The organism is Neolewinella agarilytica (assembly GCF_900110645.1).
GTDB lineage: Bacteria > Bacteroidota > Bacteroidia > Chitinophagales > Saprospiraceae > Neolewinella > Neolewinella agarilytica.
Map to the genome: position 1 here is coordinate 230,687 of NZ_FOFB01000001.1, position 115,343 is coordinate 346,029.

A 115,343-nucleotide genomic window follows, 5' to 3' on the forward strand; every position below is an offset into this window, starting at 1 on the left:
GGGGAAACCAACAAAAAATTCCCCGACACCATTTTCCTGGCCGAGGCCTTTAGCCGGCCCGCCGTAATGACGGAACTGGCCAAGCGGGGCTTCCAGCAAAGCTACACCTACTTCACATGGCGGACGACTCCGCAGGAAATGAAGGAATACCTGACCGAGCTGACGACAACCGACCTGGCGGACATCATGCAGCCGAACTTCTGGCCCAATACGCCCGATATCCTTGCCTTCGAGATGATGGGTGCCAACAGCAACCAGTTCGTCAAGCGGCTGTTACTGGCCGCTACCCTCTCCAGCTCCTACGGCCTTTACGGCCCGAGCTACGAGCTGATGGAAAACCGGGGCAACACCAACGGTAAGGAAGAATACTACGACTCGGAGAAGTACATGGCCCGCCATTACGACTGGAGTTACCGCAACCGGATTACGGATGCCTACACATTGATCAACCACGCCCGGAATAATAACCCCGCGCTGCAACAGACGAACAACATCCGCTTCACCGGCTCAGAAAACGGCAACCTGCTCAGCTTTGTGAAGTGGGACGAAGAACGGACCAACTTCATCTGGACGATCGTCAACTTCGACCAGCACAATCGCCAGGGCGGTCACGTACACGTGCCCCAGGACCTGCTGGGGCATGACGGCTTCCGGGTAACGGATCTGTTAACCGGCAACCAATACTGGTGGAACGGCCATTCTAACTACGTGGACCTTGACCCCGGGCAATGGCCGGCGCATGTGTTTAAGGTGGAGTTTAGCTAGGTAATTCAACAATGGCGTCAGCCCCAGGCCTTGTCCCGGGCTTTTGTCCGTTTAGGCCTTTGGGGGAAATAACGCCTGATGAGTGCAGACCGGGCCCGCCAGGGAAGGGCCGAAAGAGCTTGATTGAGCAAACTTCTTGTAGAGGGTGGAAATTGGTATGTCCCTGAACAGGCAAATGCGTGCAGTGCCCGACGATCACCAGAACAAACGGAATACTCATTGCTCCAGGATTCTTCTGCATATAACTCCTGCTGCCATTCTGCCCGCTCCCCGTTGGGAAGATAAACCGATAACAGGGCCGTAGCCGTAACGCCTAAAGATTGTTCGTGGGTAGTTACCGTCGCCGTGATGGTTTTAAAATGCTTGATTTCTGTAATCTTAGTTACATAGGTGCTATCGTTCACCTTTACCTTCTTTTTGATCTTTTCGACGTAATCCAGCACCTCCTTTTCATAGACATCACAACTACTACTGGAGTACGGGCCATCTATTCCCCGGCTTAGGTAACTAACTTCTGCAAACAGGTCCACCCGGCGGCCATTATCGGTCATCACAATCTGGGTCCAGCCCCTGTTTGTTTCGTTCAGGCTTTGGGTACTTTCCGCCAGGATGCTATAATAATCAGAGTCCGGGTGGGGAGCCAGCAGAATGCGGAGAGTACCTAATTCTCGTAGCTGGCTGAGCGTGTCTGCTAAAGTTGATGTCCTTTCAGGAAGGTATTTCAGGGCATTATTGTAGTGTTCGAAGGCGGCCCGGGCAGCGGGTTTTTCTCCCGCAAATGCAGCGGGCAGACTTGGTCGGGCTTGCGCAAGGAAGTAAGCACCAGCCTTTCGGCGGGCTTCTTCCCGTTGTGCTTCCAGCACGGCAGGGCGCAGGCCGGGGTGGCGTTCGAGCTCTTTTGTATCCGGCAGGTATTCCACCAAATCGAGGCTTCTGGAATACAGATTTTGATAGAGGGTGTACAAATGTATCCAACGCCGCTCATCGGTCGTTTTTCTGAGTTCCAGAGCGCTGGCGTAGTCGCGGGATTGTACAGCGGCGTAAGCGTCCTCGAATTGCAGGAGTGCCTTTTGTCGGGCCTTACTGTAAGGACGTTGGGCGCTGACGCGGGTGCAATGTTTTAAGGCGACGGCATAGGCGCGGTCGTACTTTCCTTTTTCCAGCAGCCTGGGAACGCCCACACAGCCAAACAGGGTAATGGAGCAAAGGAAGAGGAGGATCTTCGAATAGGACAAGGTTTCAGATGTTGGGGTAAGGCGGGTCTGCAAAACACAAGGTAAGGTGGACAGTCGCTTGCTTTCGTTACGAAAAGATTAAAATGAATGCCTGGCTTTCCAGTTAGAGCGCAAGACAGATTATCGGCTATTCTCGCGGCTCACTGGTTTACTGCACCGGCAAGAAAACCAATCTTCCAGCGAATTTTCGCTAAATCCATTTGCCCACCCCACCCGCATGATTTACCTTTGGTCGTATGCTACAATCGATCATCTTCTGCCTGGTAGCCGCGGCAGCTTTAGGTTACTCCTTTTACCAGTTCCGAAAGGTATACGCTAATATAATGATGGCCAAAGCCGAGGCCGTTGAGGGCCCGACGGGCGAACGCTGGAAAAACATGATCCTGGTCGCCTTCGGCCAGAAGAAAATGTTCAAGCGCATGATTCCCGCCGTACTGCACTTCATGCTGTACGTGGCTTTCGTCTTTACGCAGATTGAACTGATTGAGATCTTCATTGACGGCATCTTCGGCGTTCACCGCTTTTTTGCTGATGGGCTAGGAACATTTTACAACTTCATCATCAGCACCATCGAGGTACTGTCCGTGCTGGCATTTATCGCTACGGTAATCTTCCTCGTTCGCCGCAACGTGCTCTTCATTCCACGTTTCAACAAGCCGGAGATGACCGGCTGGCCAAAGCTTGACGCAAACCTCATCCTGATCTTCGAACTCATCCTGCTCGTGTGCATCTTCACGATGAACGGCACCGATGAAGTACTGCAGGGCATTGACCCGGCGCACTACCCGGATACCAACCTGGCGGTTACCAGCTGGCTCGGCCCCGCTCTCTTTGGCGGTCTGAGCGAAGGCACCCTTAAAGTACTGGAGCGCGTAGGTTGGTGGGGACACATCGCCATGGTCTTCGTTTTCCTGAATTACTTGCCCAAGTCGAAGCACCTCCACATTCTTCTCGCTTTCCCGAATACCTATTTTGCCCGCCTGGGGCAAAAGGGCCAGATGGAAAACATGCCCGAGATCATGAATGAGGTAAAATCCATGATGGGCCTGGGCGACCCCAATGCTCCGGAGCCGGACATGAACGCCGAGCTACCTGAATTTGGCGCTAACGATGTTTTCGAGATGAGCCGCATCGATCTGTTGGGTGCTTACAGCTGCACGGAGTGCGGCCGTTGTACCTCCGTGTGCCCGGCCAACATCACCGGTAAAAAGCTTAGCCCACGTAAGATTGTCATGAACCTCCGGGATCGCTCGGAGGAGGTAGGCGAAAAAATTCGCTCTGGCAACACCGAGTTCTGCAAAGATGAGTCACAGCCTTTATCCGCTGACAACTTCGATGATGGCCGTAACCTCTGGGATTTCATCAGCCGGGAAGAGGTTCACGCCTGTACTACCTGTAACGCTTGCGTGGAAGCCTGTCCGGTATTGATCAACCCGCTGGAGATGATCCTGAAGCTTCGCCGTCACGAAATCCTCACTGAAGCTGCCGGACCGCAAGACTGGCTGCCCCTCTTTAACTCCATCGAGAACCAGCAGCGGGCCTGGAGTGTGAGCACCAGCCGGACGGAGTGGATGAATGAATGAGGGAATGGGAGAATGAGGGAATGCATAAAAAACTAGAAATTCGATAATTACTAAAACTAGCCGTCTGAAAATGGGAAAATTTAAAGCAATGATATTAGACTTGCTATACTTATCCGCTGATGAAGCACCAGACCCTGATTTCAGTATTGAGAATTTCGTTTTCGAAGAGCTTCCTGTAGATAAAAATGACACTCAACTATTGGCAGACCCTCAATCTGAATATGGAAAATCTACAAAGAAGTCTAAGGAAGAATTTGTTACCTGGTTAAAGGCACGAACTAAAAAAGCGGCCATAGAAATTATAAATCTGATGGAAAATACTGGAAATTCTCCGGGACTAAATGTTGTAAGATACCAGCTGATCAAATCTTCAACTTCATCTGCCGCTAATTACCGAGCCGCTTGTCGTGCCAGATCCGTAAAAGAGTTCTACGCAAAAATGTGCATCGTAGTCGAAGAAACTGATGAAACAGTGTTCTGGCTGGAAATTCTAAATGACTCAAAAATTAAAGTTGACAAATCCACCATTAGTAAACTCCAAAAGGAATGGACTGAAATTCTAAAAATAATGGCTAAAGCAAAGCACAACGCTTATCCCGCAACCAAGAGATAGTAAGCTAAGATTGATTCACTCATTCCCCCATCCCCTCATTCACTCGTCCCCTCATTCACTCATTCACACATTCCCCCATTCACTATGACCGTCAAAACCATGGCCCAATTCGCTGCCGAAGAAAAACAGCCCGAGATCCTCTTCTGGGTAGGCTGTGCGGGCAGTTTCGATGACCGCGCCCAAAAGGTAACCCGGGCTTTTGCCGAGATTCTTACCGCAGCGGGTATTGAGTTTGCCGTTTTAGGCGACGAAGAAGCCTGCACCGGAGATCCGGCCCGGCGGGCCGGTAACGAGTTCCTTTATCAGATGACGGCCCTGCAGAATATCGAGGTACTCAATATGTACGGCGTCAAGAAAATGGTGACGGCCTGTCCGCATTGTTTTAATACGATCAAGAACGAATACCCTGCCCTCGGCGGACACTATGAGATCGTACATCACACCCAGCTCTTGCAGCAGCTCATCGACGACGGCCGGATCAAGATGACCGGTGGTGGCGAATTTAAAGGTAAGCGTATTACCTACCACGATAGCTGTTACCTCGGGCGTGCTAATGGCGTCTACGAAGCTCCACGGGAAGTACTGCAGTCTTTAGATGGTCAGCTCGTAGAGATGAAGCGCAGCAAGACCAACGGTCTTTGTTGTGGCGCCGGAGGCGCGCAGATGTGGAAAGAAGATGAGAATGGTGATAAGCGCATCAACGTGGAAAGAACCGACGAAGCCCTGGCCACCGGTGCCGAGGTGATTGCCGTAAACTGCCCCTTCTGCCTGACCATGATGACCGATGGCGTAACCGGCAAAGAAAAACAGGACAGCGTGATGGTTTATGACCTGAGCGAGATGATTGTGCAGCAGATGGCGAAGTAGTTTTAGCCAAAGAATGTTTCAGTCAAGCAGTCAAATAGTCACTTCTGCTCCTTGTTTACTTATTTTCAATTGCAAAAGCTTAGCGCTTTGAGAAGTAGATAAACTGCTCTCATAATAGCTCCCCATTGCACCTGCGGAAGCGCCCAAGTGTGTTCCATATGATTGTTTGGCAGTAGAGACCGGAAGAGCTACCGTGTAAAAGAAGGCAGGCTATCTGAGTCAACTGAATGAGCGAAGCAAGCATCCCAATCGCGGCAGCTACTATTTTGACTCTCTGACTGTTTGACTATTTGCATAAAACCTACAGCACATTCAGCAAATAAACCAGCAGGAAGCTTAGCACCGCCAGTGCCAGCCCGCCTACGAATACATTGTAGCTTATCGTCAGCAACAAGTACTTTTTGTGCATTACCGCTCCGAGATCATAAAGATCTCTGGCGAGATCATCATACAGAGCGTCCTGGTCCATTTTCATGGTGGCCATGTAGTCGATAAATTCTTCCTTTTCCAGTTTAAGGAAGTTACCGAAATACAAGAGACTTGCCTCTTTGCTTCGGATCAGTTTGTCCTTTTTGATCCGATACTCCGTCACACTGGGCCTGGCCGAGAACACCGCGAAAACGACCGCAGTCAGAGAACTGAGCAGCAAACTGATGATCGGGATCAGGAACTCGGGATTTTCGTAAAAGGTTTCTTCAAAAAAGCTAAGACTCGCACCTGACACCGTAATAACGATAGACAGAATGATGGTGTTAATCGAGATCATCATGTTCGCTTTACCATCAGCGATCCGGCTAAGATTGATGTGATTTCTAAAGGCGGTCCGATACATGGTGTCAATGCCACGACCGAAGTTTTTACCTGTTTTTAGTTTTACCTCTTTCTCCCCGATTTTATAGTTTGATTGCTGCTGGTTACTAACGTTTTCCCGGCGGCGATCATCAAATTCTTCTTTTCCTGCGGTGGAGAGATAGTTGAAATTCAGCAGGAACTGCTGCATTTCCTCACCAAATTTCATCGGGTCACCTTCTTTTCCCTTTACGGCATCCCTTTCCAGTTGAAGCAGATCGGAGCGGCGGTCATAGCGTTTACGGCCTAACCAGCTCCAGGCAGCATCGTGGAGCAAGCGGACGGGAAGGGAGTCTTTTTCCCGGGCATTATAGGCTGCAGGGATCCAGCTTAAAACTTCCTGATGGTCGTTCACCAGGGCAACATCTTGCTCCTTTGCCCATTTTTCCAACTCTTTTGCGGAGCGATCAGCAACGTTCTTAGGGCCACCAACATAACCAAGGGGGTAGAAATAGCCTGCGATGGTAAGCAAGTCTGTTTCATCCTCACTCAAGCCGGAAGCCTTAGCCAGACTTTGGGCTTTGTCAGCTACTTCTTCGGCGTAGGCAAAATTATGAAAGAGGAATTTAGGCGCCAGGCCTTCATTAAAGCGCTGCTTTACGTAAGCCGCAGCAGATGAAATAACCTCACTATTTTTTGCCTGATCCTTGTCCTTACTCATCCGTCCGGTTTTTTGTTGGTCCCCCGTCCTTTCGGGTAAAGCTAGCAATTACTGCCTTACCTCCCCGACCTTCGCTACTAATGTAGAGATTTCCCTGCTTATCAAAGCAAATGCCCTCTGGTTGTTTGAAGGTCTTTTCTTTCAGTAATTCTATTTGCTTGATCTCACTTTCCCGGTTAATGACCACCATGATATTGCCAACCGACGCAATGACGTATACGTTTTTTGTCAGTGGATCAACGGCAACCCCACTGGGCTTCAGATGAAAAGGCTTTTGTTTGCCGTAAACGATTTCACCTACGGCATATTCATCAATGTAATAGCTGGGTTGAGGCAACAATTCTTCTTTCTTCAGGTCGTAGCTGTAGATGCCATGCCGGTAAGGCTCCGCCTCTGCCGGATTAAGCTCTTGTTCCTTGGGGACGATGAGCAAGTCTCCCGTTTCAGTATCATAGCAAATACCCTCTGTGTCGTTTCGGTAACTAAAGGCAGTCTCGAGTTTTTTGGCTTCGTATTCCTTTACTCCCTTTTCGTATTTCAATTCATGGATATCTCCATCCCGTTCCAGCACGTAGATATTGTTACCGTTTCTGGCAACACCTTCATAGTCCCGGTCTTTACCAAACTTGAACTCATCTGTGATCTCCCCGGTTCTGCTATTGACGACGAACAGCTTTCCATCTTCATCCTGAACACTGAGCAACTCTCCTTCCTTCATCCAGGGGGTAAGCCCACTGATTTCCACCAGATCTTCCGGCAGTTTCGTAACTAAAGGTCGGTCAAAGTTGAACGGGAAGCTATACTCTTTATCTACCTGATAGTGTTCAAGCTCTGGTGCTTGTGTATAGGTCACCAGGCCATAGCCTCCGGCAACAAGAACTACCACTCCGAGAATAATACCAGAGAGTAAATTGGGTTTATTTAGCAATGACATACGTAGCCTTTGTTTAGAACGGGAATCCGGCAGCGAAAGCAATGCGGGCATCGTCGCTATCCGTAAAGTAAGTCAGACTAAGGATAGTAGCGCCCAGCGGAGCTATCCACACACCACCGCCATAACCGACATGCCAGGTGTCGCTGTCCTCTCCTTCCAGCCATACCCGGCCATAATCCATACCGAGGATGAAACCGCCAAGTGTAGGCGCTTCTCCCTTGCCAAAACTGAAGCCCATAAAGCGCAGGTCAATGTTATGGTAGAACATAGTATTTCCACGGTATCGATCTGCACGGGCGGCGCGGTAGTTCGTCCGGCCGCCCATGGCGGCTAGCTGATAATACTCCGGTGTCCCCTCGTTATGTTCAAAACCAACCCGGGTGGCCAGGTTGATGGCTTTCGTGATCATACGGTAAACGCTTATTTGTCCACCAACACGAAAAGTGGAAAGGTCTTCTGACTTCAGGTTCCAGCTTTGCTGTGCGTACAAGTCGTATTTGAGACCATTATCCGCCATCAGCGGGATCGCCAGGTTGTTGAAAGATAAATGTGCCAGCAGACCACCAAAGGGCTGTTTATCAAATACCCGGGCGGGGATGTTCTGGTCTGCATCACGAATCAGGGCGAAATCGGGTGTATCCTCATCCAGTTCGTAAGAATGGTAGAACGGACCGATGGAAAACGAGGTCCGGTCCCGCTTACCCCGGAAACGGATCAGCGGATAAATGGCTACCTCCTGCCGACGGGCCCGGTTGTACTCCAGTTCTTCGTCTTCTCCCACTCCGGGTATTTCATCTTCTTCTGGCTGACCGGGAGCGTCGTTACCTAGGCCAAAGAAGTTAGCTACGTAGCCCGGGCTGAAATAATGTGCTTCCGTTACCAGATCGATCCTGCGGCCCAGGAGGTGGTTTAACTCTCCGGTGTACCTGAACTGATAAAATTCGTTCGTACTGTAGCTCCCCAGCAGGGAGTGGCGGGCAGCGTAAGGGTCAGGCTTAAAGCCCTGAATGGTCTTTGTAAATCCAGCCCCAAGGAAGAAGCCATCATCAACGTTAAAGCCCAGAGCAGGAATTGGCACCGTGTGATCCGGATAATACTCCTCAAAGTCGTATTGATTCAGTTCCGGATGTTTATTACTACGACGGTCCTTAATTTTTCCTTCGTTGCCCTTGAAATCCATTCCGGTTTTTTCGTCATATGCTCTGGCCTGAAGGTTGCCGTTGGCTTCAACTTCATCCCCGTCCGTACCGCCAATGAGCCGGAGCTTTATGGGACTTCTTTCTCCGTCAAGCACAAAGCGGTCATCCCCGTCGAGGCCATAAATAACCACTTCTCTGGTTTCGCCTTTATGGAACACCCGGTCGTAATACTTTTCGTCGGCCTTACCTTTTTTTGAGGCATCAAATACCTTAACGTGGAGATCGCCGTTGGCCAGGCCCGTTGCCTTGACCACGTCGTCTTTTTCGGTAGCCAATACATTTACTTTTTCGGCCAGCACCTCGTAGTAGTCTCCCGCAAAATCCTCCAGCTGAGTAAGTCTTTCTTTCAGCTTTTCTCCAATCTTTTCCTGCTCGAGGCTGTAAGGGCGGACCTCTTTAGGGAAGCGTTGCATCGCCTCATCGATCAAGTCGTCCGTGATGGTCGACTGAATAGTGCGGGCCTCCGCCAGCATCTGCTCGCGGGTAAGCTGATTGAGGAAGACCCGGTCATTCCATTTACCGTTCAGGGCCCGCCAGCGGGCCTTATTGAGTTTACCGGTGAAGGGCCGCAACTTACGTGCTTCGGGCACGAAAATGCGCGCCGCACCAATGAGTGCGCCATCGAAGTTGGCATACACCTGATCCCGGTCACGCCCCACGGCTACGTAGCGCGTCCGGCCATCCTCCTCCTCGAAGGCGGCCCAGCGCCACTGATCACGGTGGCGATCCCAGTCCCCGATCCAAAGATCAAACAGTCGGGCCCGGGCGTAATTAGGCTGGTCAGCATAAGACTTCCAGCTACTGGTAATTTCCTCGCGAGTAGAAGAGTTACCGATGATGTTTTTACTCCCTCCGAAAAAACGAGTACCACTCCAGTCTTCATCCGGCCGTTGCTCCAGCCAATACATCTCACCACCGAAGTTGGTGTTGAACTGTCCTAAGGCTGGTTGCTTCGGGATGTAGTATAAGTAAGGGTCAGCCCCCAACAGGCCAAGCTTTTGCTGCATGGGAGGCAGCGTAAGTGGCGCAAAGGGGTGAATGGCCGTAAACTGATCCTTCGTCAGGTCTGCAGCAAAGGACTTCTCCAGCAGACTGGGTAGCAATTGTGCCGGGTTCTTACGGACGGATCTTACCTGGTACAGATGTCCGTCTCCTCCCTGAGTATGCAAACTCATGGTGGTTTGGCCACCGCCCCGACGATAAGGCTTAAGGCCGCCAAAGATGGTGTCTATCTTCAGCACGGGTACCTCTACCTGCGTAAAGTACAGCGGGCGGTAATGCTTACCGAAAGTCTTGGTGTAAAATCCGCTTTTATCCACTGCTTCTGTTCCATAGATGGCAGACTTCACAATCCGTTCATTCACCATTTCGGTTGGGGCTTCTTCAATACCCTCGTCCTGGCTTACGTGACGGTCCTCAATGATCCGCCGATAGAAAACTCTTTCTTCTTCACCCTCTTCATTGACCGTATAAAAACCATTATAAACCTCACCGCTGTCATAGAAATCAAGGCGACTGTAGCCAACTTCTCCGTAGATAAAGTTGGCATCGTTTCCCGGCCTTGCAGGCCCTCTGACACTACCCGTTCCAGCCGTAATTTTTATGTACTCTCCCTCATGGGCAAGCATCATATTGTGTTCATGAGCACCGACAAAAATGACGTTTATCTCATCATCAATACCTGCTTTCACTTTATTAATAAACTGCTGATACTGGAGGTTGTGGACATCGTCCGGTCCACCGCCTACACTTTGAACACCGCGGATGATTGAACCGATAATGGGTAATGGAATATAGGCACCGGGAATCACGTCCGCCAGGGGAAATAAATGCTGGCTGGCACTGTATTTACCACCCCGGTTACCGTTACTCTGCAGCGGGTGGTGCATCATTACGATTTTGACCTGATCGCGGTAGCCTTTGATCTCATCCGCCAGGGCGAATAGCATGGCGTCACGGTTGCGGTAATCACAACCTTCACTGACCTCTTCATCGCGGCTCCAGTCGGCCATATACCAGGCAGTATTGATGCCGATGAGGCCCACTTTGTCGAAAATTTCGGTGTCATCAGGTCCGGAACAAGCATTGTTGGGCATGAACTTAACCTTCTTATCAATGTGGTCTTCGAAGTAGTCTTCCAGTCGGTTTAACCGACTGAATTTGGAGGCTTTGCCTAATTCGTTTTCGCCGGGGGTAAAAAATACTTTACCGGGTACCTGCCCCAACATTTTGCCGATAGCGTCCAGGTGCGCTTTCTCGGCTTCTCCGTTTTTACGCAGACCATCAGGGCCGGTAATGTCACCAAGCAACAGCAAAGAGCTATTCTTTTTACCCGGAGGCATAGCCCGCACTATGGCATCAAGAGTAGTAAGCCCGCGAGCATAATTATGGCCAAGATCACCAACCATAAAGGTCGAATACTCTAAGGCTCCGGAAGGAGGTGTTTCGGCAGTGAAACCTTCTAATTCAGCTTCGTGTAGTTTATAGTCTGCACAGTGTGTAAGTAGAAGAAGCAAAGCCGATAAAAACAATAATCGGGATGGGTAGAGTGTACGCTTCAAGTCAATTGATGGTTAATGTCACAGTATAACCTGATAAGTAGTCCGTAAGTTCGTAAAACACATTCTGGCCATCCGGCCTGCTTTGTGTGGGCGCAGACGCAGGTGCAAGGGAGGTTATCGGACGGCAAAAAGAGGCCCTGGGCTTAGCTGAAAGCAAACGTACAATTCAGAACGTCGTTTTGCACGAACAGTGATTCGGGAGACATCATTACCTTAGAGCCATGCGCCCACTATTACTTCTCGTCCTTTCATTGCTCCTTTACGCTTGCTCCGCACCTGCGGCCGCGCCTGAGGAAGACAGCCCCACGCCCATGAGCTCTCCTGCCCCGACCTTAACCCTGGCTGATGCTAATAAGCTGGCGGAATTGCCCCTGGCCTGTATTCAACACGAATATCCCAATAAGCTTGGGCAAACCATTGGCGGTCCCAATGATCTGAGAGAGCCCTCCGCACTCCACCCCGCCTTTTACGGCTGCTTTGACTGGCACAGTGCGGTTCACGGCCATTGGTCTTTGGTGGCCCTGCTGCGCGATTTCCCTGACCTGGCCCGCGCCGCTGACGCCCGCCGCATGCTCACCGAAAACCTCAGCGCCGCCAACATTGCCGCAGAAGTAGCCTATTTCAACGGCCCCCAAAACAAGAGCTACGAACGCACCTACGGCTGGGCCTGGCTGCTGAAGCTGGACGAAGAACTCGCTGCCTGGGACGATCCTCTGGCGCGTGAGCTACACGCTAATCTGCAACCACTTACCCAACTGATTGTGGACCGTTATCTGGCTTTCCTGCCAAAACTGAATTATGCGATCCGAACCGGAGAACATCCCAATACGGCTTTTGGGCTCACCTTCGCGCGGGACTATGCCGTCGCCGCTAACCAGCAGGAGTTATTGGCACTCATCGATGAAACCGCCCGCCGCTTTTACCTGAAGGATCAGAATTGCCCCATCAGCTGGGAGCCCGGTGGGTTTGATTTCCTGAGCCCCTGCCTGGAAGAAGTCAACATCATGCGCCGGGTATTGCCCGCCGAAGAATTCCATCCCTGGCTGGCCGGCTTTCTGCCGGGTCTGGACCAGGCATCTTACACCCTCGCCGTCGGGGAGGTCTCTGACCGGACGGACGGCAAACTGGTCCACCTCGACGGGCTTAACTTTAGCCGTGGCTGGGTGCTCTACGGTCTTGCCAGCCAATATCCTGACCAATACGGCCATCTGAAAAACCTCGCTAATCTGCACGTGAATTATTCCCTGCCTAACCTCGTCGGAGACGACTATGAAGGCGGGCACTGGTTGGGGAGTTTCGGGATTTATGCGTTGAAGGAAGTCAAGTAGTCAGAGAGTCAAGCAGTCAAAGTATAGCCACCGCATTCTGAAGGAGGGGAAGTGGTTCCGGGGAACGAGAACCTGGTAGTTGTGAAACCCGTACTTTGTCTAATTCATGTTTTGGGGCATTGGCATCACCGGATGTCCCCACGCACTACCCCATACAAACCATTAATTCAATCATCTTCTATTCCTGATTATTATGTATCAAAAACCAAATAAGCGGCTGCTGGGCCAAACCTGTATAGTTACCGGTGCCAGCTCCGGAATCGGCGCAGCCGTAGCCCAGGCAATCGGACAGGAAGGAGCCAACGTAGTGATAAACTACCATACCCACGAAGACACGGCTAATGAAGTGGCAGAAAAGATCCGTTCCTTCCACCCTGACGCTAAGGCAATGATCTTTAAGGCCGATGTAAGTAAGGAATCGGATGTAGAAGCTATGTTTGAGGCTACCATCAAAACTTTTGGGACGGTAGATATCCTGGTAGCTAACGCTGGTCTGCAACAAGATGCAGCTACTCACGAGATGACCCTGGACCAATGGCAGAAGGTGATCGACATTAACCTCACGGGGCAGTTTCTCTGCGCACGCTCCGCCATTCGGGAGTTTCTCCGGCGCGGACCGCGCCCTGAGGTCTCTTGTGCTCTTGGAAAGATTATTCATATGAGCAGTGTCCACGAGATTATTCCGTGGGGAGGACACGTAAACTACGCAGCATCAAAGGGTGGCATAAACATGCTGATGCAATCACTCGCACAAGAATATGGCCCCCAGAAAGTCAGGGTCAACAGCATTGGCCCGGGTGCTATCAAAACACCGATAAACCTTTCTGCCCGGGATAGCCCGGAGAAAAGAGCAAAACTGATGGAGGTCATTCCCTATAAACGCATCGGTGTTCCATCGGATATCGGATCCGTTGCTGCCTGGTTAGCCTCTGATGAATCTGACTACATCACCGGAACTACAATCTTTGTTGATGGCGGGATGACGTGTTACCCTGGCTTTTCGGAGAATGGCTGACCGGCATCAGGAAGATTAAACAACTTCTCTTATGGGAACATCACCTTTCAGGATTTCAAAAGTCTGGTTTGTCCTTACTCCCTCATCCAGTGCAGCAACTAAGGTTTTGGCCACGTCAGTTCTTGAAATGTTCCCGTCTCCATCAAGCTTCTCACCTAATTTAATTTTTCCGGTACCATCTTCATTGGTCAGCGATCCAGGTCGGACGATGACGTAGTTTAGATTACTTGCCCGGAGGTATTCATCGGCCTTATGCTTTGCCTCTAAGTAGTCTTCCAGTTCTCCTCCCTGGGCGGGGTTGTCAGCGCCCATTGAGCTCAGCATAATAAACTTTTCAACTCCGGCCTCCTTTGCTGCATCAGTCAGGTGCTTAGCTCCTTCCTGATCAACTTCTACGACCTTTTTCCCTCCGGAACCGGCCGCAAAAATAACCTTTTTGACGCCTGTTACTGCCTGACTCAGGTTGCCCGTCAGGTCTGCCAGGACCGTTTCGATATTCTCATTCTCGAACCGCTCTTTTTGTTCTTCTTTCCGAATCATGGCCACCGGCTCGTAAGTACCGGACTGTTTAAGCACATCGATAATAATTCGACCGGTGGTGCCGTTTGCACCGGCTACTAATACTTTTGATTTTACGTTATTCATTATGACTTTTTTATAGATTTCTAACTTTGTCTGAAATGAGACAACTTACTCCTTCTCCGGAGCGTGACCGTTAGCGTTCCGCCAGCGTATGTGGACAATTGGATAGCATTTACAGTAATACCGTTGCCACAATAGCCAGCGATAAAGCCATATCCCACTTTGCTTCAGGTAAAGATTCAATCACTTTAACTTCGGCTCATTTATCTCAGTCTAACTAACTTCCATAATTGTATAGCAGGTCCATTGTCCACAATGTTCGCTCCTATCATTAGAAACAAGCGGTCGCCATTTCCTCAAAAAACAAATTGGCTCCTCCATTTCCGATTGCGAGACAAGTGATAGCCTTGCCCTTCTTTAATTACCCAATGCCCATACCTCACCAGCAAATATGACCTGCTGAAGGTGCCGCGGCCGTAATCGCCCTTCCAACTCTAAACTTAACAAAACCGGTAGCATTCTGACAGAGAAGCTATTCGAAAAGCATTGTTTCCACCTCTGTATCATACCCACCAATAACCCGTTCCACACGCCCTACCCCGTCGATCAATACAAAGGTTGGAAAGCCCGCTACTCTAAAGTTATCGTTCATCAGGCTTTCCTTACCGAAACTGGTAAACGGAAATTCCTTTTGCTTCAGGTAAGTCCGCAATTTGGTAGCATTGTCCACCGGACTACTATAAAAGAGGTTAATCCCCTTTTTAACCGCAAATGACTTTTTCTTCATCTCGCGCATCGCCAATGCACAACCACTGCAGCCGATGAAACCAAACATTACGACTGTCTTTTGTGCCGACTCTCCGTAAATCAATTTCTCTTCGCCCTCGATGCTGGTGTAATCTGCCCGGTAAAGTTGAGCTCCCGGGCGGATGAGGCCGGAATTCCGCTCTTTCTTGTCCTCAGCCCGGTTAACTTCCCGGTAGGCCAGTGATCCCGGTCGGTCAGAAGCCCCAAAGGCATGTTGATCATCTGAGAAGACATAATCGCTAAAAAAATAATCGATCAGTTGACTTGTGTCCCGCCCGACATGGGAAACAATCTGGATACGGTCTACCACCTTCTGCTTCGGGTCCAGATAATACACCCAGGAAGACACCTGACTTTTCGCCGGTGCTTCAGTTGAAACGAAGTAAGCATACTGGTTTTTACCCCCGATGATGGTGTCCACCGAGCGATCTATTGCTGCCACTTCAGGTAAGGCTTTAGGATCCGCACGAAAACACAGTTTGCTCGTAAAGTAGTCAGTTCTGGTGGCTATTTCAGTGGCGGATACCCGGACGACCTTTCGTTTGACGTGATCAATTTTCAACTCATCCTGCCCATCATAGAGTAGGTCCGTATTCCCTCCTGTCACATGGTAACCAAAGCCCTGCTGACTCTCCGGCAACCAGGAGTAGGTAACCTCCATGGATTCTTCGTAAGTGGAGGAAGCAAAGCGATTGTCCCAGAAAGACCTAAAGCGGTATTGGTGGGTGGGAGTGGTCAGCATCTTGCTGCGGGTTTCTTCTAATACGGAAAGTGCATCAGAATCGCCGCCAGTGACATTGGGGGCTTCGCAGGTCGTCAACAACAAAAGCGTTATGCCGAGAAGTGTATATTTCATTTGTAATAATTGGAGGGGGCTAAGCTAGTGTAGTACCACCAAAGTATTCAGTATTAAATACAAGAACGCTCCATGGCCGTTAAACGGTCATGGAGCGTCTGGGCAGCGACTAATTTAAGCTGTTCACCTTCCCGGGAACTTGCTGCCAACACTAATTACTGAGCATGAGGAATTAATTCCCCTACCCTTGTCCACGGTGCTTCTTTTTTGCCCGTGGCTTGAAGTTACCCGCCTTGAAGTGCTTCTTCTTTTTGCCGCTGCCACCTTTCCAGGGGGCAGAGACTTTAGTGCCGCCCTCAAAGAAACGCACATTAAGGTCAACGCCTTTATCTTCAGCACCTTCGAAAGCAGCGACTACTTTTTTGGCTTCCCGGGCATCTACGCCCACGTAGGTCATGTTATTCTGAATATCGATCTTACCGAAGGCAATCTTCTTACCTGGCAGGCGACGATTCATCATGCCGATGATCTGGGGAACGGTGTACCCGTGCTTACGGCCAACGGCCATGGCAAGAGTTGTGTATTCTTTTCCGCCTTTGTCTGGGCGACTGTCTCTCCGATCCTTGGAGTTGTCATTCTGTACCTGCTTCTGGCCACTGAGCTGACTACTAAGCGCACCAAGACCATAGCCCAGAATTTTCTGGATCAGTTCTTCGCGTTCCATTCCTTCGAAGGTCTCGATTACCTCAGGGAGGAAAGCGGCAACCTTATCGTCCAGTTTAGCTTCCTTTACCTTGTTGGCGAAGCGGAGGGCCCGGAGGCGGTAGACTTCGTCCTGACTCGGGACGTCCTGCAGCTTGAATTCAATCTTCGAGTACTTCTCGATGGCCCGAATATGACGTACTTCGCGGCCGGTAACGATGCTCATGGCACTACCGGCTTTGCCGGCGCGGCCGGTACGGCCGCTGCGGTGAACGTAGACCTCGGGTGCATCCGGCAGGTTGTAGTTGATGACGTGCGTCAGGTCCTGAACGTCAAGGCCACGGGCGGCCACATCAGTAGCCACGAGGATGTTGATCCGGCGGCGGCGGAAACGATTCATTACGTCATCACGCTGAGCCTGGCTCATATCGCCGTGCAGGGCATCGGCGGCGTGGCCGGCAAAGCGTAGATCTTCGCTGACACCGTTTACCTCGCGGCGGGTACGACAGAAAACTACGGCGTAGAGGTCCGGGTCAAGCTCGATCAGCAGGCGCAGTAGCGCAAAGCGATCTGAGCCCCGGACTTTAAAGTATTGATGCTCGATGTTGGAGTTACCCGCATCAGAATGCCCGACGCTGATTTCGGCGGGGTCCGTCATGTAGGTCTGAGAGATCCGCTTTGCCTCCTTTGGCATGGTAGCACTGAAAAGCAGGGTTTGCTTTTCGTCCGGTGTTGCCGCCAGAATAGCATTAAGTTCCTCCTGAAAGCCCATGTTGAGCATTTCGTCCGCTTCGTCAAGGACAACCCGCTTGAGGTTCTCCATCTTGAGCTTCTTACGGTTAATGAGGTCGAGTGTACGCCCTGGCGTACCCACCACGATCTGAGCGCCGGCCCGGATGTCTTTGATTTGGTGAGTAATCGGCGAGCCGCCGTATACTGCCACCACCTTTACTCCTTTGCGGAAACGGCTGAAGGTGCCGAGGTCCTTGGCAATCTGCAGGCAAAGCTCGCGTGTGGGGCAAAGAATAAGGGCCTGTACTGATTTGTCTTCTTCGTCAATTCCATCCACTACGGGCAGGCCAAAACCAGCCGTCTTTCCGGTTCCGGTACGAGCCAGTGCGACGAGGTCGCGGTCGGAGTCCAAAATGAGGGGAATAGCTTGTGCCTGTACGGGTGTGGGCTTGGTGAAGCCAAGCTCGGCTACGGCACGTTTGACATCATCGCGCAATGCGCTGTCCTGAAAGGTTTCCATCTTACCTGAGGGGTATTATCGGGCAAGATGGTTTACTACAAACGGTACCAAAGCATAAGGTACCTGACCATGTAAACCGGGTGATGCCCTGTTTGAGGGTGCAAAGGTAGGCATTTTTAAATTGGGAGGCTAAGGTGCCATTACAACCGGCAGGGCAAACGCATCAAACTTCGTTTGCTACGTTTTTGATTGGCGATTGGCGATTCTCGATATTTGATTCTTGATTTGCTACCGCAAGTGACAGCTCACTACGTTCGATCACAACAAAAATCAACTATTGAATTACAGTTTTAGATTTGATGCGTTTGCCCTGTTACAACCGGTGTATTACCGTAATCAAAAACTGATTCCCCTTGCTCTTCCCACCTCCCATTGCACCTGCGGTTAGCGACAAATGATCTTTCAACGCCACCAAACGTTTACTTTTCTAAGAGACGCCCTACCTTCACCTGGCTACTAACTGAATATTTTTACTGCATGCAATTCTCCTCCAAGCTCATCGAAGAAGCCGTAAATGCTTTTGCTGGTCTGCCCGGCATTGGTAAAAAGACCGCCCTTCGGCTGGTACTCCACCTGGTGCAGCAGCCCAAGGAAGACAGCATCTATTTTGCCCGGGCCATCGCCGATATGCGGGAAGGCATCCAGCACTGCATTACTTGTGGTAATCTTAGTGATCAACATGTCTGTAGCATCTGCCGGGATGAACGCCGGGATCAGTCACTGATCTGTGTTGTTGAATCCATCCGGGACGTGATGGCCATCGAAGACACCCAGCAATACCGTGGGCTGTATCACGTGCTGGGGGGCATCATTGCCCCGATGGAAGGCGTGGGCCCTACGGACCTGAACATCGACACGCTGGTAGGTCGGGCCAAGCACCCCGACGTTCAGGAGATCATTATGGCCATCAGCCCTACCATTGAAGGAGAGACCACCATCTTTTACATCAGCAAAATGCTCGATGAGCTCGATGTAACGGTAAGCAAAATTGCCCGTGGTGTTTCTTTTGGCGGAGAACTCGAGTATGCCGATGAGGTTACCCTGGGCAGGAGCCTGGTGGCCCGAACTTCATTATAAGGCTATCTAATCAGACCAATCCATTTTGAACGGCATACATTACCAGGCCAACGATATTTCGTGAGCCGGTTTTTTCCTGAAGACTGCGGCGGTGACCTTCTACAGTCCGGTAACTGATAAAAAGCTTTTCGGCAATCTCCTTGCTGGTAAACTCCTTGCATATCAGTTGCAAAACTTCCATTTCGCGGTCACTAATCCTGGGTTTGATGAGGTTATCGGAATTCATTTTATTACGGCTTTTTTTCAACAAAGCTTTAGAAACATAGTCCCGGAAAAAGATCCCCTCTGCGGCAACTCTTTCTACGGCTTCACAAACAACATCAGGGTCCTCATCTTTGAGCAAGAACCCATTGGCGCCAAGCTCCATTAAATGACTGATTAACCGGTCACTGTCGTGCATTGTGAGCATTATCACCCGGATATTATCGTGGGTCGATCGAAGTCTTTCAAGTGTTTCAATACCATCCATTTCCGGCATTTCAACGTCCAGAATAACGACGTCTACCGGCTCAAAAGCCAGTCTTTCAAAAAACTGCTTTCCGTTTTTGGCTTCAAAGACCACCTCAAAATCAGACCGGTCCGCAAGAATCATTTTCATGCCTCCACGAAAAAGTTTTTGATCATCAACTAAGGCAATACGTACGGGTACATTTTCCATAAATTCTCCATTTTTAATTAGCGTTATTCAAAGAAATATTCACTTCAAGTCCATCGCCCGGAGCCGACTTCCAATCTAAACTACCGCCCACCAGGGTGATACGGCTTTCAATATTTTTCAGCCCAAGCCCACCACTCTTTACGGTCAGGGGGTCAAAACCTTTCCCATCATCCCGATAGCGGAATTTAAACAGGTCTCCCTGCCAGGAATTCACTACTTCAATCTCACTGGCTTTGGCATGCTTCAGAGTATTATTTACCAACTCCTGCAACACCCGGTAAAGCGCAATTTCCTGTTTATCTTCTAAGCGGCGCTGATTGCTCCCTCCGCTGTATATCATTTTCATTCCTCCACTCTTCCCTACCCTTTCGCAAAGGTCCTCGGCGGCAGCCTGGTAACCGAACTTCTCCAGTACGGGGGGCAATAAATCATGGGTAATCCTTCGGGTATTTTGAATTATTTCGTCCAGAATGCTCAGAGATTCCGCTCGGATACTGGCACTTTTCTCCGGGCTGCTGTCCGGTTTCAGTTGTCGCAGATATAAGCGGGTAGCGGAGAGCAAACTTCCAATATCATCGTGCAGGTCCCGGGCAATGCGCCGGCGTTCCGTCTCCTGCACCTCCACTGCTGCGGTTAATAGTTGCTTTTGGTGCGCTTGTTCCTCTGCGAGCCTGATTCGTTGTTGCTCAAAAATTCTCCGTTGGTACACGATAAAAAAGACCACCAGCGCAACGCTTAGCAGCAGCATACCAACAATGCCGGCCAACAATATATTTACGCTTTCAGCGCTGATTTCATTCGTTTCCATGAGGTGTTTTTTTAGATACAGGTATAGGCAGAACCACTTTAGGGTGGCACACAAATGCAATGGTGAAAAATATATTCAGACAAAAACCAAGAATTACACTAATCTTGTAAATTGAAAAAGACAGGCTATAATCCTTCAACAGATAATTCATGGTGAGCCAAAGCAAAAAGTTACCGGAGAAATAGATCAAAACCCCCGAGTTTATCCAGAAAACAGGCTCTTTTTCCAGGCGCTCCAGTTCCAACGTCGTCATTAGTCGTAAAAAATAGCCAATAGCTAAAGACATCATTAAAAAAGCATACAAACCAAGACTTAAGCCGGGAAAGTGAAACAGGCCGTCTCCAAAGCTGGCGTTCCAGATTGAAAAAAGCACAAACAATGCAATAAGCCATATGTCTACTCTTCTGCTGAAAGTATCCCGCAGGAATTTCTGGTAAATAAAAACGAAAAGGATAAAAAGTGCCGGGGTAAAAAAATGATAATACGGGGCGTTTGAACGAGGTTCAAATTGATCGATTGCCCATCTCATTTGAGAGAAATACTCGAAAATTATTGCGGCGACACAATAGAAAAACAGCTTCCTTTGAATGGAGGTATGCCGGGAAAAAGCAAACAGCCCCGCCACTACGGGCAGAATCATTGTCCACTCGTAAAGTGCTTCAAACCGAAATCCCCAAAATTTAGAGTCCAGAAAATCAATCATCGGGAGATCCTGGTGGGATTGGTGCGCCAAAATCATAAAAACTGTCCCCATCGCCATCTAACAGCCCGGTTGCGTTGGCGAATACTTCCGGTGCACTATTGGCTCGTTGCGGGCCGGCCACATCAATTACCGGACGGAAGCTGAAAGGATGCCTGGCAACGGCCAGTCCTCTGCCCAGGTGAATATACAGGCCCTTCGCAGAGGCATCCGGTGTACCCAGATCAGCAGCTATGGCCTTACTTTCAGCGTTGGAAAACTGGTAGGCCTTTACCCGTCGGTCGAGATCATGGCTAACAGATTCAAAGGGAAGAGCAAGGTCTTCCGTGAAGGTTTCCATCCAACTGTGGACGAAAAGGTAGGCCGAAGCAGCCGAAATAGCCTCCGCACCATTGTTGGTCGATTCATCTCTCCCCTGACTAAACTTACCATTGGAATCCCACTCTAATGGGAAGCAGTTTTTGTGCCAGTCCTTTTTACCGTAGAGGGCCTGGATGAATAGCTGAAAGGCTGGTTTTTTAGGCACCTTAGCGGGAAAATCATTATGCAGCAGGCCCAGATGAACGATGAAACGAAGCTCATCCGAGCCCGCCTTGATGGTAGATTGAAAGGCCTTCAGCGCATCCTTATTCATCTTGAAGGTCACCAGGCGTTCGCATTGTTCCTGCTCCGTATCGTAGCCCTGAAAGAGACCGGGAATGTCTTCTGTGCGGCAGCGTTGCCAGTTTTCAGCGTATTCTGCCATCCTGGCATCGGATACAGGTCCTTTGTTTTTCTTTTTCATTATGAGCAGGTATTTTCCAGGTAGTGTTGTGTTCTTAGGTCTTCAAGTTACGCTTAAAGTTTATGAGGCGCAACAAGTACTTTCCCGGGGGTAAGGACGAGTTTCCCTACGTAAATTCCATAAAACATGGAGAACAGTAGGTAGAAACACCTATTGAATCAGGGATAACTACTGTTTCGAGTTTTGAATAAAAGTACGTGGGGCCACTGTGCTGCCGCTCACCCAAATGGGTGAAAACAACGAAAAGATGCCTTGGGGAGACCTCAATTTCCCTGACAAGCATTCTAAAAGGAAGGGGCCGCAGCGCGCAGGTGCAAAGGGAAAACGAAGGGGCAATGTCCGGGAACACCCGGCCCTGACGGGCCGACGGCTGACTAGTCAATCACCCCACTGCTCAGCACCCGGATCTCCACCCGGCGGTTAGCCCGCATTTCATTTTCGCCTCTGGCCTTGGGGTAAATCATCTCAAAATTCGAATAGCCCCGGCAGCTGATTCTGGAAGCAGGAATGCCAAAGTGCAGCAGGTAATCATGCACCAGCTTTGCCCGGCCTTCCGCCAGGCGGAATTGCCAGCTGCCAGGCCCTTGCTTATCTCCCGGACTGTTGACGTGGCCCGCCAGTTCAATCCGGATTTCGGGGCTGGTACGCATAAACTGCAACAGACGCGGTAAGACCGGCAGGGACTCCTTGAGCAGGTCCCGCCGGTTACCAACGAAGTATAAATCAGGAACACTGATTTTTGAGCCAACGGCAGCGGTCTCCAGCCGGGTAACCAGTGCCGTGTCCGTAGCGGAAGCCGCTTCCAGTGTTAGTGTGTGGCTGCTAAAAAAATGGTTGCGGGCGTAAACGTCTAACCGAATGGCTTCGTCCAGTGGTAAAAACAGGGTGTATTCTCCTTCGTCGTTAGATCTGGCAGTGTCCTGTAAATAGCGCCCGTGTGCAATTACGCCGCCGGCCAGCGGATTGCCCGCTTCATCCGTGATCCTGCCGCGAAATCGGGCATAACGTTTAGGCAGCCCTGAGCGAAGTAGTACGCGGCGGTTACGCCACTCCCGATCGGTCGTTTTAATTATGGGGCGTTTTTCACCAAAATGGCGGATCTCAACGGCATCAGCGGGCCAGCCAGCGGCTAAGGCGGCGGCCAGGGTGTTTTGGCTTCTGCGTTCAGCAAGTGCATCATTGAGGGCATCAGAGCCTACGGCATCGGTATGCCCTTCCAGGTAAAGCTCCAGCTCTCCGGGCCGATCTGCAGCAAGGGAGGCTACGGCAGCAGCGGATTGTTCGGTTAGCTCGTCAGAGCCAAAGTCAAAATAAATGGTATCCGTTCGATGTATCTCTACACTGTCCACATAGCCGGTAATCTGAGCCACCAGGCTCATAGTGAAGAAAAAAGTCAGTAGTAGGGTAAACACTTGTTGCACGATACAGGGATTGCTGCCTTAAGATAAGGCTCCCAGCAGAAGAGATAGTGTGGGTGGGCAGAAATTTAATTTCACTGCCTCCCATTGCTCTTATCACCACCCTTCATTGCACCTGCGACAGCGCCGCCCCTACAGACCGTCAGCAAAAGCAAGAATCTTTTGCAGATCCTCAACGTCTCCGGGATTCAGCTTGTGGCTTTTAATGAAGCCCATCACTTCGTTAGAGAAACCAAGATCTTTGGTCAAAGCCTTGGCTTTAAAGGAAGTTTGCTTCCACTTTCCGTCTACGAAAACATAGAGAAAGTCTTTGGGGGCAAAGCGGGTGGCGACGGGACCGGCATCATAAGTCTTGTTCTCAAAAGTGAATACTTTACGATGAATAGCGGCCCGGATATTATCGCCACTAAACAGTAAAACAGAATAGTGCCCCGGATAGTCTGGCAGTAAGCCATAAACCAGTGTCTTCGTTCCTTTTTGCCCTTCGTCAAACTCTATTCTGGGGAAGTAGTCTGGCCGAAACTCTATCCAATTATTCCCGTTTCGGTACTCTACCCTTCCGGAGTATGCATTGTAGTTGAGGTGGCTGAGCGGAAAGGTGGCCATGGAAAGATTGCGGAGAACGCCGTGGCCAAAATCTTTGTGCAGGTAAGGATCTCCGGCAAATGTGCTGTAGCGCTCCACCGCCAGAGAAACGATGGCTCTTTGCAGAAACTCCACCTTATCCATCTCCTCCAGTTCAGAAACATCAGCTGTGTTGCCGGCCATCAAGAAAGTGCCGCTGGCGTCTTGCTCTTCGATCTCGAGACGGAGTTGATCCAGGAGACTTATGTTACTGTACTGGGCGAATAACGGGCAGGAAAACAACAGAAGAGAAACGATTAGGAATTTCATTATTAATTTGATTCAGGTGAAATAAATAAGCCTCGCACCAAGCAGTATGGTACGAGGCTTAAATTACAGAAAAACGCTACGGATTCTAGCAGTTGCAGCAGGCATTCTGCTCTAATGCCGTGTTCGTGTCAATGTTACTCTGGGGCAGAGGCCAAACATTGTCACAGGCTTCGTATCCGGCAGGTCCGAATACCTCTACGGCTTTTCCCGTACGGCGAAGATCCCAGAGGCGATGTCCACCTTCCATAGCCAGTTCGACGTAGCGTTCCTGAAGGATCAGGTCCAGGAAGTTATCAGCCGTAAGGGTAACATCATCCAGTCCGGCGCGGCTACGCACCTGGTTGATCCAATCGCTGGCCTCATCGAAGTTTCCGGCGCGGGCTTCGGTTTCCGCCAGTACGAGTACCATTTCCGCTGCGCGGAAGAGGTAAAGAGGATCGTCCTGGCTACCGGAACCGGCTGCGAAGTTGTCATACTTGATACCATAGTTAGCTCCGGCATCATCGGTTGCGACGGAGAGGTCTTTGCGAAGGTCTCCGTCTTCGTAGGCAGCTACCAGATCCGCACTTGGAGCGATAGAATAGCGGCCGTTCAGGGCCGCCGGGCCAAAGAAGAAAGCGTTGCTGTTACCATCCGTGGAACTGAATTCGAGGTAGAACAGTTCATCTTCCAGGTAAGCTTCTGAAGTCAGGTCGTAATCAGCACCAATTGCTGCGGTTGCAAAGGTATTGGCGTCCGGGTAACGCCCCTGAATGAGCGCAACCCGTGCCAGCAAAGCATTTGCTGCGGCAGGTGACATACCAAGCGAGAGATCGTTAAGATTCGCTGCGGCGAAGGTTGCATCCTCGATGATCTGATCGTAAACATCGCTGGCAGAGCTTTTGGGTACGTTAAGCTCCTCGCCCACACCAACGGTTGGTGTCAGGATCAGTGGAACATCGCTCCAACCCTGAACCAGTTGGAAGTAAGCAATAGCGCGACCAAAGCGGGCTTCGGCAAGGTAGTTGTTACGGGTAGCATCATCCAGCGAAGCATCTTCTACGGTAGGAAGTACGGCCAGCAGGTTATTAGCGGAGTTAATAACGGCGTAGTAGTCAGCCCATACGCTAGCCATAGTACCGTTGGATGGCAGAACATTGTAGTTGTCAAACTGAGCCCGGGTTGGGAAGGTCCCCGTCCAGTCACAGTCATCACTGTAGTACAGAGGCAGCGAGAGGAAACCGTCGAAAGCGAGATCGGCCGTCTGGAGCCCGTCATAGACTCCGGTACGGGCTGCTGCAGCGCCCTGAGCGTTAGTGATGGCCAGTTCCAGCGGAACGGCATCAATTGGAGTGATGGCTTCAAGGCCAAAAGAATCACAAGCGGTGAAGGTTGCGGCAAAGGCCAGCAACGCTGCTCCGCGATATAGTTGCTTAAACATGTTTTATTTGTATTTATTGCTAATAAAAAACGGTTGGCGGGGCAGTGCTTTTGACTGCCCCCGCTCATCGTTTTCTGATTAGAATCCAAGGTTGATACCGAACTGCACAGTACGTGCCAGCGGGTAAGTGAGGAAGTCCGTACCGAGCGCTACGTTATCATCTCCGAAAGTGTTTACTTCCGGATCGTACCAGCTGTAGTCGGTCCAGGTAATCAGGTTGGTACCGTTGATGTAGAAGCGAAGGCTTTCAATGCCCAGCTTATCCTGAACGATGCTGTTAGGCAGCTGGTAGGAAAGAGAGGCCGTTTTCAGACGAACAAAAGATCCATCTTCTACGTAGCGGTCGGAGTCCTGGCGGTTGTTATCAGCAGAAGCACCACCGGTGATCCGTGGGAACATATCGCCGTCGCCTTCCTGGCGCCATGCACCTTCGTAAGCACGTACTGTAGGTGCAAATACACTGTTAAGACCTTCGGCAAAACCAAGGTTATTGTTGTAAACATCGTTACCGAAACTGAACTGGAAGAAGAAATCCAGTGACAGCCCTTTGTAAGTAAGTTTGTTGGTAACACCGGCCGTTACGTCCGGAAGAGCCGAACCGATGAAGGTCCGGTCGTCATCAGTAATGATACCATCACCGTTGTTATCCTTGAAGCGGAAGTCACCGGGCTGTGCGCCAACGATGAAGTCACGCTCAGCATTGAGTGCGTTGTCAGCATCGATTTCTGCCTGGTTCTGGTAGATACCGTCCGTTTCCAAACCGAAGAAAGAGCCTACTGGCTGGCCAACGGCCAGGCGGGTGGCAAAGCCAAAGTCCTGTGGCTGGTCATTGAACAGCGCAGTTACTTCGTTTTTGTTGTAGGCAGCACTCAGGGAGGTCGTCCAGGTGAAATCACGCTCATCCACATTCAGGAAGCTCACACTAGCTTCAAAGCCCGTGTTTCGCATATCACCTACGTTAGAAACGACAGAACCGAATCCGGAACTTGTTGGGATTGGGCGGTTCAGGATGAGGTCACTGGTTTCCTTGATGTAGAAATCAAGCGTAGAAGTGATCCGGTTGTCCAGGAAGGCCATGTCCACTCCGATGTCCACCTGAGAAGTTGTTTCCCAAACCAGGTCAGGGTTACCCAACTGAGACTGGGAAATACCGGGAGTAGTCAGGTAAGAAGCGCCACCGGCGAAGAGCGGAGAGGTCGCAAAGTCACCGATGTTGTTGTTACCGGTCTGGCCGTAGCTGGCGCGTAGTTTAAGCTGGTTGAAGCCGGCAATTTTTTTGCTGGCGGCAAAGTCGTAACCCGCAGCAATACCGGGGAAGTAGCCCCACTTATCGTTCACGAAGCGGCTGGAGCCGTCCGCACGGAAAGAAGCCGTTACGTAAAGGCCGGCCAGCAGGTTGAGGTTAACCGTACCGATGTAAGACTGCAGGGTACTGCCAAACTGATCACCAGCGATGGTGGCCGGCGTTGCCGCAGCATCAGCACTTGGGAAGTTATCACTCGGCAGGTCATTAGTCTTGAAGTAGTTCCGGCGGATATCATCCCGCTGGAAAATAGCTCCAACGGTAGCATTAAGGCTGGCGGCACCAACCTGGCCGTTGTAGGTAGCGGTATACTCATTCAGGATACGCGTCCGAACGTTGCTGCTCTCAACAATAGACCCCTGTGGAGTAGACTGAAGAACGCTTGGCTCGAAAACGTTTTCGCGGAAGTTGACGTTGTCTACCCCAAGCTTGGCGCGCAGGGCAATCTGCTCGATGGGGAAGTAAGTAAGCTGAGTGTTACCAATGATCCGGTTGGTCAGCGCACGGTTCTGGTACTCCTCAGTAGCGGCTACGGGGTTTTCGAGGCCGAAAGCAGAGCCATAGCTGCCGTCTGCATTCCGTACACTGGCTACCGGAGGCAGAAGGATAGCCGTGGAAATAGCTCCGTAAATGTTGTTATCACCCTGGATACGCTTGTTATTACTGTTAACGTAGTTCAGGTTGATACCCGCCGAGAGTTTGTCAGAAATATTGTGGTCAAGGTTCAGACGGGCACTGTAGCGCTTGAAGCGGGTGCCATTCAGAATACCCTGGTTGTCATCGTAAGAAAGAGAAGTGAAGAACTTCGTCTTCAGGTCTCCACCAGACATGCTCACGTTGTGGCTCTGGATGGGGTTACGATCAAAGATCAGGTCCTGCCAGTCACTGTAAGTTGTAGAATCAAGTTGCCCGGAAAGCAGAGAAGGATCACGGAAACCGTAACGCTCTTCGATATAGTCGCTGTAGCCTACGTTGTCAACTACGTCAATGGTCTTAATGGCTTCGTTGAAACCATAGCTGGAATTGACGTTGATTTTGGTCTTACCTGCCTTACCGCTCTTAGTGGTAATCAGTACTACACCGTTTGCCGCCCGGCTACCATAAATCGCCGTAGTGGAAGCATCTTTGAGTACTTCCATAGACTCGATGTCAGCAGGGTTAATGTCCGCCAAAGCGTTTGTACCCTGGCCACCGGTACCTTCCTGAGCGAAAGAACCGGAAATAATCGGCACACCGTCCACTACAAACAGTGGTTCGTTGGAAGCATTAATGGACGTTACCCCACGAACACGGATGTTGTATCCGGCGCCAGGAGCACCATTAGACTGCTGAACGACAACACCAGCAGCCTGGCGAAGCGCTCCCTGAATGGTTGCACCAGCTTCCCGGTTAACGTCCGCTCCGTCAATGGAAGCTACGGATCCTACCAGGTCTTTACGACGTGTAGGAGAATAGCCAACAACAACCACCTCTTCAAGGCCGATGCCGTCGTTATCCAAAACGACAGAATACTTGGTTTGACCATCCACTAAAGGGATAACCTTGGTGGCAAAGCCAGTGTAAGAAACCACCAAACGCTCCACGTTAGCAGGCACGTTCAGGGTGAAATTTCCGTCAATGTCAGCAACGGTACCACTTGTAGTTCCTTGTGCAAGAATTGACGCGCCAATGAGAGGGATCCCCTCATCGTCCATGACCGAACCGGTCACAACGGACTGGGCCTGCAGAGCGGTACATCCCGCTAATAGCATTGCCCAGAAAAAAATGTTAAATCTACTCATGGTTATTATATGAATTAAGGTAAGGAAAGGGTGTAAAATCTTGAGTGAATGAAATGAATCATTCCCTTAACAGTAAAAGTCAAGACGTAATAAATAATAAAAACCATTGCGATATATAAAGACGCAATAGCGGCTGCAAACTTAACGATAAGTGACTCGTATACGCTGCTAATTCATCTACAAGAAAGAGGCAACTGTCAGTTTCATTACATTAAGCTGACATTCCAAAATAAATGTCAGAACGGACCGAACATCGACCCCACTGCTTCTGTTTCGCCCACGTTTTACCCGCAATTTCACAAGCAACTTACTGTCATTCAGACAATTAAATCCGTATTCCAACACCCATTTTTGGTAAGTCCTCCCTTACGGGCGGCGGCTACGCCATATTTGATATCGTCCATCCCGCCCATAGAATGAGCGTCCGGGTTGATGCTTATTTTCACTCCCTTTTCCAAGGCGTAGGGAATCCAGCTCCAGTCCAGATCAAGCCGGTAAGGATTAGCATTTAATTCAATAACCACCCCATGTTCTGCACAGGAATCAATAACACGCTGATAATTAATGGGATATCCCTTCCTGCTCAATAATAAGCGACCGGTCGGATGGCCAAGAATGGTTGTGTATGGATTAGCAATCGCGGTCAGTAAGCGTTCTGTCGCCTTTTCCTCATCCATATTCAGCTGGCTGTGGATACTGGCAATAACCAGGTCAAAGCCCGCTAGAATTTCTTCCGGATAATCCAGGCTTCCATCGGTAAGAATATCACTTTCAATACTTTTAAAAATCCGGAAGGGTGCCATTTCTTCATTTAGAGCGTCAATTTCAGCCCACTGTTCTTTCACCCGTTCTATGCTCAGGCCGTTGGCGTAGACGGCCGTCTTTGAGTGGTCACTCATCACCAGGTAATCGTATCCTTTATCCCGTGCGGCTTCAGCCATCTGGCGGACGGAGTGAATACCGTCGCTCCAGGTGGAGTGGCTGTGCACAACTCCACGAATATCTTCCTGGGTGATCAGCTCCGGCAGCTGGTCGTTAGCTGCCAGCTCCAGGGCCCAATCCGACTCCCGAAGCTCAGGTTCTATATAGGGCAGGCCTGCTTTTGCAAAAACGTCTTCTTCCGTGGCCAGGCCGGCAAAATCAATACCGGGGTGGCGCTCCACGAATGCTTTAAGGAACTCTTCCGAGCCCGTATGGCGGAATTGGCGGGAGCCGAAATTAGCGGCCGAACAGTGATGAATTACAAGAGGAAAGCCATCGACCGTAGCGCTGGTTTTGTCATCAGTAGTTTTAACCTCCTCGATACCGGGAATTGTGGGCGAGGCCGCAGGTGCAAGGGTCGTTAGAAGAGCAAGGTGAGTAAGCGTAGGGCAGGCGCGGCGCAGCGCGCCCGTGCGGGCAAAGACCTCCTCGGGGTAAGCCGCCCTTAGCTGCGAAAGTAATGCCTCCGCTGCCTGGTCCAGCGCCCGGTACAAAAACTGCCCCTGGCTTCGCTGATGAAACTCCAGCTTCTCCTTTAGCGTCTCCTGGGTTTTCGCTCCGAAGCCCTTGAGCTCCACGAGCCGGTTTTCATTAATGGCGTAGAGGAGCTGCCCGACAGAGGTAACGCCCAGGCCATCCCAGACCGCTTTAACCTTCTTCGGGCCAAAGCCCCGGATGGAGAGCATCTCCCGGATGCCTTCCGGAGTTTGTGCCCGCCATTTCTCCAGTGTTTCCATCTTGCCGGTAGTGGCCAGTTCATGGATCTTTGCCGCAATGGCCTTTCCAATACCATCAATACCCTGCAGCTCTTCTTCACTCATTCCCGCCAGCTCCTGATCGTTTTTCCGCAACTTGTTGTAGGCGTTGGAGTAGGAGCGGATCTTAAAGGGATTATCCTTGTGCAGCTCCATCAGCTTGGCTAATTCGTTGAAGTGGCGGGCAATGTCTGGGTTAGTCACGGTTAGAAGTTTATCTTTTTTGGAGTCTTATGCGGCGAAGGTAGGCTTTGCCTCCCGTCCCGGCGAACTATTTGCCGCTACTATCGCGTTTACTGCACGAACAACTATTGACTATGCGATCTCTATTATTACTCTTTATCTGTAGCCTTTTCACCACTGCCTTATCCGCCCAGCTGGTTGGCGATACCGAAAACGGACTGGCCAGCTATTACAGCGACGCCTACGACGGTGCTGAAACAGCCTACAAAGTCATTTACCATAAAGACGAGTTGGTAGCTGCTCACCGCCAATATCCGCAGAATAGCGTAGTACAGGTCCGCAACGTAGAAAATGGTAAAACCGTAAAGGTTAAGATCATCGATAAAGGGCCCTTCATCCGCGGACGGGTAATTGAAGTAAGTGAGCGGGCTGCCGCTATTCTGGGAATGCTGGGTAAAGAAACGGTCCCCGTTGAGGTAACCTTATTGTCTACCCCGGACCAACCCGCCAGTATCCCGAATGAAGCCCCCATTGTAGTTGCTCCTCCTGTAGTCTCCCCTTCGACTTCCGACAGCGAAGTACCTACCCGTCGGGCGCAAGACCCACCCGCCGCTACACCGAGTACGGCTGACCGGACGCCCGTTGCGCCTCCAACTTCCACTGCACCTGCGGCCGCGCCCAAAACCAATACTACTGCGCCCAGCAGAAGTGACGCTACGCAAAGCAAGCCTACCCCAACGGTCACCGCTGCCCGCTCAGAAGTCAAGAATGCTGCCGTTGCCGGCAAAAAGGACTACGCCCGTACCGCCACTTTTGCTCCCGGCACCTACAAAATTGAAATACTGTCCCCTCCGGCAGGCGGCCATGGCGTGCAGGTCGGCAGCTTTAAAGACCTGGAAAAGGCGATGGACAAAATCACCGAACTGCAAAAAAAGTGGTTCGATAACATCCTAATCCAGAAGGTTGACACCAGTGCCGGCGCTATTTATAAGATAATCCTCGGCCCCTTTGACACCCAAAAAAGTGCCCTGCGTTACGCTTCTGACCTGAAGAAGCGCTACAAAATTGCAGGCTTCACGGTGGAGATATAGAATTGTAGACGGTAGTCGGTAGACGGTAGTCGGTAGACGGTAGTCGGTAGACGGTAGTCGGTAGAACTACCGTCGCTGACGCAGCCGCGCAAATGTTCATCCGATACATAATTCGAAATAGCCATCGGATGAACTTTTGCCGACTTCGTCAGGCAAAAGTTACATCCGATGACCGATCTAAGGAGATGCTTTACTTATTCACAATCGCATCCTGGTGATCGATGGATTCCTGGTGCACGGCACGGAGGTAAGACTTCATGAATTCTTCACTCAGGCCATGCTTCACACCCGCCTTGGCTGCTTCAGCCATAATCGCTTCCCAACGGTCAGACTGTAGTACGGCAATGTTACGGGCAGCTTTGAATTCACCGATGGAATCGGCGAGTTGCATCCGCTTACCGAGCATACCGATCAGGTCGCTGTCCACTTCGTCGATTTGCCGGCGCAGCTCGATGAGCTCAGCCATTTCCACTTCGTCCGCCGTAGGCTTACGCAGACGCAGGTTCTGCAGCATTTCACCAAAGACCTGTGGAGTAATCTGCTGAGCGGCATCGCTCCAGGCTTCATCCGGACGCGGGTGCACCTCCGTCATCAAGCCATCATAGTTGAGGTTGAGCGCCTCCTGCGCTACTTCCTGCAGCGTATCCCGGCGACCACAGATGTGGCTGTTATCAACAAACATCTGCAGATCGGGGAACTTGCGCTTCATCTCGATGGCCATCTGCCAGCGCGGTACGTTGCGGTAGCTGGTTTTTCCGTGGTAGCTGAAGCCACGGTGGATGAGTCCGATCCGGGTGATGCCAGCCTTGTAAATCCGCTCAACGGCTCCCTGCCACAGGCCGAGATCCGGGTTAATCGGATTTTTGATCAGGACGGGAATATCCGTACCGTTCAGGGCATCGGCTACTTCCTGCACACTAAAGGGGTTTACCGTGGTGCGTGCCCCGAGCCAAAGCACATCGATGCCCGCCTTCAGGCAGTCGTAAACGTGAGCCGCTTTAGCCACTTCGGTGGTCGTACGCAGGCCCGTCTCTTCCTTTACGCGCTTCAGCCACTGCAAACCTTCTTTACCAACCCCCTCAAAACTTCCGGGGCGGGTTCTCGGCTTCCAGATGCCAGAGCGGAAGAGGTCTACCTGGTTGAGCTTCGCCAGGTCTTTAGCACACTGCATTACCTGACCTTCGGTCTCGGCGCTACAGGGGCCAGCAATAACGAGACCACGACCGGGCGTAGGCGTCAATACTTTTTTAATATTCATTTCCATAATTGAGCTATTTAGTTGTTCGTGCCTTTACGGCTAAACCGGCGCTAAAGGCCAGCGGATTATTTAAGTATTTTTTGAATCTGATTGGCGCGTTCGATGCGTTCATAGAAACCATCAAAATCGCGCTTGATCAACTGCGTTCTGAATTTAGAGAGCTGTTCGATGTGTTCGTCCAGTACGTCCAGCACATTGTCCCGGTTTTGCCGGAAGATAGGCACCCACATATCGGCGGAGCTCTTTGCCAGGCGGACCGTTGAACCGAACCCGGAGCTGGCCAGCTCGAATATCCTGTTTTCGTTTTCTTCTTTTTGCAACACCGTCAGCGCAAGCGCAAAACTGGCAATATGACTGATGTGGCTAATGTAAGCACAGTGAACGTCGTGGGCCTTACGGTCCAGGTGGCTCAGGTGCATCCCGGCGCTTTTGAAGAGGCGCCCGGCGGTTGATACGGCGTCCTGGGCACTGTCACTACCATCAACGATGACACACATCTTACCGTCAAAGAGGTTTGGAATGGCGGCCTCCGGCCCACTGAATTCTGTTCCGGCCATCGGGTGACAAGCAACCAGGCGGGAACGGTTCTTATGCCCCTGAATTTCTTCGAGCAACAGTTCTTTGGTGGAGCCTACGTCAACAACTATCTGCTTCTCTCCTACCCGATCGAGTATTTCGGGTAAGAGTTTGCGCATGGCGTCAACGGGGGTAGCCACGATAATTACATCAGCAACAGCAACGCCTTCGGCCAAAGACATGCCTTCGTCAACGAGACGGCGGCGGATGGCTTTATCAATGTTTTCCGGGCGGTTATCCACGCCAATTACCCGGGTAGCGAAGCCACATTCTTTTAGCGTGATCCCGAGGGAGCCACCGATTAAGCCGATTCCGATTATTGTTATGGTCACAGTGAATGAGGAAATGAGAGAATGAATGAATGGAGGAATGAGAGAATGAAGGGGAGAAAATCAGGGGGGCGCTACCGCAGGATGCGATGATGAGCTTATGAAGCAGTGGAGAGTCGGGCCAGCGCTTCGGCCAGTTTTTCTTCCGTAGAGCAAAGGCTGATACGGATGTAGGCCTCGCCTTCGTCTCCGAAGATGCCTCCGGGGGTGAGGAAAACATCGTGGTCGTAGAGCGCACGGTCGCTGAGGTCATAGCCGGTCTTACCCTCCGGGCAGCGAGCCCAGACGAAAAGCCCTACTTGCTGCCGGCGATAGCTGCAGCCCAGTGTATCCATGATGCGGAAGGCAACCTCCCGCCGGCGACGGTAATGGTCATTAAGGCTGTCATACCAATCCTGGCCAAGCCCCAATGCCACTACGGCTGCTTCCTGAACGGGACGAAACATACCGCTGTCCATATTGCTTTTGAAGCGGAGAACGGTCTTCAGGTATTCCTTTGCACCTGCGATTGCGCCCACCCGCCAGCCTGCCATGTTCTGGGCCTTGCTCAGCGAACACAACTCGATGGCTACTTCCTTCGCTCCTGGGACGGAGAGCAAACTTTTCACCGAATCCGTAAGGATGAAAGCGTAGGGATTATCGTTGCAAATCAGGATCTCCTGGCGGCGGGCAAAGCTCACCAGCCGTTCGTAAAAGCCCTCCGGCGCAGCCGTTCCCGTAGGCATATGCGGGTAGTTTACCCACATGATCTTCACCTTGCTCAGGTCTTGCGCCTCCAGCGCGTCGAGATCAGGCAACCAGCCTTCGGCTTCCGTCAGGCGGTAGTCCCGGATGACGCCACCGGCCAGCTCCGTGGCCGATCGGTAAGTCGGGTAACCGGGGTTGGGAACCAATACTTCGTCTCCCGGATTCAAAAAGGCCATGCTGATGTGCATGATGCCTTCTTTGCTGCCAATCAGGGGCAGAATCTCTGTTTCCGGATCGAGCGTCACACCAAAAAAACGGTCGTACCAGGAGGCAAAGCCCTGGCGTAATTCAGGAATGCCCGCGTAAGACTGGTATCCGTGCTTTCCGGCCTGTTTGGCCGCTGTGGTGAGGGCCTCAATCACTTCCGGAGCGGGTGACATATCCGGGCTACCGATGCCCAGGCTGATAATGTCTTGCCCGGCCTGCCGGCGCTCGGCAATCTCCCGCAGCTTGCTGCTGAAGTAATACTCCTTTACGTCTCCGAGGCGGTCTGAAGTGGGGATTATCATTGTTTTGGTAGCTGTCATTATCGCTTATCTAAAATTGTGGGGCGGCGGATGGAGGGAGGGGGACGTTTTTTTATGGTTTTATGCCCTGATCGTAAACCCCAAGTACCCGCAACTCGCTGCAAATGGGCCGGATGGCTTCCAGCGCCTGCGCAAGAGAGACATGTCCTTCCAGGAGAAAATCGACGTGAAAGCGGTATTCCCAGGGCTTGCCCATGATCGGCTTACTCTGGATTTTTGTGAGGTTAATTTCGTAAGCCGCCAGCACGTTAAGCACTTTGTGTAAGGACCCCGACTGGTGGCTGGTAGAGAAGCTCAGGCTTACCTTATTTCCCTGATCAGCGGAATGATCCCGTCCGCGTTCAAGGACCAGGAAACGGGTGTGATTGAGCTTATTCGTCTCGATGCCGGGGGCAAGGATTTCCAGTCCGTAAAGTTCAGCAGCGGCGCTGCTGGCAATAGCTCCCCGGGTAGGATCACCTTTTTCCATTACTTCACGGGCGCTGAGCGCGGTGTCTACTGCTTCGCTGACTTCAATCTGCGGCCATACCTTGAAGAACTCCCGGCATTGCATCAGGGCCACCGGGTGGGAATACACGTCCCTCAACTGGCTGAGTTGGGTGCCGGGCAAGGCCATCAGGTTTAGTCGGATGCGCAGGTAGACTTCTGCCGTGATGCGGAGATTGGCCGTCTGCAAAAGGTCGTAATTTGCCATCAGGCTGCCCGCCAGGGTATTCTCAATGGCCATCAGCCCCAGATCACTAACCCCGGTCTCTACTTGTTCCACCACATCCGTAAAAGTGTGCGCCGGAACGGTAATCACCTCCCGATCCGTAAAGTGTGCCCGGGCGGCGGCCTCATGAAAGGCACCAGCGTAGCCCTGAATACTAACCCTCAATTGTTTCTTTGCCGTTGTAGTTTCCATGGCAACGTTTAGTTTCGGTGGTGTACAAAAGAAAAGTGGCCCCGATGAATCAGGGCCACTTTTCTTCAATGCAATTGGTACAATGAGCTAGCGTCCCTTACCCGACGGGTAAAAGTAAAAGCCATACTCAAAGTAAAAATTACGATTAATCATTGAATTCCGTTTTGCAAGATTACCTCCTGCATGGGCAAACCTACGGCGGGTATTTGGAACTACAAAATGTTGTTTTGGCAAGTAAACTTGACAGAAGGCAACTTTCCCGTTTCAATGATCGTGCATCACCGCCCGACTGCTACTCGGGCAACTCCCATTCTCTATTCAAAATATTTCGGGTGAGGTTTACCCACCGGATAAAGAAAACTGCCTGATCAACAGGAAGTCGAAACCTCCGGTAAGCTCCTCGGGCGCTATAGATTTTCCTCCGGATCAAGTTTAGGAGAATACAGAATAATGACCTGAATGAGGATAGCCATAAGGATCAGGGCAGCTATCTCTAATTGGGTGAAAAGATGCGCAGTTCCAAGAGCTTTCTTACTTTCGTAAAGCTCTCTTTTACCCTCCTGAACCTGAATGTCAGCTAACTCGTCCAATTGTTCGCGAACGGCCAGAATAGCCGTTTGCAACCTTTCACCAGACTTCTGATCCCGGACTACAGATGCTTCCGTTAACCGGAGGTCTCTCAGCTTTGATTTCAGTTGATCAAAGACCATTTTTTCCTTTGCCGTTAACTTAGTAGTCGCAAATAGTTTGAGATACTCTTCTATTCGGTTGTTTTCAGAACTATTGCCGTCGGGGAATTGGTCGGAGTTGGGTTTGACGTAGCTTATTTCTTTCTTTGTTACCTCTTTAGAGATATCATAGATGATATCCTGCGCGATTATTCGATCCGCATAGATGGTTTCGATCGACGCTTCGATGATCATGAAGTTTTGCCGATCAATCAAGTTGGTAGTAATTACCAGCAGAAATACCAGGACGATTCCAAGTATCCATTTTATTTTATTGAAGAGTGTCATGATCGGCGTATTTAGTTAAACAGTTCATTTAAGCAGAGCCTTCTGCAAGTATCTCGACGAGTCCTTGTTCCGAAGGAGTCTTCGGAAAATCAGCTGAATACCCTCGTTGGTAAAGTGCCGCTGCGGTACGTCCGCCAATGGCAAGCACCCGGGTGGATGCGGCCAGTTCCTGCTGATCCAGGTAAGCTCCGACGTTCATGGGGCTGGTAAAAATGAAGACATCAGCCTCGATTGGTTCCGTTACGACTATGGGCTCGTTGTCATAGCACACGGCATCCAACACGGTGACGTGTTCATCAAGCAGCCGCTGTATGGTAAGCAGGGATTTTTTAGCCCGGGGGAAGAAAACCCGATCACCCTCAGCAATTGCTTTGAATTGCTCCGCCACCCTGACGGGTGAACCTTTGCCTACAAAATCAACACGGCCGGTAAGCTCTCGCAGCGTTTTGGCCGTCCCTTCCCCAATTGCTGCCAGACGAACGTTATCGGGTGGTGTAACCGAGAACAGGGAGAACTCTGCAGCTTTGGAGCTGTAGAAGAACCACCAGTCAGCACCAGCCGGCACTTCGAAGGGAACTTGTGCAAACTTCAGCAAAGAACGCCCCGTGATTATGTTGCCGGATACATCGGCCCAATGCCGTAAGGCACTATCGGCTTTCAGGTTTCGGGTAACGAAAACCCGGCAGGGCGAAGTTGCCGCGCCTAAAGCCTTTTGGGGAGAGCGCCCCAATAGCTTCGTCGTCCAGATCCATAGCATTTCCTCCAGGCGGTCACTAATGTCCTCGTTATTTTCCAGATCGGTAAGCCGGGGAATATGTCTGGCAAAAAAAGGATGGTCGTGGGCCATTTCAAATATTGAAGAGGCTAATGCTTTTGGATGCCTGAACTGTGGATCAATCCGAAGGATCATCTTACTGATTTCTTCGGTGAGCCCTTTATACCCCCAGAAAAGACCTTTACTGTTTTTCTGGTCCACGAGCTTTGTTCGGTAGGCCTTGGTACCTTCATTGACAATCAACTGGTGCAGCTCCGCCTGGTTGATGTAATCTGCTCCCATTTTACTGGAATAGGGTCTGACCAATACTCCAATGGCTGCTTTCAATCGCAGCCATGGATCGCGCTCCTTAACCATTTCCTGAACAACAAGGTGGTGTACCCAATCCCAATACCAATTGGTGAGGTATAACAACAACTGATTCTTGTTACTGAAGTAACGATAGACGCTAGCCTCGGCGGAACCAATATTTTCAGCCAGCTTTCTAAACGTAAAATCTTCCAGGCCCACCTTGTTAATCAGGGAAATGCTATTGGCAAGAATTCTCTTTCCAAGATCCGTTCCCTGCGGGTCAGAAATGAAGAGAGCGGAAGGGGGGAGAATTCTTACCTGAATAGCCATAAATGCGTGGGTGTGAAGCATTATAAATTTCGACCTTACTGAGGACGATGAGACTTAAATCTCCGGTTTTTGTACCGTGGCCCCATCAGTCTTGGGCGGGTCGTACCCGTTTTAGCCGTAGTGTCTGCCGGGACTCTTCCCCGCTTTCTGTTTTTATAGGCAGGTCCGGTTAGTATTTCCTTTCTACTAACGGTGGCTTCAGGTGCGTTGCGGTTAAATACCGCCAACCGGCCGCCTGCATTAGGGTTTTTGTAGTGCGGACTACGGGCTAACTTCTTTTCAATTTGTTCTAACCTGGCCTGATCCGTTCCGTTGGGTAGAGAATCCGTAACCATGAGTACCGGAGAACTACCCGCCGTAAGGCTTACCGTTGAAAGCATGAACACGAACAAAGCAATGATCAACTTGAAATTAAACATGATTCTATCGATTTAAGGTGAATAGTAGTTTTACATAAGGGAAACAAGAATGAAACCGCAATGGACGATAGCATTACTATCACCTTTTGTAAGATTACTGTCAAACCGATTAAATGTGAGAGTGGTCACCCCTATCCAAAACAGTCCTCTCTGACTGATTAAAATCATGAGCACTAAAACCTGAAATTTTCTTTGCCCCAGAACGGGGACCATTACAATCGTCCCGGGATACTCTCCCCTACTCCACCCGCATAAGACGCTTCCCCACAAAAGGGATTCCGTCTACGGAAATACCCTCCACCCGAATAAGATAGTTCCCAGTCCGGTCTCCGGTAAAAAAACTACAGCGGGCCCTTCCGTCAGCAGTTTTCACGTTAGGGTTCCAGTAAAGGGTGGACCGTTTGTCTGGCCTGGAGGCGTCGGTTAATTCATAGTAATCGGGAGCATAAAACGCCCGGGCCTGATAGTAACCCGGATGTACAATATTGAGCATTCCGGGATTCGCTATTTCAATCTCTCCATCCCGCTTGGTGACCAGTGAAAGGACCACCGCATCGTCGTTGGAATAATGCTGTGCCAGAAGCCCTTCCAGAACTTCAATCACCGCTACATCATTCGGGTTCAGGTTATTGACAACAGAGAGCGGGACAACAGAACCATCCACAACAATCAATGGCTCTACCCCAGCCGTAATACTGCCGTACAATAGCCTCGGACGGCCACCATCCGGGACCAGGTGAATACGCGGAACAACCGTTTTAATGAGCTCATAAATACTGGCGTCCCGATAGCCGTCAAACTGAGGATCATCCGCCATAAACTTCTGGGTTCCACCAAAGTAGAAGACGCCCTTTTCCTTCATCCGATCCTTGATCTTCTGTTCCCGGATTTCTGCTTTGTTTCTACCAGTCGTCACGGTGATGGTTTCCAGATCAACAGACCACTCCGAGCCATCCACAGCATTTTCCCGCAAGGAAGTCGCCATCTCGTAAGCGTAAGCCTTCAGGGTCTGCGGGCGGTGAATGGCTGACTGGTACCCAATGGCATCATTGAACGGTAGAGAGTCCGGGGTAATCACCCGGACATCAACGAAACGGCTTCCCGTACGCCCTGTTTCCCCTTCCTCCCGCTTATTCATCACCCGTTCATTATGGGTACTTGCCTGTAGCATGACGTTAGTCGTATCGGCAAAGTCAAAGCCCTTAAAAACAAAGATTCCGTCTTCCTCCGTGCTTACTTCCAAAGACGTAAGATCATCCAGCGAAAGCACCTGCAACTGAACGTCAGCTTTCACTCCTTCCTCCCTTTCCTGCCGGGTAATTTTACCGGCAATGGTCAGGTGTTCTTCAGGTGGAAAGAGCAGATCGGGCAGCTGTCCCGCCAGCGCATCCTGCCAGGTGAATTTTCGCCAGCCATGGGTGAGCATCAGCAGATCAATCAGCGTATTGGTCCGGGTATTGTCTTCAGCGAAATACTGTTGGATATTATTTATCCTGCCGGGAAGGTCAGACTGCAGGAGCAGATAGTTTTCCACCGTTAACTCATTGGCTTCTTCACTGTTCAGTGCATCATCAAAAACAGTAATTGACGCAGACGCTAGCACTGCCTGCCCCTCAAGCAGCGTGGATAAATTCAGCACCACCTCCTCCCGGGGCTTATACTCCTCCTTATCCTTTTCTATCCCCAGAGTTACCCTTTCGTTGGGGTTCTTATTGAAAACCAGCCGTTCACAAACGGGCCGCTGTTGTGCATCAAACAAGGTGAAATGAATAATCCCTGAAGGAACCTCTTTCCTTGGAATCGACAACAACTGAACGCTTTCATCCTCCAATGCCACCTGAAGAACGATCTTGCCCCGAACCTGCGCAATCAGTGTGGTACCAATCAGTGTATTCTTGTCATCAGCCCTTAGCGTGACACTGATCGTTTCGGAAGACCTCGCCGAAGCATGCAAAAGAAAGCCGCTCTCTAATGCCGCTGGTAACTGAAAATCTTCTTTTACGCCCTCATACTCCGTTCTCAGGAAATAAGTCTTCCCGGCCTCCGGCCTCAGTTTAAAAATGCCTATTCCTTCATTCAGGGTCAGCACGTCGCTCAGTTTTTTTCCGGATGCATCGATTAGCATACCGCGTAGAGAAATGTTTTCTCCCCGGTTATTGCGTGCCTTAAAGGCAACGGTAGATTCCATTTCCTTTACTAAATGGCCTCCCTCCGGATAAAATTTGACCGTAAAACTTTCCGCAGTGGGTATTGAATCCGGCGCATCAACAAAGTCAAGGAGCCTGATCTCTTTCTGAAAGAGGTAGGCTTCGTCAAAATTCCGCTGATACTGGGAGTAAGCCCTGAGACGGTAAGTTCCCGTCTTAGCAGTAGTTGGGGTGGAAATATCCAATGGAGCAAAACCATCCTTAAGCTGCAGTGTAAACGTTTTTTCGACCTTCCCCTCAGGATCAATCCAATCAACATAAACCAGAGGAGTCGCATCGTATACCTGATGAGTCGTTCCGTCTACCAGCCGAACACTACACCAGATAGTTTCGCCCGGAGCATAGTAGGGCTTATCGTGGCCTACGTAGACCTTTTCGGTGCGGAAGGAATTAAGAAAGGTGGATAGGGAGTCGGCAAAGCTCTGACCACAAAGAGGAGAAAGTGTGGTAAAAACTGCCAAAAAAAGGGCGAGGAAGAACTTCATGGACGTGAATAAGTGAGAATAATAGTGCAATCCTCGAAAGTCTCTCCTCCATCTCCTTTTCTCCTTCTGCTCCTCCGGAAAAATCTGCCGCATAGCGGCTTCAGGGCTGCTGAATACACTGAACATCAGACTGCATTCGTAAGGTACTTACAGCAGGATAGTTCTCCAAAGGAGTTGGAGAAGTTGAGGAGCCGAAGGAGAGACCATCCCCGGGGCCAGGCACTTGAATCAAAGACTGAGTATAAGTACGTTCAGTACTACTTGATATTGAACCCGTTTAAACTGTTGGACACGAGCAGCTTGGAGTTTGTTTTGAATTTTCCAGTTCAAAAGAAAATTACAAGCCCGCAAAATTAGAAAATCCACCATCCACCCGCACGACGGTACCGGTAACAAAACTGGATGCGTCCGACGCTAAAAACAACAGTGCCCCCTGCAATTCTTCCGGCTCGCCGAATCGGCCCATTGGTGTCTGATCCAGGACTTGCTTCCCGCGGGAGGTAGGCGTACCATCATCATTCATGAGCAGTTTCCGGTTCTGATCGGCGATAAAAAAGCCGGGAGCAATGGCATTTACACGGAGTTTGCCGTCATAGCGTTGGGCCAGTTCAGCGCCCAGCCATCCGGTAAAATTATCGATGGCGGCCTTGGAAGCCGAGTAGCCCCCTACCCTGGTCAGTGGCCGGTCAGCGGCCATACTGGAAATATTGATGATGCTACCGCCCTCCGTCATGGCTTCGCCAAATATTAGGCTGGGTAGCACGGTTCCCATCATGTTGAGATCGATGACCGAGCGCCAATCAGCCGCCGAAGTCGCGAAGATATCCGCATCGGGCATCACGGTGGCACCGGCGCGGTTACCGCCGGCGGCATTAACCAAAATGGTAGGTCGCCCCCAGGTTTCTTTCAGCTCAGACAGGGCTTTCCGCAGAGAGTCTTCATCGGTTACATCGCAGGCAAGCGCAAGGGTCGGGTTGCCGCTGTTGTCCGTTAGCTCCTTACAGGCACTTTCAAGTTTTGATCGGGTTCTGCTGAGCAGGGCCACCTTAGCCCCGGACTGAGAAAGTGCATGGGCCATCGCCATGCCAAGCACACCGGCCCCGCCGGTAAGGACGGCAATGTGGCCGTTAAGATCCACTGATAGATTTGTCATGTCACAAATAAAGGGATATTCGCCGGATTCTTCGTCTTAAAGACACACAAAGATCACAACAATCGGTTCCCGACCAGTCTGCGCTCCAGTTCTGCGCGCTTAGACCGGCTCACGGGAAGTAGCTGCGGGCCAATTCGTAATTGATTACCAACGATGGCTTCCACGGCTTTCAGATTCACGACATAAGATCGGTGAATCTGGAAAAAATCCGCCTCCGGCAGCGCCTGAATCAATTCCTTGAGGGGCAACAAAGGCAAATGACTTCCATTAACCGTGTGGATGCGGCAGTAATTCTGCATACTCTCGGCATAGAGAATGTCTTTAAGCAACAGGCGCTCTACGCGGCCTTCCTGGCGAATGAATATATCTTCAGGCTCCTCCTTATTCGGCGCGGACGCAGGTGCAGTAGCCGTTGAGGAAGCCGTGAGACTCTCCGGTGAAAGCTTATCTCTCGCTTTAAGGGCCGCCCGCAAAAAGCGCGGAAAAGAAATTGGCTTCAACAGGTAATCAATCGCATTAAGCTCAAAGCCTTCCACCGCAAAACCCGGGTGTGCCGTGGTAAAAATCACCGCTGGCGGATGACGGAGACTCTGCATCAACTCCGTCCCGCTCAGACCGGGCATCTGGACATCGAGCAGCAACAAATCAATCTGTTGACTTTCAATCAGGCGGAGTGCCTCCATCCCGTCGCGGGCCTGGCCCGCTTCGGTAAGGAAGTCCACCCGGTGGAGGTAATCACTCAGGCCCGTTCTTGCCAGGGGCTCATCGTCAACGATTAGGGTTTTAATGGTCATTCTGTGGTAGGGATTTCAAGGTGTACAGAATACTGCCCATCCTGTTCTTCCGTTTCCAGGCGGTAATTACCGGGAAAAAGAATCTCTAATCGCCGACGAATATTGCTCAGGCCAATCCCCGAAGCCTCAGAAGCGATTACTTTTTCAGAAACATTATTCTCCAGCGAAAAGAACAATTTACCGTCAGTCACTTTCGCTTCTCCGGATATCCTACCGCCCATTTTCGGGCAATACTTAAAAGCATTCTCCAGTAAAGGAAGCAGTAGCATAGGCGGTATGGTCGGCGTACCAGAGTGAGGAGCCAGGTGAAGTGCAAAATTGAGATCCTCCTCAAATCGCAACCGGCTTAACTCCGCAAATTGCTGCAGCTGATCGAGCTCCTCGGTCAGCGGGACTAAATCCCGCTCAGAACGGTACAATTGATACCGCAGCAAATCCGAAAACCCGCCCAGCGCTTCCTGAGCCATATCCGGGTCTCGTGGGATGAGGACATAGATACTATTCAGGGCATTGAAGAGAAAATGAGGATTAAGCTGACCGCGCAGGTAAGCCAGCTCAGTTTGTGTATGAGCAAATTCCCGTTCCCGTTCCTGCTTCTCCAGATCAAGACGGCGACCAAAAAGATAGATCGCTCCGGTGGTGGCTACTGCCATCGTCATGCCTCCCAGAATCGAACCAAGCCAATAGTCCCGGAATTCCCCAAGAAATTCTTCCGTTGAGCCAGGGGTAAGCACTGTTATGAAAAAGGCGTAAAGACTAGTCCCGCTTAGAGTAGAACAAAAGCAGACCAACAATACCACAGCCAAAATATAAGGTAATATAGACAGTTGGTTATTCGCTCTGGGTTCCAGAAGAAAGCGGTGATGGGAGTAAGTAGCCACCGCCTGCCAACTGGTGAGAATAGCTGTAATGGTCAGGTTGGAAGCAGCAAAGACATTAGGAGAGAAAATCACGTGCCAGAACAGCCCGTAAACAAGCCAGAAGATCAAATCGATCCAGGGGCCACGACGAAAAATGTAGGGAAAGGGCTGATCCATATAAGGTTTTACGAGCTAAGTATACTGCTCTTAAGCTAATGTACAGGGTTGCACTCAATTAGAAACCATCCCATTGACGGTTGGGCGCTCAACTTGACGAATGGTGCCTTTTACTTGACGAACGGGGAATATGCCAGCCGTCAAGTCAATCCGCCCACTCAGCAAGCAAATTTTCGGGGTGATGGAATGGGCTGCTTCTTGCGGACAGTTTCAAAATCAATCCTAAACGATACAACGATGCGTTACCTACCCTTGCTCCTTTTACTTTTTGCCTGCACCTGCGTCAGCGCCCAATGCAACAACAGCACCGAGCTGAACCAACAAGCCCGCACTGCTTACCTGACCAATGACATAGATGGCTGGAAAGAAGTACTCCTCAAGGCAAAAGCATTACCCGACAATTCCGCCAACCAGCTTGAAATGGCTCGCCTCGGACTTGGTGCCGCCGGCACCGCCATGGCCAGCCAAAACGATGCTTTTCTTAGTGAGTGCCTTGACCTGATGGAAGACTCGCTGGACAAATTCTGGGAGTCCGACAAAAAAGACCCCGCTGCTAACGGGCTTTACAGCGCCTACCTCGGTCTGCTCATCGCCCAATCTCCCATGAAAGGGATGCTCTACGGCAGCAAATCCAGCAAATATGCCACCAAAGGAGTCTCCTATGACGCCAAAAACCCCGTTGCGCAATACTGCCTCGGCTCCAACCTCTTCTACACTCCGGAAACCTGGGGAGGAGACCCCGAGCTCGCCGTTGAGCACCTTCAGGCCGCCATTGCCACCAACAACGATGAGGCTGGTTGCGACTGGTTTCATCTCCAAACACTGGCCCTGCTCGGACAGGCACAAAGCAAAGCCGGCGACACCGCCGGCGCCCGGATGACTTACCTGAAAGCCTTAGAGCTGGAACCGGAATTTGGATACGTAGCGAAAGTATTACTCCCCGCACTGAGTAAATAAGAACCGTCGACTGGCCGCCGAAGACAGACATAAGCGCACCCGACGGCACAAACCACCCACCATGCCCAAATTTCTCCTGCTGCTCCTGCTAACGGTAAGCGGCTGCCTCCACGCTCAGATCAGTATCAGCGGCACCATCGTGAGCCGTGCCGATCAGGCCCCGCTGACGGGAGCCTATGTCTACCCGCTTTCCGCCCCCGGGAAAGTAACGACGACCGACCTTGATGGCCGCTTTTCTCTGGAGCTCTCCGAACCGGATTCGGTCCTGGTCAGTTTCCTCGGCTTCAAGTCCTTTGCCCGTTTAGTCACGGCATCGGACACAGCCATTCTCTGGCCATTACAACCAACGGACGCAGCCTCCATGGATGCCATCACCGTTCGTGCCAAAAAGATCCCCAACGGGGAACTGGCCAGTACCCGGATCAGCCAAATGGACATCTACCTCAACCCGGCAGCTAACGCCGATCCTCTGCTGGCCGTCAATACACTCCCGGCAGCAACCAACGTAGACGAAACGGCGAATGTCTCCCTGCGCGGCAGCCCCTCCGAGGCTACGGGCGTTTACCTGAACGACGTGCCCATTCGATCCGCCGTCCGCCTTGACCAAAGCAATGGGGTGGGCCAGTTTAGCATTTTCGGGCAGATCCCCCTGGCCGATGTCCGAATCTACGCCAGCGCTCCTCCCGTAAATTATTCCCAAACGAGTGCCGGAGCGGTCGCTTTGTATACCGCCAGGGATTTACCCACAACGACTAACTACGGCATCTCCCTGAACCTTGCCGGAGCGGGGCTTTCACACAGCAGGCCCCTTGGCCCCAAAAGTGGTATCCGCGCCTTCGTCAACGTGGCGAACCTGGATGCCTTCCGCGCACTGAATCGCAAAGGGTTACCGGAGTTAAAGGCCTCCAATGGGTTTGATGCAGCAGTACAATTCGTGCATAATTTCAGTGAAAAATCCAGTTTTCAGCTCTTTTACCTCGGCTTTCAGGAACGGTTCACCTTCACGACTCAGTCCCCTTACTACGAAGGCGATTTTGAGCAGCGAAAGCCCCGCCATTTAGCGATTGCGAACTGGCAACTGGAGCGAAACGATTGGGCCTGGAGTTTCAATCAGGCGATGGACTGGGAAAACGGGCAGTACCGGTTTGGCAACAGCATTACGGAGCCTCGCCGCCTGAGTGGGCATGCGGCAGTTCATGGCACTTATAACAAGTCTGGTTTCAAGCTAAAAACAGGAGCCAGCACCAACGTTTTTGCCGACCGGGTGAGGGGAAGCTTCCCCTTAAGTGACTACGCTATTTCTCCGGAGGACCCTTCGCAGACCTACTACGTAAAGACTGACCATCAATTAGTGGAAGCCTACGCTTATGGCCAGTTGCGACTGGGAGAAAAGTGGTTGGTGGGTGCGGGCCTGAAGTCGCTTTATGGTTTTTCAACGGAGGAAATCCAATACACCGCTCAGGCTTCCCTGAAGTACCGGGCGGGCAAGTGGCACCGGTTTAACCTGGGGGGCGGACGTTTTGCGCAGTTTCTGTCTCCCGGCCCGCAGGTCCGGGAGTGGCAGTGGCTGGAGCTTCGCCAACTGGCCCTGGAATACACTTACGAACGGCGGTTCTGGACGCTGGAAGCAGCGCTGTTCGACAAGCAGGAACGGTACGAATTAAGCACCGATTTACGGGTAAGCGGAGCAGAAAGCCGGGTAACATTTGACAACAAGAGCTTGCGGGCCTGGGCCAGTCTGGCGATGGTGAGAAGCCGTTCGGAGGCAGCGGGCGTTCCGTCGCGGCGCGACCTTCCGTTTCTGGCGCGGGCGCAGGTGCAAAAATCGTTTGAAGGCAATGTGAGCCTCGGCCTCGCCGCCAGCTGGCGGCGGGGGACATACTTCCTCCCCGTCATCGGTCAAATGCCCATACCCGGCCGGGAGGGCTGGCAATCGCCGGTCTTCGCCGCCGCCGACGACGGTACGCGCTACCCTAACTACCGCCGTATTGACCTGTCTGCCTCCAAAATTTTCCCGCTCGGGGAGGGGCAGTTAATCCTGTACCTCAGCGTCAATAACCTGCTGAACACCGAAAACATCCGAAGTTACGGCTACGATGCCACCTTCGAGAATCGCTCGGAGGAGGTATTCTCGCGGCGAATTGTTTTCGTAGGAGGAGTTTACAACTGGGAGTGATTTTTTATGTCTAAAATATTTATTATTTACAATTTGTTGTTTTTATCCGTTCTAACACCTAGTTTTATCCCTACCAAACCACCCACTACACTATGATTCCATCTAATTTCTGGCTCACCTTCCTGTTTGCCCTGGTTCCAATGGCCGTCGGCATGATTTATTATGGCCCTCTTTTCGGAAAGGCCTGGCAACGCGAAGCGGGCGTTACTGACGCAGAATTGGAAAACGGCAATATGCTGAAAATTCTTGGCCTTTCTTATGTATACAGCGTCATTCTGGCCGCCTTTATTCCAATACTGGTAGTGCACCAAACGGGTCTGTCCGGCATGTTCGGCATGTTACCGGAATGGGCCGAAAGTGGTAGTGCCCTCTGGCAGGACCTGAATGCTCTGGACGACAAATGGGGGATGTACTCCCGCCACCTCCACTTCGGTCATGGAGCGCTGCATGGCGCCATGGGTGCGCTGGCCATCGTTGCGCCCATCATTTGTATCAATGGTCTCTTCGAACGTAAAAGCTGGAAATACATGTTGATCCACGTTGGCTACTGGGCCATTGCCATGGCGCTGATGGGCGGACTGGTGTGTCAGTTTTTGGACTGGCCGCTGCCGCTGTAAAACAGCCAGGTAAGACCTGAAAATCGCCCAATCAAGGCTACCTTTACCAGCATGGACTATCGATTAGGTGCCTACCCGCGTAATCAGCGGTTAGCCTTGCTGGCCGTTCTTATTGTTGCAGTCGGTTGTACCTGGCTGACTGACTTCGGATTGTCATTCGGGGACCATGCTTCGGCTTCATCGGTGGCAGCAGCCAGTAGCCTTCGCCAGAGCCTGATGGTGCAGGAACGACAGCAGTTTGGTCCGGTACCAGAAGCTTTTGCTTTCGACCCGAACACCGTTTCCCGGGAGGAACTCATCCGGCTGGGACTTAGCGACAAGCAGGCGCTGAGTTGGCTAAAATTCCGGGGTAACCGTCAGAATGCCTTTAAGAGTCCGGAGGAAATTGGCAAGTTATTCGTCTTGAGCAGAGATGATAAGGCCAGGTTGATTCCACTGGCTTACGTGGCGGATACAGCAAAGAAAAGGGCGCGGCCGCAGGTGCAAAGTTTTGCTTTTGATCCCAACACCGTTTCTGCGCAGGATTTAGAACGATTGGGGCTAAGCCCTAAGCAAGCAGTTGCCCTTATCAACTACCGTAGTAAAGCAAAATATGGCCGGGCCTTTCGGAAGGCGGAAGACCTGCGTCGACTCGGGACGCTTTCAGATCAGCAGAAAGACCACCTGATCGGCTTAGCGGAGATTCCGCCGGAAGAGCCGGAACCGGTCGTCGCCGCGCTACAATTTTCTTTTGACCCCAACACCATCTCGGCGGATAGCTTCCAGCTGCTGGGCTTCCCGGCCTGGCAGGCAAAGTCCTTACTGCGGTACCGGGGCGACCGGGCAATTACTTTCCGGCGGGCAACGGACCTGCGGCGGGTAAAGTCATTGGATTCAGCCTTGGTGGAGGCCGTTATTCCGCTCGTGCGCCTTGCTCCTCCAACCTCCACTGCACCTGCGGCCGCGCCAACTACCTACACCTACAAACCGAAGGTTCCTCCTCCCCCACCTGGTTCCGTCGACATCAACACAGCAGATACGTCGGTATGGAAGTCCATCCCCGGCATCGGTTCCTATCGCGCAAAACGCATTGTTCGTTTTCGGGAAGTGCTCGGTGGTTTCGTTTCCGTCAATCAGGTAGGAGAAACGCGGGGCCTCCCGGACTCTACTTTCCAGGCCATCATGCCCTACCTCAAGGCCAGTCCCGTTCCCCGGCCGCTCGTAATCAACCGCGCTACTTATGATGAGTTGAAAAGGCACCCTTACATCAATCGGAATCTGGCGAACTCTATCGTCAAAAACCGTGAAAAGTTTGGTCGTTTTAACGGCCCGGAAGATTTACGTCGTCTGCGGCTGATAACTGATAAGAATCTGCCAACCTTGTTGCCCTATTTTTCGTTTGAGTGACTTTGCGGAATGGTCAAGAAACACTCTTGAAGAGCCAACAGACCAAAATACCAACAGACTAACGCGCCAATATGTCCAACCTATTTTCCCTCATCGGCAATACTCCCCTACTCGATATCTCTGACCTAAGCGATAACCCCGCCGTTCAGGTGTTCGGTAAACTGGAAGGGCAAAACCCCGGAGGCAGTGTCAAAGACCGCGCAGCCCTCAGCATGGTACTCGGTGCCTGGGAGCGCGGAGATCTCGACGGTGGTAAATCCATTGTGGAAGCAACCAGCGGAAACACCGGTATTGCCATGGCGATGATTTGCGCTAAGCTTCGGATTCCCATTACGCTCGTCCTGCCCGAAAACGCCACCAAAGAACGGGTGTCTACCATGCGCGCCTACGGCGCGGAGGTCATCCTTACCCCGGCCGAAAAGACCATTGAATACAGCAGAGAGGTGGCCCAGGAGATGCATGACTCGGGCGATTACTTCCAGCTCAACCAGTTCGCCAATGATGACAACTGGAAGGCGCACTACCGAACCACCGGCCCTGAAATCTGGGAACAAACCGATGGCCAGGTTACCCACTTCGTCTCCAGTATGGGCACTACCGGCACCATCACCGGCACGGGCCGTTACCTGCACGAACAGAACCCTGACGTCAAAATTGTCGGCGTTCAACCAACGGACGGCAGTCGTATTCCCGGTATCCGCCGCTGGAGCCCGGCCTTCCTGCCCAAAATTTATGACCCGACGGTCGTCAACCAGAAGATCGACGTTAGCCAGGAAGAAGCCATCACCACCATGCGCCGACTGGCCCGGGAAGCGGGTGTATTTGCGGGCATGAGCTCCGGCGGTTCCACCGCCGCCGCCCTCCGCCTGGCCGAGCAGTTGGACGAAGGCGTCGTCGTTTGTATTATTTGTGATCGGGGGGACCGGTATTTGAGTGGGGGGCATTACTAGTTGCAGGTTACTAGTTGCAGGTTGCAAGTTGCAGGTTGCAGGTTGCAGGTTGCAGAAATTACACTTATATTTGTTTTGCACGCAACACAAATACAACATTTTACACAAGTGCTACCATTAACTTACTTTTCGTGCATCCTTTTTAGTTTTTTAATTACTGGGTATGCCAATGCGCAAATTACCCCTGATTGTAGGTATTGGTGAAGACGGTAAAATTGTTCCCATCCGGCGAGCAAAAAGTGGTTTAAAGTGCCGTTGTTTCTGCCCCGGCTGTGGTGCGGCATTATCCGCCAAAAAAGGTAAGGTCAATGCCCATCATTTTGCCCATCATGGAGCTGGAGAATGTCCGGGAGGAATAGAATCAGGTTTGCATCGTTTCGCTAAAGCGGTTCTACATCACCATTCCTGCCTACTCATGCCTCCTGTGCTGGTTCACCAGCTCACACGGCATGTTCGCGGCCCCAGTCTCTTCAAATATCATAAGACGAGCGAAGAAGTGGGCATCAAGGGCTTTGTGGCCGATGTACTTTTGTATGGCAAGGAAAAACTGGTAGTAGAATTAAAAGTATCTCATGCTGTAGATTCCCTCAAGGAGCGCGCCTTTATCAGAGCAGGGATACCATCCCTCGAAATTGACGTATTGGCCATTTTCAGAGAGCTCGTAAACGAGAGCCGTGGGCAAGACACCAAAGAACTGGCCCGAAGAATCATCAATTTTGGCGGCCGTGACCGTGGCCGGGCGGTTCATGGCCGGTGGTTATTTAACCCGCTTCAACACCAATTTGAGTACCGACGGCGAAAAACGAGTAAGCAGCTTAAAGTCAAACATAGTGAATGGCGGGGCTACCATCACTTTAGGACCATAGGCTGTCCCTGCCCCCGACGACAACGATTTCACGGAGGAGACAACTGGTCTGGATCTTATGCCCGAACCTATCAGGACTGCATTGGATGCCCCCACCTTGTAGAGATGGTATACGATAATGCTTGGGTCGGCTATCAATGGACACCGGTACGGGTTAAAGCTGTACTTTGCGGGTGGTCGGGCGCTACCCCATAAGCATAGGTTACCGCCTTCCGTGAACTACTATGGGTGTTTTAATTCACTTCGTAAAGGTTCATAGCCTCTTTTATTTGTAAAGCTATCTTTTCCCGAAGCCTGGCAGGCGTCAGCACTTCAACGGCAGCTCCGAAACTAAGCAACTGCATCTCTAACTCTGGATTAGGAATAATGGTTAGCGAAAAAATCGGCCGCTCCGTACCAACAGGAGTAAGTTCTTGTTGTGAATGGTGTAATGGCTTAGTCCTGAAATAACAAGCTTGCAAGCGCGTAGTGCGCAGGGTTACCTCTACGGCTTCTTCCGCAGGAGGCCTGATTACTCCAATAATCGGGTCCAACCAATTCAGAGGTTGTAGCCGAGGAGAATCGAAAAACTTAGTAAGGGCAAGTTTTTCTACAGTAATAATCCTGTCCAGGGGAAAGGTCCAGAGTTGTTCAGCATCGTGGTCATAAGCCACCAGAAACCACCTGCGGTTATATTCTTTAAGTAAAAAAGGGCTGAGTGTAAATTCTTTTTGTTCGCTCAAATACTCCTGATAAGTAATGCGAACCGCAGTCTTCGACAAAATTGCATGATGCAATGGCTGCATATTCTCTCTCCCGTCAAGACCACCAGGACGGTCCAATTTGATGCTAGGTACCTGCCGTTGCACCTGGGTATGTAAATGACGGGCCAAACGTTGAATAGCATCCGAAAAATCAGCGGGCAATTGCCCGTAGGTCAGTTGCTCTGCCCAATCGACGAGATTACGTAGCGTAAGCAGATCATCAAACCCTAATGGTTCTGGATTCAGTTCAAAATCACGGTATTCGTAGCGGTACCCACTACCCTTTAGGTATTCAATCGGAGCCGACTGCCCCAATTCACCACTACGCATTGTCCGAATGTCTTCCAGTATCGTCCGGCGGCTCGGCGGTTGCCGGTCTTCCCACCCAAGTGTAACGAATGATTGATAACAAGCCTCAGCTAATTGCTGCCAACTTACTCCATTCGGATTATTACGAAGGGTACGGTCTATGGCCCGGCACCTGATTTCAGCGGTTTTCCCCATATTCTTTTAAAGCGTGCGTGCTTTTTGCACTCTAATTTACTAACTTTAAGCCACTAAGCACAAAATACATTTAGTCCTACTTTTAACTACTCCCGCACTTGAAACCTATACGTTACCTTTCGGTACAATTTGACCAACGCATCAACCAGCAGGAGATTCGCCTCTTTCGCTCTGCGGTTATCGAAAAGACCGAACGCCGCAGCAGTCTGTTCCATAATCATAAGGAGAATACCAAACAGGTGATCTACCGCTACCCACTGATTCAGTACAAGCAACTGGAGCAGGAAAGAGCTGGGATCATTTGCCTGGATGAAGGTACGGAAGACATCCACCAGCTTTTCCAGGTCCGCAACCTAAATTTACGCATCGGGCGCAAACAGCAGCTGTTTAAAGTAGTTGATATGCAGCTCCGCTACTATGATATGGGACTCGCCGAAACCCCGGCGACTTACCATATCTCGAACTATCTGCCTTTCAACCAGCAGCGGTATGCCCGCTGGAAAACACTGGAAGGAGATGAACCCGCCCGCCAGGAACTCATTGCCGCCACCCTGAGAGGTAATATCCTCGCCTTCGCCAAGGGCGTTGACTGGTGGATCGACGGCCGCGTAACCGTAACCCTCGAAAAACTAAAGCCCCCAAAAATGGTACGCTTCAAGCAGCAGCAACTACTCGCCTTTGAGGCCACCTTCACCACCAACGTCAACCTCCCCACCTGGATCGGACTCGGCAAAGGCGTAAGCATTGGCCACGGCACCGTCGAACCCCTAAACAGCTAATACACTATGACCCAATATCTCTACGGAGCGAAAGTGCAGGGTATTCAGTCCTTCATTTTTGAAACCAATAAACTCCGGGAAATTGCCGGCGCGAGCGAACTGATCGAATCGCTCTCCGATAAAGGCTTTTCAGGCTTTTTCAAGGACGTAGGCGTCGAATACCAAGAAGATCAACTCCTGCGCAATGCCGCCGGAGAAATACTATACCTGTTTCCCGACAGGTCTTCCTGCGAGAAGGTAGTCCGCGACTTTGAACGATACGTCGCTACCCAAATGCCCGGGCTTACGGTAAGCCAGGCAGTAGTAGAAATAAAAGATTACCCCAACCTGCATGCCGCCGCTAACAAGGTAAACCGCTTACTCCAGGTGCAGCGGAACCGCCCAAGCCCACCCACCGAACTCGGCTTGATGATCAGCGAGCGGGCCCGTAGAACCGGACGACCAGGGGGGATAACCAAAGATGAAGGTTTGATGGACCGACGTCAGCAATGCAAGAGAGAAGCATCCGGTTATGATCGATTGTACAAAAAGCTAACGGGTAAGAAGCTTAAGGTGAAACAGTTTGCTTTCGAAATGGAGCACATCACCAACAAGTTCCAGCGCTCCTGGCTAGCCGTAGTCCACGCCGACGGCAACAATCTCGGCAAGCTCATTCAGAAAATGTTGCCCGAAATTGAGGATGAGAAATTGCAAGCGGGCTACCGGGCCTTTAGCGAAACGCTGGAGGCAGCCACCCAGGCTGCTGCCCAGGCTGCTTACCGGGTGCTACTTGATCGTCTAGATCCCAAAGAGCGCGGCCAGATTGAAGCGGGCAAGACGAGACTTCCCATCCGCCCGGTGGTGATCGGCGGGGATGACCTGACCGTGATCCTGCGCGCCGAGCATGCTGTCGCTTTCACAGAGGCGTACCTGAAGGCGTTTGAGGAGGAGACCCGTACAGGTTTTGAAAATTTTGCGGGGAACTATGACGTGTCCGAGTATTTTAAGGATGGCCTCACCGCCTGTGCCGGCATTGCCATCGTAAAGCCCAAGTACCCCTTCCATTACGCCGCCCATCTGGCGGAAGAACTATGCAGCTGGACGAAAAAGATCGCTAAGAAGATCGATTCGGAACATACTCCATCATCACTTCACTTCCACAAAGTGCAGGCCAGCTTTGTAGAAGACTATAAGGATATCATCGAGCAGGAGCTGATGACGGCCGATGGTAAACACCTGACGACCGGCCCTTACTTCACCAGCTTAATACCTGACGGATACACTACCACGAAGAAACTACTGAAATACGAGCAAGTTCTCCGGGAGAAAGAAACGCCTACCGGTCCACTGAGAGACTATCTCGGTGAACTACGAGTAGATCCGGAAGCCGCCGCCCAAAAACTGGAGCGGATCAGAGCATTAAATACAATGGCTACCGATAGACTGGATGTTAAGTCTCCATTTACAGAAAAAGAAGAAGATAAAGGTGCGCCCATCCGCCTCTACGACGCTCTCCAACTCGCCACACTATGACCTTACACTACACCCTACAATTCTACGACTACTGGCACACCGGCTCCGGGCTATCCGGAGGTACCTACGCCGATCAGGTGGTCAATAAAACAGGTAAAGGGCTTCCCATCGTACCCGGAAAAACGATCAAAGGCCTGCTCCGTCATGCCGCCGAAGACCTGCTGGCGTTGGGCGACGAAGCCTTTAGTCAGGAACAGATCACCCTCATTTTCGGGGAGAAGTCTGAAGAAAAAGCGGATGAAAAATCGCCCGCGACCAAGGTGGGCACTTGCTGGTTCAGCAGCGCGGAGTTACCCGCTGACATTGCCGGTCAAATCGCCGAAGGAAAACAAACCGAAGCCCTCTACGAAGTACTCGCCGCAACACAAATAAACGAGCATGGAACGACCGCCGACGGTTCCCTACGCCAATTGGAAGTCACCATTCCGCTCACCATCGTCGGGGAGATTTCCGGGGCTACCGAAGCACAACGGGCAATGCTGGAGCGCTGCCTGCGCTACGTCAAACGATTAGGCCAGAACCGCTCCCGGGGGCTGGGCCGCTGTCAGTTTAAAATCATGCCCAATGAGTAAGAAGACCTACCATTTTACCTGTACCCTGCTTTCGCGGCTGGTCCTCTCCTCCCGGGCCGCTACGGAAGGGCAGGTCGATTCGCTGGATTACATCCCCGGTGCCAAGTTTATGGGCATTGTGGCAAAAGGTTATGAAAAGCTCGATGCGACAGCTTGCCGTGACTTATTCCATAGCGGACACGTAAAGTTCAGCAACGCCTACCCTTACGCGAACGGACAGTACTTCTTCCCGACACCGCTTTCCTACTTCACCCTGAAGGGGCAAAAGCTCACGGACGCACCGATTTACCTTGATCACTTGCTGAAGCCAGAAGATCGGAAGAAGCTCTCCAAGGATGGTACCCAAATCAAGCAAGTCCGCAGCGGCTATATCGACGCCAGGGGGAAGCAGGCACTAAAGATCGAAACCGACTTCCAGCTAAAATCTGCCCACGACGCGGAAAAACGCCGTAGCAAAGACAGCCAGATGTACGGTTATTTCAGTATCCCGCGCGGAACGGTGTTCGCTTTTAGCGTGGAGGATACGACGGAAAACCACGGGGCCGCCATCCGCGAGGCTCTCGTAGGCGAGCACGGTGTAGGCCGCTCCCGTACCGCTGAATACGGACGGGTCCGCATTGAAGCGTTGGAAGAGGCAATACCTTCTTTCACTTCGGACGCTTCCACTACGGAAGGAACGCTGGTCTATGCCGTATCCGACCTTTGCTTTTACGATGCGTTCGGACAGCCGAAACGGCCGGAGGCCAAAGATTTGGGGTTTGACCAAGAAGCCAAGATTGATTGGGCGCGGACGCAGGTGCGAAGTGAGGAATACCAGAGCTGGAACAGCCACCGCTGGAACCGTAACGCAGATCGCTGGGTCATCAAAAAAGGGACCGTCTTTTTTGTGAAAGGAGCAAAGTCGGAAACGATCGAGCCCCTGCGCGGGGTGGGTTCCCACCACGAGGAAGGCTTCGGGCAGATCTGGATTGATCCGCCCTTTTTGCAAAAAAACACAGGAGACTACTGTCGTGAGGCACTAACCAAAGCCGACATCAAGCCAGTTGAGACGAATAGTCCCGATACAGCACCAAATACCAACCCGCATTTATTAGCCCTGCTCAACCGCCGGGTAGGCCTGCGCGATGTCGAAGGCACCATTTACCAGAAAGTCAACACCTTCATCGGACAGCATAAAGGCGAGTTCTCCGGCATCAGTGCCAGCCAGTGGGGGGCGCTGCGTAATTATGCTAACCACGCAGCCGATGAAAAAGCCCTGGAGCAGTTGATTTTTAACAAGGATACTGGCTTCCTCCATCGGGGACAGTCGGAAAGCAGCTGGCGAAAAGGACGAGACACCCTGCAAACTGTAGTCAAGTCAGTAGCGGATGACCACCAACCCCTATTCCTCCAAAAGCTGGCCGCCGAAATGGCCAAAGAAGCCCAAAAGCAAACCGCATGAAGAACAACATCATCTATCTGGCGCGCCTGACGGTAGAGACGGCCAGCCCCCTCGCCATCGGCTCCGGGCGGCAGGGCCTCGCTACCGACCGCCTCGTGGCGCGCGATGCCTATACCCTGCCCTACCTGCCGGGTACTTCCTTGGCCGGATGCCTGCGCAGTGCGCTCGGTGAAGACCTCGTCAAAGCCATCTTTGGCAGTCAGGAAGAAGGTAGCCGCCTCGTCGTCTCCTCCGGTCACCTGATCGGCCCCGACGGTAAGGTAGTCGGGGAAGACAACGGAATGCCCGATTTTAGCGATAAATACCTACAACTCCTCTCCGAAGGCGGGCTGCCGCAGCGCGACCACGTCCGCATCAATAGCCGCGGCACCGCCGACGCCAAAGGCCACGGTAAGTTCGACGAACAACTCGTGCCCCGGGGTGCGCGCTTCGTCTTCGAGCTTTGTCTGCAAGGCACCGAAGCGGATGCGGAGCACTGGCAGCAGCTACTCGACCAGTTCCTGCAACCTTTCTTCCGGATCGGTGGCGGCACCCGCAAGGGCTTCGGCCAACTTCGCGTAGTCGAGATTCAGAAGGGCTCCCTGGACCTGCAACAGGCCGACCAGCGGGAAGCCTACCTCAACCTGCCGGCGATGCTTGACGCGCCCCTTCCCCCTGCTTTTCAAACGATCACTGAACCTGCGTCCGCGCCCAAATCTGACAAATGGGAAATCTACACCTTGCGGCTGACGGCCCGGGATTTCTTCCAGTTCGGTCGTGGTGTCGGTGGCGAAACGACTACGGGAGAACGGAATCAGGATGGCAAAAAAGGCTGGGTCAACCAGCTGCCCAAGCGAGAGACCACCATAAGTTGGGAAAACGGTAAGCCCAGGCTACTAACCGAAGAAAAAGCCCCCTACCTGCTCCCCGCCACTTCCATCAAAGGCGCGCTGAGCCACCGGACGGCTTTCTATTTTAACAAACTACAAAAACGGTTCATCGAGCACCAGGAAACGCCTGACGTACCTACTCCGGATTACGATACAATCGTAGCCGAACTGCTGGACGATGACGGGACAATGCCCCGTACCCAGGAGGAAATCAAAGCGACGATCGAACGCCTGCAAGACCAGAAAAACAGAATCGAGGAGCTTGATTTCTCCAAATCTGCTGCCTACAGCTCTTACACGCAGGAGTTGGAAGCAACGCAAACCGACGACCGCCGCCCTCACGTAGGCGAAAATAACGAGGCCGTCCGGGCGCTGTTCGGCTTTGCCGTGGAACGATACGAGGAAGAGAACGGCAAAAAACAATCCGCCCAACGCGGAAACGTCCTGATCAATGATGTCTTCCTCTTTGACGACGAAGTGAAGACCAAAACCTTCAGCCACGTCATGATCGACCGCTTTACCGGCGGGGCCAAAGCTGGTGCACTCTTTAATGAGGATGTTGCCAGCAGCGATAAGGAAATCGAACTGAAAATCCACGTACACGAGGATGCCTTTACCGGAGAGGATGGAGAAAAAATCAGACAAGCCTTTGATGAGGCATTACTCGACCTTAGAAATGGTCGACTCCCCCTCGGCGGCGGCGTAGCCAAGGGCCACGGCCGCTTCTCCGGAACATTGATCCCCCCAAAAAGCCAGAACGCATGAGCACCGAACACAAACACCGCAAAATAGTAAGCCGGATTCCAGCGGGAAACCAGTACGAGGGTTACGTCTGGATGTCAGATGAACAAAAGCCAAAAGTCTATCACCAGGGCGATGCGTTTACGGAGGATTTCTCCCCCGATGCCACCCCCTTTGTGGTAGAAGGCTGGCTTTATGACCAAGCCAACGACACGAGCTACGCCATCCGCTACCTCGACGGGAAATATATCCGGGTAAAGTATGATTTGTCGGCAGCGGAACAAGACGCCATCACCTACCAGGCGCACGACCTGCAACCCGAAACCCACTTTCGGGTAAAGGAATACTGGGCACCGAAACCAGACCCAAACTGCGCCGGCATGGATGTCCTCCGCCACGCCTGGACGGCCTTCGCCGGATTCGCTAACCCACCCAAAAAATAAACCATGACCCTGAAAGTTCCCTACAATTTTGTTCCCCTCAATGAGAAAGTCGTCAAACCCTACTGGATCAACCACATCAGCCATGACATCCCCTTCAAAGATGGCAAGAGCGGTACGCTTACACTTACGCTGACGGCGGAAAGTCCCATTTTCGTCCGTAAGGGCGAGGCCAAAGACGAAAGCAACGAGCAAAAAACCTACGGCTTCGAACGAGATGCCAACGGCAACTACTTCCTGCCCGGTAGCTCTACCCGGGGTATGATTCGGTCACTAGTGGAAACACTCAGCTTTGGGCGGATGATTGGACGGGTGAGTGAGCGGCGGTATGCAGTTCGGGATTTGTCGAATAGTAGACTATACACGAATCATTTTAAGCCTGGAGGCAATGATCCTGTTCAATGTGGGTGGTTGAAGAAAGAGGGGTCAGAGTACTTCATTTATGGATGTGGAGAGCCCGGAAGAATTTCTCACAGATCCATAGAACAGCACACGGGGGTTCCAATGGAGCAGTATTTTACTAAAGGCACGGAAAAATACAGGGACAGCGAAAAAGAACAGAAGTCTGCCCTGTTTAAATATGACCTTTTTGAAAAAAATGGGAGGAAACAATTTTTGGATAAAGAGCACTATTTCGTCCGTGCTAAAAGTGATTTAGAAAAAGATACAGAAAAGGACAAACGAAAAGTCTATACTTTTTCTGATGATAACCAGCATAATCCTGGTAAATTGGTATTTACCGGGCAACCGGATGGACGAAACAATAATAGAACACCCCCAACAGGAAAACGGCTAGAGTTCATCTTTTTTGAAACGGGTCTAGAAAACAAAGTATTAGTAAATGAAGAAACCATGAATGACTTCCGGTTCGCTTACTTTGATCATAGGCCTACAAGAGAGCAGTCAGAGGATTATAAAAAATGGAATAAAATATTAGAGGAAGGTGGCCCAATACCGGTCTTTTACAAGTTCAAAGAAATTAGGAACGGAAGGCCTAATGGAGTCAAACACTTCGGTCTCTCCTACCTCTACAAACTGCCCTACGATAACACCGTGGAGGACAGCATCCGGCACAGCCAAAAAGAAACAGCCGAGAACTACGACCTCGCCGACGCCATCTTCGGCATGGCGGGGACCAACAAAAAGAACGGAGAATCCGACTTTCTCAAAGGGCGGGTGCAGTTTTCCCACGCGAAAGTGGTAACGTCTCCAACCGTGCTGAAAGAAGAAAAAGTCATCTTAGGGGAACCACGTGCGTCGTTCTACCCTACGTACATGGCACAAAAAGTTTCGGCGACTGGTAATGTCGGTAGCTATAAAACCTTTATGGACAAAAGCCCGATTGCGGGGCGTAAGCGTTACCCGGTGTTGAACGGGCCAACCCGTAAAACCAGAACGAAGGACGAAAAAGGAAAAGATCTCAGTGAGAAAGTGTTCACTAAGTTCCTTCCGCTGGACAAAGGCACTCAATTCAAATGTGAACTCCACTACCACAACCTTCGCAAAGTAGAACTCGGAGCACTACTTAGCGCCATCACCTTCCACGGCACCCAACAGAGCCGCCACCAGATCGGAATGGGTAAACCACTGGGCTTCGGTAAGGTAAAAATTGAGGTAGACGGGCTTTCCATCGCCGAGCAGCAGGAGCTGATGCTTTGCTACGAGGCCTACATGGATATGGCACTCGGAGGCGAGGATAACAGCTGGCGGAACAGTGCGCAGGTGAAAGAGGTGATTGCGTTGACGGTGCCGGTTATACAGGACGACATTCCCACCTTGAAACACCGATACCCTTACAACCAACTCAGTGACTTCAAAACGGTCAAAAATAACAATGAAGGCTTGCCGCGCCACTCAACTATGCGGGGTGGAAGTTTTCAGCCAGAGTTGGATTCTGTAATCGGCCAAAAGGCGGACGACATCTCCGAATTTAAAAATGAGAAAGAAGAATTTGACCAGAAGAAAATAATCAGCAGTACTGCTCTAAAATGCGATATCAAAGAAAAGCTCAAGAAGCATATCAAACATCGCATCCAGGATTTAAAAAAGCACGCTGATGATATAGTACGGGCAGCAGAACAAGAGCGCTCCGCCGGAATTGAGGACCGGCGAAAAGCAGAAAAAGAGCAAAAGGAAGCTAAGGCAATAGCAGCAAGAAACGAAGCCCAGAAAAGAAATGCTGAACGGGTGTTAATAGAAGGGCCTAACTATGCGAACCTGTCAGCTGGCCCAACAAGAAAATATTGGCAAAACCTCAATAAGTCAATTTTAGATTTCCTAGAACAGACAGCTCCTGTTTACACACCGCCAATCAATGGCCCACAATTACCAGAGCAACTTAGGGAAGAGCTAAAAGAAAAAATAGCCCTAGTGAAAGCGCGGCAGAAGCCTAAAGAATGGAAAAAGAAGTTTTCCGAAAAGGAAAGTGACGTGAAAAAATGGCTTGGAGAAAGCTTTGAAATTACACTTTAAATTAACCCCGCATGAAACCAAGAAACGTATTTATCTCCTTCCTCGGCACCAGCCCTTACGGCGGATCAAGATACATAGGCGAGAAGCCTCAGGTAGATCGCGCGACTCGTTTTGTCCAGGTAGCTACTTTGGCTAGTGTTGCTGAGCAATTTGGAAAAGATGATCAGGTGTACATCTTCACGACTAAGGAGTCATTGAAGAATTGGGACGATCAACCTATTAAGGGCGACCCCGAGTCCGTTGATGTGAAGCTAAAATCAGAAATTCTGGAACTCAATATTGGATGCAATATTGAAAATGTCATGGTTCCCGATGGGAAAACACAAAATGAAGTATGGGACATCTTCAGCATCATTTTTGAGAAATTAGAGGTCCAAGACAATCTATATTTTGATATCACCCATGGTTTTCGAAGTCTACCGCTCTTGGCACTGCCACTTATTAACTACGCTAAGTTGTTGAAAAACATTACCGTCAGTGGCATCTTTTACGGTGCCTATGATCGCAACAAATGGAAGTCTTCTGTCTGGAATTTAACCGACTTCAGCAAACTCCAAGACTGGACCAACAACGCCAATATCTTCCTCCGTACCGGAAACGCCAAAGGACTAGCAGAACAGATTGAGGGAGATGCCTACGCGGAAATCAAAGAAGGACTTGAGCGCTTCTCAGAGTTCACCCTTGTCAACCGGGGAATGGACATCTACAGCGGGCAAGAGATCATGAAGCTGAGTAAGGACCTTGAACAAGCTAAGGAGTCTGAAGACCCCGCGGAAAAAGCCGTCTTGCCGATCTTGAATAAGGTGAAAGATAGGTTTAAAGACTATCAGGAGGATACGGCAATCAATGGCTTTTACGCAGTTAGATGGTGCATTAATAACGGGTTAATACAGCAAGCGGCTACACTTCTTGAAGAATTTATCGTCACCTATTTAATGGATTTAATCGGTAACGAAAAAAAAACGAGTTCAGTTACAAGGGCAGTCATTCTTAGTTTTGCCAAACAGGGGCCGGCCAAATATAAACTCGGCACACGTGCAGGTTATCCTCTTGAAAAAGAGAAAAAGGTTTGCGATGAACTTTCCAAAATCACTGAGTTATCTAGTATTGGAGCAGTAGCAAAAGTAATTAGTGATAAGGTTCGGAATGATGTAAATCATGCTGGGTTCAGAAAAAAACCGGGGCCGAAGTCATACACGGAGATTCGATCTATCATTATCGAACAGTTTAATAACCTATGCGATGTCTTGGCAATACGTGGTCATCAAATCGAAAAACTCTCCCTCTAACCATGCTCCTAAACCTCACCAACCACCCCTCCCCCCGCTGGTCCGATAAACAGCTGGCAGCGGCCAACGACCAGTTCGGAGGCGTTCAGGACCTCCCCTTTCCCAATATCCCCAGCGGAGCGACAACGGAGGAAGTGGACGCCCTGGCCGAGGAATACCTCCAAAAGGTAACGGAGGCCGCTCCCGCCGCCGTTCTGCTACAAGGGGAATTCACCTTTGTTTACGCACTGACGGCGAGATTGCAAGCCCAGGGCGTAGCGGTCGTCGTCGGAACTTCGGAGCGAAACGTCGAAGAGCGGGACGGCAAGAAGATCGTGCAGTTTGATTTTGTGCAGTTCCGGGCGTATCCGTCGACAAGCAAACAGAAAGCATCTACCTGAATCTTAACACACTCCAGAAAAAGAAGGATTAAGACGCTTGGCGTTTGGTATGCTTCCAGTAAATGGACACCAACACATCCCCCAAAACAAGGATCGCCCCTCCCCTCACGCCATGAAGTGAGTGCCCAGGGCCCCGTCCCTCACAAGAAGGATTGATTTATTTCCCCACACGCTGCTAAACAGCGAAAAGCCACTTCCGTGCCCGGGGGGGAACCTCCGTCGTCCTTGCAGAACTACGACGCTAACCGAACCAGTTCGCACAGCGAAGCCGAAAACTGTCCAGAGTAGGCGCATTAATTCTTCAATTTCAGTAATATGAAACGATTCTTTTTTATGGCAGCCATGCTGCTCTTTTCGCTTACCGCTTTTGCGCAGAACATTACCTATTCCAAGGATTTTCAGGGAAATACTGTAGCTAAAGACCAGTATGGTAATGTCATAGCCATTGGCTCCAAAGACTGGCAAGGCAACTTCGTATGGAAAGATCCTTACGGTAAGGTAATCAAGACCGAAGCCAAAGACTGGCAGGGTAATACCGTCTCCAAGGATGTTTACGGCAACACACAAAGCACCCGTTCGCGCAACTGGCAGGGCAATACTGTACAGAAAGATCAGCACGGGAACACGGAGTACACCTACGCCAAAGACTGGCAGGGTAACGTCGTGGTTAAAGACAAGTACGGAAACATTGTCGGTAAGTACGTCAAAGACTGGCAGGGCAACATCGTCTTTAAGCGCGGCGCCTACTAACGTCCACGCTCCCGGCGGCTGAGCCGTCCTTCCATCCGGCGCTCGTCAGTTTTCTGATCAGACCGAAACTGACGACGCCTGGTGGAGGTGGTTTATATCATACCCTCCTCCCCCTAAAGCAATCAAGCTCCTTCAACCATGTTTTCTTCTTTTCCATTTGTTCCCGTTCTGGCCTTCCTGTTCTTAAACAGTTGTAGCCTTACTGATTTTTCGCGGCAGCCTGATCGGACTATAACGGATTCCCATACCGTGAGTGCCTCCACGGCCATCGGCGACGCCAGCTTCCCGGGGGGTGAGGACAGTTCCTTTACCTACACCCGGCTGTATGTCATTGACTCGCTTTATCTGCCTACTGGATATCCGGAGGACTTAAGAACGGGCTTCAACGCTACCGTAACTGCCATCCAACCAACAAGCGGCTCGGCCACTTTCCAAAAAATGGTGGCCGATTCCTTGCACCAGCTTCTGGAAATGCCCCTGGGCGGCCCGGCAAATGAAACCTCCTTCCACCGCTACCTCCAGGTGCGCAAGCAGACCTACCGGAAAGAAATGGAACCCCTGATCGGGAGCGATGACGTAGATTTTGGCGACTTCAAATTCAGAGAAGAGGTCACGATGCGAGTAGCGTTCAACCGTGCGCAAGTGTTCACCTTAAGTACCGACATCTACCAGTACCGGGGCGGTGCCTACGGTGACTTCAGCACTCACCTGAAATCCTTTTCCGAGAATCCGGCACGGGCCATAGGTTTGCGGGACCTCTTCTCCGACGGGACCGATAAAGCCCTCGGTAAGATGATTGCCGCCAGTATTGAGGGCCGCCGCTTGTACGATCCGGACGGAGACTTTCCCGTCACCAACAACTTCGGCTTAACCGCAGAGGGAATCGTGTTTGCGTATCCCAGTTACGACGTACCCGTGGTCGGCAGCGGTCAGCTTGTTGTCACCGTCCCGCTGGATACCCTGCTCCAAAGCAGCCTGCTCACCGCTGCCGGGCGTAAGTTCCTTAGAAGTTTGCGTTAACCCCCGGCCTACGTACCGTTTCCTCGTCAATCCCCACCCCATGTCTTCCCTCCAACTCACCCCTCACCAACAGCAAATCTTCACCCGCCTGCAGGCCTTCGTGGCGGGCAATGATCACCAGGTATTCCTCCTCAAAGGTTACGCCGGCACGGGCAAGACCACCCTGGTCAGTTTCCTGCTGCGACACCTCGAAGCAAGCAAAGCCGGCGTTACGCCGGTGCTGATGGCCAGCACCGGCCGGGCGGCCAAGGTGCTGAGCCGAAAAACCGGTGTGGCGGCCACCACCGTCCACAGCTACATTTACCGCTTTGAGGGAGTGGACGACGGGCAGGCCGCTGAGGACGAAGATTACGACGAAAAGACCGGTCAGCTGATGCTCACTTTCGAACTGCGCGAACCGGAACAGGACGCGAAAGACAACTACCTGTTTATCATCGATGAAGCCAGTATGCTCTCTCACCTGGAGGGCTCGGGCGAAAGCGCCACACGCTTTGGTTCGGGCAGTATGCTGGCCGACTTCTTCCACTTCGTGGGTAAGCATAAAGTGCTCTTCATCGGCGACCCCGTACAGCTGCCGCCGCCGGTAGGCAAGGAACCCTTTTCCAGCGCGCTGGATGCGGAATTTCTACGCGTCACTTACGGCCTCGGGGTAACGGAGCAGGAGCTCCGCCACGTCATCCGGCAGAAGAAAGACAACCCCGTACTCGCCCTGGCCACCGAACTACGGGGCTACGTAGACCGGGGAGAAACCAGAAAGAACTGGCAGCCGGTGCTAAAAAAGCCCGACTCGCCCTTCTTCACCCCCTACACCCAGGCGCTGATGGCCGACCGCTACCTGGCGGCCACAAAAGACGACTTTGCCGCGGCGCTCATCATCACCCATTCCAACAAGCAAACCCATTACCTCAACAACATCGTCCGGGCCAAGCGGTACCCACCCAAACAACTTCACCGTTTGCAGCGCAACGAACTGCTGCAGGTTGTCCAGAATAATCACCTGGTACCGCTGGCCAACGGCGATCAGATACTGGTGCGCGATGCGCGCCCGCTGGGTAAATCGGGAGGCTTCTTCTTTCTGACCATCAAAGCGGAAGACGTCAATACCGGAGAGGTCCACGAAGTGCCGCTGCTCTATGATTTCCTGTTTGATCAACGGGCCAACTTCAGCGGAGAGGACTTTCGTAAACTTCTCGTTGATTTCGATAAGCGGGCCAGGAAAAAGGGCCTGCGGCGCAAATCCGAAGCTTACCTCAATGCCATGCAGAACGACCAGTACCTCAATGCGCTGCGCGCTAAGTTCGGCTACGCCGTTACCTGTCATAAAGCCCAGGGTGGCGAGTGGGACACCGTCTTCCTCAACCTCAGCGAAACGATCAATATGCTGCCTCCGGAAAGCCGATACCGCTGGTTATACACCGCCGTGACGCGGGCCAGCAAGCAACTGGAGCTGAAACACATCTGGAAAGGCAGCAAGCCAGTCAGGAAAGTCAAAATGCGCTGACAATGGTAAACAAGAGGGCGCGGCCGCAGGTGCAAAGGGAAGGACAAGGGCAATGTTACCCGGCTCCTTATCCCCCCACCCTGCACCTGCGGCCGCGCATAAAAAACATCAGATCCGTATAACCAATCCTCCATAAGTGTATGCACATTATCCTGAACAGTTACGGTGCTGCTCTACAGCGGGACCACGGCAATTTCCTGATTAAAACCGCCCAGGCAGAACAGCGGCTTAACCCGGGCCAGGTGCGCAGCATCAGTGTGGGCAAAGGCGCGAAGATGACCTCTGATGCCGTTCTGCTGGCCATCGAACACCAGATTGACGTCGTTTTCGTGGATCACAGCGGGATGCCCCAGGGGCGGGTGTGGAGCGTCCGTTTCGGCTCCGTGAGCGACATCCGCCGCCAGCAGCTCGACTTTTTCTACGGAACGGAAGCCCTCGATTGGGTCAAAGCGCTGGTCTCCGAAAAGATCGACAACCAACTCGCGCTGCTGCTAACGCTGCAGATTGACAGTGAAGACCCGCTGCGGCGACGCATCAACCGGGGCATCCGGGCGATGGAAGATTACCGTAATAAAGTGAAGGCCCTTGACGAAACCCGCCTGGAGGACGCCGCCCCGACCCTGCGCGGCTGGGAAGGGGCCGCCTCCCGGAAATACTTTCAGCTCATCAGTGCCTACCTTCCGGAGGCCTACCGGTTCGAACGACGCAGCCAGCACCCGGCGGCCGACGACTTCAACGCACTGCTCAATTACGGCTACGGAATGCTGTACGGCAAAATCGAAGGCGCCCTGATCCGGGCGGGCGTTGACCCTTACCTCGGCATCTTTCACCGCGACGGCTATAACCGTCCCGCTTTGGTGTACGACGTGATTGAGCGCTACCGGATCTGGGTAGACTACGTGGTGCTCCAGCTCTGCCGCCAGGAGGCGATGACCGAAGAGTGCTTCCGCTGGGACGGCAAAGCTCGGATGCTCGATGGTCTCGGTAAACGGATCCTGATCCAGTCGGTCAACGACTACCTCGCCGAAATCATTCAGCGCAATGGCCTGCGCCGCTCCCGCCGCGAACACCTGCAACTGGAGGCGCACGCCCTGGCCCGGTTCTTTCTGGAATATTCCCCCGTAAAGCTCCCTTCGGAGCAGTAAAAACTCCCGTCGTTTACACGTTGATTAAACTCCTTTTCCATGGACCAAAACACGCCGTCCGCCACGCTGCCTCCGATCATGATCGGCCGACAACTAACCGCTCCTTCCGACCCCCTGGAGCGCATCAGCCTTACCCGCGTTTTTCAGGGGCTCACCCGCCCCAAGCCTGCCTTTCGGGATCTCGTCAGCAGGTTACGAACCGTAGCCTCCGTTGACCTGTCCCAATACCGGCAACTGAAAAAAGGCCTTCCCTACCTGGTCTGCGGCCTGTTTCATCCCGCCATCCGCCGCAAAGCCCATTTTGCGGCCATTCACTATTTTGTACTTGATCTTGATCACCTGGCCGAAGCCGGGTTAACGATTACGGAAGTACGGCGGCGCCTGGAGGGGCTGCGGGAACCGATGCTGGGTTTTGTCAGCCCCGGGGGCGATGGGTATAAAATTCTGTTCCGCCTGCAAACGCCCTGTAGCGATGCAGCCCGCTTTCACGTCTTTTACCAGCATTTTGCCCGGGCCTTTGCCCGGGAGCATGGCCTGGAAAGCGTGGTAGACTACCAAACCTGCGACGTTACCCGCGCCTGTTTTATGAGCTTTGACCCCAAAGCCTTCTTCCGCCCGGAGGCCGAAGCTGTAGAAATGGAGCACTATCTGCAGCGGCAGCCGGAGCCCGAACCGGCCGCCACCACAAAAGTCACGGCACCTCCACCGGAGCGCAAAACGCCCAGGCCGGCTGCCGGCCCGGACGAGCAAACTCTCGAGCACATCCGGGAAAAACTCAATCCCGGACGCCGCAAACCCCGGCCGAAGCAACAGATCGTGCAGCCCGAAGAAATCAGTGCCGCAGTATCCTATTTCAGCGATCACCTCGCAGAGTACGACCTCAAACTGGCCGCCAACGAAGCGATCAGTTATGGCCGCCGCCTGCGCATCGAGGCAAAAAACGGCAGTTGGTGCGAGCTGAATCTCTTTTACGGTAAGCGCGGGTTCTCCATCGTGAAAACCACCAAAACCGGCAGCCACCCCGAGCTGGCCGACCTGGTCGCCCAGGTATTGCGGGAACTCCTCTATGACCGCTTTGAGCAGCGCCATTAATCATCCCCGCGAATGGCCAAAAAGCGACGTCGCAGCCTGAGGGAACGCCTTGACCATATAGCAAAGGCTGGTATTCAGCCTCCGCCAGCCCGCCTTTCTGCGGAAGAGCAGCTGCCCGAACTAAACGAACGAATTGCTCAATTACTTGGTATTCTGCAGGATGCCCCCATTAAAGCCACCGAAATGGTTTACCTGATCATGTATGACATTACCGACAACAAAGTCCGGCGTGAAATTGCCAACTATCTCATCACCGCTGGTTGTACGCGCATTCAGAAAAGTGTTTACCTGATCAAAACCAGCAACACCCGCTTTGAAGAGATTCATATCACCCTGCGGGAAGTCAATGATCTGTACGCCAACGAAGACAGCATCATCCTCGTTCCCGTAAATAGTACCGACGTGCGCGGCATGCAGCTGATCGGGCAAAACGTGGACATAAAACTGATTACCGACCCGCCCAACACCCTGTTTTTTTAGTATTTTTGTTGCTACTATATTTTTGTCCAGGCAAGTACACCTTACAGAAAAGTCACTTTCGATGCTTTCCAGCTACCAGCATCCGCAACAAAACACTCTTAAAGAACTATTTGCCAACCGTTTACGAAAAATACACCTCCGGAGCCTCATCCATCACAAGAAGGATTAAGACGTTTTCACTGTTTTTTGCAAAAGCTCGTAGCTTTAGACCTCCGGAGCCTCATCCATCACAAGAAGGATTAAGACTTATCAAAATCTTCATAACCATTGGCGTAGTAAGCCTCCGGAGCCTCATCCATCACAAGAAGGATTAAGACACTTAGCGCACTCAGCAACTTCATCCATGGTAATCCCCCTCCGGAGCCTCATCCATCACAAGAAGGATTAAGACGTCCTTTTCATAGGACACTGTTGCGTGACTGTTGAACCTCCGGAGCCTCATCCATCACAAGAAGGATTAAGACTAGCTAATACTATTAATGTAATATTCATTTTATGTCAACCTCCGGAGCCTCATCCATCACAAGAAGGATTAAGACTCTTTGGAGCGTTTGGCGTACAGGACAATCAATTGCTTGCCTCCGGAGCCTCATCCATCACAAGAAGGATTAAGACCGGAATTGTCACCAATTTTCCGGTGCCGTTGTTCTTCCTCCGGAGCCTCATCCATCACAAGAAGGATTAAGACAAAGTTTGGCGACTTCCGAAGGTGCTTTTTTTGTGAACCTCCGGAGCCTCATCCATCACAAGAAGGATTAAGACAAACGTGGATAAGGTGTTGAAATGTGTTTTCACCGCCTCCGGAGCCTCATCCATCACAAGAAGGATTAAGACTTACCCATTTCCCGTAAGTGTCGTAAGACCACCAAGCCTCCGGAGCCTCATCCATCACAAGAAGGATTAAGACTAGACGTGCCCATGTAATAGAGTTTATTTTTTCTTCCTCCGGAGCCTCATCCATCACAAGAAGGATTAAGACAAGCCGTTAGGGGCACTATTGTGCTTTGCTAATAGTCCTCCGGAGCCTCATCCATCACAAGAAGGATTAAGACATCTGATTAAACATTCTTTAACATTTGATAAGTTAACCTCCGGAGCCTCATCCATCACAAGAAGGATTAAGACGCATACCTATCCTTCGCCGGGTGTTGTGCTCCACTTCCTCCGGAGCCTCATCCATCACAAGAAGGATTAAGACTCTCCTCCTCCGGTCCACACCTCAATATCTCCGACCTCCGGAGCCTCATCCATCACAAGAAGGATTAAGACAGGTGTTGTTAGGGTGCCACCAATAGTCTTTTCCGTCCTCCGGAGCCTCATCCATCACAAGAAGGATTAAGACCCCTAGTTTTGCGCGAACTTCCTTGGTGTTCGGCACCTCCGGAGCCTCATCCATCACAAGAAGGATTAAGACCGTTACCTTCAGTATCCGTGAAGGTTGTTGGAGCAGCCTCCGGAGCCTCATCCATCACAAGAAGGATTAAGACTTGTTTGAGTATAGCTAACAAGTTCCCAAATGTAATGGCCTCCGGAGCCTCATCCATCACAAGAAGGATTAAGACCCGCCTGATCAGGGAGGTAATCGAATAGATCGACACCTCCGGAGCCTCATCCATCACAAGAAGGATTAAGACTAGAGTTAAGGCCCAATATTAGCTCAAATCCTCTCCGCCCTCCGGAGCCTCATCCATCACAAGAAGGATTAAGACTGGTTCGCCCATTGACCTTCCCAGGTTCAATGTTGGCAACCTCCGGAGCCTCATCCATCACAAGAAGGATTAAGACCCATTGGAAATCCTCATCAATGAGGTTGAAATTAAAAAGCCTCCGGAGCCTCATCCATCACAAGAAGGATTAAGACCGTTTTCGTTTTCAATCTGCTGGCTTCGTCTCATGGCCTCCGGAGCCTCATCCATCACAAGAAGGATTAAGACCCTTTTATTCTCTTTCATTGAGGAAAGATCAACATCCCTCCGGAGCCTCATCCATCACAAGAAGGATTAAGACTAGTTCAACGACGGTCAGCGGTGCATCTGGTTCATGCCCTCCGGAGCCTCATCCATCACAAGAAGGATTAAGACACCGCATTCTTTGTGGAATTGGTTTATTATCAGTACCTCCGGAGCCTCATCCATCACAAGAAGGATTAAGACGTTAATGGGAATGTGACATTACTAGCCAACTCTCCCTCCGGAGCCTCATCCATCACAAGAAGGATTAAGACTGGTTCTTTTTTGGTCCGATGGCGTTGCCCTTCGTGGCCTCCGGAGCCTCATCCATCACAAGAAGGATTAAGACATTTTTGTTCCCAATTATGGAACGTCACCGACGTACCCTCCGGAGCCTCATCCATCACAAGAAGGATTAAGACTCGTCATATCCATTACACTGAAAAACTTCAACATCCCCTCCGGAGCCTCATCCATCACAAGAAGGATTAAGACTTGCAGAGAATAGCGTTGTTAAACTGGAAGCTGTCAGACCTCCGGAGCCTCATCCATCACAAGAAGGATTAAGACTATTCTATTTCAAACCCCAAGGACTCAATGTATTCCCTCCGGAGCCTCATCCATCACAAGAAGGATTAAGACTCGTGCGCAACTTAGGTGATTAGAGTGCTTTAAGATACCCTCCGGAGCCTCATACATCACAAGAAGGATTAAGACTTTAAGACGCTGTTAACGCCTAATGCTTTAACAAGCCCTCCGGAGCCTCATCCATCACAAGAAGGATTAAGACTTCTCATCTTCCGACCAAGAGCGCCAGTCGTACCAGCCTCCGGAGCCTCATCCATCACAAGAAGGATTAAGACGGAAGGCCAGCAGCGCACCACCGGCCACAGGCAACACCTCCGGAGCCTCATCCATCACAAGAAGGATTAAGACCTTCCAAGGTAAGCTGTGTTAGGCTGCACACATCCCCCTCCGGAGCCTCATCCATCACAAGAAGGATTAAGACCATTTGTACCCATCTTCATAATACCGAATCAGGCAGATCCTCCGGAGCCTCATCCATCACAAGAAGGATTAAGACCCCGACCAGGTGGACAACGCAGCCCGAACAGCCGCGCCTCCGGAGCCTCATCCATCACAAGAAGGATTAAGACGTTTGCCGTTTCTAAGTACGCTTTATCGGTTGTAAGCCCTCCGGAGCCTCATCCATCACAAGAAGGATTAAGACTTCACCTGAATAAAGCCGTCCAGCTCATCGAGACCAGCCTCCGGAGCCTCATCCATCACAAGAAGGATTAAGACTTGGCGGGCTGACCCGTTAATTTTTTGAAACTCAACCTCCGGAGCCTCATCCATCACAAGAAGGATTAAGACTCGGGGAGCCGACCGTTCAGCTTGAAGCAGAGCGCCTCCGGAGCCTCATCCATCACAAGAAGGATTAAGACGTGATGCGCAAAAAGATTTGGGTGAATTTGCCCATCCTCCGGAGCCTCATCCATCACAAGAAGGATTAAGACTTGACACCTTGCGCCCAAGATTCAAGGTACACCACCTCCGGAGCCTCATCCATCACAAGAAGGATTAAGACGTAGGCGCAGCCCGGGGGTTAATACATCACTAATTTCCTCCGGAGCCTCATCCATCACAAGAAGGATTAAGACCCAATATGCGCTCGTTACCTTTACGCCCTTGTTCCTCCGGAGCCTCATCCTTCACAAGAAGGATTAAGACAAAGATGGTAGGACCAGCCGAATTAATGATTCGACCCCTCCGGAGCCTCATCCATCACAAGAAGGATTAAGACAGGATGTGACCCATTTTAAGGGTAGCCTGAGCTACTTCCTCCGGAGCCTCATCCATCACAAGAAGGATTAAGACTATTACCTTCTCCGTCTTCGATGGTTAATGCACCATACCCTCCGGAGCCTCATCCATCACAAGAAGGATTAAGACCCCAGTTCGCGCCCGGTGTCCTCATTTACGATTAACCACCTCCGGAGCCTCATCCATCACAAGAAGGATTAAGACACAACCCCCAAATTTTTTCAATCCCCCGCCAAGCACCTCCGGAGCCTCATCCATCACAAGAAGGATTAAGACGCCAGCGTTTATACCTAAAGCCTTAGCTACTTTGCGCCTCCGGAGCCTCATCCATCACAAGAAGGATTAAGACTTCTTCTCCTTCCCGATCAAGGGTTTTGAAAAAGTTCCTCCGGAGCCTCATCCATCACAAGAAGGATTAAGACTAATGTTATAGGATGCTGACGATCTAATCCTGAAAGCCTCCGGAGCCTCATCCATCACAAGAAGGATTAAGACAGCAGCGAAATCGTGTAATCTTCAATCCAATCCCACCTCCGGAGCCTCATCCATCACAAGAAGGATTAAGACGTCGGCGTTCTGCTCTGTTATTACCGCCTCAATACTGCCTCCGGCGCCTCATCCATCACAAGAAGGATTAAGACATCTTTAGATAACGATAAACCATACCTTCACCGTCTCCGGAATATCATCTAATTGAGGTAGGTATCATCCGGGTGCCGGGTGCCGGAAGTTAAAATTTACACGGTGCTTTAGAATGAAACTTCAGAAAATCTTTCTTGATCCTACGCTGTTTTCTCCTCCCTTCTCCTGATCTCTGCGTTCTCCGCGCGCATAATCCCCCCCGCTGCGAAGCAGCCCAAATCCGTGCACCTCTGTGTTAACCTCCGTGAACCTCTGTGGTTAAACTAAATCGCGAAGCGATCCCTCCTCCAAACGCATACCCCCCCGCTGCGAAGCAGCCCAATTCCGCGCACCTCTGTGTTAACCTCCGTGAAACTCTGTGGTTAAAACCAAATCGCGAAGCGATCCCTCACTCCCCCTCCCGCAGAACCCAGTCCTTGCGCCCAAACCACTGCCATTCAACCTTAGTCAAATCAACCGTCTCGTCGATAAACTCTTGTCGTGAACGGCCATTCAGCCGGACCCGGAAACGGCCGTAGACCGCTACATCCTGACCGGCGGCGGCACGTGTATCCCGCAGGTGATGGGCGTACTGCAGAATCATATCCGGGTGGGTAACCATCTTTCGGTATTGCTTGGGGTTCAGATGCTCGTAGGGCAAGACGATTTCCTCCGCGCCGGTGGCGCGGTCCACCAGCAGGTAGTTCCCCCCACCCTGCTTACTGCGCAACATCATCCGCCAGCTATAGCGGTGGCCTTCTTCTGACCAGTTCACGTCGGAATCAAAAGCCCAGTGCCGGAGGGGCAGGTAGCAATGGAAAGCGATGAGAGCGACCAATGCCAAGATGAGCGGGCGGGCGTATCGGGCCTCCCGCTGCCAGAATCTTTGGGGTCTGGCTTCCGCGTGGGCGGAAGCGACTCTGCTTTTCCATCCCCGAATCCAACCCTGCAACTGTCCCGACATACTGCGGGACGCCCAACTTTTTTGGGCCAACCACTCTACCACCCTCTTGGGCCAGTCCGGTGCAAAGAACAGGCTCGTCAGCACCATCGACAGGTAAGGGAAAATACCGATGTTGAAAATGAGGTGATTCGTAGCGTGGAAGAGTAGCAGCAAGCCCAGGGCAAGCCAGCGCAGCCGCTTGTGCAGCAACAAGAACCCCGCCGACAGATCCAGTAACATACCGCCCCAGGCCATCACGTAGGCCGTGGTTTTCTCCGCCCACAAGGCCCCCAAAACGGGCATATCGGCCCGTCGCTGCAACCACATGTGTAATGGCATAGCTTCGATGAGCCAGTCGTAGTTGATCTTAGCAATGCCACCCCAGAAATAAACCAGTCCCATCAGCAATGGAAAAATGTAGACCGACCACGCCGGAGCTACGGGAGACCACTCGGAGGGTTCCCGTCGAACGTCCAACGAGAACTCCCGCCAGGCGGGCGTAAGGGCGAGTAGCCAACTCAGCCAGACAAAGAGGTAGGCATGGTTCAGGTAGTGCGCTTTCTCCAGCAAAAACAGATAGCTAAAGGCAAGCGCAAAAAGAGGTGCGGTGATCCGGAATCGCCAGCCCAGCGCCACTGCCAGCCCCAATAAAAAACCGACGATGTAGAAGATGGACAAGAAAGGTTCCGGCAGTGGGTGTACCCACTCAAAACCGTAATACCGGAAGGTAAAATCACTCATTTCACCCTTATACCAATGATAGTAGATACCGTTACCAAGAATGTCTCCGCCCCCCAGCAAGCCCATCGCTATCCGCAAGAAGACAAGTGAGTAAATGGGAGTAGCCTTGAATAACGCTTTGCGCATTCTAAATGTGCTTCTCCGCATGGTAAGAGCTCCGCACCAAGGGTCCGCTCTCCACGTAGTCAAAGCCTTTCTCTAAACCCATCGCTTTGTAGTGGGCAAAAGTATCCGGCGTGACGAATGAGTCAACGGCTAGGTGCATGGCTGTAGGCTGTAGATACTGCCCGATGGTAACCACGTCAACGCCCACTTCGATCAGATCATCGAGGATCCGCTCGACCTGCTCTTCGGTTTCACCGAGGCCAACCATGAAGCCGGTCTTGGTCCGTTTGCCGGATTCTTTGATGCGACGCAGTTCTTCCAGGCTCCGGTCGTATTTCCCCTGGGGGCGCACTTTACGGTAAAGCTCCCGTACGGTCTCCATGTTGTGGCTCACGACTTCCTGTCCGCCTTCAATCATCCGGTACAGGGCATCCCAGTTCCCGCGCACGTCGGGGATCAGGGTTTCTATCGTCACCTGCGGGGTACGTTGCTTGATTTGGTGAACAGTTTGGTACCAGATTTCGGCACCGCGATCTTTGAGTTCATCGCGGTTTACGCTGGTTAAAACGGCGTGCTTTACCTGCATGAGGTCGATGGCTTCGGCAACGCGGCGGGGCTCATCGGTGTCATACTCCGTTGGCCGGCCGGTTTTCACGGCGCAGAAACTGCACGAACGGGTGCAGGTGTTGCCCAGGATCATGAAGGTGGCCGTGCCGGCTCCCCAGCATTCGCCCATATTCGGGCAGTTACCGCTCTGACAGATGGTGTGCAGCTGATACTCGTCCACCAGTTTACGGACCTTCTTATATTCCGGACCAATGGGCAGCTTTACGCGCAGCCAGTCTGGCTTGCGTTTACGGTCACTTTTCGAGGGGGCAATGGGGAGATCGATCATACAAATAGGCACTTGCGTACAGAAGACAAAAGTACGCCAGATAAGTTGTTCGGAAGGGTCGGTTTTAGGGAAGATTTCCACCAGCAGGTGATGGGGGCGTGAACGCAGGTGCAGAGAGGGGTATGCAGGAGCAAAGATGGCCAACCGGGAAAATATGTCATCGATTGAGAATCAGGCTTTTCCGGAAAAAGCTTCCGTATACCTATCTTCGGGTCAAACAAAAAACCAACGATGAGACTTACCCTGCTCTTGCTACTCGCTCTTTGCACCAGCGTCAGCGCCCAAAAACTATCGCCAGCCAAAGCAAAAGTTGTTGCTTCGATTGACAGTCGGGAAGGGAAGCTGATTGACATGTCCGATAAAATCTGGGTCCTTGCAGAAGTCGCTTTTGAAGAAGGCGAAAGTGCCAAAATTCTGGCCGACTACGCCGAGGAACAGGGCTTCCGGGTAGAACGTGGCGTAAGCGAAATGCCCACCGCCTTCATCGCTGAATACGGTAGCGGGAAGCCCATTATCGGCATTCTGGGCGAGTTTGATGCCTTGCCGGGCATCAGCCAGAAGGCCCAACCCACCAAAGCGCCTTTGCATACCGGTGCGGCTGGCCACGGCTGTGGTCACAATCTCTTTGGAGTGGGCAGTCTGGGGGCTGCCGTAGCGATCAAAGACGCCATGGACCGGGGCGAAATTGAGGGTACCATCCGCTATTACGGTACCCCGGCAGAAGAGAAGTATTTCGGCAAGCTCTACCTGGCCCGTGATGGTAAGTTTAATGACCTGGATGTCTGTCTCGACTGGCACCCCTCCGCCAAAACAAGCGCTAATGTGCAAAGCAGTCTTGCGCTGGTTGATTTTGTCGTCGAGTTCCGCGGCCAGGCCGCGCACGCCAGCTCCGACCCCTGGAACGGCCGCTCCGCCTCCGACGCGATGGAACTCATGAGTGCCGGCATCAATGCTTACCGGGAACACGTGCGGCCCACCGTCCGCATTCACACCCATATGCAACAGGCTGGTGACGTAGTAAACGTCGTACCTGACTACGCAAAATACTGGGTCCGGGTACGCGACTCTAAGCGGGACGGTATGATTCCCGTCTGGGAACGCGTTAAAAAAATCGCCGAAGGAGCCGCCATCATGGCTAACGTAGAATACGAAATCAGCCTGGTTTCCGGGCTCCACGAGGTGCTCGTCAATCGCACCGGGGGCCGCCTGCTGCAGGACAACATGGAACTCCTCGGCGGCATCGAGTATACCCCCGCAGAGATTGAATTCGCCTACGGCATTCAAAAATCAACGGATAAAGAACAGGTTGGCCTGGACGGCAGCGTTCAACCTTTTCAGGAAACCCGGGAGAACCCCGGCGGAGGCTCAACCGATGTTGGAGACGTAAGCTGGCTCGTGCCGGAAATACGCCTGGGCGTAACCACCGCTCCGGTCGGGACACCCTGGCACAGCTGGGCCGTAGTCGCCTGCGGCGGGATGAGTATCGGACATAAGGGGATGAAATATGCGGCTAAGGCTCTGGCCCTTACGGCCTATGATCTCTATCAGCAACCGGAAACGGTAAAGGCCATCCGTGAGGAGTTTGAAACCCGACGGGGAGACGCCAAATACGAGGCTATTCTGCCCGCTGCAGGACCCCCGATTCCGGGTAAGAAGAAGTAAGTTTCACTCAGATTTCTTGTCGGAGACCGCTGGGTATATTAAAATATTTATCACAATGATAACATTCACATTGTAAGGTTAATTAGCAAGGCATTGTTATGAGGACTATATTCGCGGCGATTTTACGACCCTATCATCTCCAAATAAAATAGTCCCATGAAGCAAGATATACTCATTCCCGAAGTCCAGGACGTCCTCGTCGCTGTTGTTCCTCGCGATGGTAAATACGAAGAAGAAATCTGGGATATTTATGTCATCAACCTTCGCAAAGATCCCATGGACAATGTGCTGATCACCAGCCAGGGCTACGGCATGATTGATGGTTCTGACAAAAGCACCACCGTTCTGCGGCACTTTCACCAGCGCCTTGATGCCAGCGTTGCGGTAAAGGTCGAACCCATCCAGAAAGAGCTCTTCGCTATTCAGAATGAATACTGGATCAGTTTCAACGACAAGGAAGTAATGCTCGACAAAAAATTCATCTTTAAGGCCAACACCATTACGCCAGACAAGATGGAAATGATTCCTGTTTTGGGTAAGGTGGGGGTCATGATTAAGTAGATCCCTCAGTACGGGTAGCTGATCAGAGTTACAGATAAGGGTGGTTGAACCTCCCTAGCCAGCAAAAAGCTACCTTTGCGATCGCCAAATCAAAGCGCCCCTATGGAACGCCCCTTGCCAAAGAAAATTGAAGAAAGCCGGACCATTATGTCCGAGCTTGTAATGCCCAATGACACTAACCCACAGAACAATCTGATGGGCGGTAATATGTTACGCTGGATGGACATTGCCTGTGCGATATGTGCGGGCAAGCACTGTGCCAAGCCCGTCGTAACGGCTTCGGTGGACAATGTGGCCTTCGGCTCTCCCATTCGTAACGGGGAGGTAGTTACCCTGGAAGCGACCGTAACCCGGGCTTTCAACACCAGCCTGGAAATTTACGTGCAGGCCACCGCAGCGACCATGCAGGGACTGAATCCCCGTCGGACGCACCATGCCTATTTCACTTTTGTAGCGCTCGATAAAGACAATGGCTCCCCCACTCTGGTACCTGAGGTCGTTCCGCTCTCAGAAATTGAAGAGCAACGGTACGAAGCTGCTATGCGGCGGCGTGAGGTCCGTTTATTATTAGCGGGACGTTTAAAGCCCGAGGAAGCCACCCACTTGCGAAAGGTTTTTGGGTAGATCTTTGATGCTCTACAACATTCCTCCCAGCTTAGCGATCACCTCATCCACTTCTTCTATTGTATTGTGGTGGCTGAAGGAGAAACGAACCGTATGCCGCTTGCTGTCCGGGTGTAAGTGACCGATCACATGGCTGCCCACATCAATACCACTGGAACAGGCGGAACCGCCACTGGCCGAAATGCCGTTGAGGTCTAGGTTCATCAGCAATAAATCTCCCTTAGAGGACTCTGGGAAACTGACGCTAAGCACTTTATAGTGAGCATTGTCGGGATCTCCATTAAAGGCAACCTCGGGGTAAGTGGCTTTTATGCTCCGGATAAAGTGGTCTTTCAGGTTTCTAATTTTCCCGGCGCGCTCCTCTCTTTCTGCCACGGCCAGCTCCAGGGCCTTTGCCAGGCCTACGATGCCGTAGATGTTCTCTGTGCCGCCGCGCATATTGCGTTCCTGAGCACCTCCGTCAAGGTAAGGCTTGATGATATTATCATTACTGATGTAAACAAAGCCCACCCCTTTGGGTCCGTAAAACTTATGAGCTGAACCGGAAAGGAAGCTAAGCCGGGTGGCGTCCAGATCGATGGGGAAATAGCCCATGGTCTGCACCGTATCACAATGAAAAAGTGCGCCGGCTTCTTCGCAGATGGCAGCCACTTCCTCCAGCGGCAGCAGATTGCCGATTTCGTTGTTGGCATGCATCAGACTTACCAGTGTTTTTTCATTGCTGGCGGCGAGAAGTCGACGCAGGTCGTCGAGTTCAACGTGTCCCTTAGCATCAATTTTCACCATCTCGACCGTGGCGGTTTCAGCCATTTTAATGGCGTCCAGGCTGTGCAGCACGCAGTGATGCTCCAGGGGAGAAGAAATAATGCGGGTTACGCCCAGGTCGCGGACGCTGTTTTTCAGCGCCATGTTGTTGGCTTCCGTCCCTCCGGAAGTGAAAAAGATCTCTCCGATGCTACAGTTCAGGGCGTTCGCAACGGTTTTCCGGGCATTCTCGATCAGGGCACGGGCCTGTCTTCCTTCGGCGTGGATGCTGGAAGGGTTACCGTAATTATTGGCCATGACTTCGGTCATGGCGCCCAGAACTACGGGGTCCAACGGAGTGGTGGCGGAATTATCGAGAAATATCCGGGACATGGTAGAAAAATTGTGGTGGAAAATACATGGTTAGCGTGTGTTCAAATTAAAAACTCCTGGCTACCTGCGCACAAAAGCCGAATTCAAACACACAACTGGTGGTAAAGGCTGAGGTCAAAGAGCAGCAAACTTAGGCAGAGCGGACTACACAAGCAAGCCAATTAAACAACCCAGGGGGGACCACCTGCTGCAAACGGGTGTACCACCGCGCAAGATCAGGGCGAGGGACCGCAGGTGCAGTGGGTAGAACAAAAGCAGCAGGGAGGTTCCTGACCGCCAACATTGCTCTTCTACCCTCCCCCTGCACCCGGCGATTGCGCCGCCTTTTTTACAGCATAGTCCGTACGAGACTTACCAAACCGGCAATCAGCATTTCAATTCCGATGGCCATTACCAGGAAGCCCATGATGCGGCTGAGGGCAGCCAGACCACCAGTGCCCAGTATGCGAAATAAAACGGGAGCATAATGGAGTATGCCCCAGATGATGACCGCCATCACGGCAACAACTCCAATGATCAGGCCCCGGCTCACCCATTCACTCTGCTGAGCGAAAAGACCGATCAAGAGTGAAATACTTCCCGGGCCGGAAAGCATGGGCATGGCCATCGGCGTAAAACTGATGTCTTCGCTGTCTTGAGCTTCCTCTTCGATTTTATCCGTGACCCGGCGCTCTTTGAACTTACTGTTCAGCAATCCATAGCCGCTGTTGACAATGATCAGGCCGCCGGCGATTCGCAGCGCATTCAGACTGATGCCGAAAAAATCCAGGATGAAGGTTCCTGCGAAAAAGAAAATCACCAGGATGAGTAAAAACCACATGGCAGTCTTTCGGGCCATCAATTCTCTCATTTCAGTACTGTAGGCCGAGGTCAGCGTCAGATACATCGGAACCGCGCCAAGCGGATTAACCAGAGAAAAAAGCGAGCCAAGGGTGGCAAAGAAAAATGTGAGCATGTTAGTAATCTTAAGTGGCGAGAACAGTACTGCGTTGCCCAAAGTTTCCACTAACGAGCATGAGTTTTTCAAGGGATAGAAGCAGCTGCCCGAAAACATTCTTCTGCCGGGGAATATGCGTCTGATTAGTTGCTTTTTGCCCGGACCGAGGCAATAGTATTTGGTTATAAAGCTACTGGATTGCCGAAGATTTTTTTGGTTGTCTTCTAATCTTCTTTCCGGCTAATGGCTCTTGCGGACCGATCTCCTTCTATTTCTTCGTGAATGTATCTTCGCGCTTGTGACTGCTATTACTATCCAATCCGTTCCCCTTGCCGCCAAAGCTCTGCGCAAGGGTGAGCTTGTTGCCATTCCCACCGAAACGGTATACGGCCTGGGGGCGAATGCGCTTAACCAAAGTGCCGTTGCTAACATTTTTGCCGCGAAGAACCGTCCGTCGTTCGATCCGCTGATCATTCACCAATCGTCCGCGGATCGAATTCTGGCTTACGCCAGGGAAATCCCTCCTGAAGCCCGCTTACTCGCTGATGCGATATGGCCCGGGCCGTTAACGCTGGTATTACCCAAACAGGAAAGCGTGCCGGATCTGGTCTCCGCCGGTCTGTCGACCGTTGCCTTACGGGTGCCCAACCACCCGCTGACGCTGGAGTTGCTGGAGGCCGTTGATTTCCCCGTAGCAGCGCCCAGCGCGAATCCCTTCGGCTTCGTCAGCCCCACCACGGCACAACACGTTAAGGATCAGCTTGGGGATAAGATTGATTACATCCTGGATGGCGGTGCCTGCCGGGTGGGCCTGGAGAGTACCATCGTCGGTTTCCCCAACGGAGTAGCTACCGTGCTGCGTAAAGGAGGATTAGCCGTAGAAAAGATAGAAGAAATTCTGGGCCACTCCGTTGAAGTGAAAACCCACAGTAATAGCCGACCGGAGGCGCCCGGAATGTTAAGCCGGCATTATTCTCCCGGCGTAGCCATGTTAATCGTAGAAGAATCAGCCAGTCTGCCTGCTTACCCTGCGGGGAGTGCTGCCATCATCTTCGGTAAAGACAACAAGCTGGTGGCCGGCGATAGTGAGCTAAACGTTTTTAATCTTTCCCCGAGCGGAGATTTGAACGAAGCCGCCAGAACCCTGTTTGCCGTTCTCCGGACGATAAGCCAGGGAAACTACCCACTTGTGATGGCGTTCTCAGTACCTGAGGAAGGACTAGGCCTGGCCATCAATGATCGACTTCGGCGCGCTGCGGCAAGGGAATAATCCAAGTTACGATGTAACTTTGGCACGAAAATTACGTTATCTGGCTTTCAGCACAAACTGAATTTATGCGTTATCTCTTGTTTTCAGTACTAACCCTGTTATTTGTCTCTTCTTGTATTAATGACGGCAACGCTGTTGACGACACGGTAACGCTCGAAGGCCAGTGGGAGCTCAAGCGTGCCCTGCGTAATAATATGGAAACGGAACTGCTGGATGGCTTGGTTATGAACTTCCAGCCCGACGGAAAGCTGGAAACGAACTTAATGGGGAATGAGACTCCCGGAACCTACACCTGGGAAGGAGACGAAATAATCACCGAAGGGGTTAAGCTGCCGCTGACTTACACCATAAAGGAAATGACAGACAGCACCCTCAACCTGCGTAGCCGCTACCAAAGTTATCAGTTTGACTTTGAGATGGTGCGGTGAATAGTATGATAGTAGTTATAGTATTATAGTAATGGTAGTTATGATAGTAGGGCAGAACTGATTTCGTGCCCTACTATCATAACTACCATTACTATCGGACTATGATTACTAGTTTCCTAGCGCAGGAAAAAGGTCTGAATATCGCCAACCGTTTCAATCTGTGCCATTTCTTCATCCGTAAGGTAGAATTCCAGCTTACTTTCTAATCCGGCGATCAGCAGTTTGATATCCATGGGATCGAGGAAAAGATCGTCCTTAAGGCGTGTAAAAGATTGAAGCCGATGGCCGGGAACCCGTAATTCAGTGCTGAGGTTGTGCATCAGACTTGCAGAACGGGAAACAGGGGCCTGAATAGTAGTATTTGTCATGTTGGTTTTCTTGGAGCGGGGTTATTAGCTACGTCTTGTAGCGAATATTCGCTGAAAAGAACGACGCGAAGCCGTCAACCGTTGCCTCTGTTTAAAAAAAAGAGACTAAAATCTTCAAGAAAAGGGTTTAGACATGGCAATTTGGTACAAACCCCGTCCGCTTTACCCAATACGGGTATCTTTGCGGCCCAAAAAAAAGCAACATGAAAGATTCTCCCGCTCTGGAAAATCACGCTCCCCGCGAGTGGCAAGCCAATGTAACCGGAGAAAACAGCTGGACCATGTTTAAGGTCATCAGTGAGTTTGTAGAAGGTTACGAAGTAATGAATCGGATTGGTCCTTGTGTCTCCATCTTTGGCTCAGCCCGAACCAAACCTGAACACAAGTACTATAAGCTGGCAACGGAGATTGCCCAGCTCATGGTCAAAGAAGGTTACGGTGTAATCACTGGTGGTGGCCCGGGCATTATGGAAGCCGGCAACCGTGGAGCCAGCCTGGAGCAAGGTGCCAGCATTGGCCTCAATATTGATTTGCCCTTTGAAACGAGCAGCAATCCGTTTGTAGACCCTGATAAGGACATTGACTTCCGCTACTTCTTTGTTCGTAAAGTCATGTTCGTCAAGTACGCCCAGGCGTTCATTGCCTGCCCGGGCGGTTTCGGCACGATGGATGAGCTCTTCGAGGTACTAACCCTGATTCAAACCCGTAAGATCACCAAAGTCCCCGTGATCCTGGTAGGCACGGAGTACTGGAAAGGAATGATTGACTGGATTCAGGAGACTATGGCCGACAAGGAGGCCACGATCAGTCCGGACGATATGAACCTGATTCCCGTTGTAGACAAAGCAGAGGATGTGTTGAAGATCATCCATGATTTCTACGAGGAGAAAGGACACGTGCTGGGGCCTAACTTTAAGTTGTAGAACGGGAGCAGTAATGTAATTGTGTAGTCAGTAGTAATGTAGTGCTACCGCAAGTCTCAGGTTTCACATTGCCGCGCGGTAGCACTACAAAACTACATTATTACATGCTGTACGCCCCAAATTTAACCTGTCCGAAGGTCTCCGGGAGACCGTAAAACACTGCTTTTCCTGCTTTTGCCTGCACCTGCGTCAGCGCCCCATCCAGCAGCCGTTTAGTATCTTCGCGGCCGAACCCCAAAATGAATACAAGCCATGGCTAAGAAATCCTTCCGCAAAGGCGTTCTCTACGGAGACGAAGTAACCGAATTGTTCCGCTACGCGAACGAAAACAAGTTTGCCATTCCGGCCGTCAACGTTACCAGCAGCAGCACGATCAATGCTGTACTGGAAACTGCCCGCGATCTGAACAGCCCGGTCATTATTCAGTTTTCCAACGGTGGAGCTCAGTTCTTTGCCGGAAAAGGTCTTGGCAATGAGAACCAGCAGGGCGCCATTGCTGGCGGTCTCTCTGGAGCTATGCACGTTCATACCATGGCCGAGGCCTATGGTGTAACGGTTGTTCTCCACACCGATCACTGTGCCAAGAAACTCCTCCCCTGGATCGACGGACTGCTCGACGCCGGCGAGAAGTTCTACGCTAAGCGCGGCTTCCCGCTCTACTCCAGCCACATGCTCGACCTCAGTGAAGAGCCGCTGGAAGAAAACCTGGAGATCAGCTCTAAGTACTTCGAGCGGATGAATAAGATCGGCATGACCATCGAGATCGAACTCGGGGTTACCGGAGGAGAGGAAGATGGTGTTGACAACACGGGCGTTGATTCGAGCAAGCTCTACACCCAACCAGAAGAGGTTTTTGAAAGCTACCAGGCGCTGAGTAAAATCGGCGACCGATTTACCATTGCTGCGGCATTCGGTAACGTTCACGGTGTTTACAAGCCGGGCAACGTAGAGCTGACGCCAAAAATCCTGAAGAACAGCCAGGATTACCTGAAGGAAAAGCTTTCCATCGAGAAGGACAACCCCATCAACTTTGTCTTCCACGGCGGCTCCGGCTCCAGTCAGGAAGAGATCCGCGAAGCGATCGATTACGGTGCCATCAAGATGAACATCGATACCGATCTGCAGTGGGCTTACTGGGACGGCGTACGCGCCTTCGAAGCCGAAAAGAAAGACTACCTGCAGGCGCAGATCGGCAACCCCGAAGGTGACGACAAGCCAAACAAGAAGAACTATGACCCCCGCAATTGGGTCCGCAAAGCAGAAGTGAGCTTCAGCACCCGCCTCAAGCAGGCGTTTGAAGACTTGAACTGTGTGGATGTGTTAGCCTAGGGCTGACGATTTGCAAGTTGCAAGTTGCAGGTTGCAGGTTGCAGGTTGCAAGATAAACGAGCGTCTTTCTTCGGAGAGGCGCTCGTTTTTTGTTCTAGTGAGAGACATTACCCGCAGGATTCCCCAAGGAGTGAATGCAACCTATGCCCTGCAACTTGCACCCTGCCCCCTGTACCCTGCAACTTGCAACCTGCAACTTGTACCCTGCAACTTGTACCCTGCAACTTGCCCCCCGAAACTTCCCCCCTGCAACATATACCCTGCAACCTGTAACTTGCTCCCCTAAACACACTCGATCATGACACCATTTATCGGCGAAATCGTCGGCACGGCCTTACTCATTCTACTTGGGTGCGGCGTTAATGCAAACACTACTCTTAAAGGAACTTACGGACAGAACAGCGGTTGGATTGTTATTAGTTTTGGTTGGGCAATGGCTGTCTTTGTGGGCGTTTTCGTTTCCGCCGAAGCATCCGGGGCTCACCTGAATCCCGCTATCACCTTTGCACTGGCTACGGCTGGCAAGTTTGCCTGGGCGGATGTGCCGATGTATCTCGGTGGCCAGATGATCGGCGCCATTCTCGGGGCCACACTTTGCTGGCTGCAGTATATGCCTCATTACGCGGCAGAAGAAGATCAGGGAAAAATCCTGGGAACATTTTCTACCGGACCAGCTATTGACAGCACCCCATCCAACTTCATTTCAGAGCTACTGGGCACCTTTGCCTTTGCGCTGGCGGTGCTGTTTCTGGCCGGGCCCGTCTTCGGAGGCCCCGGCGAGCAGCTCGGCTCTCTGGACGCCCTGCCCGTAGCCCTCGTCGTGCTGGCCATCGGTCTTTGTCTGGGGGGAACGACGGGCTACGCCATTAACCCCGCCCGTGATCTCGGACCGCGTATTGCTCACGCCATTTTACCGATCCCAGGTAAGGGAGGAAGCAACTGGAGCTATAGCTGGATACCGATCGTTGGCCCGATCTTGGGCGGTATACTAGCAGCCCTGACCTATGGGGCCCTCCAATAATAACCTACTATGCATCGAAGACAATTTCTTACCGCCAGCGGGGTGCTTTTAGCAGCGACTGCTTGTAAAACACCTGCTCTTACGCAAACCAGTAAGCAGGCCGCCATTCACCCGGCTCCGCCTGAACCCGGTGCGTCCATCGCCCTCATCTGTCCCGGCGGCCCCATTACGCCAGAACGGCTGCAAAAATCGGTCGCGCTGGTCGAAAGCTTTGGCTTCAAAGTTCAGCCCGGTAAAAACATCCTGGCTCGCAACGGTTACCTGGCGGGCACCGACGAAGAACGTTTGACAGACCTGCACGCTGCCTTTAGCAACCCCGACATTCAGGCCGTCTGGGCCATCCGGGGCGGTTATGGCTGCACGCGTCTTCTGCCGCTGATCGATTACGATTTGATTCGGGCCAATCCTAAACTACTCATCGGCTACAGTGATATTACCGCACTACTAAACGCCTTTTACCAGCAAGCTGGCCTGATCGGTATTCACGGCCCCGTAGCGTCCAGCAGCGTTGAAGAGATTGATCGTACAGGACTCGCTCAAGTGCTTGGAATCAAGGAAAGGGACGGCTCCCGGACCAAGGTACTAACCACACCTACCCTTCTTTCAAAGGGGGAAGGAACGGTAAATGGCGTATTGGTTGGCGGCAACCTTACCTTGTTGGCCTCCATGACAGGAACGCCCTATACGGTTAACTGTAAGGACAAAATCGTCCTGTTGGAGGACGTAGGAGAAAAGCCCTACCGCATCGATCGAATGCTGACTCAACTACGGCAGGGAGCGAACCTGGATAAGGCGAAAGGCATCTTGTTGGGAGAATTTGTGGATTGCGAAGCAGACATCGATGATAATTCCCTGGGCCTGGTCGAAACACTTTCCGACCGGCTGTACGACCTCGGCGTTCCCATACTCGCGGGCTTCCCCGCCGGGCATGGAGACCGGAATTATCCGGTTCCCATTGGGGGACGGGTGGAAATGAATGTCGATGAAGGAAGCCTGAGTTGGTCATCTTTCTTCTAAACAGTCTCCCCACGAAGCAATACCTTTGCGATGTGACCATTGTCCTACTTACGGTTCTGTTCGTCTGCCTGATTTCAGTCTTGCACACCTACCTGTTTTACCCAACTTGGGTCGTTTGGCGTGCAAGGCAGGGCAAGTGGGCGCAAACGCAGGTGCAAGAGGAGGTTAAAGAAGCCATGCATTGGCCCTCCGTCCACGTTCTGATGGCTGTACACAACGAAGAGTCCGTGTTGGAGAGCAAACTACAAAGCCTCGCCGCTCAAGACTACGCCGGCGAACTTTTGTTCCTCATCGGTAGTGACAACAGTAGCGACCGAACAAACGACATTCTAAAGGCCTGGGCCGCCAGGGACAAGCGCTTCCGCCCGACCCTTTTCTCTACTCGTCAGGGCAAACCGGGGATAATTAATCAGCTCGCGCTTCAAATCAAGAATCGAGAGCACGAAGTACTGCGCAGTAAATCCAAAATCGAGAGCACGAAGTACTGCGAAGCAAATCGAGAATCAAACATCCTCCTCCTCACCGACGCCAGCGTCCTCCTCCGCCCCAATGTCATCACCGAACTTGTCCGGCCAATGCTCGGAAATGAGCGCATTGGCATAGTTGACAGTACGATGGTTCAGACGGGTGGTAAAGCGGAAGGCATCGGCCTTTCCGAAGTCCAGTACATCAATCGTGAAGTAAACATCAAACGGGCCGAAGGGCAGCTCTGGGGGGCCATGATCGGTCCCTTCGGCGGCTGCTGGGCCATCCGGGCAGAAGCTTTCCGTCCGGTACCGGATAATTTTCTGGTCGACGATTTCTTCCTCTGCATGGCCGCCTACGAAGCGGGTTGGCTTGGTATCAGTAGTAGCACAGCGGTAGTAACGGAAGCCGTAGGCCAAACCATTAAAGATGAATTCCGCCGTAAAGTCCGTATCAGCAGCGGTAACTGGCAAAATCTCTTCCGTTTTCGAAAACTTTGGTGGCCGCCCACCAAAAACGCGCTGTCTTTTGCTTTCTTCAGCCATAAGGTGCTCCGCTGGTGGACGCCCTTTTTCTTACTCACTGGTGCCCTTTGCCTTGGGCTGCTGGTCCTACCTTTGGGCAACCATTGGGCCTTTACTGCGTTTGCTGTTGGTAGCCTCTTGCTGGCAGTAAGCCTGCTGCTTGATCTTATCCTTGCTCCAATGGGCATTAACCTCAAAGGCCTCCGTAGCCTGCGATATTTTCTAGCCATGAACGCCGCCCTGCTGGTCGGTTTTTATCGCTTCCTAACCGGAATCACCACCAATGTCTGGCAACCATCCAACCGCAACTAAGTCCACCCCACCTGCTTCTGACCGCAACGTGGACCTTAACACCATCGAAGAAGCCGTTGCCGATATTCGGGCCGGTAAAGTAGTCATCGTCGTTGACGACGAAGACCGGGAAAACGAAGGCGACTTCGTCTGTGCCGCCGAGCGGATCACCCCCGAAATGATCAACTTCATGGCCACCCACGGCCGTGGGCTCATCTGCACGCCCATTGACGAAGACAAGGCCGATCGATTAGGCCTGACCAAAATGGTGGAGACCAATACGGACGTACACGAGACGGCCTTTACCGTCACCATCGATCTCATCGGCCATGGCTGTACGACGGGAATTTCGGCATACGATCGCGCGACCTGTATCCGCCGCATGACGGAACACAGCGCCAAGCCTACCGACTTTACGCGCCCGGGCCACGTATTCCCCCTGCGCGCGGTCAAGGGCGGCGTCCTCCGCCGTACGGGCCACACCGAAGCCGCCGTTGACCTGGCTCGCATGGCCAACCTCTTCCCCGCCGGGGTCATCGTCGAAATCCTCAAGCCCGACGGAGAAATGGCCCGCCTGCCCTACCTGCTCAACTTTGCCAGAGAGCATGATCTCAAGATTATCTCCATCGAAGATCTCGTTGCCTACCGCCTCCAGATGGAGCGCCTGGTGGAGTGTGAGTTCACTATGGATCTGGAAACCCGCTACGGCCCCTTCAAGCTCTACGCTTACCGGCAAACGACCAACAACGACGTACACCTCGCCCTCACCCACGGGGAATGGCTGGCGGACGAGCCAGTGCTCACCCGCGTTCACAGCTCAACGAGCAGCAGGGACCTGCTGCATAGCCTCCTCTCCGGCTACAGCACGGGCCTCCACGGCCCGCTCGAGAAAATTGCGGAGGCCGGTAAAGGCGTCCTCCTCTTCATGCGTCCCCATCAGGATGGCAGCGAGGTCATCGCCGGTCTACGCCTCCTCAAATCCCGCATGGAAAACGGCGAGAAAGCCAGCATCCGCCAGCCTGCCAGTATGGACCAGCGAGACTTTGGTATCGGCGCGCAGATACTGCGGGACCTGAAAGTTTCCAAGCTCCGCATCCTCTCCAACAACCCGAAGAACCGGGTTGGGCTGGAAGGCTATGGATTGGAGGTGGTGGAATTTGTGGGGATGTAAAGGGGCTGAATCTCTACGCTGATTTCTAGTGAAACACATCTTTAACCTCCATTCAGGAATACTATTTCTGATAACTGCCGGATTGCCAATACTGGGCTTCGTGGGAGGCTTATCCACAGAATTCATCCTGCTTGACCTCAATCAAGGAGCTCCCTTCCACGATTCAGGGATTGGCGCGGACATTTTTATGGTAAGCTGGCTAATCGGCTTTCTTCTATTCCATCTTTGGGCACTTATTGCCGGAATCAGCCTCTCAGCAAAAGGCGATTCTCTGAAGGTAAAAAAATGGGCGATGCTTACTTTCGGGCTGCTAAGCCTGTTGATCTTGCTCTACGTTACCATTGAAAGCTTTTACTATTTATTCAGCCTAACCATTGCCACCGAGAGTAGTGCAGGCTTAAGTGCCATCCGGACTTCAGCCGATATTATTGTTGCCTTCGGGCTCGTTTTGGGTATATGGTTCTTACCCAGAATACTCTTCTTCAGTTTTCTGGCGATTCTACTTTGTCATCGTGAAGGCCACCATCGTTGGGCATCCACTGCACTTCAATTCTTTTTCTGGCCAATTGGGCTGTGGTTTTTGCAGCCTCGGCTACGTAAGGTAATGATGGGCCCGATCGATCGCGCGGTAGCGGACCACTTAATCCATTAGCAATAAACACCTGCCGCCTGAAAAAAACCATTTTACCGGTAGTATCAGATACAAAAAGACCTCGCCGGATCAACTTCCAGCGAGGCCCTCGAATGCTCTTACAAAGGTTTTGTCAGGTATTTTATCTAGACATATTTTCTTTGAGAGACATACACTATGAACAACACAAATTCTTAAAGAAGTTAGCTCGTATAATCAATCACCAACTTCAGTAGTACAAATATAGACAGCAAGAAGGGTTGTGAACTCACCTTTTGAGTCCAGTTATGGACAATCAGCGAATTTCTTCATCTGCCAGAGGGTAATATTGGTTAAGCAACTTGGCCAAAGAGTAGGCACTGTCGATCAAGGGATGCTTGAAATAATCGCGTGCGCTCAACCGGACCCGCTGTTTGTACTTGTTGAGGTTTTCAATATTTACGAGTTGGGGAATTTGTTCTAAAATTGCCCCCTGTGACACCTTCCGCCCTCCGTTACGGTGAATCAATTTCCGGTACTCTAGCATAAACTTAACCTGGCAATCGGATAAAAATTCAGCCATGAACGGCCCTGCCAGATTTTCCGCTTCTTTTTTGAGGGCAGCCATCATTGTGGGATTTATCATACCCTTAGTGGTCAGTTTTGGCATGGATGGCAATTGATTTCCGTACTCCACGCTTTGATGGTAATAGTTCAAATGAGCCGCAAGCCGCCCACGGTCATGAGCTGCGCGAATAGACACCTGATGGTACCAGTAGTATTTCCCTGACCTGTGCCGCATAGGTATTAAACTCGCCGCCGATGCACCTTCAGTATTCACCAACTCGGGGTAAACTGCCGCCAGTTTATACATAGCCCGGGCATAACTGATGTAAGAAAAAAGCCAGGCCGGGTGAACAAGCGTGAAAATATCCTCGAACTGCATGTTCATCAACCCAAAGTGGGCAGCGGTATTATGGCGCCATACCACCTTGGGTTTCTCACCTAACAGCAGTGTAAGATAACAACTAAAGGGGTTCTGTTGGCGCTGACAATTTTCCTGAATACGCTGAAGGTATTCATTATCATCAACAACCGAAGGATCAATCCCGGAGAATAAATCCGAAATTAATCCACCTGTATTTAAGTGAAAAGAGTTTTTCTGTTTCATGAGGACAAATCTGGAAAAGCACGATCTCATTCAAGAATCATCGTTCTCATAATGAGCATTAATCTAACATACACAATAGCTAATAACACTAGCTCCTACTCCCTACAATGCAAAACAATACAAAATTGTTCTGTCTGGTAAACATAGTGTTTTATCCGCAAAAATTCAACCCCACCCACCAGGAATTTTTAAGCCTCCTTTGATCTGAGGAAGTTCCAGTTTAGCTGGTTCGTTAATCATAGGATCCTTAAACTCTTCGGCTTCCGTCCGGTTAAAGTCTCGCCTTTTACCAGTCAGCCGGTCTTTTAGCTCTAGCTTTTCGGTAGTCAGGCTGATTATGTCATAGACGATAAAATAGTCCCGCCCCCGCAGGTACCGCTGGTGGAGGCTACCTCCGGACATAAGTCCGTCGATGGCCAGTGTGATGGTTTGCTCCACCGTATCCAGTACCCAACGGCCGCGCATAAACTGAAATTTTCGGTTTGGCTGCTGGCCGGCATCTTCGGTGAAGTTTTCGTTCAGGTCCAGGGTTAGTACGTAGCCTTCCCGGCTGTCTTTAGTTTTTTCGCACCAATGAGAAGCTACGAGCAAAGGAGCCCACCGACTGCTATCCTGCACCACCACAGAATCTGCCTGGGGGCTAAGACCACCGGTAAACTGGCCGAAGAGCGAAGAAACCGCTAACAACAGAGATAAAGTAAAGAACGAGCGCATAGACCGGAATTTTTCATTAGGACGGTTAATTTACCCGTAGGTGTCAGGCTACGCAACGTTTTAAGGAGGTTTTAACGATCTGACCATGCTCTTTTCATCCTATCGTATAGTGTATTTCTGACGGTCTGGGCGCAGACGCAGGTGCGCAAAAAGGTTGTAAAGCCATGTTGCCAGTCTTTACCACTGTATTCAGAAGAACTTCCCCCTGCACCTGCGGCCGCGCAAAAAAACCTTCCGCAGCCATCGTAATTACTGCTTCAAGAGAGCCCAAAAGCTGATCACCTTGTCTATCTTTGCGCGAATTTGAAAAGACCACTTCCCCATGCCAAAGGACACTTCGATTAAATCCGTACTGATTATTGGCTCCGGCCCCATCATTATCGGTCAAGCCTGTGAGTTCGATTATTCAGGTAGCCAAGCCAGCAGAAGCCTCAGGGAAGAAGGGGTGGAAGTCACGATCATCAACCCGAACCCGGCGACGATCATGACCGACCCGATGACCGCCGAAAACGTCTATTTGCTGCCGCTGACGCCGGAGTACGTCGAGCAAATCCTGAAGGAACAGCCACAAATCGACGCTGTTTTACCAACGATGGGCGGGCAAACAGCGCTCAACCTCGCCATTGAATGTGGTGAACTGGGCCTCTGGGAAAAGTATAACATCAAGCTGATTGGCGTTGACCTTGAGGCCATCGATCTGGCGGAAAACAGGGAACTGTTCCGCCTGCACATGGAAAAAATCGGACTGAAGTGTGCCCCGGCCATGATTGCGAACTCCTTTCTCGAAGGAATGGAAGCAGCTCAGGAAATCGGTTTCCCACTCGTTATTCGCCCGAGTTATACCCTCGGCGGTTTTGGCGGTGGCTTCTGTTTCAAAGAAGAAGATTATCCCGAGATGCTGCGTCGTGGCCTTGACGCCAGCCCCACGCACGAAGTACTCATTGACAAGGCGGTTCTGGGCTGGAAAGAGTTCGAGCTGGAACTCCTCCGGGACGCAGCTAACAATGTTGTCATCATCTGTGCCGTAGAGAACTTTGACCCTATGGGCATCCATACCGGTGATTCCATCACCGTTGCCCCGGCGATGACGCTCTCAGACAAAGCCTATCAGGATATGCGCAACCAGGCCATCCTGGCCATGCGGGCGATGGGCAACTTTGCGGGCGGTTGTAATATTCAGTTCAGCCAAAACCCCGAAACGGAAGAGCTCATCGTCATTGAAATCAACCCCCGCGTTAGCCGCTCTTCGGCGCTGGCTTCAAAAGCGACGGGCTACCCGATTGCGAAGATCGCCGCTAAGCTCGCACTGGGTTACACGCTGGACGAACTCAAGAACCAAATTACCAAGACGACCTCCGCATTCTTTGAGCCAACGCTTGATTACGTCATCGTAAAAATCCCCCGCTGGAATTTCAACAAATTCCCCGGAGCAGACCATATTCTCGGCCTGCAGATGAAATCCGTCGGCGAAGTGATGGGCATCGGCCGTAATTTCCAGGAAGCCCTGCAGAAGGCCTGTCAGAGTCTGGAAAACGGACGCGCAGGCCTTGGCTCCGACAAGAAAGAGTGGATCAAGACGGATGACATTCTTCACCGACTGGAGAATGTCTCCGAAGATCGCATCTTCCGGGTAAAGGATGCCCTTCGCCTGGGCGTCCCCCGCAAGACGATCCACAAGCTTACCAAAATCGACCCCTGGTTTATTAATCAGATTTACGACCTGGTCGAGATGGAAAAAGAATTGCTCAAGTTCAATGTCCCCGACGACATTCCCTCTGACTTTTTCCGCACCCTCAAAGAAAAAGGCTACTCCGACCAACAGATTGCTTACCTCCTTCGGGTAGACGAGGAGGCCGTGACGAATCGCCGCTATGAGCTCGGCATTCGTCGTACCTATAAAATGGTGGACACCTGTGCGGCTGAGTTTGAAGCGAAAACGCCTTACTTCTACTCTACCTTTGATCAGGAGAACGAGAGCATCGTCTCCGACAAAAAAAGCGTGATTGTCCTTGGCTCAGGCCCCAACCGGATTGGTCAGGGTATTGAGTTTGACTACTGTTGCGTTCACGGCCTTCGTGCCGTTCAGGAAGCTGGCTATGAAGCCATTATGGTGAACTGTAACCCGGAGACCGTATCCACGGACTTTGACCAGGCGGACAAGCTCTACTTTGAGCCCGTCTTCTGGGAGCATATCCGGGAGATTATTGAGCTGGAGCAGCCTGAAGGCATTATCGTCCAGCTTGGTGGACAAACCGCCCTCAAGCTTGCCGAAGAATTCCATAACCGGGGCATCAAAGTATTTGGTTCGAGCTTTGAAAGCCTGGACCTGGCCGAAGACCGTGGCCGGTTCTCCAACCTGCTCAAGGATTTGGAGATCCCCTACCCTAACTTCGGCACAGCCAAAAATGCTGACGAAGCCCTGGAGGTTGCAAAGCGCGTAGGCTACCCGGTCCTCGTCCGTCCAAGTTACGTACTTGGTGGTCAGGATATGCGCATCGTTATCAACGATGACGAACTGGAACGCCACGTACTGTCTATCTTCAAGAAAGACCCCACCATGGTGGTCCTCGTTGATCACTTCCTCGACCGGGCTAAAGAAGCAGAAGTTGACGCTATCTGTGATGGTGACGAAGTTCACATCATGGGCATCATGGAGCACATCGAGCCTGCGGGTATTCACTCCGGAGACAGTTCGGCCGTACTACCTACTTACTCTCTGAGCGTAGAGTCCGTAAATAAAATGCGGGAATACACCGAGAAGCTGGCTTTCGCGCTGAAAACCAAGGGACTCATCAACGTACAGTTTGCCATTACGCGCGACCGGGATACGGGCGAAGAGACTGTCTACGTTATCGAAGCCAACCCGCGTGCGAGCCGGACGACGCCCTTTATTGCCAAGGCGTACAAGGTCCCCTACCTGAACATTGCTACCAAAGTGATGCTCGGCAGCCACAAGCTGAAGGACTTTGACATCAACCCGCAGCCGAGTGGTTATGCCATTAAGGTTCCCGTCTTCAGCTTCAACAAATTCCCTAACGTGGATAAGCAGTTGGGCCCTGAGATGAAATCGACCGGCGAAGCGATTCGCTTCGTTAAAGACATGACGGATCCTTTCTTCCGGGAATTAGATCGCAACAGATCTGTTTACCTGACTCGCTAATACTCCTGAATTTGAAATTTCTCGTCCTAAGTCTTTTAGTAACGCTGTTTGCCCTGCCTGCGCTTTCAGCTCAAGCTACCGTTGCTGACTCCTCAAAACTCGTACGGGAATGGCTCTCCGCAACGGACATCAATCTGGACGGTTGTGTTGAGCGGTTTTGCGAATCCATCACCGGTAAGTCACTTTCTGTGGACACCCTGATGCGCCCCAACACTTCTTACATAAGAGCAGCGATAAAGCCCGAGCGGGATAGCTTTCTGGCGAAATACTCCTCTGAATTTCCTCAGGATATGGTACTGGAGGGTATTCAAACTCTCGTCACGCTTAGGGTGGCTGCTGAATGTCCTGACTTCATGCGACAAATGCAGGAACAGTTGGTGATTGCCGTTCACAGGATGTTTAAACTTACTGACGAACAAGCTGCTTTCGTCGACCGCATCGCCCTTACCAGCTGTGGGTGTGGGGCCAAAGAGAAAGACTGTGTTCTTGACCGGATTACGGCTGAGGACAAGAAGGAAGTGGAGAGATTGTTTCCTGAAAAAGGAGAAAAATCCTCTTTTGACCAATTGTATTCGGTCATCTCCATGTGGCATGCCGTCGGGTGCCCATAAACGATGTTCTCCTTATTGGGGTGACTCTGAAGTATGGATGCAATCATTAGCACTACACTTCATAAAGGTTTTCCTAATGGTTAGAGCGTATCTGAATTCCCTGGTGTCTGTTTGTGTAGCCAATCTTCAGCCTCGGCCAGTTGGTCCGGTTTGAAGGAACGTAAACGAATGTGCGGTAAGAAGAAATTCAGACAACGAATAGCAGTTATAAACCATGACTGGTCCGATACGGCTGCATAATGACTAACCCTGCTCAGGAGTTTATACTCATTTAAGAGAAATACCCGTAGGGCCTTCGGGTTAGCGTAACCACGAAAAGCCGAGACGGTAACAAGTATTGCCAGCCTGCCCTTTCGCTGATACTGTTTTTCGAGTTCACAATAATACCTGGTCAAGTCCCCGGCATTGAGTTTTCCGCTGATGACGTATCTAAAAATATGATCTTTGCTGGTATCAATGATAAGCACCTCGTCAAAACACTAGTGCTTAATGACATGTTTTACAATCCGTTCCGATGCGGAAGTAAATACCAGAAAATAAATTCCGGAAGTCAGATCTGTTAGGTCCAAAGAGTGGGTCGTGATCAGTGAGCTCAGCTCTACCGTACGGAGGATCCGCCCCCTGCCGTCCAGTAATTCCATTGCACCTGCGGTCCCGCGCCCATCAGCATCATTCCCGGCAATGGAAACATTGAGGATATCGTCGGCTGGGTTCGGAAACGTGATCAAGGCTAGCCCAGCAGGCTGAATCTCCGCGGAAACAACATCAGAATCTGAACTGCTTCCGTCAAAATCCAACTGTTTAAGTTGGTAGAAATAAGTTCGCCCAGGCAATACGTTCCCGTCTTCGAATTCATATTTACCACTGCCCTGCAATTCCGAAATTGCTTCCACAAAACCAACTTTGCTGAAGCTTTGCTCCGCTACTGATTTTCGCCAAACTTCAAAGCCCGCATTATTGAATTCAGCAGCGGTTGTCCATTCGACCATAATCGTTTTCTCCAGCGGGAAGGCTTCAATGTCAGTATATTCAACGGGTAAAGCCATCGCAGCACCACCCAATGCAAAGCCTGAAAAACCGGTAGAAAATGAACTGGTGAAAATAAAATCTTCGCCAAAGGACACACGGGAAACAGGAGCCTCTTCCAGCATATTGGCATCCGCGATGCTACCCGCTGCTTTTAGCATAACCAAATCATCAAGAGTCTCTTCGCTGGCTGCTAACCAGCCATCAATTTCTGTTGCAGTGTAATACAAGGAAATTGAATACTTCCCTTTATCATCATTGTTCTGCGGCGTAACCCGAAACGATTTATCCGTCAGCATACGAGGGGCAGCCGAACTACTTCTGCGGGCACCAGGATCAATACTGTTTGCATCATCGACTTCAACGCGGGTACAGCCGTAATCATGCTGAGTCAGATTCGTCAGGCTCATCATGATGTTTCCCGTCTGCTGGTCGTAGAAGTAAACGGTTTCTTCGGGGCCAAATTCCAACTCCACAAAACCCTCATCCTGATTAGCCTCTTGCTGAACCTTAGGCTTGCTCAGGCCACTTATCGTAATGTTGTCGAGGATCCAGAACCAGTCATATTCTGCACGGTAAGTAAACCTCAGCTGATTGTCTTCAGCGGCATAGGCGCTGAGGTCAAAACTTTGTTGATCGGGTTCAGCATAATCTCCCAGGCTTCCGTCCGCTTCTTCGTGGTGGAATATATTTTCCCAGCTGCTACCGTTCCATATCTCAATGTCAAAAGTTTCCTCTGTTCTCCGGTTGTAAACCCGGATGTACTGATCGAGGTCAAGGCGCAGGTTGGTAACGGAAGTTCCGTCAAATACGGGCGACAGCAGCGCCTCGTCCATAATAACACCACTACCCGCATCATCACTGTTAGCCATGACGTATTGAGTTCCGTTCAGGCCACCTGCGGCAAGGCTGAGTTGCCAGGTTGCGGCAGAGGAGCCGCCATCAACAACCGTCCAGTCTCCCAGGTCTTCATTAAAATCCTGTTGTAGCAGAGCCACCTCCCGTACATCAGAGGGCAGCCAGTCATCATTGGATATAGTGATCCGAATGGCGTCCAGATTTCCCAATTGAGCATTACTCCCGCTGGCTTCCAGTTCTAGCTGAATGGTGATGGTTTCATCCGTTTCGATTTCACCGTCACCTAATATTTCCAGGAAAACTGTTTTATCCGTCTCGTCTCCCGCCGCAATATCAAAGGAAGTACTGCTTAGGGTATAATCTACTCCCTCCTCAGCATCTCCTGAAATCAACAGATTGACCCTTGCATCAGCGTCCGGCGCTTCGGAAACGCTAACCGTTATGGGAATGGTCCGAAAAGCATCAGTAGTACAGTTGATCGTCCCCTCCGGTAAAGTGAGCGCAGATTCCATAAAAGCAATTCTGGCAGCTGCCGGGCCGGTGACATTGTCCGCATTCGCAATTACGGCAGGCAGGTTGCTGTTCAGATAGGCGCTCATGACGTTCGCTTGTCCGGCAGTGAACATATACATGCAGGCGTCACTGGTGTAATCCATATAGTTCATATGGAGGTCCCGGCTACCGCAGGAGCTGGAGCTGATGTCCGGACAGGCACCATAACTTGAGGCTGATTCCGGGGTGTCTTCCACTCCATCATCGACAGCACATCCATCCCCCCAGATGTGGGCCAGGTCCAAATAATGCCCCAGTTCATGGGTCAACGTTCTGCCAAGGTTGTAGGGGGCCGTGGGTTCAAACCCCGCACAGCCTGCTCCGCTACCGAAGGAATTATTGTCAATGACCACTCCATCTCCATTACCTTCTCCGCCAAGGGGAGAAAAGCCAAGGGCGCCGATATTTCGGACGTATACGTTGAAGTAATTACTCCAGGCCAGGTTATCTTCTCCGGTGGTTTCATTAATGGTAACGGCGGGATCTCCGTTAACCAGGCCAAAGCCGTCCGGATGGTTACGGGTGGCCAGCACGAACTCTACGCAAAATTCCCCGTTAGCTATCCCCGGAAAAAAGGCGGCGGCGTTGTCCGTCCAGTTTGTAATATCGTCGTTAGCGCCCTGGAAGTCTTCATTCAGAATTCTGATCTGATCCGCGGCAAGTGCCCGCAGGCAAGCCACGTCCACATCCGTTACATTCTGATAGTGGACGGCGATGGGGACGATAAGGGGCGTTTCGCAGGCAAGGCTTTTCGTCTGAAAAGCAGCATTCGCCAGGCGCTCCTGCGTTCGGGCTTTCCGGGCCAGGTAAGCTTTCCGATAATCCGCATCAGTATTCATTCTTTCCTCGTGCAGCTCATGCGTCGGGCATGTTCTTTGCTCAACGTTCAGACCCTGTGCCGTAAGCAGGGAAAAACAAAAGAAGGAAAAAGCCACTATAGTGGCGCGAAGTAAATATGTGTTGTTCATTTTCTGACCTTAGAAAGCTGGGGGAAGCAAAAATACCACAATTCAAGTAGAGACATCAATTCGCAAATGAAAGGGCCTCACACCCGTTTTTTAACAAAAAGAATCTTCCCACAATATGAGAATATTCGATTCAAATTCAGATGCCTGTTTATGACGTGCTGTTTGCCATAAGGTAACGGAGGCCCTGTTTGACTGCGTGGAAGATGCAACAACTCCTTTCAGCGGGCATTTGGGCGCCGGAGCGCGGGTGCGGTGGATGGACAGAACAGCTGTGTAAGTGGTTTCCACTGAAAGACGACTGCCCAGGTGTGGTGACCAAAAGCATAAAAAAATCGCTCTAACCAACATAAATAGCGGTTAGAGCGATTATTGAACCTGGCCTCTCGCGGTAGGAGGAGCGCTTGATACAGGGGAATAATGCCCCGGGGGGATTATTTCTTAGTGACCAGTTTGATGTTCAGGTCAAACTCGTCGTAAATGGTTTTGTCTCCGAGGTTTTCAAAGAAAGAACCTGAGCCATAGCGGATGTTGAAATCCGTCCGGTCCAGCTTTACGTCTGCCGTAGCGACATAGCTTCCCTCCTGCTCCGCAACCTGGGCGTTGAAGCGAATTTCTTTCGTAGTCTCTTTGATGGTAATGTCTCCGGTGATACGGTAATCACCGGGAGTGCCCCGGTTAACGACTTTAGTGATGGTAAAGGCCGCCGTTGGGTGCGTCTCAACCCCGAAGAAATCCGGACTCTTCAGGTGACCTTCCAGTTTAGCGGCTCCCTGTCCGTCAATATCCGTCACGTCAATGCTATTCATATCGATAACGAAGGTGCCACCGGTCAGCTCCCCGTCCTTGAAGTCAAGCTGGCCATCCTGTACGGCCAGGGTGCCTTCATGCGACCCCGTCACCTTATAGGCCTTCCAGCTTATCTTGCTGGCCTCCGTATCAACAGAGACAGCAAAGGTGGTGGCGAATAAGCCCAGAAAAGCAACCGTGAGAATAAGTGATTTAAACATCGTAGTAATATTTTAGAAATGATGGATGGTAAATGTAACTGAGCCTTCCCCGCTGCTTCCAACTTTCACTGCACCAGCGGTAGCGCCGGATGCTCTTAAAAAGTCAGGTTATCAGGAAAACATCGTCACAAAATTCAATGTACATACATTAATTGTAATGATATGGTTTAGCTGTTTTCTAAAAAAAAGTGAACAAATGCGCTAAAAACAACGATTGATCGGTCAGAACGCACTAAAATAATATCCCAAAGTCGTTAGCCGACCAGGCATGTTTAATTGGATTCCCCCCTATCTTACCCGCTGATACCTGATAATAGATAACATGGTTGATCAGAATTTTAACCAACTCCCCACGATGACCCCAGTCCACCAATTATACCGCCGGCTATTGCTGCCGGCCCTCACCTTCATTTTAATTCTATCCTCGACGGGTTTGCAGGCACAGGCAACCACCGTTTATACGGAGGCCTGGCGCATGTACAAAAAGGCAGAAGCTGACCAAACTGACAACCTGCTGGCCAAAGCCCAGCGGGAGTACGCAGAGGTTATTGATATGCTTCTTCCCCTTCACCAGCCGGAGGCGGAGCTGCTTCGCATTAAGGCGGAGCTCAACCAGGCTAAGATTGCCGTTAAACTCGGCAAAGTTGAAGGTGAGAAACTCATTTTAGATTTTGTGCGTCGCTACCAACCCGATCCCGTTGCTAACGAGGCCTTACTCGAAATTGCCAATTACTACTTCAACGAAAATGAGCTGGAGAAAGCCGTTACCTACTACAAGCGGGTACCGGCTGAACTGCTGAGTGCGGAGCAGAGGGCGGAGATGAATTTCCGTCTGGGTTACGCCAGCTTTGTACAAAAGAAGTTTAGTGAAGCCAAGCGCTACTTTCAGTTCAGCAAGAGCACGCAGGGTGAGTTTTACTACCCGACCAATTACTACCTCGGCATCATTCAGTTCTTCGAGGGCAACTATGATGGTGCCGTTGGACAGTTTCGCATTGCGGAGAAGAGCAAGCTCTACGACGACTACATCCCCTACTATCTGACGCAGATTTTCTTCGCCCAGCGCCGGTACGATGAATTGATCGCCTACGCCGCCCCCATCGTTTCAGGGCGACAGCGGATTAAGAACGCAAAAGAAATGAAGCAGCTTCTCGGCCAGGCCTACTTCGAGAAAGGGGACTACACCCAGGCACGCCCCTACCTTGAAGAGTATGCCCGTAATAACCGCCGGATGCAGGAAGAGGAGCTTTACCAGCTGGGCTTCACGCAATACAAACTCAATGATTTTCAGGAAGCCGGTAAATCCTTCAAGGAACTCGCCGGCCAGAACAGCCTCGTGGGCCAATCTGCCAGTTACTACCTCGGAGACATTGCCCTTCGCAGCGGTGACGGGCAGGCCGCCCGAACGGCCTTTGGGACGGCTTCCCGGATGAATTTTGACCCGGCCCTCCAGGAAGAAGCTCTCTTCAATTTTGCCAAGTTGAGCTACGAACTTGGCTACCCCGCTGATGCCATTACCGCACTGCAGGGTATTCAGCCCAGCAGCCGTTACTACCTGCAGGGGCAAGAATTGCTCGGCGAAGTATTCAATACCACTGAAGACTACCAGCGCGCGCTCGACATTCTGGAACGAATGCCCAACCGAACGCCGAAACTGGAGGAAGCTTATCAGCGCGCGGCCTTCAGCCGCGGCCTGGAGTTACTTCGCTCCGGAGACGATACCGGTGCGGACGCCCTGCTCGCCAAAAGCCTGCAACGGCCCGTTAACCCTAACCTCCGCGCTCAGGCACTGTACTGGCAGGCCGACCTGGCCAACCGCCGGGAAGACTACCCCACCAGCATTAACCTGACCAACCAGTTCCTTACCCTCGCCAGAGGATTACAGGGTCTGCCACCGCAGTCCAGCCTCTACACGGGTAACTACCTGCAGGGCTATAACTACCTCAAGCAAGACAACTACGCCGGGGCACTGGATTACTTCACTGCTGCGGTGGAAGGCATCGAGCGAAACCTTCCTTACATCACGGATGCTGACGTCCGGGAACGCGTATTGGGTGATGCGGTGCTCCGTGCCGGAGACGCTTACTTCAGCCGTAACCAATACGATCAGGCAGCCCGTTTCTATGATGATGCCATTAACCGCCAGACCAGTGGCTTTGTCTACGCCCTCTTCCAGAAGGCCATGATCGAAGGTCTACGCGGCCGTAACGCGGATAAAGTACTGGCACTGGAGCAGCTCGTTCAACGATACCCCAAAAGCCCTTATGCGGATGACGCGCTTTACCAGCTCGCCCTCACCTATCAGGAACTCAACCGTCCACAACAGGCGCTTGATCCACTACGGACCATCGTGAGAGACTATAAGGTTAATTCCAAACTCGTCAATCAGTCTCTGCTGCAGTTAGGTCTCATCAGCTATAACCTCGGTAACCGGGAGGCGGCCATCAACTACTACAAGCAGGTATTCAGCAATAACCCCACGGCAGGAGAGTCCAGCCGGGCAAAAGACGCGCTGCGTGAAATCTACGTGGACGACATGGGACGTGCCGATCTCTTCTTCGACTTCTTCGAAACCCTGCCCGGTCAGGAAGTGGACTCCGACGGACGGGAGAACATCAGCTTCGAGGCCGCCAAAGGGCAATACGAAAATGGCAACTACGAGCGTGCCATTAGTGCACTGACCGACTACCTCCGTCAGTACCCCCAAAGCCCCAACGCGCTGGCGGCTACCTTCTACCGGGGAGACAGCTACGTAGCCTCTCGCCGCTATAACGAAGCGCTACCTGACTATGAAGCCGTGATCAACGCCGGGCCGAGTAACTTCTACCTGCCAGCCCTGAAAAAAGGAAGTTTGATTGCTTACAACAGCCTTCAGGATTTCCAGCGGGCTTACCGGCTGTTCGCGCTCTTAGAGCAATCCGCGGACACGGAAGACGTACGTCTTGACGCACAGGTTGGTGCGCTCCGGGCGGCCTATCGCCTCAATGATACCGGCGCAACCGAGCAGTATGCCCGCAAAGTAGCCAATAACCCTGCGGCACCTTCTCAGCAGAAAACTACGGCGAACTTCTACCTGGGCAAGATTGCCTACGATCGTAACGATTACAATACGGCCCTTCCGGCTTTTGATCAGGTTATTGCCAATTCGGACGATGAGCAGACGGCAGAAGCCCGTTACCTGAGAGCCAACATCTTCTACCTGCAAAGGGACCTGGACCGGGCACAATCGCTCAGCCTGGAGGCCAACCGGGAAAGCTCGGGCTATCCTTACTGGGTTGCTAAAACGGTAATCCTTCTCTCGGACATCCTCCGGGACAAGAAAGACCTCTACAATGCACGAGCTGCCCTGGAAGCACTACTGGAAAACTATCAGGGTGATGCAGAGATTGTTGCGGAAGCTCGCCAGAAACTCGTTCGGGTTCAGAACGAGATTGACGCCGGTAGCCGGATCAACAGCGCACAGCCGGGTACAAACCCCAACTACCTCGAGCTTGATAACGGAGGAGGGCAGTAAGCGCCTCCACAGTACTCCCCTTCCCCCATTATTTTCCTACAAAGAATCAAAGCAATATGCTTCGCCAAATATTTTTTTCCTTCTTCCTGTTGCTGGCCACTTCTGCTACTCTTCTGGCACAACCAGGTTCAGGCATTGACGATAACAACGTGACGGTTGTCACCAACTTTGAAGCCCGCCTTACGGACGCTAACCGCGTCCGTGTAAACGCCGAAACGCCTCCGGCGGACACCAGTCGGCGACGCCAGCAATACAACATCGTTGACCGGCCGCTCAACATTGACTATCCCGCACCGGTCATCCGACCACGTGGCGTAAGCCGCGAAAAGACGGCACCCGCTAAAAATGGTTTTATTGGCATCGGTGCAGGTTTGCCCGGCGCGCTGTACGGCGACCTGAGTTACGACCTCAGCGGTGTGGACAACGCAGAGCTGGGCGTTTTTGCCCGGCACCATAGCTTTAACAACAACTCGAACGTTGAAAACCAGAAATCCAGCGACACCGAATTTGGCGTCGAGGGTACTTATCTTTTCGATCAGGGCTTTGCCGTCAGTGCAGGAGCCGGGTATGAGTCGCAGAGCCGCTACTACTATGGCTATAACTTCCCGGAGATGGGGTCTGACACGATGATCCCCAGCTTTACGGACGATCAGGTGCGGCAGCGCTACAACATTTTCTCTGTCCATGGAGACATCTTCAATGGCACCCGCACCGCCGCTAACTTCGATTACAAAGCCGGAGTAGCACTCTACCTGATGGACGGCAACCCGGCCGTCAGAGAAAACGGCATTGATATCAATATTGCGGCAACGAAGTGGATTTCTGACGACCAACCGCTTGACTTCAAGCTCCGGACAGATTTCACGACTTACAAAGACACCAGTACGCAGAACCTCAACAACATCTACTTCAGCCCCAGCTACACAACTTCGATTGCGGGAAAATACCGGCTCAAGATCGGTGTCAACCTGACGAGCCAGGACGATGACTTTGATGTATTCCCCGACGTCAGCATTTCGGCTCCCATTGTTGAGGGGCTGCTCTCCGGCTTCCTGGGTGCAGAAGGTAGTCTGCAAAAGAACACCCTTCGCAGCCTGAGCGATTACAACCCCTGGGTTCGTACGCGCCTGCGGGTGCGCAACTCGGAGTACACCCGGTTCTACGGCGGTGTAGACGGCACCATTTCCGGTGTCTCCTACCGGGCGGAGGCCAGCTACAAGCGGGTTGACAACCTGGCGATGTACTTGCTGGATCGCACGCAGGAAATACCTCAATTCAGCGTAATTTATGACGATGGCAGCATCTTCACTTTGAAGGCTTCCGGAACGGCGGAGTTCATTAAGAATCTACAGATCAATGGCTCCATTGCTCAGCGGTTCTACAGCCTTGAAGACGAGGAGAAGCCCTGGCATTTGCCGGCCTTCACCCTGAATGCCGGAGGTTTGTATACGCTGGAGAAGCAGAAGGTTAGCTTCGGGGCTCAGTTCTTTATGGAAAATGGCCTCCCTTATCAGGACAGTGACGGTGTCGCTCAAACCCTCAACGCTTTGCTCGATCTGAGCCTGAATGGCGAGTATGATTTCTCCGATAACTTCTCTGCCTGGCTCCGCGTCAACAACCTTCTGAACAACAAGCGGGAACGCTTCGTACAGTACCCGACGATTGGCACGAATTTGCTGGTGGGGGTTTCGGCGAAATTCTAGGAACGCCTCATTTCTTTCTGCATTTTTTGGCGCAAACGCCGGTGCAGGGAGAGGTTGAAGGAGCAATGAATAAAACCTCATCCCAGAATGACTCCTCTGGGATGAGGTACTCCTGCTCCGAAAAATCGAGCCCGTAGGGCGAGCTGTTTGGTATTCCTCATATTGGAGTTGAGCCGCGACGTACTGTTGTTGTTACCTTATCCGGGCCGACCGCCGGATAAGGTCCCAAAAATTCGTCACGGCTTACCTTCAATAAACGGAACACCCTAACTTCAGACATGCCTACAAAACTCTGCAGGCTGGCCCGTTAAAAGCCTCCTGTAATTAGCCTAAGAGAGAGAATACCCGAAGGCAAGCCGACAGTTACATTACACGCTGCTACGCAGCTCGTTTTTCGGAGCAGGAGCTCCACAACTCAAGATAGTCTTCAACCCAAAAGAAGTAGTTTAGAACCCGCAAACTAAGCCTATTCATTACCTTCGCCGCCATGAAGACCCTACTCAACCACCTCTACGCTCAGGAGCCCCTGTCCCGACAAACCGCCTACGAGACTTTGTCTCGCATTGGTAACGGAGATTGCAACGAAACGGAGATCGCCGCCATGGTCTCTGCCATCAACATGCGCCCGGCTGTTTTGTCTGAAATTCAGGGTTTCAGGGACGCCATGATCGAGCTGGCCAAGCCCATCGACCTCGAAGGGCGGCAGACCATCGATATTGTTGGCACCGGCGGAGATGGTAAAAACACCTTCAACATCAGCACACTCTCGAGTGTAGTCGTTGCCGGAGCAGGATATGCGGTAACGAAGCACGGCAGCTACGGCGTGAGCAGTAATGTGGGCAGTAGTGACGTGCTCATTGCTTTGGGTTACGAATTTAGCAACGATCAGGATCAACTGATGCGATCGTTGGACACTGCCGGCATCTGCTTCTTCCACGCGCCCTTGTTTCACCCGGCGATGAAAAACGTTGTTCCCGTCAGGAAGGCCCTGAAGGTGAAAAGCTTTTTCAATCTGCTGGGCCCACTCATCAATCCGGCCAAACCCAAATACCAACTCTTTGGCACCTACAGCCGGGAGGTATCCCGCATTTACGACTACATCCTGCAGGAGGAGCCCGAGCGGCAATATAACATCGTGCATGCGCTCGATGGCTACGACGAGGTCAGCCTCACCGGCTCCGCCAGTGTCCGCAGCCGGGTGCAGCAGCGTTTGCTGACGCCGAAGGACTTCGGCTTCTCCACGCTCCGCCCGGAACAACTCTACGGCGGAGAAACCGCTGAAGAAGGCAAGGCTATCTTCCTGGCCGTACTCAATAACCAGTCAACGGAGGCGCAGCGGCAGGCGGTCTGCGCTAATGCCGGTCTGGCCATTCACACCATCCATCCGGACAGAAGCCTAATGGACTGTGTTTCGGAAGCAGCCGAAAGCCTGGCCAGCGGGAAAGCTATGGCTGTTTTAACTAAGCTTGTTCGTTAAACCTTTGCTCTTTTCAACACTGCTTGCACCTGCGCTCCGGCGCATAAAATTATTCCCCGATGACCATTCTTAACCGTATTAACGACTATAAAAAACTGGAAGTAGCCCGTCGCAAAGAAAATACGCCACTGTCCAAATTGAAGGATACGGCGCTCTATCATCAGGATCGACGTAGTCTTCGCCAGTCCATTCGGGAAAGCGAGCATTTCGGCATCATTGCCGAATTCAAACGTAAGTCTCCCAGTCAGGACAACATCAACGTGGCGGCTGACCCGGCCGCCGTTACCGCCGGCTATCAGACCGCTGGCGCTGCCGGCATTAGTTGCCTGACGGACACCCAGTTCTTCGGCGCCCAACCGACTGACATTGATATTGTCCGCCAGACCGTTTCCCTGCCCGTCATCCGGAAAGACTTTATGGTCGACTCCTACCAACTACACGAAGCAAAAGCCATGGGTGCAGACGCCATCCTGCTCATCGCCGCCTCTCTTTCCGCTGGCCAGATAGATGACTTTGCCAGCGAGGCCAGTGCCCTTGGGCTGGAAGTCTTGTGTGAAGTTCACAACGAAGAAGAAGTGGGTAAGCTGAGCCCCAACGTCGACATCGTTGGTGTGAACAACCGTAACCTGAAGGACTTCAGCGTCAGCATCGCCAACAGTCTCCAATTAGCGGAGATGCTTCCGCCCAGTATGCTTAAGATCAGCGAGAGTGGGATTGAGGATCCGCAGTCCATCGTCAAGCTGCGGAGTGCCGGGTTCAAAGGCTTCCTCATCGGCACCTACTTCATGCGGGAGCCGGACCCCGGACAAGCCTGCGCCGATTTCATCCGCCGGGTGCGGGAGATTGAGGATTTGTATGATGGGGCCATTGCCTGATGGTTTTGGGTAGTGTTACAACTTTATAGAACGATGGAGTTCAAGGTGTGCGAGCAAACTAAGCGGGGCAATTGCAAACTCCACGCCGGGACGCTCGCCGGTCCCGCAGTATTGCGGGACCTTCGAGCGTCCGCTCTCTCCGAGTATGCGATTGCCCTGACAAACTAAGGCTCCGCCGGCTAATCGAACAATTGCTTATCTACCCCGTCGTAGCCATGCTGCCGCTGCCTCAGCTGGCGCGTCCAAACCTTTTATTGGAGACACCACTTCATCCGGCTGAATTTTTGCCCCAAAAGGCACCTTGTCACGATCTCCGTATACGGAAACCGTAAGCAAAATAGCCGCCCCATCGGAAAGGTAAAATGTTCGATTACCGGTGGAGTAGCCACCGGTGGCTTGCCCGAAACTTCGGCTATTGGGTAAACCCCGAAAGGCTATCGCCACCACTTCGCCCGAGCTGGACGTTTTGGGTCCGTAAAGCACTGCAATACGAGAGGGCTGGCGGAGAGCGTAGGGCTCGGTCAGGACCAGTTGCTGGCGGCGTCTATACCAGCTGGCGCCTTCCCAGTACCACCAACCGCTGGCGGCGGATCCATCGCGCTGCATGAAGTAACCGCACACCCCATCGCCCAATAACGGTCCGATTCCGGCCAGCATCGCCCAGCAATTTCCGCCCGTATTTCGACGCAGGTCGAGCACCCACTCGCTCGTTCCCGGTTGATCCAGGCGTTCAATCAGGCGGGTGAGGCTATCGGCGTAGGCCTGGAGCGTTTTGTCATGGCCACTGGAAACACCAGGCATACTGAGGTAAACCATGTGATCGTCTACCCGGCGGCCGGTGGCGTACTTCAGGTTGGGGTCGATGGCGTCATCGTCGTTGTTGCCCGTGGCCCAGCCCCGGTGGACTGCCGGGGGTTGCAGAGAAGAGTGACGATCAATCCGTCGAAGGGTAAATTCCAGTACATCGTGTATATCAGAGAGGCTATCTGCGGTGACGGATAAAGCATAGGCGTCCTGCCGCAACACTTCCCAGTTAACCGAGTCCCGGTCGAGGGCCTGCCCGCGCACCAGGTCAAAAAATTCATCGATGTAACTGGCGATCTGAGGCGTAGGAGCCATCACCGCCACTGGCCGGCGTTCAACGGCCGGTGGGCTTACTTTGGCCATACCCTCTCCGTAGTGGTAAACGCCAATGATCAGGTCTTCCATATCGGTGGTGGCCAACCCATCAATTTTCAGGATTACACTCGTATCTCCAGTGGCCGTAATTCTGGCGGACTCCCGGTAGCCCAGGTAGTCATTTCTGGGGCTGCGACCATGCATATAAAGGTATACGGTTCCGCCCGTAAGGTAGACAGTGGTTTGGGCGGAGACGCTATCCACGCCAAGGGAAGGTGCCTTTAAGATGTGCTCCAGTTGGCGGACATTGTCCGCGGTAGGCAGGGTACTGACTTCCGATGGCAGCCAGCTTGCCGGGGTCTGAGCCAGCAGTGAAGAAGAAAGGGGTACACCGGTGAGGACGAGCAGGAGTAGCGTAAGTAGTCGGATAGATGGATGAGGTTGAATGTTGATTAGGAGGTTGCGGGTTGCAGGGTTCAAGTTGCGGGTTGCAGGGTTCAAGTTGCGGGTTGCAGGGTTCAGGTTGCAGGGTTCAAGTTGCAGGTTGCGGGGTGCAGGGTTCTGGTTGCGGGGTGTGGGTTGCAGGTTGCAGGAGGCTTTGATCGTCCGGACTGAAATTTTCCGGTGGGGATCATTGCTTCGCTTGATTTCCACGCGAAATTATCAATCTGACCGGCTAGGCCATTGCCAGGACGCCCGCTAGCGGAATTGCTAACCAGTGAGGGCGGGAGTTAAGTTCATAAGCAACTTCGTAAATGGCTTTTTCCAACATGAAGAGGTCGAGCAGGAGCTGTCGGTCTTCGTCGGATTCGGGGAGGAAGGAGGCTTCCCCACAGCGTTCAAAGTAGGCCTTCAGGTAAGTTGTGGATACGGTTTGAAACCAGGCTTCTGCTCTTGCCTTCAGCTCCAGGGGATCGTGATCAGCGTATCGTTCGGGATTTAGGAGTAATTGTCCGAAGGCGGCGTAGTGGAAAGAGCGCACCATGCCGGCGACGTCCTTCAGAGCAGGGCGACGGCGGCGGCGCTCGGGGATACTGAGCAGGGGTTCGCCTTCAAAATCGATGATGTAAAAATCATCATCGGTTACCAGCACCTGACCCAGGTGGTAATCTGCATGAATGCGGATGAGGTCTACGGTCATTCCGGAGTCCTTTAGTTTATTCAGGCGAGTGGTAAGTTTGGGCTCAAGGTCCAGCACTGCCTGCGCCATAGTTTGCAGCTCGGGAGAGAGGCTTTCTTTCTTTGCGGCCAGTTCTGTGACCTGGCGGTGGAGCAGTTTGATGGCCGCTTCGGTAATTTCATTACGGTAAGCGGCTGTCATGGCTTCCGGGGCCATCATGGCACCTGCGTCCGCGCCCCCCGCTATATTTACGGCAGAAAACAACTTTGGTTTTTCTTCCGGTGCCCCTAAGGCCAGGTGCATTTCTGCCGTGCGCTGCCCCAGCAGAACGGCACGATCCAGTGTCTCCTGATCTACATCTCCTCCTTCCGTAAAGTATCGTTGGGTGAGCTCCTGAAAGAACTCCCAGGCATCTCCCCGGTTGTCCACCTTGCCACTGAGCATGCCAAGATTGAGGTAGTTGTCTTCGTGCATCTCCCCTACCCCGAGGCTGCCCCCGTAGGGCGGGCAGCAATCGAAGTCCGTATGCTCCGACAGATGACGCACCAGCTCCAGATCAGGGTTCAGGCCCGGATCCAGTTTCCGGAAGAGTTTGAAGAAGTATTTGTCGTCATAGATAATGGCCGTGTTGCTGGTATCAATAGCCGGAACCACACTTCGGGCATTCGCCGGCGCGGTTTTCAGCATCCTGCCTGCTTCGCAGTTGATACCATCCCGGGTGTCGGCTCCGTCCCGAATCAGTGCGTAAATAGCTTTCCGAAAAGCCGGCAACGGAACGGCATCAACGATGTACGGCCCGCCGGGCACCTGCAGCAACACCATGTTGGCGTTCTCCTTCAGGTAGCGCCGTTGGTCGTCTTTATGTTCCAGTTGAGCCAGAGGCATTTGGTATAGTTGGCTGCTGCCATCCTCGAACTCAAACTGCATTACGGCCAGTACGCTGTCTTCCGTGACACGAAAAACATCTTCCACCCGGCAGTTCTTCAACGATTTGCCCTTTTCCATAAACCAACGCTGGCGTGGCAGGAATTCCGGTAGTTTCTTCAACAGGGCGTAATTGAAACTAGGGTTGGAAAATCGACTTTTTAGGCTTGCCTCGTACTTCATTTTCGCACTTCTGTTTTCTTATCCAGCGTAATAAAGGCATCTTTGTTGAGACTACCGACCGAAAATGCAGATTACTATCTTTTCCCGGGGCCCTTCTTTGTACAGCACGAGCCGATTGGTGGAGGCGGGGCGGACCCGTGGGCACCAAACGAAGGTGATCGATCATGCTTGTTGCAGCCCTTCTTTGCATGGTGAAAAAACCGCTTTACTGCTCAACGGTAAACCGTTGAAGCTACCGGAAGTCGCCATTCCCCGGATCGGTGCCAATATTACCAGTCGTGGAGCAGCCGTTATCCGGCAGCTGGACACTTTGGGTATTCCTCACACGATGGATGTGCAGGCTCTTTTACTCGCACGAGACAAAATGGCCAGCCTCCAGGTTCTGGCGGCTCATCATTTACCCGTGCCCCGTACGGTTCTCTGTTTTTCCGTCCGGGAGGTTCGAACGGCAGCCTTGCGTATGGAGCAGTTTCCCATTGTCGTCAAATTACTGGAAAGCACACACGGCGTAGGGGTAGCCCTGGCCAGAAGCTTGTATGAACTGGAAAGAATAGCCGAAGGTTTTTTGCATTTGCAGGATCGGGTGATTCTGCAGGAGTACATTGAAGAAAGTGACGGGCGGGACATCCGTGCCTTCATCGTCGGAAACCGGGTCGTAGCGGCCATGGAACGAAAGGCGATGGAGGGGGAATTCCGGGCCAACATTCACCGGGGTGCATCTGCCAGGGCCGTCCAGCTTTCTGAAAAAGATAAAGACCTTTGCCTGCGAGCCGCTGCGGCCCTTGGGGTGGAAGTTGCCGGGGTTGATCTTATCCCCAGTAACAGAGGTCCGTTGTTGATGGAAATAAACGCAAGCCCTGGCCTGGAAGGCATCGAAACCGCTACGGAAGTGGATATTGCCGGAGCCATTATTGAATATGCCGTAAACAAGGCCCAACTATGAGTGAGATTCAGCCAATGACCATTGCTGACGGAGAATTTTATGCCGGGCAGTCCGGCACCGTTGAAGTCATTGCCGGGCAGCTGCCCAGCGGTAATTCAGTACAGATTACGGCACATGTATTCCGGGCCTATGAGCCCGGGCCTACGATGCTTTTCCTGGCCGGTGTACACGGCGATGAGATTAATGGTGTGGAGATAATACGCCGATGCCTGCGGCAAGACATCTTTGGCCGAATTACTTCCGGCAACGTTATTGCCATTCCGCTGCTGAACATTTACGGTTTCAACAACTTTAGCCGGGATGTCCCCGACGGCAAAGATGTTAACCGTAGTTTCCCCGGCACCCAGACCGGCTCGCTGGCCAGCCGCATTGCCGGAGGCCTGAGCAAAAACATTCTGCCGCACGTAGACTTAGCCGTTGACTTCCACACCGGCGGCCGGGGGACCTACAACTTCCCGCAGATTCGGTACAACAGTGAAGATAAGCGCGCTGCCGATGCCGCCGAAGCGTTTGCTCCTCCTCTGATCATGGCTAACCGGGCTCCGGCAAAGTCACTCCGACGCACCGCTCTCAAGAACTTTGACCTGCCCGTACTTACTTTTGAAGGAGGAGAAAACCTACGCTATGACGCACTGAGCATCGATACGGGTGTGGCGGGCATTCAACGCCTGCTCAACTCCAGGGACATGCTGGCCAGCGCACCAGAAAAATCTCCTAAGCCTCCTACTCTGGTCAATCAAAGCACCTGGCTTAGAGCTGGCCGCGCGGGGCTGTTTCAGTGGACGAAGAAAAGCGGCTTCCCCGTCAGAAAAGGAGAACCCGTAGGCTTCATTTCTGACCCCCAGGGCATCAGAGCAGATAAGCGCATTCTTTCCCCCAGAGATGGATTCATTATCGGTCATGGAAATGCTGCCGTAGTAAGCCAGGGAGATGCTCTGTTTCATATTGGGTGGAAGTAGGGCAGGTTGCAGGTTGCAGGTTACAGGTTGCAAGTTGCAGGTTGCAGGTTGTAACCCTCAGCCCACACCTTGCAACCTACAACTTGTAACCTACAACTTGTAACCTACACCTTGCAACCTGCACCTTGCAACCTACAACTTGTAACCTGCAACCTTGTATAACAAAAAACAATTACTTACCTTTGCGCTCCATTTTAAAAACTTGGTGCCATGCCTAAGATGAAAACGCACAGTAGTGCAAAGAAGCGTTTTAAGATTACCGCCAGCGGTAAAGTGAAGCGTTTCCAGGCTTACACGTCTCACATGATGCGCAACAAGTCCAACAAAGCTAAGCTTCGTCTTCGTGACGGTGCGATGGTTTCTGTTGCTGACGAGAAGCGGATCAAGCGTCTTTTGTGTAAGTAAGAGAGAACTCTCTCCCCCACCCCAAGAAATTCCCACGCGAGGAATCTCTATTTTCCACGAGAGTACGGGCCTAAAGAACCACACGGTCTCCGTACTGTACAAAAACAGAGCTATATGCCACGTTCAGTAAATGCGGTTGCAAGCCGCGCGCGCCGCAAGCGCATTCTTAAAGCCGCCAAAGGATACTTTGGCGCACGTTCTAAAGTCTACACCGTAGCTAAGAACGCCGTTGAAAAAGGTCTGCAGTATGCTTACCGGGATCGTCGTAACAAGAAGCGTGCTTTCCGCCGCCTCTGGATCGCCCGTATCAACGCAGCTGCCCGCCAGAACGGTACTACTTACAGCCGTCTTATGCACGGCCTCAGCGCCGCAGGTGTTGGTCTTAACCGCAAGGTCCTCGCTGACCTGGCGATGAACCACCCAGAAGCTTTCAAAGCTGTTGTTGACAGCGTGAAGAAGTAAGCGCGGAGATAATCCCATAAACGATAAAAGCCCCGTCGGTCAGTGATGACCGGCGGGGCTTTGTTTTTTAAGAGAGCTCAAAGTGTTCCTCACCTTAATCGGTTTGAGTACTCCTATACTTTTAGATCAGGTTACTACCAGAGCCCTACTTTTCGTGAGACAGCTACCGTACCACCCGCACCGTCTCCCGAATCTTCCCATCCCGGGAAGTAGCCCGCAGGAGATACAAACCAGGTATCAGGCCTCCCGTTTCAATGCGGATTCCGGCACTGGCGGAAAGGGTTTTCACAGACATCTCCCGCCCTGTAGCATCAAATAGACTCAGCTCAGCATTATCGCCGAAGGCGGAAGGGAGAAGGACCGTAAAGGCATCCGTCACCGGATTGGGGAAGACAGAAATCCGGGTATCCGCCGTAAAAGTGATGACCTCCACGGCAGAGTAGGTAATTGTGCCATCGAAATCCGTTTGGTGGATGCGGTAGTAGTTGTCGCCTGCCATGGGGGCTTCGTCAATAAAGTCATAGACATTATCTGATAGTGGCGCCTGCTCACCGATCACGTTCCAATCCAGGCCCTCGTGTGAGCGTTCGATGTGGAAGCCGGCGTTGGCCGGCTCGTGGGTGGTTTCCCACTGCAAAACAACTTTCTTTGCACCTGCGGTCGCGCCAAATGATCGCCACTCTACTGGCAATCTGCTACAAGCATTATTATTAATCGAAAGCCCCGCCGCAGCGGAGGAATACTGCCAGCAATCATCCGTACGATCTTCGGGCGTACTGTTGTCTGCCGTTACGTATACCCGGTAAAGAGACAGGCCTTCCGGATTGGGCAAACTTTCCAGGGAGGGCGTGTAAGTGGCTTCATTGGCCCCCGAAATGGAGACCCATTCGCTAAAATCCGCTGCCAGATATTGCCATTGGTAAGTAAAGGATCCCATGCCGACGGGGCTGGTGAATTCGTTAGCAAAAATCACCTCTGACACCTCTGATGAACATGCCGTTGCGATGGATTCTCCGTCAGCCGTGGTTCTGATCGTCAGCTG

The 115,343-nt window shown here is 51.9% G+C and carries 92 protein-coding genes and 1 CRISPR repeat array (2 of these 93 running past the window's edge); of the genes, 51 read left to right on the top strand and 41 right to left on the bottom strand.

From position 1 onward, the window contains the following. Window positions 1-765 carry the final stretch of an alpha-1,4-glucan--maltose-1-phosphate maltosyltransferase gene (locus BM123_RS00830; protein ID WP_090164906.1) on the top strand. 1,170 nt of this gene lie to the left of the window's left edge, so 765 of the gene's 1,935 nt are visible here — the last part of the coding sequence; its start codon lies beyond the left edge, outside the window; the stop codon is at window positions 763-765. Between the two features lie 17 nt (window positions 766-782). On the opposite strand, the gene BM123_RS00835 is transcribed toward BM123_RS00830, so the two are convergent. Next, complete coding sequence (locus BM123_RS00835; protein ID WP_090164907.1) at window positions 783-2,000, bottom strand: hypothetical protein; 1,218 nt, start codon at window positions 1,998-2,000, stop codon at window positions 783-785. A gap of 236 nt (window positions 2,001-2,236) precedes the next feature. Here BM123_RS00835 and BM123_RS00840 point away from each other — a divergent pair, with 236 nt between their 5' ends. From BM123_RS00840 to BM123_RS00850, 3 genes are all read left to right on the top strand, one after another. Continuing rightward, the gene (locus BM123_RS00840; RefSeq protein ID WP_090164908.1) at window positions 2,237-3,583 is read left to right on the top strand and encodes a (Fe-S)-binding protein; all 1,347 of its coding nucleotides are present in this window, start codon (window positions 2,237-2,239) and stop codon (window positions 3,581-3,583) included. A 70-nt stretch (window positions 3,584-3,653) separates the two neighbouring features. Next, entirely contained in the window at window positions 3,654-4,196 is a 543-nt protein-coding gene (locus tag BM123_RS00845) for a four helix bundle protein (RefSeq protein WP_217642075.1), read from the top strand. Between the two features lie 84 nt (window positions 4,197-4,280). Next, entirely contained in the window at window positions 4,281-5,063 is a 783-nt protein-coding gene (locus BM123_RS00850; protein ID WP_175489208.1) for a (Fe-S)-binding protein, read from the top strand. 301 nt (window positions 5,064-5,364) lie between these two features. On the opposite strand, the gene BM123_RS00855 is transcribed toward BM123_RS00850, so the two are convergent. From BM123_RS00855 to BM123_RS00865, 3 genes are read right to left on the bottom strand one after another with little or no spacing between them, the layout of a single operon-like run. After that, window positions 5,365-6,573 carry a Pycsar system effector family protein gene (locus tag BM123_RS00855; RefSeq protein ID WP_090164909.1) on the bottom strand — a complete coding sequence of 403 codons (1,209 nt, stop codon included), beginning with the start codon at window positions 6,571-6,573 and terminating at the stop codon, window positions 5,365-5,367. Continuing rightward, the gene (locus BM123_RS00860; RefSeq protein ID WP_175489209.1) at window positions 6,566-7,507 is read right to left on the bottom strand and encodes an SdiA-regulated domain-containing protein; all 942 of its coding nucleotides are present in this window, start codon (window positions 7,505-7,507) and stop codon (window positions 6,566-6,568) included. Before BM123_RS00860 ends, BM123_RS00855 begins: the two co-directional genes overlap by 8 nt. Before the next feature lie 13 nt (window positions 7,508-7,520). Further along, window positions 7,521-11,222: a BamA/TamA family outer membrane protein gene (locus BM123_RS00865; RefSeq protein WP_139211709.1), complete on the bottom strand. Its 3,702-nt coding sequence runs from the start codon at window positions 11,220-11,222 to the stop codon at window positions 7,521-7,523. 266 nt (window positions 11,223-11,488) lie between these two features. Between BM123_RS00865 and BM123_RS00870 the strand changes: the two genes are divergently transcribed. Both BM123_RS00870 and BM123_RS00875 read left to right on the top strand, forming a co-directional pair. Then, window positions 11,489-12,595, top strand: coding sequence for a DUF2891 domain-containing protein (locus BM123_RS00870; protein ID WP_090164912.1), 1,107 nt, complete (start codon window positions 11,489-11,491; stop codon window positions 12,593-12,595). Between the two features lie 193 nt (window positions 12,596-12,788). After that, window positions 12,789-13,610, top strand: a complete 822-nt coding sequence (locus BM123_RS00875) for an SDR family oxidoreductase (protein WP_090164913.1) — start codon at window positions 12,789-12,791, stop codon at window positions 13,608-13,610. A gap of 15 nt (window positions 13,611-13,625) precedes the next feature. Here the strand turns inward: BM123_RS00875 and BM123_RS00880 are convergent, their stop codons facing one another. The 3 genes from BM123_RS00880 to BM123_RS00890 all read right to left on the bottom strand — a co-directional run bounded on the left by BM123_RS00880 (window position 13,626) and on the right by BM123_RS00890 (window position 17,749). Then, entirely contained in the window at window positions 13,626-14,255 is a 630-nt protein-coding gene (locus tag BM123_RS00880; RefSeq protein WP_090164914.1) for an SDR family oxidoreductase, read from the bottom strand. Window positions 14,256-14,724: 469 nt separating this feature from the next. Further along, window positions 14,725-15,855 carry a thioredoxin fold domain-containing protein gene (locus BM123_RS00885; RefSeq protein ID WP_139211710.1) on the bottom strand — a complete coding sequence of 377 codons (1,131 nt, stop codon included), beginning with the start codon at window positions 15,853-15,855 and terminating at the stop codon, window positions 14,725-14,727. A 181-nt stretch (window positions 15,856-16,036) separates the two neighbouring features. Further along, complete coding sequence (locus tag BM123_RS00890) at window positions 16,037-17,749, bottom strand: DEAD/DEAH box helicase (protein WP_090164916.1); 1,713 nt, start codon at window positions 17,747-17,749, stop codon at window positions 16,037-16,039. A 477-nt stretch (window positions 17,750-18,226) separates the two neighbouring features. Between BM123_RS00890 and recR the strand changes: the two genes are divergently transcribed. Continuing rightward, window positions 18,227-18,826 carry a recombination mediator RecR gene (gene recR / locus BM123_RS00895; protein ID WP_090164917.1) on the top strand — a complete coding sequence of 200 codons (600 nt, stop codon included), beginning with the start codon at window positions 18,227-18,229 and terminating at the stop codon, window positions 18,824-18,826. A 10-nt stretch (window positions 18,827-18,836) separates the two neighbouring features. Here recR and BM123_RS00900 read toward each other — a convergent pair whose 3' ends face one another. The 9 genes from BM123_RS00900 to BM123_RS00940 form a co-directional block, all read right to left on the bottom strand. Continuing rightward, on the bottom strand, window positions 18,837-19,484 hold the full coding sequence (locus tag BM123_RS00900) for a response regulator transcription factor (protein ID WP_090164918.1): 648 nt from the start codon (window positions 19,482-19,484) through the stop codon (window positions 18,837-18,839). Between the two features lie 13 nt (window positions 19,485-19,497). Continuing rightward, window positions 19,498-20,292, bottom strand: coding sequence for a sensor histidine kinase (locus BM123_RS00905; protein WP_090164919.1), 795 nt, complete (start codon window positions 20,290-20,292; stop codon window positions 19,498-19,500). Then, window positions 20,279-20,995, bottom strand: coding sequence for a hypothetical protein (locus BM123_RS00910; RefSeq protein WP_090164920.1), 717 nt, complete (start codon window positions 20,993-20,995; stop codon window positions 20,279-20,281). The genes BM123_RS00905 and BM123_RS00910 overlap by 14 nt, the downstream gene beginning before the upstream one ends. Further along, on the bottom strand, window positions 20,988-21,776 hold the full coding sequence (locus tag BM123_RS00915; protein WP_090164921.1) for a hypothetical protein: 789 nt from the start codon (window positions 21,774-21,776) through the stop codon (window positions 20,988-20,990). Before BM123_RS00915 ends, BM123_RS00910 begins: the two co-directional genes overlap by 8 nt. A gap of 374 nt (window positions 21,777-22,150) precedes the next feature. Continuing rightward, window positions 22,151-23,188 carry an OmpA family protein gene (locus BM123_RS00920; protein WP_139211711.1) on the bottom strand — a complete coding sequence of 346 codons (1,038 nt, stop codon included), beginning with the start codon at window positions 23,186-23,188 and terminating at the stop codon, window positions 22,151-22,153. Window positions 23,189-23,326: 138 nt separating this feature from the next. Beyond that, entirely contained in the window at window positions 23,327-24,088 is a 762-nt protein-coding gene (locus BM123_RS00925; RefSeq protein WP_090164923.1) for a hypothetical protein, read from the bottom strand. Between the two features lie 85 nt (window positions 24,089-24,173). Beyond that, entirely contained in the window at window positions 24,174-25,508 is a 1,335-nt protein-coding gene (locus tag BM123_RS00930) for a RagB/SusD family nutrient uptake outer membrane protein (protein WP_090164924.1), read from the bottom strand. A 78-nt stretch (window positions 25,509-25,586) separates the two neighbouring features. Beyond that, a complete protein-coding gene (locus tag BM123_RS00935; RefSeq protein WP_090164925.1) occupies window positions 25,587-28,592 on the bottom strand; it encodes a SusC/RagA family TonB-linked outer membrane protein in 3,006 nt (1,001 codons plus the stop codon). Between the two features lie 317 nt (window positions 28,593-28,909). Next, on the bottom strand, window positions 28,910-30,532 hold the full coding sequence (locus tag BM123_RS00940; RefSeq protein ID WP_090164926.1) for a DNA polymerase/3'-5' exonuclease PolX: 1,623 nt from the start codon (window positions 30,530-30,532) through the stop codon (window positions 28,910-28,912). 113 nt (window positions 30,533-30,645) lie between these two features. On the opposite strand from BM123_RS00940, the gene BM123_RS00945 reads away from it, so the two are divergent. Beyond that, a complete protein-coding gene (locus BM123_RS00945) occupies window positions 30,646-31,602 on the top strand; it encodes a septal ring lytic transglycosylase RlpA family protein (RefSeq protein ID WP_090164927.1) in 957 nt (318 codons plus the stop codon). 190 nt (window positions 31,603-31,792) lie between these two features. Here the strand turns inward: BM123_RS00945 and BM123_RS00950 are convergent, their stop codons facing one another. The 11 genes from BM123_RS00950 to BM123_RS01000 form a co-directional block, all read right to left on the bottom strand. Beyond that, on the bottom strand, window positions 31,793-32,866 hold the full coding sequence (locus BM123_RS00950; protein ID WP_090164928.1) for a chorismate mutase: 1,074 nt from the start codon (window positions 32,864-32,866) through the stop codon (window positions 31,793-31,795). A gap of 59 nt (window positions 32,867-32,925) precedes the next feature. Next, window positions 32,926-33,768: a prephenate dehydrogenase gene (locus BM123_RS00955; RefSeq protein ID WP_090164929.1), complete on the bottom strand. Its 843-nt coding sequence runs from the start codon at window positions 33,766-33,768 to the stop codon at window positions 32,926-32,928. 95 nt (window positions 33,769-33,863) lie between these two features. After that, a complete protein-coding gene (locus tag BM123_RS00960; RefSeq protein WP_217642076.1) occupies window positions 33,864-35,039 on the bottom strand; it encodes a pyridoxal phosphate-dependent aminotransferase in 1,176 nt (391 codons plus the stop codon). 52 nt (window positions 35,040-35,091) lie between these two features. Next, window positions 35,092-35,943, bottom strand: a complete 852-nt coding sequence (locus BM123_RS00965) for a prephenate dehydratase (protein WP_090164931.1) — start codon at window positions 35,941-35,943, stop codon at window positions 35,092-35,094. Window positions 35,944-36,350: 407 nt separating this feature from the next. Continuing rightward, window positions 36,351-36,959: an MCP four helix bundle domain-containing protein gene (locus BM123_RS00970; protein ID WP_090164932.1), complete on the bottom strand. Its 609-nt coding sequence runs from the start codon at window positions 36,957-36,959 to the stop codon at window positions 36,351-36,353. A gap of 28 nt (window positions 36,960-36,987) precedes the next feature. Next, complete coding sequence (locus BM123_RS00975) at window positions 36,988-38,355, bottom strand: uroporphyrinogen-III synthase (protein WP_139211712.1); 1,368 nt, start codon at window positions 38,353-38,355, stop codon at window positions 36,988-36,990. Between the two features lie 35 nt (window positions 38,356-38,390). After that, a complete protein-coding gene (locus BM123_RS00980; RefSeq protein WP_090164934.1) occupies window positions 38,391-38,774 on the bottom strand; it encodes a hypothetical protein in 384 nt (127 codons plus the stop codon). A 238-nt stretch (window positions 38,775-39,012) separates the two neighbouring features. Beyond that, window positions 39,013-41,466, bottom strand: a complete 2,454-nt coding sequence (locus BM123_RS00985; RefSeq protein ID WP_175489210.1) for an MG2 domain-containing protein — start codon at window positions 41,464-41,466, stop codon at window positions 39,013-39,015. A 337-nt stretch (window positions 41,467-41,803) separates the two neighbouring features. Next, window positions 41,804-42,619, bottom strand: a complete 816-nt coding sequence (locus tag BM123_RS00990) for an SDR family oxidoreductase (protein WP_090164936.1) — start codon at window positions 42,617-42,619, stop codon at window positions 41,804-41,806. A gap of 53 nt (window positions 42,620-42,672) precedes the next feature. Then, on the bottom strand, window positions 42,673-43,413 hold the full coding sequence (locus BM123_RS00995) for a LytR/AlgR family response regulator transcription factor (protein ID WP_090164937.1): 741 nt from the start codon (window positions 43,411-43,413) through the stop codon (window positions 42,673-42,675). Continuing rightward, window positions 43,410-44,450: a sensor histidine kinase gene (locus tag BM123_RS01000; RefSeq protein ID WP_090164938.1), complete on the bottom strand. Its 1,041-nt coding sequence runs from the start codon at window positions 44,448-44,450 to the stop codon at window positions 43,410-43,412. The genes BM123_RS00995 and BM123_RS01000 overlap by 4 nt, the downstream gene beginning before the upstream one ends. Window positions 44,451-44,687: 237 nt before the next feature. On the opposite strand from BM123_RS01000, the gene BM123_RS01005 reads away from it, so the two are divergent. From BM123_RS01005 to BM123_RS23795, 6 genes are all read left to right on the top strand, one after another. After that, window positions 44,688-45,407, top strand: coding sequence for a tetratricopeptide repeat protein (locus BM123_RS01005; RefSeq protein WP_090164939.1), 720 nt, complete (start codon window positions 44,688-44,690; stop codon window positions 45,405-45,407). Between the two features lie 61 nt (window positions 45,408-45,468). Further along, the gene (locus BM123_RS01010; RefSeq protein ID WP_090164940.1) at window positions 45,469-47,583 is read left to right on the top strand and encodes a TonB-dependent receptor; all 2,115 of its coding nucleotides are present in this window, start codon (window positions 45,469-45,471) and stop codon (window positions 47,581-47,583) included. Between the two features lie 92 nt (window positions 47,584-47,675). Next, complete coding sequence (locus tag BM123_RS01015; RefSeq protein ID WP_090164941.1) at window positions 47,676-48,200, top strand: DUF1761 domain-containing protein; 525 nt, start codon at window positions 47,676-47,678, stop codon at window positions 48,198-48,200. A 51-nt stretch (window positions 48,201-48,251) separates the two neighbouring features. After that, window positions 48,252-49,586: a helix-hairpin-helix domain-containing protein gene (locus tag BM123_RS01020; protein WP_090164942.1), complete on the top strand. Its 1,335-nt coding sequence runs from the start codon at window positions 48,252-48,254 to the stop codon at window positions 49,584-49,586. Between the two features lie 71 nt (window positions 49,587-49,657). Next, on the top strand, window positions 49,658-50,536 hold the full coding sequence (gene cysM, locus BM123_RS01025; RefSeq protein WP_090164943.1) for a cysteine synthase CysM: 879 nt from the start codon (window positions 49,658-49,660) through the stop codon (window positions 50,534-50,536). Between the two features lie 163 nt (window positions 50,537-50,699). Further along, window positions 50,700-51,596 (top strand): competence protein CoiA family protein, encoded by an 897-nt coding sequence (locus BM123_RS23795; protein ID WP_139211713.1) that lies wholly within the window; start codon window positions 50,700-50,702, stop codon window positions 51,594-51,596. Window positions 51,597-51,634: 38 nt separating this feature from the next. Here BM123_RS23795 and BM123_RS01035 read toward each other — a convergent pair whose 3' ends face one another. After that, window positions 51,635-52,648 carry a helix-turn-helix transcriptional regulator gene (locus BM123_RS01035; protein ID WP_090164945.1) on the bottom strand — a complete coding sequence of 338 codons (1,014 nt, stop codon included), beginning with the start codon at window positions 52,646-52,648 and terminating at the stop codon, window positions 51,635-51,637. A 98-nt stretch (window positions 52,649-52,746) separates the two neighbouring features. Between BM123_RS01035 and BM123_RS01040 the strand changes: the two genes are divergently transcribed. The 15 genes from BM123_RS01040 to cas2 all read left to right on the top strand — a co-directional run bounded on the left by BM123_RS01040 (window position 52,747) and on the right by cas2 (window position 69,131). After that, the gene (locus BM123_RS01040; RefSeq protein ID WP_090164946.1) at window positions 52,747-53,427 is read left to right on the top strand and encodes a CRISPR-associated endonuclease Cas6; all 681 of its coding nucleotides are present in this window, start codon (window positions 52,747-52,749) and stop codon (window positions 53,425-53,427) included. 6 nt (window positions 53,428-53,433) lie between these two features. Beyond that, entirely contained in the window at window positions 53,434-54,939 is a 1,506-nt protein-coding gene (locus BM123_RS01045; RefSeq protein WP_090164947.1) for a Cas10/Cmr2 second palm domain-containing protein, read from the top strand. Beyond that, entirely contained in the window at window positions 54,936-55,511 is a 576-nt protein-coding gene (locus BM123_RS01050; RefSeq protein WP_090164948.1) for an RAMP superfamily CRISPR-associated protein, read from the top strand. The genes BM123_RS01045 and BM123_RS01050 overlap by 4 nt, the downstream gene beginning before the upstream one ends. Then, on the top strand, window positions 55,504-56,952 hold the full coding sequence (locus tag BM123_RS01055; protein ID WP_090164949.1) for a hypothetical protein: 1,449 nt from the start codon (window positions 55,504-55,506) through the stop codon (window positions 56,950-56,952). Before BM123_RS01050 ends, BM123_RS01055 begins: the two co-directional genes overlap by 8 nt. Next, the gene (locus tag BM123_RS01060) at window positions 56,949-58,586 is read left to right on the top strand and encodes an RAMP superfamily CRISPR-associated protein (RefSeq protein WP_090164950.1); all 1,638 of its coding nucleotides are present in this window, start codon (window positions 56,949-56,951) and stop codon (window positions 58,584-58,586) included. The genes BM123_RS01055 and BM123_RS01060 overlap by 4 nt, the downstream gene beginning before the upstream one ends. Then, entirely contained in the window at window positions 58,583-59,005 is a 423-nt protein-coding gene (locus tag BM123_RS01065) for a TIGR04423 family type III CRISPR-associated protein (protein WP_090164951.1), read from the top strand. The genes BM123_RS01060 and BM123_RS01065 overlap by 4 nt, the downstream gene beginning before the upstream one ends. 3 nt (window positions 59,006-59,008) lie before the next feature. Then, complete coding sequence (locus tag BM123_RS01070) at window positions 59,009-61,474, top strand: TIGR03986 family type III CRISPR-associated RAMP protein (protein ID WP_090164952.1); 2,466 nt, start codon at window positions 59,009-59,011, stop codon at window positions 61,472-61,474. Between the two features lie 11 nt (window positions 61,475-61,485). After that, window positions 61,486-62,763 carry a TIGR02221 family CRISPR-associated protein gene (csx2, locus tag BM123_RS01075; RefSeq protein WP_090164953.1) on the top strand — a complete coding sequence of 426 codons (1,278 nt, stop codon included), beginning with the start codon at window positions 61,486-61,488 and terminating at the stop codon, window positions 62,761-62,763. A 2-nt stretch (window positions 62,764-62,765) separates the two neighbouring features. Further along, window positions 62,766-63,143: a CRISPR-associated protein gene (locus BM123_RS01080; RefSeq protein WP_090164954.1), complete on the top strand. Its 378-nt coding sequence runs from the start codon at window positions 62,766-62,768 to the stop codon at window positions 63,141-63,143. A gap of 315 nt (window positions 63,144-63,458) precedes the next feature. Next, complete coding sequence (locus BM123_RS01085; RefSeq protein ID WP_090164955.1) at window positions 63,459-63,893, top strand: hypothetical protein; 435 nt, start codon at window positions 63,459-63,461, stop codon at window positions 63,891-63,893. 138 nt (window positions 63,894-64,031) lie between these two features. Continuing rightward, a complete protein-coding gene (locus tag BM123_RS01090; protein ID WP_090164956.1) occupies window positions 64,032-64,913 on the top strand; it encodes a DUF3298 and DUF4163 domain-containing protein in 882 nt (293 codons plus the stop codon). A 40-nt stretch (window positions 64,914-64,953) separates the two neighbouring features. After that, complete coding sequence (locus BM123_RS01095; protein ID WP_090164957.1) at window positions 64,954-66,414, top strand: ATP-dependent DNA helicase; 1,461 nt, start codon at window positions 64,954-64,956, stop codon at window positions 66,412-66,414. Window positions 66,415-66,554: 140 nt separating this feature from the next. Then, a complete protein-coding gene (cas1, locus tag BM123_RS01100; RefSeq protein ID WP_090164958.1) occupies window positions 66,555-67,559 on the top strand; it encodes a CRISPR-associated endonuclease Cas1 in 1,005 nt (334 codons plus the stop codon). 39 nt (window positions 67,560-67,598) lie between these two features. Next, window positions 67,599-68,651 carry a CRISPR-associated primase-polymerase type B gene (locus tag BM123_RS01105; protein WP_090164959.1) on the top strand — a complete coding sequence of 351 codons (1,053 nt, stop codon included), beginning with the start codon at window positions 67,599-67,601 and terminating at the stop codon, window positions 68,649-68,651. A 12-nt stretch (window positions 68,652-68,663) separates the two neighbouring features. Beyond that, the gene (cas2, locus tag BM123_RS01110) at window positions 68,664-69,131 is read left to right on the top strand and encodes a CRISPR-associated endonuclease Cas2 (protein ID WP_090164960.1); all 468 of its coding nucleotides are present in this window, start codon (window positions 68,664-68,666) and stop codon (window positions 69,129-69,131) included. Window positions 69,132-69,266: 135 nt separating this feature from the next. After that, a CRISPR array of direct repeats spans window positions 69,267-73,548; the repeat unit is 37 nt; unit sequence CCTCCGGAGCCTCATCCATCACAAGAAGGATTAAGAC. A 389-nt stretch (window positions 73,549-73,937) separates the two neighbouring features. On the opposite strand, the gene BM123_RS01115 is transcribed toward cas2, so the two are convergent. Both BM123_RS01115 and lipA read right to left on the bottom strand, forming a co-directional pair. Then, on the bottom strand, window positions 73,938-75,338 hold the full coding sequence (locus tag BM123_RS01115) for an HTTM domain-containing protein (protein WP_090164961.1): 1,401 nt from the start codon (window positions 75,336-75,338) through the stop codon (window positions 73,938-73,940). A gap of 1 nt (window position 75,339) precedes the next feature. Further along, window positions 75,340-76,212 (bottom strand): lipoyl synthase, encoded by an 873-nt coding sequence (gene lipA / locus BM123_RS01120; protein WP_090165187.1) that lies wholly within the window; start codon window positions 76,210-76,212, stop codon window positions 75,340-75,342. A gap of 231 nt (window positions 76,213-76,443) precedes the next feature. On the opposite strand from lipA, the gene BM123_RS01125 reads away from it, so the two are divergent. The 3 genes from BM123_RS01125 (at window position 76,444) to BM123_RS01135 (ending at window position 79,059) form a co-directional block, all read left to right on the top strand. Next, window positions 76,444-77,874: an amidohydrolase gene (locus BM123_RS01125; protein WP_090164962.1), complete on the top strand. Its 1,431-nt coding sequence runs from the start codon at window positions 76,444-76,446 to the stop codon at window positions 77,872-77,874. A gap of 156 nt (window positions 77,875-78,030) precedes the next feature. After that, entirely contained in the window at window positions 78,031-78,435 is a 405-nt protein-coding gene (locus tag BM123_RS01130) for a hypothetical protein (protein ID WP_090164963.1), read from the top strand. Window positions 78,436-78,537: 102 nt separating this feature from the next. Then, complete coding sequence (locus BM123_RS01135; protein ID WP_090164964.1) at window positions 78,538-79,059, top strand: acyl-CoA thioesterase; 522 nt, start codon at window positions 78,538-78,540, stop codon at window positions 79,057-79,059. 12 nt (window positions 79,060-79,071) lie between these two features. On the opposite strand, the gene BM123_RS01140 is transcribed toward BM123_RS01135, so the two are convergent. Together BM123_RS01140 and BM123_RS01145 are read right to left on the bottom strand one after the other, a co-directional pair. Beyond that, window positions 79,072-80,196, bottom strand: a complete 1,125-nt coding sequence (locus tag BM123_RS01140; protein ID WP_090164965.1) for a cysteine desulfurase family protein — start codon at window positions 80,194-80,196, stop codon at window positions 79,072-79,074. Between the two features lie 328 nt (window positions 80,197-80,524). Beyond that, complete coding sequence (locus BM123_RS01145; protein ID WP_090164966.1) at window positions 80,525-81,151, bottom strand: MarC family protein; 627 nt, start codon at window positions 81,149-81,151, stop codon at window positions 80,525-80,527. Window positions 81,152-81,431: 280 nt separating this feature from the next. On the opposite strand from BM123_RS01145, the gene BM123_RS01150 reads away from it, so the two are divergent. Then, on the top strand, window positions 81,432-82,403 hold the full coding sequence (locus tag BM123_RS01150; protein WP_245748373.1) for an L-threonylcarbamoyladenylate synthase: 972 nt from the start codon (window positions 81,432-81,434) through the stop codon (window positions 82,401-82,403). Between the two features lie 65 nt (window positions 82,404-82,468). Continuing rightward, the gene (locus tag BM123_RS01155; RefSeq protein ID WP_090164967.1) at window positions 82,469-82,831 is read left to right on the top strand and encodes a hypothetical protein; all 363 of its coding nucleotides are present in this window, start codon (window positions 82,469-82,471) and stop codon (window positions 82,829-82,831) included. 116 nt (window positions 82,832-82,947) lie between these two features. Here BM123_RS01155 and BM123_RS01160 read toward each other — a convergent pair whose 3' ends face one another. After that, on the bottom strand, window positions 82,948-83,199 hold the full coding sequence (locus BM123_RS01160; RefSeq protein WP_090164968.1) for an acyl carrier protein: 252 nt from the start codon (window positions 83,197-83,199) through the stop codon (window positions 82,948-82,950). Between the two features lie 203 nt (window positions 83,200-83,402). Here BM123_RS01160 and BM123_RS01165 point away from each other — a divergent pair, with 203 nt between their 5' ends. The 7 genes from BM123_RS01165 to BM123_RS01200 all read left to right on the top strand — a co-directional run bounded on the left by BM123_RS01165 (window position 83,403) and on the right by BM123_RS01200 (window position 90,592). After that, entirely contained in the window at window positions 83,403-84,122 is a 720-nt protein-coding gene (locus BM123_RS01165) for an LOG family protein (RefSeq protein ID WP_090164969.1), read from the top strand. Between the two features lie 252 nt (window positions 84,123-84,374). Further along, window positions 84,375-85,451 (top strand): class II fructose-bisphosphate aldolase, encoded by a 1,077-nt coding sequence (gene fbaA / locus BM123_RS01170; protein ID WP_090164970.1) that lies wholly within the window; start codon window positions 84,375-84,377, stop codon window positions 85,449-85,451. Window positions 85,452-85,749: 298 nt separating this feature from the next. Next, on the top strand, window positions 85,750-86,472 hold the full coding sequence (locus BM123_RS01180; RefSeq protein WP_090164972.1) for an MIP/aquaporin family protein: 723 nt from the start codon (window positions 85,750-85,752) through the stop codon (window positions 86,470-86,472). Between the two features lie 9 nt (window positions 86,473-86,481). After that, window positions 86,482-87,489 (top strand): S66 peptidase family protein, encoded by a 1,008-nt coding sequence (locus BM123_RS01185; protein WP_090164973.1) that lies wholly within the window; start codon window positions 86,482-86,484, stop codon window positions 87,487-87,489. Window positions 87,490-87,521: 32 nt separating this feature from the next. After that, window positions 87,522-88,790, top strand: a complete 1,269-nt coding sequence (locus BM123_RS01190) for a glycosyltransferase (protein WP_090164974.1) — start codon at window positions 87,522-87,524, stop codon at window positions 88,788-88,790. Continuing rightward, window positions 88,762-89,940 (top strand): 3,4-dihydroxy-2-butanone-4-phosphate synthase, encoded by a 1,179-nt coding sequence (ribB, locus tag BM123_RS01195; RefSeq protein WP_090164975.1) that lies wholly within the window; start codon window positions 88,762-88,764, stop codon window positions 89,938-89,940. Before BM123_RS01190 ends, ribB begins: the two co-directional genes overlap by 29 nt. Before the next feature lie 28 nt (window positions 89,941-89,968). After that, window positions 89,969-90,592, top strand: a complete 624-nt coding sequence (locus tag BM123_RS01200) for a hypothetical protein (protein ID WP_090164976.1) — start codon at window positions 89,969-89,971, stop codon at window positions 90,590-90,592. A gap of 274 nt (window positions 90,593-90,866) precedes the next feature. Here the strand turns inward: BM123_RS01200 and BM123_RS01205 are convergent, their stop codons facing one another. Together BM123_RS01205 and BM123_RS01210 are read right to left on the bottom strand one after the other, a co-directional pair. Next, window positions 90,867-91,721 (bottom strand): hypothetical protein, encoded by an 855-nt coding sequence (locus BM123_RS01205; protein WP_090165189.1) that lies wholly within the window; start codon window positions 91,719-91,721, stop codon window positions 90,867-90,869. A gap of 165 nt (window positions 91,722-91,886) precedes the next feature. Continuing rightward, window positions 91,887-92,435: a hypothetical protein gene (locus BM123_RS01210; protein ID WP_090164977.1), complete on the bottom strand. Its 549-nt coding sequence runs from the start codon at window positions 92,433-92,435 to the stop codon at window positions 91,887-91,889. 322 nt (window positions 92,436-92,757) lie between these two features. On the opposite strand from BM123_RS01210, the gene carB reads away from it, so the two are divergent. After that, window positions 92,758-95,595, top strand: a complete 2,838-nt coding sequence (carB, locus tag BM123_RS01215) for a carbamoyl-phosphate synthase large subunit (protein WP_090164978.1) — start codon at window positions 92,758-92,760, stop codon at window positions 95,593-95,595. 11 nt (window positions 95,596-95,606) lie between these two features. Continuing rightward, on the top strand, window positions 95,607-96,206 hold the full coding sequence (locus BM123_RS01220) for a hypothetical protein (protein WP_090164979.1): 600 nt from the start codon (window positions 95,607-95,609) through the stop codon (window positions 96,204-96,206). Between the two features lie 80 nt (window positions 96,207-96,286). Here the strand turns inward: BM123_RS01220 and BM123_RS24840 are convergent, their stop codons facing one another. From BM123_RS24840 to BM123_RS01235, 3 genes are all read right to left on the bottom strand, one after another. Beyond that, window positions 96,287-96,673, bottom strand: a complete 387-nt coding sequence (locus tag BM123_RS24840; protein ID WP_090164980.1) for a SpoIIAA family protein — start codon at window positions 96,671-96,673, stop codon at window positions 96,287-96,289. Window positions 96,674-96,685: 12 nt separating this feature from the next. Next, the gene (locus BM123_RS01230) at window positions 96,686-99,610 is read right to left on the bottom strand and encodes a M43 family zinc metalloprotease (RefSeq protein WP_090164981.1); all 2,925 of its coding nucleotides are present in this window, start codon (window positions 99,608-99,610) and stop codon (window positions 96,686-96,688) included. Between the two features lie 431 nt (window positions 99,611-100,041). Next, window positions 100,042-100,617 (bottom strand): YceI family protein, encoded by a 576-nt coding sequence (locus BM123_RS01235; protein WP_090164982.1) that lies wholly within the window; start codon window positions 100,615-100,617, stop codon window positions 100,042-100,044. Between the two features lie 355 nt (window positions 100,618-100,972). On the opposite strand from BM123_RS01235, the gene BM123_RS01240 reads away from it, so the two are divergent. The 4 genes from BM123_RS01240 to trpC all read left to right on the top strand — a co-directional run bounded on the left by BM123_RS01240 (window position 100,973) and on the right by trpC (window position 108,186). After that, on the top strand, window positions 100,973-104,131 hold the full coding sequence (locus BM123_RS01240) for a tetratricopeptide repeat protein (RefSeq protein ID WP_245748374.1): 3,159 nt from the start codon (window positions 100,973-100,975) through the stop codon (window positions 104,129-104,131). Window positions 104,132-104,187: 56 nt separating this feature from the next. Then, window positions 104,188-105,834 carry a TonB-dependent receptor gene (locus tag BM123_RS01245; protein WP_090164984.1) on the top strand — a complete coding sequence of 549 codons (1,647 nt, stop codon included), beginning with the start codon at window positions 104,188-104,190 and terminating at the stop codon, window positions 105,832-105,834. A 487-nt stretch (window positions 105,835-106,321) separates the two neighbouring features. Next, window positions 106,322-107,311 (top strand): anthranilate phosphoribosyltransferase, encoded by a 990-nt coding sequence (gene trpD, locus BM123_RS01250; RefSeq protein WP_090164985.1) that lies wholly within the window; start codon window positions 106,322-106,324, stop codon window positions 107,309-107,311. Window positions 107,312-107,370: 59 nt separating this feature from the next. Continuing rightward, window positions 107,371-108,186 carry an indole-3-glycerol phosphate synthase TrpC gene (gene trpC / locus BM123_RS01255; RefSeq protein WP_090164986.1) on the top strand — a complete coding sequence of 272 codons (816 nt, stop codon included), beginning with the start codon at window positions 107,371-107,373 and terminating at the stop codon, window positions 108,184-108,186. Between the two features lie 195 nt (window positions 108,187-108,381). On the opposite strand, the gene BM123_RS01260 is transcribed toward trpC, so the two are convergent. Both BM123_RS01260 and BM123_RS01265 read right to left on the bottom strand, forming a co-directional pair. After that, window positions 108,382-109,959, bottom strand: a complete 1,578-nt coding sequence (locus BM123_RS01260; protein WP_139211714.1) for a S41 family peptidase — start codon at window positions 109,957-109,959, stop codon at window positions 108,382-108,384. 22 nt (window positions 109,960-109,981) lie between these two features. Continuing rightward, window positions 109,982-111,472, bottom strand: coding sequence for a maltokinase N-terminal cap-like domain-containing protein (locus tag BM123_RS01265; protein WP_175489212.1), 1,491 nt, complete (start codon window positions 111,470-111,472; stop codon window positions 109,982-109,984). Window positions 111,473-111,596: 124 nt separating this feature from the next. On the opposite strand from BM123_RS01265, the gene BM123_RS01270 reads away from it, so the two are divergent. The 4 genes from BM123_RS01270 (at window position 111,597) to rplT (ending at window position 114,301) form a co-directional block, all read left to right on the top strand. Further along, window positions 111,597-112,475, top strand: a complete 879-nt coding sequence (locus BM123_RS01270) for an ATP-grasp domain-containing protein (protein ID WP_090164989.1) — start codon at window positions 111,597-111,599, stop codon at window positions 112,473-112,475. Further along, complete coding sequence (locus tag BM123_RS01275; RefSeq protein WP_245748375.1) at window positions 112,472-113,434, top strand: succinylglutamate desuccinylase/aspartoacylase family protein; 963 nt, start codon at window positions 112,472-112,474, stop codon at window positions 113,432-113,434. Before BM123_RS01270 ends, BM123_RS01275 begins: the two co-directional genes overlap by 4 nt. Window positions 113,435-113,644: 210 nt before the next feature. Next, a complete protein-coding gene (rpmI, locus tag BM123_RS01280; protein WP_090164990.1) occupies window positions 113,645-113,839 on the top strand; it encodes a 50S ribosomal protein L35 in 195 nt (64 codons plus the stop codon). Window positions 113,840-113,953: 114 nt separating this feature from the next. Beyond that, window positions 113,954-114,301 (top strand): 50S ribosomal protein L20, encoded by a 348-nt coding sequence (gene rplT / locus BM123_RS01285; RefSeq protein WP_090164991.1) that lies wholly within the window; start codon window positions 113,954-113,956, stop codon window positions 114,299-114,301. A 163-nt stretch (window positions 114,302-114,464) separates the two neighbouring features. Here the strand turns inward: rplT and BM123_RS01290 are convergent, their stop codons facing one another. After that, window positions 114,465-115,343, bottom strand: the 3' portion of a protein-coding gene (locus tag BM123_RS01290) for a T9SS type A sorting domain-containing protein (protein ID WP_090164992.1). It continues 135 nt past the right edge of the window; the window shows 879 of its 1,014 coding nt (coding positions 136-1,014); its start codon lies beyond the right edge, outside the window — the gene reads right to left on this strand; the stop codon is at window positions 114,465-114,467.

Bases quoted from the DNA above. Each gene is read 5' to 3' on its own strand.
- BM123_RS00880 (WP_090164914.1), bottom strand. From the start codon at position 14,255: ATGAATAACGTAAAATCAAAAGTATTAGTAGCCGGTGCAAACGGCACC.
- lipA (WP_090165187.1), bottom strand. From the start codon at position 76,212: ATGATCGATCTCCCCATTGCCCCCTCGAAAAGTGACCGTAAACGCAAG.
- BM123_RS00890 (WP_090164916.1), bottom strand. From the start codon at position 17,749: ATGGAAACCTTTCAGGACAGCGCATTGCGCGATGATGTCAAACGTGCC.
- cysM (WP_090164943.1), top strand. From the start codon at position 49,658: ATGTCCAACCTATTTTCCCTCATCGGCAATACTCCCCTACTCGATATC.
- cas1 (WP_090164958.1), top strand. From the start codon at position 66,555: ATGCACATTATCCTGAACAGTTACGGTGCTGCTCTACAGCGGGACCAC.
- BM123_RS01015 (WP_090164941.1), top strand. From the start codon at position 47,676: ATGATTCCATCTAATTTCTGGCTCACCTTCCTGTTTGCCCTGGTTCCA.
- rpmI (WP_090164990.1), top strand. From the start codon at position 113,645: ATGCCTAAGATGAAAACGCACAGTAGTGCAAAGAAGCGTTTTAAGATT.
- BM123_RS00900 (WP_090164918.1), bottom strand. From the start codon at position 19,484: ATGGAAAATGTACCCGTACGTATTGCCTTAGTTGATGATCAAAAACTT.
- BM123_RS00945 (WP_090164927.1), top strand. From the start codon at position 30,646: ATGCGATCTCTATTATTACTCTTTATCTGTAGCCTTTTCACCACTGCC.
- BM123_RS01240 (WP_245748374.1), top strand. From the start codon at position 100,973: ATGACCCCAGTCCACCAATTATACCGCCGGCTATTGCTGCCGGCCCTC.
- recR (WP_090164917.1), top strand. From the start codon at position 18,227: ATGCAATTCTCCTCCAAGCTCATCGAAGAAGCCGTAAATGCTTTTGCT.
- BM123_RS00875 (WP_090164913.1), top strand. From the start codon at position 12,789: ATGTATCAAAAACCAAATAAGCGGCTGCTGGGCCAAACCTGTATAGTT.
- BM123_RS01205 (WP_090165189.1), bottom strand. From the start codon at position 91,721: ATGAAACAGAAAAACTCTTTTCACTTAAATACAGGTGGATTAATTTCG.
- BM123_RS01045 (WP_090164947.1), top strand. From the start codon at position 53,434: ATGACCCAATATCTCTACGGAGCGAAAGTGCAGGGTATTCAGTCCTTC.
- BM123_RS01050 (WP_090164948.1), top strand. From the start codon at position 54,936: ATGACCTTACACTACACCCTACAATTCTACGACTACTGGCACACCGGC.
- BM123_RS01060 (WP_090164950.1), top strand. From the start codon at position 56,949: ATGAAGAACAACATCATCTATCTGGCGCGCCTGACGGTAGAGACGGCC.
- BM123_RS01270 (WP_090164989.1), top strand. From the start codon at position 111,597: ATGCAGATTACTATCTTTTCCCGGGGCCCTTCTTTGTACAGCACGAGC.
- BM123_RS01065 (WP_090164951.1), top strand. From the start codon at position 58,583: ATGAGCACCGAACACAAACACCGCAAAATAGTAAGCCGGATTCCAGCG.
- BM123_RS01070 (WP_090164952.1), top strand. From the start codon at position 59,009: ATGACCCTGAAAGTTCCCTACAATTTTGTTCCCCTCAATGAGAAAGTC.
- trpC (WP_090164986.1), top strand. From the start codon at position 107,371: ATGACCATTCTTAACCGTATTAACGACTATAAAAAACTGGAAGTAGCC.
- BM123_RS00840 (WP_090164908.1), top strand. From the start codon at position 2,237: ATGCTACAATCGATCATCTTCTGCCTGGTAGCCGCGGCAGCTTTAGGT.
- BM123_RS01210 (WP_090164977.1), bottom strand. From the start codon at position 92,435: ATGCGCTCGTTCTTTACTTTATCTCTGTTGTTAGCGGTTTCTTCGCTC.
- BM123_RS01145 (WP_090164966.1), bottom strand. From the start codon at position 81,151: ATGCTCACATTTTTCTTTGCCACCCTTGGCTCGCTTTTTTCTCTGGTT.
- BM123_RS01230 (WP_090164981.1), bottom strand. From the start codon at position 99,610: ATGAACAACACATATTTACTTCGCGCCACTATAGTGGCTTTTTCCTTC.
- BM123_RS00985 (WP_175489210.1), bottom strand. From the start codon at position 41,466: ATGAAGTTCTTCCTCGCCCTTTTTTTGGCAGTTTTTACCACACTTTCT.
- BM123_RS00930 (WP_090164924.1), bottom strand. From the start codon at position 25,508: ATGTTTAAGCAACTATATCGCGGAGCAGCGTTGCTGGCCTTTGCCGCA.
- BM123_RS00975 (WP_139211712.1), bottom strand. From the start codon at position 38,355: ATGGCTATTCAGGTAAGAATTCTCCCCCCTTCCGCTCTCTTCATTTCT.
- BM123_RS01000 (WP_090164938.1), bottom strand. From the start codon at position 44,450: ATGGATCAGCCCTTTCCCTACATTTTTCGTCGTGGCCCCTGGATCGAT.
- BM123_RS01140 (WP_090164965.1), bottom strand. From the start codon at position 80,196: ATGTCCCGGATATTTCTCGATAATTCCGCCACCACTCCGTTGGACCCC.
- BM123_RS01125 (WP_090164962.1), top strand. From the start codon at position 76,444: ATGAGACTTACCCTGCTCTTGCTACTCGCTCTTTGCACCAGCGTCAGC.
- BM123_RS00970 (WP_090164932.1), bottom strand. From the start codon at position 36,959: ATGACACTCTTCAATAAAATAAAATGGATACTTGGAATCGTCCTGGTA.
- BM123_RS01160 (WP_090164968.1), bottom strand. From the start codon at position 83,199: ATGACAAATACTACTATTCAGGCCCCTGTTTCCCGTTCTGCAAGTCTG.
- BM123_RS00850 (WP_175489208.1), top strand. From the start codon at position 4,281: ATGACCGTCAAAACCATGGCCCAATTCGCTGCCGAAGAAAAACAGCCC.
- BM123_RS01115 (WP_090164961.1), bottom strand. From the start codon at position 75,338: ATGCGCAAAGCGTTATTCAAGGCTACTCCCATTTACTCACTTGTCTTC.
- BM123_RS01080 (WP_090164954.1), top strand. From the start codon at position 62,766: ATGCTCCTAAACCTCACCAACCACCCCTCCCCCCGCTGGTCCGATAAA.
- BM123_RS00990 (WP_090164936.1), bottom strand. From the start codon at position 42,619: ATGACAAATCTATCAGTGGATCTTAACGGCCACATTGCCGTCCTTACC.
- BM123_RS01185 (WP_090164973.1), top strand. From the start codon at position 86,482: ATGCATCGAAGACAATTTCTTACCGCCAGCGGGGTGCTTTTAGCAGCG.
- BM123_RS00855 (WP_090164909.1), bottom strand. From the start codon at position 6,573: ATGAGTAAGGACAAGGATCAGGCAAAAAATAGTGAGGTTATTTCATCT.
- BM123_RS00960 (WP_217642076.1), bottom strand. From the start codon at position 35,039: ATGACAGCTACCAAAACAATGATAATCCCCACTTCAGACCGCCTCGGA.
- BM123_RS00965 (WP_090164931.1), bottom strand. From the start codon at position 35,943: ATGGAAACTACAACGGCAAAGAAACAATTGAGGGTTAGTATTCAGGGC.
- BM123_RS01095 (WP_090164957.1), top strand. From the start codon at position 64,954: ATGTCTTCCCTCCAACTCACCCCTCACCAACAGCAAATCTTCACCCGC.
- BM123_RS01085 (WP_090164955.1), top strand. From the start codon at position 63,459: ATGAAACGATTCTTTTTTATGGCAGCCATGCTGCTCTTTTCGCTTACC.
- BM123_RS00915 (WP_090164921.1), bottom strand. From the start codon at position 21,776: ATGAAAAAGAAAAACAAAGGACCTGTATCCGATGCCAGGATGGCAGAA.
- BM123_RS01180 (WP_090164972.1), top strand. From the start codon at position 85,750: ATGACACCATTTATCGGCGAAATCGTCGGCACGGCCTTACTCATTCTA.
- BM123_RS00845 (WP_217642075.1), top strand. From the start codon at position 3,654: ATGGGAAAATTTAAAGCAATGATATTAGACTTGCTATACTTATCCGCT.
- BM123_RS00935 (WP_090164925.1), bottom strand. From the start codon at position 28,592: ATGAGTAGATTTAACATTTTTTTCTGGGCAATGCTATTAGCGGGATGT.
- BM123_RS00980 (WP_090164934.1), bottom strand. From the start codon at position 38,774: ATGTTTAATTTCAAGTTGATCATTGCTTTGTTCGTGTTCATGCTTTCA.
- BM123_RS01005 (WP_090164939.1), top strand. From the start codon at position 44,688: ATGCGTTACCTACCCTTGCTCCTTTTACTTTTTGCCTGCACCTGCGTC.
- BM123_RS00995 (WP_090164937.1), bottom strand. From the start codon at position 43,413: ATGACCATTAAAACCCTAATCGTTGACGATGAGCCCCTGGCAAGAACG.
- rplT (WP_090164991.1), top strand. From the start codon at position 113,954: ATGCCACGTTCAGTAAATGCGGTTGCAAGCCGCGCGCGCCGCAAGCGC.
- cas2 (WP_090164960.1), top strand. From the start codon at position 68,664: ATGGCCAAAAAGCGACGTCGCAGCCTGAGGGAACGCCTTGACCATATA.
- BM123_RS01155 (WP_090164967.1), top strand. From the start codon at position 82,469: ATGCGTTATCTCTTGTTTTCAGTACTAACCCTGTTATTTGTCTCTTCT.
- BM123_RS01235 (WP_090164982.1), bottom strand. From the start codon at position 100,617: ATGTTTAAATCACTTATTCTCACGGTTGCTTTTCTGGGCTTATTCGCC.
- fbaA (WP_090164970.1), top strand. From the start codon at position 84,375: ATGGCTAAGAAATCCTTCCGCAAAGGCGTTCTCTACGGAGACGAAGTA.
- BM123_RS00950 (WP_090164928.1), bottom strand. From the start codon at position 32,866: ATGGAAATGAATATTAAAAAAGTATTGACGCCTACGCCCGGTCGTGGT.
- BM123_RS01245 (WP_090164984.1), top strand. From the start codon at position 104,188: ATGCTTCGCCAAATATTTTTTTCCTTCTTCCTGTTGCTGGCCACTTCT.
- BM123_RS01130 (WP_090164963.1), top strand. From the start codon at position 78,031: ATGAAGCAAGATATACTCATTCCCGAAGTCCAGGACGTCCTCGTCGCT.
- csx2 (WP_090164953.1), top strand. From the start codon at position 61,486: ATGAAACCAAGAAACGTATTTATCTCCTTCCTCGGCACCAGCCCTTAC.
- BM123_RS01275 (WP_245748375.1), top strand. From the start codon at position 112,472: ATGAGTGAGATTCAGCCAATGACCATTGCTGACGGAGAATTTTATGCC.
- BM123_RS01020 (WP_090164942.1), top strand. From the start codon at position 48,252: ATGGACTATCGATTAGGTGCCTACCCGCGTAATCAGCGGTTAGCCTTG.
- BM123_RS01035 (WP_090164945.1), bottom strand. From the start codon at position 52,648: ATGGGGAAAACCGCTGAAATCAGGTGCCGGGCCATAGACCGTACCCTT.
- BM123_RS00925 (WP_090164923.1), bottom strand. From the start codon at position 24,088: ATGAAATTCCTAATCGTTTCTCTTCTGTTGTTTTCCTGCCCGTTATTC.
- BM123_RS00885 (WP_139211710.1), bottom strand. From the start codon at position 15,855: ATGAAATATACACTTCTCGGCATAACGCTTTTGTTGTTGACGACCTGC.
- BM123_RS01105 (WP_090164959.1), top strand. From the start codon at position 67,599: ATGGACCAAAACACGCCGTCCGCCACGCTGCCTCCGATCATGATCGGC.
- BM123_RS01055 (WP_090164949.1), top strand. From the start codon at position 55,504: ATGAGTAAGAAGACCTACCATTTTACCTGTACCCTGCTTTCGCGGCTG.
- BM123_RS00910 (WP_090164920.1), bottom strand. From the start codon at position 20,995: ATGATTGATTTTCTGGACTCTAAATTTTGGGGATTTCGGTTTGAAGCA.
- carB (WP_090164978.1), top strand. From the start codon at position 92,758: ATGCCAAAGGACACTTCGATTAAATCCGTACTGATTATTGGCTCCGGC.
- BM123_RS23795 (WP_139211713.1), top strand. From the start codon at position 50,700: ATGCCAATGCGCAAATTACCCCTGATTGTAGGTATTGGTGAAGACGGT.
- BM123_RS01090 (WP_090164956.1), top strand. From the start codon at position 64,032: ATGTTTTCTTCTTTTCCATTTGTTCCCGTTCTGGCCTTCCTGTTCTTA.
- BM123_RS00860 (WP_175489209.1), bottom strand. From the start codon at position 7,507: ATGTCATTGCTAAATAAACCCAATTTACTCTCTGGTATTATTCTCGGA.
- BM123_RS00905 (WP_090164919.1), bottom strand. From the start codon at position 20,292: ATGGAAACGAATGAAATCAGCGCTGAAAGCGTAAATATATTGTTGGCC.
- BM123_RS01010 (WP_090164940.1), top strand. From the start codon at position 45,469: ATGCCCAAATTTCTCCTGCTGCTCCTGCTAACGGTAAGCGGCTGCCTC.
- ribB (WP_090164975.1), top strand. From the start codon at position 88,762: ATGTCTGGCAACCATCCAACCGCAACTAAGTCCACCCCACCTGCTTCT.
- trpD (WP_090164985.1), top strand. From the start codon at position 106,322: ATGAAGACCCTACTCAACCACCTCTACGCTCAGGAGCCCCTGTCCCGA.
- BM123_RS00870 (WP_090164912.1), top strand. From the start codon at position 11,489: ATGCGCCCACTATTACTTCTCGTCCTTTCATTGCTCCTTTACGCTTGC.
- BM123_RS01165 (WP_090164969.1), top strand. From the start codon at position 83,403: ATGAAAGATTCTCCCGCTCTGGAAAATCACGCTCCCCGCGAGTGGCAA.
- BM123_RS01135 (WP_090164964.1), top strand. From the start codon at position 78,538: ATGGAACGCCCCTTGCCAAAGAAAATTGAAGAAAGCCGGACCATTATG.